Consider the following 112,331-nt stretch of genomic DNA (forward strand, 5'->3'; position numbering starts at 1 on the left):
CGGATTCGCCGAGCAGGCTGCCGAGGTGCGCGCGATCGTCGAGCAGGCCGACGCGCCGACCTTCGAGAACACGATGGAGCCGCTCGAGCGCAGCGGCCAGACGCTCTCGCGCGTCGCGCGCGTCTTCTGGAGCATGACGTCGACCGACTCGACGCCCTTCCTCGAGGAGCTCGAGGAGCGCTACGCGCCGCGCTTCGCCGCGCACGCCGACTCGATCACCCTCGACCCGCGCCTGTACGCGCGCGTGGCAGCGCTGCAGAGCGCTCCGGATGCGTCGTGGACGCCCGAGCAGCGCTACCTCGTCGAGCGCCGCCACACCGAGATGACGGTCGCGGGCGCAGGCCTCGACGACGCGGCGCGCGAGCGCCTCAAGGAGCTCAACCAGCAGATCGCGACGCTCACGACCCGGTTCGACAAGCACCTGCAGGCCGACACCAACGACCTCGCCGTGGTGATCGACGACCCGGCCGAGCTCGACGGGCTGAGCGACGGCGAGCGCTCGGCCGCCGCGGCCGCCGCGGCCGACCGCGGTCTCGAGGGCAAGGCCCTCATCACCCTGCCGCTGTTCTCGGGCCACCCGTGGCTCGCGTCGCTCACGAACCGCGACGTCCGTCGGCGCGTCATGGAGGCATCCCTCGCCCGCGGCACGCGCGGCAACGAGCACGACAACCGCGAGACGGTGCTCGAGCTCACGGCGCTGCGGGCCGAGCGCGCGCAGCTGCTCGGCTTCGCCACGCACGCGCACGCCGTCACCGCCGACGAGACGGCGCGCACCCCCGAGGCGGTGCTCGCGATGCTCACCCGGCTCGCCGCCCCGGCCGCGGCGAACGCGCGCGCCGAGGCCGCCGCCCTGCAGGCGCAGATCGACGCGGCCGGCGAGTCCTACGAGCTCGCCGCCTGGGACTGGGACTACTGGACCGAGAAGGAGCGCACCGCGCGCTTCGACGTCGACACCGCGGCGCTGCGCCCCTACTTCGAGGCCGAGCGCGTGCTGCAGGACGGCGTCTTCCACGCCGCGACGCAGGTCTACGGCGTCACGTTCCAGGAGCGGCACGACCTCGTCGGCTACCACCCCGACGTGCGCGTGTTCGAGGTGCGCAACGACGACGGCAGCGAGGTCGGGCTGTACCTGCTCGACCTGTACACGCGCGACGCGAAGCGCGGCGGCGCGTGGATGAACTCGCTCATCCAGCAGAACGCGCTGCTCGGGCACCCGACCGTCGTGATGAACAACCTCAACGTGCCGAAGCCGCCCGCGGGCACGCCGACGCTCCTCACCTTCGACGAGACGACGACGCTCTTCCACGAGTTCGGCCACGCCCTGCACGGCCTGTTCGCGCAGGTCACCTACCCGTCGCTCGGCGGCACGAACGTCTTCCGCGACTTCGTCGAGTTCCCCAGCCAGGTGAACGAGATGTGGATGCTGTGGCCCGGCATCGTCGAGCACTACGCGCGGCACATCGAGACCGGCGAGCCGCTGCCCGCCGACGTCGTCGAGCGCCTGCAGGCGTCGGAGACCTTCAACCAGGGGCACGACACGAGCGAGTACCTCGCCGCGGCGCTGCTCGACCAGGCGTGGCACGCGCGCGTCGCCGGCGACACCGTCGTCGACGTGGCCGACTTCGAGCGCGACGCGCTCGACAGCGTCGGGCTGCTGAGCGACACCGTGCCGACCCGCTACTCGACGGGCTACTTCCAGCACGTCTTCTCGGGCGGCTACTCGGCCGGCTACTACTCCTACATCTGGTCGGAGGTGATGGACGCCGACACGGTCGAGTGGTTCAAGCAGCAGCCGTCGATCCGCGAGGCGGGCCAGCGCTTCCGCGACCGGCTGCTCGGCGTCGGCGGCTCGAAGGACCCGCTCGAGGCGTTCCGCGACTTCCGCGGCCGCGACGCCGAGCTGCAGCCGCTGCTCGAGCGCCGCGGGCTGACCGCGGCCTGACCTGCGCCGGGCCGGGCCCCTATCGGGCCCGGCCCGCCTGCAGCACGAGCCAGATGAAGTACGGGATGCCCACGAGCGCGGTCATCACGCCGGCGGGCAGCTGCGCGGGGGCGATGAGCGTGCGCCCGAGGGTGTCGGCGAGCAGCGTCAGCGTGCCGCCGAGGAGCGCGGCGAGCGGCAGCAGCACCCGGTGGCGGGCGCCGACCATCGCCCGGGCCGCGTGGGGCGCGACCAGGCCGACGAACGCCACGACGCCGATCGCCGCGACCGCCGTCGAGGCGAGCGCCACCGAGAGCGCGAGCGCCACGACCTGCACCGCCGACAGCCGCACGCCGAGCAGGCGCGGCGTCGCCTCGTCGAGCTGGGCGAGGTCGAGGTCGCGGTGCATCCACACGAGCGCCACCACGGCCACGACGATCGCCGTCGCGACCGGCAGCACGTCCTCGAAGCCCCGGCCGTAGGTGCTCCCGGCGAGCCACACGATCGCCTTGCCCCGGTTCCAGGGGTCGGTGACGACGATGAGCAGGCTCGTGAGCGCCGCCGTCGCCGCCGAGAGCGCGATGCCGGTCAGCACGAGCCGGAGGCTCCCGAGGCGTCGCCAGCCGACGAGCGCGAGCACGAGGGCTCCCGCGAGCGCGCCGCCGGCCAGCGCGCCCGCGGCCACGAGCCGTCCGACCGCCACGGGCACGAGCGTGATGACGCCGACGGCGCCGAGCCCCGCCCCGCCGGCGACGCCGAGCAGGTACGGATCGGCGAGCGCGTTGCGTGCGACGGCCTGCACGAGCGCGCCCGAGAGCGCGAGCGCGACGCCGGCGAGCACGGCTGCCGCCACGCGCGGCGTGCGCGTGTCGAGCGTGACCCGCACCGCGTCGCCCGCGCGGCCGGCGAGCCAGTTCGCGACGTCGCCGAGCAGCAGCATGCGGTCGCCGAGCAGCACCGCGCCCACCGTGAGCGCGACGAGCACGAGCGCGGCGACCGCGATCGGCGGCCACCCGCGGCGCGACAGCGTGCGCGCCCCGAGCACCGACATCGACTCGGTCTCGGCCGCGCCCGCGACGGTGCGCGCGAGCACGACGATGCAGACGGCGCCGACGAGGCTCGTGACGACGCCCGTCGGCACGTCGAGCGAGCCGGTGCCGCCGAGCACCGCGCGCAGCAGCACGTCGGCGCCGACGACGAGCACGGCGCCCGCGAGCGCGGCGAGCGGGATCGCGGTGCTGTGGCGCGCGGCGCCGGGGATCCGGGCGACGAGCAGCCGCACCACGATCGGCGCCGCGAGCCCGACGAATCCGATGGGGCCGGCGATCGCGACCGCCGCGGCGGCGAGCGCGACCGAGGCGACGAGCGTGCCGAGCCGCAGGCGGCCGACGCCGACGCCGAGCGTCGTGGCCGCCTCCTCGCCGAGCGCGAGCACGTCGAGCCTGCGGGCGAGCAGCAGCAGCACCGCGATGCCGACGAGCACGACCGGCAGCAGCTGCGCGACCGTGCCGATGCCGTTCTGCGACAGCCGGCCGACGCCCCAGGCGAAGAGCCCCGCGTTCTCCTCCTCGGCGAGGATGATCGCCACCGTCGTCACCGACTGCAGCGCGAGCGCGAGGGCGGTGCCGACGAGCACCATCTGGGTGGTCGAGCCGCGGCCCCGGCCGATCGCGACGACGGCGAGCGCCGCGGCGAGGCCGCCGGCGAAGGCGAGGCCCGCGCCGCCGAGCCCGGGGAGGCTCACCCCCAGCATCGCGGCGATGCCGATCGCCGCGCCCGCGCCGCCGTTCACGGCGAGCGTGTCGGGCGAGGCGAGCGGGTTGCCGGTGAGCGTCTGCATCGCGTAGCCCGCGGCGCCGAGCGCGAGCCCGACGACGATCGCAGCGGCGATGCGGGGCAGCCGGCTCTCGACGATCACCGAGGCGTTGCCCTGGTCGCCGCCGAGCCACGCGAGCAGCTCTGCGGCGCCGAGCTGCGTGGTGCCCTGCGTGGCGTGCCAGGCCGAGAGCGCGACGAGTGCGACGAGGAGGGCCGCGCCGAGCGCGAGCCCTCCCGGTCGGACGCGGGTCACGGCGTGGGCGCGAGCGACGCGACGATCGCGTCGAGGTAGGCAGCCATCGAGTCGACGCCGCCGAATAGCCAGATGCCGTCGGGCAGGCGGTGCACGTTGCCCGCCTGCACGGTGGGCAGGCCCGTCCAGATCTCGTTCGAGGCGAGCTGGTCGCGGAACACGTCGCGCTCGCCCACGGTCATGTAGATGATGTGCGTGTCGTCGCCGAGCGCCGTCAGGCCCTCGACATCGGTGGCGCCGAGCCCGTACTGCGGGTCGCCCTCGCCGGGCCAGCCGTTGACGAAGCCCGCCTCCTCGAACACGGCCGGCAGCAGCGCGCCGTCGGCGTAGGGGCGGATCTCGACCTGGCCGCCCGTCTCGTAGCCGTCCATGTGCGCGAGCGACGTGCCCGCGAGGCCCGCCTCCTCGACCTCGGCGGCCACCTCGGCGACGTGCGCCTCGAAGTCGGCGATCGCCGACTCGGCAGCCTCGAGCCCGCCGGTGGCCTCGCCGACGAGGCGCAGGTCGTCGAGCATCGTCTCGAGCGGCGCGGATGCGTCGGCGCCCTGGAGGACGAGCACGGGCGCGATGGCCTCGAGGTCGGCGTAGGCCGCGTCGTCACGGCCCGCGACGGCGACGATCAGGTCGGGCGCGAGGGCCGCGATCGCGTCGATCGACGGCTCCGTGCGCGTGCCGACGTCGGTGGGCTCGCCCTCGAGCGGCGCGCCGACCCCGGCCCAGTCCTCGTAGCCGGCGACGTCGGCGACGCCGACCGGCTCGATGCCGACCGTCTGCAGGTGCTCGACGGCGACCCACTCGAGCGCGACGACGTCCTCGACGCCGGCGGGGATCTCGACGGCCTCGCCGCGCGCATCCGTCACCGTCACCGCGGAGGCCTCGGGCTCGGCCGGGGTCGTCTCGGCGGCGGGCTCGGTGGTGCCGCACGCGGCGAGCGTGAGCGCCGTGAGCGCTGCCGCGCCGGCGAGCAGCGACCGGGACAGCGGGGTTCGCTGGGACATGGGGATCCTTCCTCGGGCGCTCGGCCCGACGGGGTGGAGGGTCACGCGGCGCGCGACACGACCGGCCGACGGCGGAGCCGCTGCGGCCGGATGCGGAGGCCGTCGGACGACGGCTCGACATCGATGGGCACCTCGTAGGCGGCGCTCAGCCGCTCGGCGGTGAGCACCTCCTCGGGCTTGCCGGCCGCGACGATGCGCCCGTGCACGAGGAGGACGACCTCGTCGGCGACCTCGGCCGCCTGCTCGAGGTCGTGCAGCACGATGCCGACGGCGACGCCGTCGTCGGCGAGGTCGCGGACGATCTCGAGGATCTCGCGCTGGTAGCGCACGTCAAGGAAGGTCGTGGGCTCGTCGAGCAGCACGATGCCGGTCTCCTGCGCGAGGCACGTGGCGAGCCAGACGCGCTGGCGCTGGCCGCCGGAGAGCTGCGAGACCGGCTGCTCGGCGAGCTCGGCGATGCCGGTCGCGGCCATCGCACGGTCGATCACGTCGTCGCCGCGCGGGTCGCCGCCGCGGAAGCGGCCGCGGTGCGCGAACCGGCCGTAGGCGACGACCTCGCGCACGCGCACGCCCGACGGATCGGGGTGCGACTGCGCGAGCAGCGCGATGCGGCGGGCGAGCTCGCGCTCCCCCAGCGACGCGGCGTCGGCCCCGTCGGCGAAGACGACGGCCCCCTCGCTCGGGCGGTGCAGCGCCGTGAGGCCGCGCAGCAGCGTCGACTTGCCGCTGCCGTTCGGGCCGACGAGGGCCGTGACGCATCCGGGAGCGAGCGCGATGGAGGCGCGGTGGACGATCTCGTCGCGCCCGTAGGCGAGGCTCACGTCGGTGGCGCGCAGGGCGTCCGGCTCCGGGAGGGTCACGAGGTAAGGATAGGCTTACCTCACCCCCGGAGGCAATTCCGTCGGCGCTAGGCGGAGAGCTCCTGGATGTCGTCGGCGGTGAGGATGATCGGCTGCTCGGTTCCGGCCACCGACTCCTTCGTCACGATCACGCGCTCGACGCCCTCCTTCGAGGGCACCTCGAACATGACCGGCGCGAGCACCGTCTCGAGGATGGAGCGCAGGCCGCGCGCCCCCGTCTTGCGGTCGACCGCGAGGTCGGCGATCGCCTGCAGCGCCTCGGGCTCGAAGTCGAGCTTCACGCCGTCGATCTCGAAGATGCGCTGGTACTGCTTCACGAGCGCGTTGCGCGGCTCGCTCAGGATCTCGACGAGCGCAGCCTGGTCGAGCGGCGACACCGTCGCGATCACCGGCAGGCGCCCGATGAACTCGGGGATGAGCCCGAACTTGTGGAGGTCCTCGGGCAGCACGTCCTGGAAGACGTTGAGGTCGGGCTTCAACGACGACACCGGGGCGCCGAAGCCGATCCCGCGCTTGCCGGAGCGGTTGGCGATGATGTCCTCGAGGCCCGCGAACGCGCCGGCGACGATGAACAGCACGTTCGACGTGTCGATCTGGATGAACTCGGAGTTCGGGTGCTTGCGGCCGCCCTGGGGCGGCACCGAGGCGACCGTGCCCTCGATGATCTTCAGCAGCGCCTGCTGCACGCCCTCGCCCGAGACGTCGCGCGTGATCGACGGGTTCTCGGCCTTGCGGGCCACCTTGTCGATCTCGTCGATGAAGACGATGCCCGTCTCGGCCCGCTTGACGTCGTAGTCGGCGGCCTGGATGAGCTTCAGCAGGATGTTCTCGACGTCCTCGCCGACGTAGCCGGCCTCGGTGAGGGCTGTCGCGTCGGCGACGGCGAACGGCACGTTGAGCTGCTTCGCGAGCGTCGCCGCGAGGTAGGACTTGCCGCAGCCCGTCGGGCCGACCATCAGGATGTTCGACTTCTGGATCTCGACGGCGTCGCCCGCGGCGTCGGCCGAGGCCAGCTGCTGCGCGGCGGCGATGCGCTTGTAGTGGTTGTAGACGGCGACCGAGAGCGACTGCTTCGCGCTCGCCTGGCCGACGACGTACTCCTCGAGGAACGCGAAGATCTCGCGCGGCTTCGGCAGCGTGAACCCCTCGTGCTCGCTCGCCTCGCCCGCCTCGGCGGCGCGCTCCTCGATGATCTCGTTGCACAGCTCGACGCACTCGTCGCAGATGTACACCGCAGGGCCGGCGATCAGCTGCTGCACCTGCTTCTGGCTCTTGCCGCAGAAGGAGCACTTCAGCAGGTCGCCGCTCTCTCCGAGTCGGGCCATCTCGCTCTCACCATCCTCTGGGGCGCAGGCCGCGCCCGTGCATGAAGCCTAGACGAGGGCGGTGACAGCGCGACCGACCACGCCGCCCGCGCGCAGATCCGGACCGTAGGCTGGAGGCATGCATGCCGCCATCGCCGCGCTCGCGGCCGTCCTCCTCCTGCCCGCCCACGCATCCGTCATCGACTCGACGCCCGCCGACGGCGACACCCTCACCGCGCAGCCGGGCACGTTCAGCGTCGTCATGAACGAGGAGATCCTCGCGCTCGAGGGCGCCGACGGCGGCAACGCGATGCAGCTGACCGACGCCGAGGGCCGCTTCTACGGCGACGGCTGCCTCGCCGTCGACGGCGACACGCTCTCGCTCGACGCCGAGCTCGGCGAGGCGGGCGACTACACGCTCACCTACCAGATCGTCTCGGCCGACGGCCACCCGGTCGACGGCACCGTCGCCTTCGCGTTCGAGCCCGAGGCCGGCGCCGAGGGCGCCCCCGGGGCCGAGACCGCGCCGGTGTGCGGGGAGGCCGCCGAGGAGACCCCCGCGGCGACGGAGCCCGCCGAGCCCGAGGCGACCTCCGACGCCCCGGCCGCCACGGCATCCGCCGACCAGGGCACGGGCGCCGAGGAGCCGGCCGAGGCGGAGGGCCAGTTCCCGTTCGTCGCGATCGGCATCCTCGCGGTGCTCGGCGTGCTCGCGGTGATCGCGTACACGATCAACCGCGGCTCGCGCACCCGCCGCGACCGCGCCTGACGCACGGCGAAGGCCCGGCACCTCGAGGGGTGCCGGGCCTTCGTCTCGCTCGCTGCTGCTCAGCCGAGCAGCTGCGGCGCCGTCTTGCGGCTCGTGAGCACCTGGTCGATGAGGCCGTACTCGAGCGCCTCCTCGGCCGAGAGGAAGGTGTCGCGCTCGATGTCCTTCGACACCTGCTCGACCTCCTTCTTGGAGTGCTTCGACAGCGTCTCCTCGAGCCAGCCGCGCATGCGCAGCACCTCGCGCGCCTGGATCTCTATGTCGGATGCCTGGCCGCGGCCGGCGTCGGACGTCGCCGGCTGGTGGATGAGGATGCGGGCGTTCGGCAGCGCGAGGCGCTTGCCGGGCTCGCCCGCGGCGAGCAGCACGGCCGCGGCCGATGCCGCCTGGCCGAGGCACACGGTCTGCACCGCGGGCCGGATGTACTGCATCGTGTCGTAGATCGCCGTCATGGCCGTGAACGAGCCGCCGGGCGAGTTGATGTACATGACGATGTCGCGATCCGGGTCCTGGGACTCGAGCACGAGCAGCTGCGCCATGATGTCGTCGGCCGACGCGTCGTCGACCTGCACGCCGAGGAAGATGATGCGGTCCTCGAAGAGCTTCGCGTACGGGTCCTGGCGCTTGAAGCCGTAGGCCGTGCGCTCCTCGAAGCTCGGCAGGATGTAGCGCGAGCCGGGCATCTGGAGGGCGCTGCCGCCCGCCTGGAACGTGGGAGTCTCCATCAGTTGCCACCCTCCTGGCCGGTGCTGTCGTCGAGGGCGGAGTGGCCGTCCTCCTGGTCGGTGCCGCCGCCGCCGGTGACGTCGGCCGCCGACTCGCGCACGTGGTCGACGAAGCCGTACTCGAGCGCCTGCTGCGCCGTGAACCAGCGGTCGCGGTCGCCGTCGGCGTTGATCTGCTCGACGCTCTTGCCGGTGCGCTCGGCCGTGATCTCGGCGAGCCGCTTCTTCATGTCGAGGATGAGCTGCGCCTGCGTCTGGATGTCGCTCGAGGTGCCGCCGAAGCCGCCGTGGGGCTGGTGCAGCAGCACGCGCGCGTTGGGCGTGATGTAGCGCTTGCCGGCGGTGCCGGCGGTCAGCAGCAGCTGGCCCATCGACGCGGCCATGCCGATGCCGACGGTGACGATGTCGTTCGGCACGAACTGCATGGTGTCGTAGATCGCCATGCCGGCCGTGATCGAGCCGCCGGGCGAGTTGATGTAGAGGTAGATGTCCTTGTTCTGGTCCTCCGCGGCGAGCAGCAGGATCTTGGCGCAGATCTCGTTCGCGTTCTCGTCGCGCACCTCCTCGCCGAGCCAGATGATGCGATCGCGCAGCAGTCGGTCGAAGACCGAAGGCGCGAAGACGGGTTCAGCCACAGGTGACTCCTTCTCTCGGTTCGCTCCAACCCTAGGCGAGCGGCGCGGCGCGCTCGGCCGTGTTCGCCGCAGGCGGAGGCATGCGGAAGGGCCGGGCTTCCGCCCGGCCCCTTCGCTGTGGATCAGTCCTCGGCGTGCTGCTTCGCGAGGTTCGCCTCCGCCTCGCGGATGGCGCCCTCGATGTCGTCCTCGTCGGCCTCCGCCTTCGGCAGGAAGTCCGACAGGTCGACCGTCTCGCCCTTGTCGTCGACGACGGTGACGCGGCCGAGCAGGGTCGAGAGGGTCTTGCCGCGGAGGATGTCGCCGAGCAGCACCGGCAGCTGGCCGTTGGCCTCGAGCGCCTGGACGAGCTCCTGCGGAGCCATGCCGTACTGCGCCGCCTGCTGCACGATGATCTGCGTGAGCTCCTGCTGCGTGACCTGCAGGTCCTCCTCCTCGGCGAAGCGGTCGAAGAGCATCTGCTGCTTGAGCAGCTTCTGCGTCTCCTGGCGCACCTCCTCGCCGTGCTCGGCGTCCTCGGAGCGGTTCTCGGCCTCGAGGTGGCGGGCCACCTCGTCCTCGACGACCTGCGACGGGACCTCGATCTCGACGGCCTCGATGAGCTCGTCCTGCAGGCGCTGGCGCGCCTGCTCGGCCTGGCCGAGGCGGCTCGAGCGGCCCGCCTGCTCGCGCAGGTCGGCCTTCAGCTCGTCGATGGTGTCGAACTGGCTCGCCATCTGGGCGAAGTCGTCGTCGGCCTCGGGCAGCTCGCGCTCCTTGACGGCCTGCACGGTGACGCTCACCTCGGCGTCCTTGCCGGCGTGGTCGCCGCCGACCAGGGTCGACGTGAAGGTCGTCTCCTCGCCCGCGGTGAGCGACTCGACGGCCTCGTCGATGCCGTCGATGAGCTCGCCCGAGCCGACCTCGTAGGAGATGCCGCTCGCGGTGTCGACGGGCTCGCCGTCGATCGAGGCGGTGAGGTCGAGCGTGACGAAGTCGCCCTTCGCGGCCGGGCGGTCGACGGTCACGAGCGTGCCGAAGCGGGCGCGCAGCTCGTCGAGCTCCTGCTGGACGGCGTCGTCGCCGACCTCGATGGCGTCGACGGTGATCGTGCGGCCCTCGACCTCGGGGAGGTCGAAGTCGGGGCGGACGTCGACCTCGATCTCGAGCACGAGGTCGCCCGAGAAGTCCTTCACCTCGGGCCACGCGGTCACGTCGGCCTGCGGGCGGCCGAGCGGGCGGATGCCGGCCTCGGCGACGCCCTGGCGGTAGAACTCGTCGATCGACTGCGACACGGCCTGGTTGAGGATCTCCTCGCGGCCGACGCGCTGGTCGATGATCGCCGCAGGCACCTTGCCCTTGCGGAAGCCGGGCACGCTGATCTGCTCGGCGACGGTCTTGTACGCCTGGTCGATCGCGGGACGCAGCTCCTGGGGCTCGACGGCGATGGTGAGCTTCGTGCGCGTGTTCTCGATCTTCTCGACCGTGGTCTTCACGAGGGGGTCTCCTGAGGTTGATGGTGGTCGGGCCTGTGCGGCGCGGGCCCTGGGCCGCGCTGGCGCGCCAGATCCGCCGCGAGAGGGCGGACCACCGCCCGAGTCTACCGGCCCGTGCGCCCGCATCCCCAATCCGTCCGGGCCGCGGCTGCGAACCACCGGCATGACCTCCCTCGCCCTCGCGCCTCGGCCTGCAATACTCAGGCCGGTGGCGCGCGCGCACGTGCGCCGCGTGCACGTGGAGAGGGGACCTGTGGAGATCGACGTCGAGGAGTGCCTCGTGCGCGCCGCCGACGGCGACCAGCGCGCGTTCGCCGCGCTCTACGACGCGACCGCTCCGCGCGTGTTCGGCCTCGTGCTGCGCATCCTGGTCGACCGCGCGCAGGCCGAGGAGGTCGCGCAGGAGGTCTTCCTCGAGGCGTGGCGGCAGGCGAAGCGCTTCGACCCGAGCCGCGGCGCCGCCATCAGCTGGCTGCTGCAGATCGCGCACGCGCGCGCGGTCGACCGCGTGCGCTCCTCGCAGGCGCAGCGCGACCGCGACGCGCGCATCGGGATCCGCGACACCGCGGTGCCGGTCGACGTCGTCGCCGAGCAGGCCGAGGTCTCGCTCGACGCCGCCAGGGCGCGCAGCGCGCTCGGGCAGCTGAGCGACGCCCAGCGCGAGGCGATCGAGCTCGCCTACTTCGACGGGCTCACGCAGACCGAGATCGCCGAGCGCCTGGGGGCGCCGCTCGGCACGGTGAAGACGCGGATGCGCGACGGGCTCACACGCCTGCGCGGCATCCTGGGGGTGACGACATGAGCGACGACCGCCGGTCCGTCGACGACCTGGCCGCGGCATACGCGCTCGACGCGCTGACGCCCGAGGAGCGCGCGCGCTTCGAGGCAGAGGCCTCGCCCGAGGCGCGTGCCGAGGCCGCGGCGCTCGCCGACACCGCCACGCTGCTCGGCGGCGACCAGGCCGCTCCCCCGCCGAGCCTCCGCGCGAGCGTGCTCGACGCCATCGCGCGCGAGCCGCAGCTGCCCGCGACGGACGACGCGCCTCGCGCCGCAGCCCCGCTCGCCGCGCGCTCCGACGCGACCGGCACCGACGCATCCGGATCCGGCCTCGGCGCATCCGCCCCGGCAGGCGGCACCGGCCGCCGGCTCGGACCGGCCGAGCGGCGCGCCCGCGCGCGCTGGCAGCCGATGCGCGTGCTCGGCGCGGTCGCCGCGAGCGCCGCGCTGCTCGTCGTCGGCATTGCCATCGGCACGCAGCTCGGCGCCGACCCGCGGCAGGAGGCGCTCGGCGCCGTCGTGAGCGCGTCCGACGCGCAGCGCAGCGAGGTCGAGCTCGCCGACGGCACCGTCGCGACGGTGATCTGGTCGGCCGAGCAGGGCCAGTCGGCGATCCTCTTCGAGGGCCTGGGCGCCGCGCCCGAGGGCCGCACCTATCAGGCCTGGTACATCGACGCCGCGGGCCCGCACGACGCGGGCGTCTTCGACGCCGAGGGCGACTCCACCGCGATCGTGCTCGAGGGCGAGCTCTCGGCCGGCGCCGTCGTCGGCGTCACGGTCGAGCCGGCCGGCGGCTCCGAGGCGCCCACCACCGATCCGATCCTCGTCGTCGAGACCTGACGCATCCGCCGCCCGTGTCGGCGGCGGATGCGCGCGGCCGGGCTGGGATGATCGAGCGGTGTCAGACCTCTCGAGCGCGTCCTCGCGCGGCCGCCTGGGCCGGACGGCCATCGTCGTCGCGTCGATCGCCCTCGTCATCACCTGGAGCTCGGGCTTCGTGGGCGCCGAGCTCGCTGCTCGCGCCGACGGCGAGCCGATCACGGTGCTCGCGTGGCGCTTCGTCGTGCTCGCGGGGATCCTCGTGGCGACGATGCTCGTGCTGCGCCGCCGCTGGCCGGGTGCCCGCAGCTGGCTGCGGCAGGGCGCGATCGCGCTGCTGAGCCAGGCCGGCTACCTGCTGATGATCTTCGAGGGCGTGCGCTTCGGCGTCGACGGCGGCACCGCCGCGCTCATCGCCGCGCTGCAGCCGATGCTCGTCGCCACCGTCGCCGGCCGCTTCCTCGGCGAGCGCGCGAACGGGTGGATGTGGTTCGGCATGGTCGTGGGGCTCGCGGGCGTCGCGCTCGTCGTCTCGGGGCAGATCGGCGGCTCCGGCGCGCCGCTGTGGGCGCACGCGCTGCCGCTCGTCGGCGTGCTGTGCCTCGCCACGGGCACCGTGCTGCAGCGCCGCTGGCACATGCACGACGACCTGCTGCAGACGATCACCATGCAGTCGGTGGTCGCGGGCGCCGCGTTCATGCTCGTCGCGCTCGTGCGCGGCCACGCCGCGCCGCCGACGAGCCTCGCCGTGTGGGGCGCGGTCCTCTGGCTCGTGGTGCTCGCGAGCCTCGGCGGCTACGTGCTGTACGTCACCGTCACGCGCTCGCACGGCGCCACGTTCGTCAGCACCATGCTCTACCTCACGCCGCCGACGACGATGCTCTGGGTGTGGCTCTTCTTCGGCGTGCCGATCGCGCCGCTCGGCATCGCCGGGCTCGTGGTCGCCGCGGTGGGCGTGGCGATCGTGCTGACCGCGCAGCGGCGGGCCTCCGCCGCCTGACCGCGCTCAGCCCTCGTCGGCGAGCAGCGCCTCGACGTCGGGCAGGTCGCGGAAGCCCCCGAAGGTGCCCTGCTCGGCGATCTCCCGGGCGGCCCCGAGCCATCCGCCCCACGCCGCCCGCGCGAGCGTGCCGCCGACGCTGATGCGGCGCACGCCGAGCGCGGCGGCCTCCGCGACCGTGATCCAGGGCGCGTTGACCAGCAGGTTGACGGGCTTCGGCGCCACCGCCTCCACGATCGCCGAGATCTCGGCGCGCGTCGAGATCCGCGGCGCGTAGAGGCAGTCCGCGCCCGCCTGGGCGTACGCGACGAGCCGGTCGACCGTGTCGTCGAGGTCCGGATGCCCGACGACGTAGCCCTCGGAGCGCGCGGTCAGGAGCACGCGGGTGCCGCTGCGGTCGATCGCCTCCCGCGCGGCGCGGACTCGCTCGACGGCGAGCGCGCGCTCGTACAGGGGTGAGCCGGCGTCGCCGGTGGCGTCCTCGATGGAGAGCCCCGCGACGCCGGTCTCGACCGCGACCGCCACGGTGCCGGCCACGGCGTCGGGCTCGACGGCGTAGCCGCCCTGGAAGTCGGCGCTCACGGGCACCGCGACCGCTGCCGCGACGGCGCTCAGATGCGCGAGGGACTCGTCGAGCGCGAGGCGGGCGTCCTGCATGCCGAGCGCCCACGCCGCGCCGGCGCTCGTGGTCGCGAGCGCGGGGAAGCCGAGCCGCTCGAGGATGCGGGCGCTGCCGAGGTCCCACGGGTTCGGCATGACGAAGCAGCCGGCGGCGTGCAGGCGGTGGAGCTCGACGACTCGCGGATCGGCCACGGAGCCTCCTCGACGATCGCCCTCGGCCTGCAGCGCGACGCTATGCCCGTGCGCCCGCTCCCGCAAGGGGCTCCGTGCCGGACCGCTCGGGCACGCCGAGGAGGCAGCTCGGCGAGGAGCCCCTGCGCGAACGGCGAGAGGACGACCATGCCGATGCCGTCGCCCGTGGCTCGCTCAGGACCAGCGCGCGAGCGCGAGCGCGACGAGCGCGAGGCCGGCGGCCAGCAGCCCCATCGCCGCGTAGGAGCCGGTCGCGACGGCCAGCAGCGGGCCGAGCGCCGGGCCGAGCGCGGTGACGGCGGTGATCGGCGCCGCGAACGCGCCGTTCAGCGCGCCGTAGCCGCGCGGCCCCCAGCGCTCCACCACCGCGGAGCCCTGCACGAGCGTCTGCGCGCCGCGCACGGCGCCCGCGGCGACACCGATCGCGATGAGCAGCCACGGCGGGCCGGGCACGAGCGACAGCAGCGCCAGCACGATCGCGGCGAGCCCAGCCGTCGTCGCGAGCGGCACCCACGGCGACGCGGCGCGCGGCAGCGCCACGTAGAGCAGCCGCCCGGCCACCTGGCCGGCGCCCAGCAGGCCGAGGCCCCACGCGGCGAGCTCGTACGTGAGCCCCTTCTCGGTGAGCAGCGGGATGGCGGCGAGCGTCACCATGTACAGGGCCGCGGCCACCGCGATCATGGCGACCTCGAGCATCCAGAACCGGCGGGTGCGCAGCACCGCGGCGACCGACGGCGGCGGCGCGTGCTCGCCGCTCGCCTCGCGGGCGGGCCAGGAGCGCTCGAGCGACCACCAGTGCAGCGGGGTCGTGAACGCGACGAGCACGACCGCGAGCACGAGCAGCGTCGTGCGCCAGTCGAGCACGCCGAGCAGCGCGGCGGTGAGGGGGGCGAACGCGGTCGAGGCGAGCCCGCCGGCGAGGGTGACGACCGTCATCGCCCGGCGGCGCGCGCCGCCGCCCTGCGCGTCGCCGTGGCGCCGCGTGAGCAGCGTGAACGCCGCCTGGTAGAGCACCGCCGACTGGCCGAGGCCGACGACCACCCAGGCCGCGGCGAACCCGGGCACGGTGGTCGCGGCCGCGGCCATCGCGAGCCCGCTGGCGCCGACCAGGCTGCCGAGCGTCATGACGAGCCGCGGGCCGCGATCGTCGAGCCAGCGGCCGACGACGATGCCGGCGGCGGCGGATGCGACGAGGCCGGCCGAGAAGCAGAGCATCACGACGGGCAGTCCCCAGCCGGTGTCCGCCGCGACAGCGGGCGCCGCGACGATGAGCCCGTAGTAGAGGATGCCCCAGCTGACGACCTGGCCGACCGAGAGCGCCGCCAGCCGGGCGACGGGCCCGGGCGAGCGGCGCGCGGCGACGGCGCGGCCGCTCACCCGAGGCCCCGCGTCAGAGGCCGCGCAGCACGGCGGCGGTCTGCTCGAGCGTGCCGCGCACGACCGAGTAGTACGCCCACTTGCCGCGCTGCTCGCGCTCGACGAGCCCGGCCTCCGCGAGCACGCGCATGTGGTGCGACACGGTGCCCTGCGAGAGCCCCACAGGCGCCGTGAGGTCGCAGACGCACGCCTCGCCGCGCGCGCCTGCCGCGATGAGCGACAGCAGCCGCACGCGCGTCGGGTCGCCGAGCGCCTTCCCGACCTTCGCGAGGCGCTCGGCCTCGTCGCGCGGCATGCCGGCGTCGGCCTCGGGCGCGCAGCAGCCGTCGGCCGCGGGGGCGTCAATCGGTGCGTCGGTGATGGTCATGCGGGCAGTCTGCCACACAGATTGACAAACATCGATACGTCGTGCACGATCAACGCATCGATCACCTTCGATACGACCAGTCCCGATGAGGAGACAGCCATGCACGACCTTCCCGTCATCGTCGTCGGCGCCGGCCCGCAGGGCCTCGCCGCCGCCGCGCACCTGCTCGAGCGCGGCTTCGAGCCGCTCGTGCTCGAGCGCGGCGACGCGGCAGGCGCCTCCGTGTCGGAGTGGAGCCACGTGCGGCTCTTCTCCGCGTGGGACGAGCTGGTCGACTCGGCGAGCCGCCGCCTGCTCGAGGCCTCGGGCACGCCCATCCCGACGCGCGGCTACCCCAAGGGCTCCGCCTGGGTGCGCGACTACCTGCAGCCGCTCGCCGCGGCGCTCGGCGACCGCGTGCGCTACGGCCAGGAGGTCGTCTCGATCAGCCGCCGAGGGCGCGACAAGGTGGTCGACGCCGGGCGCGCCGAGCAGCCGTTCGTCGTGCGCACCGTCGACCGCGACGGCGTCGAGCGGCGCCTGCTCGCCCAGGCCGTGCTCGACGCATCCGGCACGTGGCGCACGCCCGCGCCCGCCGGCGCCGACGGCACCCCCGCGCTCGGCGAGCGCGCCGCCGCCGACCGCATCGACTACCGCATCCCCGCCGAGGTCGCCGAGCTGGCAGGCGCGCACGTCGCCGTCGTCGGCGCCGGCCACTCCGCGACGCACGCCGTGCTGCGGCTCGCCGAGCTCGCCGAGCGCAGCCCCGGCACGCGGGTGACGTGGCTGCTGCGGCGCGCATCGGCCGAGGGTGCGCTCGGCGGCGGGGAGGCGGATGCGCTCCCCCAGCGGGCCGCGCTCGGCTCGCGAGCGAGGAAGGCGATCGAGCAGGGCCTCGTCGAGGTCGTGACCGGCTTCCGCCTCGACGAGGTGCGCCGAGCGGGCGACGGGATCGTGCTCGTCGGCGACGACGGCCGCGAGGTGGGCCCGGTCGTGCGGCTCTTCGCGCTCACGGGCTTCCGCCCCGACCTCTCGATCCTGTCGGAGGTGCGCGTCGCGGTCGACCCGTCGCTCGACGCGGTCGCGGGCCTCGCCGCCGAGATCGACCCCAACGTCCACTCGTGCGGCACGGTCGCCGCGACCGGCGTCGCCGAACTCGCCCAGCCCGAGCCCGGCCTGTTCGTCATCGGCGCGAAGAGCTACGGCCGCGCGCCGACGTTCCTCGCGCTCACGGGCTACGAGCAGGTGCGCAGCGTCGTCGCGCACCTGGCCGGCGACCACGAGGCGGCCGCCCGCAACGAGCTCGTGCTGCCCGAGACCGGCGTGTGCGGCGGAGCGGGCGACTTCGGCGGCACCTGCTGCGCCGCTCCGGCGCCGGCGCAGGCCGAGCGGGCCGAGGCCGTCGCCGTCTGAGGGGGCCGTTCGCCGGGCGCTGGCCCGGCGATCAGGCCCGGCCGGTCGGCGGAGCGCCGCCCGCGCGGGCGTCGAGCATCGCGCCGTAGCCCTCCTCGAAGGAGGGGAACCGCAGGTCGCCGAGGAGCGCCAGCAGCCGGTCGCCGGCGAGCACCGTGCCGCCGGCGACCTCCGGCAGGATGCGCGGCGGCGGCTCGACGCCCAGCCGCGCGGCGATCCAGCCGACCACCTCGCCGAGCGGCGCCGGGCGCCGGTCGACCGCGTGCAGCAGATGCGGCGGGTCGGCGGCCATCAGCATCGCCTCGAGGGCGCGCACGAGGTCGGTCTCGTGGATGCGATTGGTGCGCTGCGCGTGCTGCACGGGCGTGCGCTCGAGCACCGTGCGCACGAGCCGCTCCCGGCCGGGGCCGTAGATGCCCGCGGGACGCACCACGAGCGCGCCGAGCCGCTCGCGGGCGACGCGCTCGCCTTCGAGCAGCGTCCTGGCGCGCGCCGAGACCGGCGCCGGCGCATCCGCCTCCGTGCGCACCTCCGCGCCGGCGAGGCCCTCGAGCACGCGCGTCGAGGAGACGAGCACCACGCGGCTCGGCGGCTCCGGCAGCGCGTCGGCGAGGTGCTGCAGCGAGCGCACGTACGCGTCGTCGTCGGGGCCGGGCGGCAGCGTCACGACCATCGCGTCGACCTCCGGCAGCAGCCCGCGAGGCACCGGCTCGCCGAGGTCGACGGCGAGCGGCGACAGCGCTGCGGGCAGCGCCTCGGTGCGGCGGCGGAGCGCGACGGCCTCGCCGCCGCCCGCGGCGAGGCGCAGGCCGAGACGGGTGCCGACCTGCCCGCATCCGACGAGCAGCGTGCGTTGCGCCGCCGTCTCCGAACCCATGTCGGGGTGACAGGATGCGAACCCGCGGGTCGGCGCGTCGCTGCCCCCGGCCCGACTCCCCATCCCGGCACGCACGTCGGGGCGACAGGATTCGAACCTGCGACCTCCCGCCCCCAAAGCGGGCGCTCTAGCCAAGCTGAGCTACGCCCCGTCGGGATCGCTCCCGTACGACGGGGAAGTCTATCGGCGCACGCCAACGCCGCCGCACGCGAGCGGCGGTGGAACTGGGACCCCTTGCACCGAACGGGGTCCCGTTCCCGGGCCGCGCCGCGCCGCTACAGCGTCCGCTCGCGGATCATCCGCGCGAGCTCGAGCCCCGAGTCCTTCACCGTGCGCTCCTGCGTGTCGTAGTCGACCCGCACGATGCCGAAGCGCTTGTGGTAGCCCCACGCCCACTCGTAGTTGTCGAGCAGCGACCAGTACATGTAGCCCTTGACCGGCACGCCCGCGTCGATCGCGTCGAGGATCGCGCCCACGTGCGCGCGCAGGAACTCGACCCGCTCGGCGTCGTGGATCCGCGCCTCGCCGGTCGCCGCATCCGTCACCACCTCATCGTCGTAGGCGGCGCCGTTCTCGGTCACCCAGATCTCGACGCCCTTCGGCCCCGCGTACTCCTCGTGCACGCGCCGCAGCAGCCGCGTGAGCCCCTCGGGCTGCACCTCCCAGCCCATGGTCGTCGTGGGCAGGCCGCGCGGGTGCATGTGCACGCCGTCGGCGGCCGGGTACGGGCTGCCGACGGGGCGGTCGGTCGGCGCGTCCTGCAGCAGCGGCTCGGCGGGAGGCTCGAACGAGCACGCGTCGCCGTGGTAGTAGTTCACGCCCAGCACGTCGATCGGCGAGCCGATGATCGCGAGGTCGCCCTCCTGCACCACGGCGTCGAGGCCGAGGTGGCCGACGTCGGCGAGCAGCGTCTCGGGGTAGCTGCCGCGCAGGATCGGATCGATGAAGAAGCGGTTGAACTGCTCGTCGATGCGGCGCGCGGCGTCGCGGTCGGATGCGCTGTCAGGGTCGACCGGGTCGGCCACGGTGAGGTTCAGGGTGATGCCGAGCCGCTCGGCGCCGGCCTCGCGGAGCGCCTGCACCGCCATGCCGTGCGCGAGCAGCAGGTGGTGGCCGGCGGCGAGGCCGTCGGCGACGCTCTGCCGGCCGGGGGCGTGCGCGCCGGCCGTGTAGGAGAGGAACGACGAGCACCAGGGCTCGTTGAGCGTCGTCCAGTTCTGCACGCGGTCGCCGAGCCGCTCGTGCACGGCGAGCGCGTAGTCGACGAAGCGGCTCGCGGTGTCGCGCGCGGGCCAGCCGCCGGCCTCCTCGAGCGCCTGCGGGAGATCCCAGTGGTAGAGCGTCAGCCACGGGAGGATGTCGGCGCCCAGCAGCTCGTCGACGAGCCGCGAGTAGAAGTCGAGGCCCTTCGCGTTCGGCGCGCCGCCGTCGGGGCAGACGCGCGCCCAGCTCGTCGAGAAGCGGTACGTCTGCAGGCCCAGCTCGCGCATGAGCGCGACGTCGTCGGGCATGCGGTGGTAGTGGTCGCACGCGACGTCGCCGGTGTGGCCGTCGATCACGGCGCCGGGCACGCGGGCGAAGGCGTCCCAGATGCCCGGGCGGCGGCCGTCCTCGGCCGCGGCGCCCTCGATCTGGTAGGCGGCGGTCGCGCCGCCGAGGATGAGGTCTGCTGGGATGCTGCGCTGCACCCGAGAAGCGTATCGGGGCGGATGCGCGGGCGCCGATGCGGTAGATTCGTGCAGTCCCGAGGCACGCGGCTCGGGGCGCGCGGGCGTAGCTCAATGGTAGAGCCTCAGTCTTCCAAACTGATTACGCGGGTTCGATTCCCGTCGCCCGCTCCCTCATCTCCGCCGGTCGAGCCGGCCGCGCAGCCGCCGAGTCGAGACCACATCGGCCGGCGCGCGAGGCGCAGCACAGCCGCTGCCGGTAGCGTGCCGGTGTGCATGCGCGACTGCGGACCCGCCCCCGCCGCCAAGGCTCGCCCCGGCTCGGCGCCGCGATGGTCGCCGCCGCCGCGCTGACGCTCGCCGCGTGCGTGGCCCTGCCGCCGGAGACGCCGGACGATCCCGCGATCCCGACCACGGCATCCCCGGCCTTCACCGACCTCGCTCCGCCGCCGACGACCAACGGGCCCACCGAGCCGCCCGTGCCCACGACGGCGCCGGGCGACTTCGCCTACGGCGAGACGGTCGTCATCCACACCGAGCGCGGCTCCACGTGGGAGGTGACGGCGCTGCGGTCGATCGACCCGGCCGACTCGCTCGCGCTGCAGACGGGCTCGACCCCGCGGGCGAACGAGCGCTTCGTGGTGCTCGAGCTCGAGATCGAGAACGTCGGCGTCATCACGACGCACCCCATGCACGACATGACGATCGGCTACCAGCCGGACGGCGCACCGCTGTCGGATCAGAACTCCGCCTCGACAGCAGCCGCCCCGAACGACCTCGGCTACGTGTGGGACTTCGCGCCCGGCGACCGCGAGTCGGTGCAGGTGATCGTCGCCGTGCGCGACGACGCGGCGACGACCGGCAGCTGGGTGTTCACGACGAACGACCGCGGCACGCTCGAGCCGGGCACCGTCTACCGCTTCGGCTGAGCCCTCACAGCTGGCAGCCGGGGCACCAGTACAGCTTGCGCCCCTGCATCGTCTCGAGCGCGATGCTCGTGCCGCAGCGGCGGCACGGCAGCCCCTCGCGCTTGTAGACCCAGTGGCGGTCGGCACGGTTCGCGAGCGCCGCGGCCCGCCGCGCGCCGCGCAGGCCGTCGATCGTGAGCATCTGGCCCGTCTCGACGCCGATGCGCAGCAGCTTCACCCAGTCGCGCCAGAGCGCGCGCAGCTCGTCGTCGGTGACGGCGCTGCCCGGCCGGTGCGGGTCGATGCGCGCGCGGAAGAGCAGCTCGGCCCGGTAGACGTTGCCGATCCCGGCGACGACCGACTGGTCCATGAGCAGCTGCCCGATGGGCTGGTTGGAGCGCGACGCGCGCGCGACGAAGCGGTCCTCGGCCTTGCGGCGCGACTCGGTCGGCGCCTCGGGGTCGGGCCCGAGCCGCTCGGCGAGCGCGGCGACCTCGGCCGGCTCGAGCACCTCGCAGACGGTCGGCCCCCGCAGGTCGGCGACGGCGGTGTCGGTGAGGATGCGCACGCGCACCTGCCCGACGGGCTCCGGCGGGAAGTCCACGGCCTCCGTCGCCGTCTCCTGCTCCCCCGCCCGCAGCCGCGCGAGGCGCGGCGCGCCGATCGACGCGATCGAGTCCTCGTGCTCGCCGTCGACGCCGGCGCGCACGGGGATGCCGCGCATGCCGGTCTGGCCCATCCGCCCGACCGCGGCGAGGATCGTCGGGTCGACGCTGATGGCGCCGGCGAAGTCCCACGCGCCGTAGATGCCGAGGTGCACGTGCAGCACGTGCGCGGGCTGGGCAGCGGTGCCGCCGAAGCCGAGCAGCAGGTGCTTGCCGATCGCCTCGGAGGAGGTGATCTCGAGCCCGTCGAGCTCGGCAGCGCCCACCTCGAACCGCCCCTGCGGGCTCGTCACCCGGGCGGTGCGCCCGACGAAGTTCGCGCCGAACTGCCGGGCGATGCGATGGACGGAGTGCCCCTCCGGCATCAGCGGATCTCGTGGCCCGCGATGCCGCCCGTGGTCTCGTACTCCCCGAGCTGCGCGATGCGGCGCGCGTGCCGCTCGGCGCCCGAGAAGGGCGTGGCGAGGAAGGCGTCGATGATCTCGAGCATCTCCTCCTCGGTGTGCTGGCGCGCGCCGACGGCCACGACGTTCGCGTCGTTGTGCTCGCGCGCGAGCCGCGCGGTCGCGAGGCTCCAGGCGAGCGCCGCGCGCACGCCCTCGACCTTGTTCGCCGCCATCTGCTCGCCGTTGCCCGAGCCGCCGAAGACGACGCCGAGCGCCTCGACGCCGTCGCGCTGGTCGCGCACGACCGCGCGCGCCGCGTTGATGCAGAACGACGGGTAGTCGTCCTCGGCGTCGTAGTCGACCGGGCCGTGGTCGACCGCCTCGTGGCCGGCGGCCTCGAGGTGGGCGACGAGCCGCTTCGAGATCTCGAAGCCGGCGTGGTCGGTGGCGATGTGGACGCGCATCACGCCTCCTCTGCGCCGAAGACCGGCCCGCGGGTGCGCGAGCGCTTGAGCTCGAAGAAGCCGTCGACGGATGCGGCGGCGACGATGCCGTCGAACATGCGGAGCGCCTCCTCGCCGGTAGGCGCGGGGCTGACGACGGGGCCGAAGAACGCGACGTCGTCGACGGCGATCACGGGCGTGCCGACGTCGTCGCCGACGAGCTCGATGGCGCGGCCGTGGCTGTCGCGCAGCGCCTCGTCGTGCGCATCCGTCTCGCTCGCGAGCGCGGCGTCGAGCCCCACCTCGGCGAGCGCCTCGGCGATGATCGCGTCGTCGTCGTTGCGGCCGTCGGGGTGGATCCGCGTGCCGAGCGCGTCGTACAGGGGCTTCACGACGGCGTCGCCGCCCGCGGCGCGCGCGGCGGTGACGAGGCGCGTGAGGCGCATCGAGCGCGGCATGCGCGCGGCGTACGACTCGGGCAGGTCGCGGCCCTCGTTGAGCACCGCGAGGCTCATCACCTGCCAGTCCACGTCGAGGCCGCGCACGTCGGCGACCTCGCCCAGCCAGCGGCTGGTCATCCACGCCCACGGGCAGGTCGGGTCGAACCACATGCGCACGCGCTGCGGCTGGTCTGCGGGGGCCTCGATCGTCATGGCTCGATGCTACCGAGGGCACGGCGGGCGCCCGTCGCCGCGCCACTACGCTGGAGCGCACCAGCACACACTGCCGAAGGAGTCCCGCGTGCCCGGAGAGAACCTCACCCGCACCGAAGCCCAGGAGCGCGCAGCGCTCGTCGAGGTCGACGGCTACGACGTCGCGCTCGACCTGACGACCGGGGACGAGGTGTTCCGCTCGACGACGACGGTGCGCTTCCGCGCCCAGGACGGCGCATCCACGTTCATCGACCACATCTCCAAGCAGGTGCACTCGGTCACGCTGAACGGCGCCGAGCTCGACGTCGCCGCCGTGAACGACGGCGTGCGCATCCAGCTCGAGGGCCTCCAGGCCGAGAACGAGCTGACCGTCGTCTCCGACGCGATGTACGTCAACACCGGCGAGGGCCTGCACCGCTTCGTCGACCCGGTCGACGGCGAGGCCTACCTCTACTCCCAGTTCGAGGTGCCCGACTCGCGCCGCGTGTTCGCGGTGTTCGAGCAGCCCGACCTCAAGGCCGAGTTCCGCTTCACCGTCACGGCGCCCGCCGCGTGGCAGGTCGTGTCGAACCAGCCCACGCCCGAGCCGGTCGTCGAGGGCGACACCGGCACCTGGGCCTTCGAGCCGACGCCGCGCATCTCGAGCTACATCACCGCGCTCGTCGCGGGCCCCTACACGGTCACCCGCTCCGAGCTCACCTCGAGCGACGGCCGCACCATCCCGCTCGGCATCTTCTGCCGCGCTTCGCTCGCCGAGCACATGGACGCCGACTACCTGTTCGACATCACCCGCAAGGGCTTCGCGTTCTTCGAGGACCAGTTCGGCGTCCCCTACCCGTTCGAGAAGTACGACCAGCTCTTCGTGCCCGAGTTCAACGCGGGCGCGATGGAGAACGCCGGATGCGTGACGTTCACGGAGTCGTACGTGTTCCGCGCGCAGGTGACCGACGCCATCCGCGAGCGCCGCGTCGTCACGGTGCTGCACGAGCTGGCCCACATGTGGTTCGGCGACCTCGTCACGATGCGCTGGTGGAACGACCTGTGGCTCAACGAGTCGTTCGCCGAGTGGGCGTCGACCCTCGCCACCGCCGAGGCGACCGAGTGGACGGGCGCGTGGACGACGTTCCAGGCCATGGAGAAGACCTGGGCGTACCGCCAGGACCAGCTGCCCTCGACGCACCCGATCGTCGCCGAGATCCGCGACCTCGAGGACGTGCAGGTCAACTTCGACGGCATCACCTACGCCAAGGGCGGCTCGGTGCTCAAGCAGCTCGTCGCCTGGGTGGGCCTCGAGTCGTTCATGCAGGGCGTCGGCGCCTACTTCCGCAAGCACGCGTGGGGCAGCACCGAGCTCACCGACCTGCTCTCGGAGCTCGAGGCCGCGAGCGGCCGCGACCTCGGCGACTGGAGCCGCAAGTGGCTCGAGACGGCCGGCGTCAACACGCTGCGCCCGAAGATGGAGCTCACCGCCGACGGCATCATCTCGTCGTTCGCGATCGAGCAGACGGCGCCGGCCGAGTGGCCGACGCTCCGCCCGCACCGCATCGCCGTCGGCTTCTACGAGCTCGAGGAGGAGGTGCTGCGCCGCACCCACCGCGTCGAGCTCGACATCGACGGCGAGTCGACCGACGTGCCGCAGCTGGCCGGCCACCTGCGGCCCGCGCTCATCCTGCTGAACGACGACGACCTCGCCTACGCGAAGATCCGCCTCGACGACGAGTCGATGGCCACCGCGATCGAGCACCTGCGCGACATCGAGGAGCCCCTCGCCCGGGCGCTCGTGTGGGGCGCGGCCTGGGACGCGACCCGCGACGCCGAGACCCCGGCGAGCGACTACGTCGACCTCGTGCTCGCGAACATCGGCGCCGAGACCGAGTCGACGATCATCCGCCTCGCCCTCGCGCAGCTGGCGCAGGCCGCCCGCACCTACGTGCACCCCGAGCGCCGCGCGGCGACCATCGAGCGCGTCGGCGACGCGCTGTGGCAGCTCGCCGAGCAGGCTCAGCCCGGCTCGGACGCGCAGTTCCAGTTCGTCGGCGCCTTCGCCGGTCTCGCCTCGACCGACGCGCACGCCGCGGCGCTGCGGGGCCTCCTCGACGGCACGCGCACGCTCGAGGGCCTCGCGATCGACGCCGACCTGCGGTGGCAGCTGCTCGACGGCCTGGTGCTGAACGGCGCCGCCGGCGAGGAGGAGATCGCCGCGGAGCTCGCGAGCGACGACACCGCGACCGGCCGGCAGTTCGCCGCCCGGGCTCGCGCGACCGTCCCCACGGCCGAGGGCAAGGAGGCCGCGTTCGCGTCGGTCGCCGACGAGGCGGGCGCGTCGAACATGATCGTGCGCTACACCGGCCTCGGCCTGCAGCACGTGAACGACGCATCGTCGCTCGAGCCGCTCGTCGCCCGGTACCACGCCGCCATCCAGCCGATCTGGGACTCCCGCACCTACCAGGTGGCCGAGGGCCTGCTCGTCGGCCTCTACCCGGCGGTGCTCGCCGACGAGCGGCTCGCGGAGGCGACCCGCGCGTGGCTCGCCGACAACGAGTCGGCCGTGCCGGCGCTGCGCCGCATCGTGGTCGAGCACCTCGCCGGCGTCGAGCGGGCGCTCAAGGCGCAGCAGCGGGACGCGTGACCGGAGGGCCTCGTGGGTGACGTGAGCTGGAGCTCGTTCGGCGAGTGGTGGCAGACCTGGGGCGCGCCGATCGGCGTGCTGCTGGTCGTCGTCGGCGCCTTCATCGCGTTCTGGATCGTGAAGGCCGTCATCGGCCGCGTCGTCCACGAGGTCGTCACCGGCGTCAAGCGCCGGGCCGACGCCGCCGACACCGAGGCGCTCAGCAGCTCGCCGCTCGCGCAGGTGCGCGTCGTGCAGCGCACCCGCGCGATCGGCAGCGTGCTGAACACGATGGTCGCCTGGGTGATCACGGCGCTCGCGCTCATCCTGATCCTCAGCATCCTGGGGGTGAACGCCGGGTCGCTCGTCGCGATGGCGGGCTTCCTCGGCGCCGCCGCCGGCATCGGCGCGCAGGGCGTCATCAAGGACTTCCTGAACGGCCTGTTCATGGTGTTCGAGGATCAGCTCGGCATCGGCGACGTCGTCGACCTCGGCGAGGCCTCCGGCGTCGTGGAGTCGGTCGGCATCCGCGTCACGCAGGTGCGCGACGTGCACGGCACGCTCTGGTACGTGCGCAACGGCGAGATCGTCCGCGTCGGCAACAAGTCGCAGGGCTGGGCGCGCGCGATCATCGACCAGGCCGTGCCGTACCACGCCGACGTCGACGCGGTCGAGCAGCGCCTGCTCGACGTCGCCACCGAGATGAGCGAGTCGCCCGAGTGGGTCGGCCGCATCATCGACAAGCCCGAGACGTGGGGCATCGAGTCGGTGTCGGCCGAGGCGGTCGTCATCCGGCTCGTGGTGAAGACCCGCGCGAGCGCGAAGGACGACGTCGCGCGCGAGCTGCGCCGCCGCGTCAAGGCGGGGCTCGACGACCTCGGCGTCGAGCTGCCGTCGCTGCAGAAGGTCGTCGTGCAGGGGCTCGGCGAGCAGCCGCCGAAGGGCGGGCAGGCATGACGCAGACCCTCCACGACGCCGTCGGCGGCAGCCCGTTCTTCGCGCGCCTCGTGCACGAGTTCTACGAGCGCGTGTGGCAGGACGACGTGCTCCGCCCGATGTACCCGCAGGACGACCGAGCCGGCGCCGAGGATCGCTTCCGCATGTTCCTCGAGCAGTACTGGGGCGGCTCGACGGCCTACAGCGAGCAGCGCGGGCACCCGCGGCTGCGCATGCGCCACGCGCCGTTCCCCGTCGACCCCGACGCGCGCGAGCGGTGGCTCGCGTGCATGCGCGGCGCGCTCGACGTGGTCGACCCCGCGCCGCTGCACCGCGCCGAGCTCGACGACTACTTCGAGCGCGCCGCGACGGCGATGCTCAACCGCAACCCGCTCATCCGCTGAGAAGGAGACCGCCGTGGCCGCAGCAGAGGACGTCGTCGTCATCGGAGCGGGCCTCGCCGGCCTCGTCACCGCGTGCGAGGCGCTCGACCGCGGCCGCACGGTGCGCATCGTCGAGCAGGAGGGCCCCCGCTCGATCGGCGGGCAGGCGTTCTGGTCGTTCGGCGGCCTGCTGCTCGTCGACTCCCCCGAGCAGCGCCGCCTCGACATCCACGACTCGCTCGAGCTCGCGCGCGACGACTGGGCGCGCAGCGCTGGCTTCGACCGGGCCGAGGATGCGTGGGGCCGGCGGTGGGCGGAGGCCTACCTCGAGTTCGCCTACCGCGACCTCTCCCCCTGGCTGCGCTCGCTCGGCGTGCGCCTCTTCCCCGTCGTCGGGCACGCCGAGCGCGGCGCCCGCACGCCCGGGGGCCACGGCAACACCGTGCCGCGCTTCCACATCGTCTGGGGCACCGGCCCCGGCGTCGTCGCGCCCTTCACGCGCCGGCTGCGCGACGCCGGCGCCGACGGGCGCGCGCGCCTCTCCTTCCGGCACCGCGCGACGCGCCTGCTCGTCGAGGACGGCCGGGTCGTCGGCGTCGCCGGCGACCGGCTGGCCGACGACCTGACGGTGCGCGGCGAGCCGTCGAGCCGGGAGGCCATCGGTGCCTTCGAGGTGCGCGCCGAGTCGGTGGTGGTCGCGACGGGCGGCATCGGCGGCGAGCTCGAGCGGGTGCGGGCGCTCTGGCCCGCGCGCCTCGGCGCGGCGCCGCGCCAGGCGGTGCGCGGCGTGCCGCTGCACGTCGACGGCTCCGGGCTCCGGCTCGCCGTCGACGCGGGCGCGCGGCTCGTGAACGAGGACCGGATGTGGCACTACACCGAGGGCATCGCCAACTGGGATCCGATCTGGCCCGACCACGGCATCCGCATCCTCCCCGGGCCCTCGAGCCTCTGGCTCGACCACCGGGGCCACCGGCTGCCCTCCCCCAACTACCCCGGCTTCGACACGCTCGCGACGCTCGAGCACCTGCGCTCCGTCGGCGCCGAGCACTCGTGGTTCGTGCTCACGCAGTCGATCGTCGAGAAGGAGTTCACGCTCTCGGGCTCCGAGCAGAACCCCGACCTGACCGGCAGGAGCATCCCGCGCCTGCTGCAGCGGGTGCTGCCGGGCGCGCCCGCACCGGTGCAGGCGTTCCTCGACCACGGCGAGGACTTCGTCGTCGCCGGCAGCCTCACCGAGCTGCTCGACGGCATGGAGCGGCTCGGCGGCGACGGCGCGCTCGACCGGGCCGCCGTCGTCGCGGCGATCGAGGAGCGCGACGCGGCCGTCGCCGATCCCGCCTCCCACGATCCGCAGGCGGTCGAGATCCGCCGCGCCCGCGAGTACGTCGGCGACCGGCTCGTGCGCACCGCGGCGCCGCACCGCATCCTCGACGAGCGCCACTGGCCGCTCATCGCCGTGCGCCTGCGCACCCTCACCCGCAAGACCCTCGGCGGCATCCAGACCGACCTCGACTCGCGCGCGCTCGGCGCCGACGGCGCGCCGGTGCCCGGCCTCTTCGCCGTGGGCGAGGCGGCCGGCTTCGGCGGCGGCGGCGTGCACGGCTACCGGGCGCTCGAGGGCACCTTCCTCGGCGGCTGCCTGCACACCGGCCTCCGCGCCGGCCGCGCGGTCTGAGGCGCGGACGGCAGAGCGCCCCGTCCGCTCGGGACGGGGCGCTCCTGTCGGGTCGTCAGCGGCTGAAGTTGCCGCGGTAGTACTCGTACACCCAGCCGACCATGACGATGGCCAGCAGGCCCGCGCCGATGGGGATGAGGAACGTGGGGCCTGCGAGCGACAGGAACATCACCGCGAGGGCGCCGGCGAGCGCGATCGGCCACCAGCTCCACGGCGAGTAGTGCCCCTGGTCGGGGTCGTCCTCGTCGAGCTCGGCGTCGAGGCGGTCCATCGCGAGCTCGCCGTGCTGGCCGCGGTGCACGAGCACGAGGTAGAAGGCGATGAGCGTGCACATCACGCCCACGAGCGCCATGCCCAGCGTCCCGGCCCACTCGATGCGGCCGTCGTAGGAGCCCATGTGCCAGACCGTGTAGACGGCGGCGCACAGGTAGAAGAAGACGGCGATGATGGTCAGGATGACGATGTTCGAGCGCATGTCAGCGGACCTCGTCCTTCTGCAGGTCGACCACGGGTCGGTTCGGGGCGTCCTTCAGCGGTCCGACGCCGTACTGCGGGCCCGCGTTCGGGTGGTGCAGGTCGAACGCCGGCGACTCCGAGCGGATGCGCGGGATGGCGTGGAAGTTGTGCCGCGGCGGCGGGCAGCTCGTCGCCCACTCGAGCGAGCGGCCGGTGCCCCACGGGTCGTCGACGGTCACGCGCGGCGCGGTGCGGGCCGTGATCCACACGTTCCAGAGGAACGGCACCATCGAGAGGCCGAGGAGCATGGCGCCCACGGTCGACAGCTGGTTCATCCACGTGAAGCCGTCCTCCGCCAGGTACGTGTAGTACCGGCGCGGCATGCCGATGACACCCAGCCAGTGCTGCACCAGGAACGTCATGTGGAAGCCGATGAACAGCATCCAGAAGTGCACGTGGCCGAGGCGGTCGTTCAGCATCTTGCCGGTCCACTTGGGCCACCAGAAGTAGAAGCCCGAGAACATCGCGAACACGACCGTGCCGAAGACGACGTAGTGGAAGTGCGCGACCACGAAGTAGGTGTCGGAGATGGCGAAGTCGAGCGGCGGCGACGCGAGGATCACGCCCGTCAGGCCGCCGAAGGTGAACGTGACGAGGAAGCCGAACGCCCACAGCATGGGAGACTCCCACGTGATCGAGCCGCGCCACATCGTGCCGATCCAGTTGAAGATCTTCACGCCGGTCGGCACCGCGATGAGCATCGTCATGAGCGAGAACCACGGCAGCAGCACGGTGCCCGTGACGTACATGTGGTGCGCCCACACCGTCACCGACAGCGCGGCGATGGAGATCGTCGCTCCGACGAGCGTGTTGTAGCCGAAGATCGGCTTCCGCGAGAAGACCGGGATGACCTCGGAGATGATGCCGAAGAACGGCAGCGCGATGATGTACACCTCGGGGTGCCCGAAGAACCAGAACAGGTGCTGCCAGAGCACGGCGCCGCCGTTGGCAGGGTCGAAGATGTGACCGCCGAAGATGCGGTCGATCGCGAGGCCGAACATGGCCGCCGCGAGCACCGGGAAGACGATGATCACGAGCAGCGAGGTGATGAGCACGTTCCACGTGAAGATCGACATGCGGAACATCGTCATGCCGGGCGCGCGCATCGTGATGATCGTGGTGATGAAGTTGACACCGCCCATGATCGTGCCGAAGCCCGACAGCGCGAGGCCCAGCACCCAGAGGTGGCCGCCGATGCCCGGCGAGAACGCGGTGGTGCTCAGCGGCGTGTAGGCGAACCAGCCGAACGAGGCCGCACCCTGCGGCGTCAGGAAGCCGCCGATCGCGATGAGCGAGCCGAAGGTGAACAGCCAGTACGCGAGGGCGTTGAGGCGCGGGAACGCGACGTCGGGCGCGCCGATCTGCAGCGGCATGAGCACGTTGGCGAAGCCGGCGAAGAGCGGCGTCGCGAACATCAGCAGCATGATCGTGCCGTGCATCGTGAAGAGCTGGTTGTACTGCTCCTCCGTGGGCACGACCTCGAGGCCCGGCGCGAAGAGCTGCGCGCGGATGAGCAGCGCCATGACGCCGCCGAGGAGGAAGAAGAGGAACGAGGTGCCGAGGTACAGGTACCCGATCGTCTTGTGGTCGGTGGAGGTGATCCACTTGACCAGCGTGTTGCCCTTGCGCTCAGCGCTGCGGCTGATCGCGGGGCGCGTCGCCGTGGCGGTCATCAGTCGTCCTCGCCTTCGTTGGTGGTGTCAACGCTCTCGTCGCGGCCAGGGTCGATGCTGTCGTCGCCCGTGAACGGGTTGACCGACTCGTCGATGGCGCCGACGTTGCCCTCGGCCTCGAGGCTCTCGAGGTAGGCGTCGTACTCCTCGGGGCTCACGAGCTCGACGTTGAAGAGCATGAGCGAGTGGTACTCGCCGCAGAGCTCGGCGCACTTGCCGCGGTACACGCCCTCCTGATCGCCGGTCTCGAAGTACATGTGGTTCGTGACGCCCGGGAGCATGTCCTTCTTGTAGAGGAACTCGACGACCCAGAAGGAGTGGGCGACGTCGCGCGACTCGAGCGTGATCTCGATCGTGGAGTTCGTCGGGAGGTACAGCGTCGGGAGCGAGCTCGCGTCGATGAGGTTCGACTCAGGGTCGTTCTGCGCCTGGATGCCCTGGTAGTAGACCGGGTCCTGGCCGTCGCGCTCGTAGACGAAGTCCCACGCCCAGCGCTTGCCGTAGACGGTGAGCGAGTAGTCGGGGTCGTCGATCGGCTCCTCGATGATCGCCTGGTCGCGCGCCGTGAACGCGAAGAAGCCGGCGACGAGGATCACGGGGACGATCGTGAAGAAGATCTCGATCGGCATGTGGTACCGCAGCTGCACCGGCAGGCCAGTCTGGCCCTTGCGGCGGCGGTACGCGATCGCGGCCCAGATCATGAGGCCCCACGTGACGATGCCGACGCCCAGCAGCACGATCCAGGAGGTCGTCCACAGGCCCATGATCCGGTCGACGTGGTTCGTCAGACCCGGCTCGCTCGGCATCCACCCCTGCAGCTGCGCCTGCGTGCAGCCGGCGAGCGCGAGGGCGGCGACCACCGCGACCGGGGCGGCGATCCAACGAGATCGACGATTGCGCAATGTCTTCCTCCGAGTCGGTGAGCAGTCACCTCGATCCTAGTACCCACAGAGGGCGCTCAGGCTCCTGCCACGCGCCTCCGAGGCGCCCCTGGAACGCGACGACGCCGCCGATCCCAAGGGATCGGCGGCGTGTCGCGGCGGGCTGCTCGCGCGGCCTAGTGGAAGGAGTCGCCGCACGCGCAGCTGCCCTGCGCGTTGGGGTTGTCCATCGTGAAGCCCTGCTTCTGGATCGAGTCCTCGAAGTCGATGGTCGAGCCGTCGAGGTAGGGCACGCTCATGCGGTCGACGATGACCTCGACGCCGTCGAAGTCGCGCACGACGTCGCCGTCGAGCTTCCGCTCGTCGAAGTAGAGCTGGTAGATCAGCCCCGAGCATCCGCCGGGCTGCACGGCCACGCGCAGGCGCAGGTCGTCCCTGCCCTCCTGGTCGAGCAGGCGGCGCACCTTGTCGGCGGCCGTCTCCGTGAGCATGACGCCATGGGTCGCGAGATCGGTCATCTGCGGCTCCTCTCCGGTCTCCGTCGGGGCAACGCCCGACCCGTCCAGTCTATTCCGCGCGGTCGCCGGCCCGCGCGAGCAGCAGCGCCTCCGCGCCGATCGCGCGCCGCAGCACGCCGAGGTGCTGCGACTCGTTGGGGCTGTGCGCCATCGTGCCCGGGTCCTCGACGCCCGTCACCAGGATCTGCGCGCCGGGGAACTGCGCGACGAGGTCGGCGATGAACGGGATGGAGCCGCCGATGCCGGTCTCGACCGCCTCCGCGCCCCACGCATCCGCCATCGCCCGCTTGGCCTCGGTCGCGCCCCAGCCGCTCGCGTCGACGAGGAAAGGGTCTCCGAGGTCGATGCTGTCGAGCTCGATGTGCGCGCCGAACGGGGCGTGCGCGCGCAGGTGGCGCTCGATCGCCGCGAAGGCGTCGGCGGCCGACTGGCCGGGCGCGATGCGCGTCGAGAGGCGGAACCGCATCGTCGGGAGGATGGTGTTGGATGCGTCGGGCACGCTGGGCGCGTCGACCCCGGTGATCGTCGCCGACGGCTTGGCCCAGAGGCGCGCCAGCAGCGGGCCGGTGCCGACGAGCTGCACGCCGTCGAGCAGCGCCGCCTCGGCGCGCAGGTGCTCCTCCGACTGCTCGGGGACGTCGAGGTCGGCCTCGGTGAGGCCCTCGATGGCGACCGAGCCGTCGTCGTGCCAGAGGGTCGCGGCGAGCTTCGAGAACGCCATCATCGCGTCGGGCACCGCGCCGCCGACCATGCCGGAGTGGCTCGCGTGGCCGAGCGTCGTGATGCGCACGTTGAGCGCGACGTTGCCGCGGAGCGCCACGGTGAGCGACGGCACCTCGGTCGACCAGTTGTCGCTGTCGGCCACGACGATCACGTCGGCCTCGAGCGCCTCGGCGTGCTGCTCGAGGAAGCGCTGGAAGGAGCGCGAGCCGTGCTCCTCCTCCCCCTCGATGAACAGCGCGAGGCCCACCTCGGGCTCGACGACCTCGGCGAGCGCGCGGATCGCGGCGATGTGCGCGATGACGCCCGCCTTGTCGTCGGAGGCGCCGCGGCCGTGGAGGCGCCCGTCGATCTCGGTCGGCTCGAACGGCGGCGTGCGCCACAGGGCCTCGTCGCCCCAGGGCTGCACGTCGTGGTGGGCGTAGAGCAGGATCGACGGGCGGCCGGCGCGGGCGGGTCGGGTCGCGAGCACCGCCGGCTGGCCGAGCTCGTCGGTGTCGCCGATCGGGGCGCGCTCGATCGAGACGCGCTCGAACACGCCCGTCCCCTCCGCGAGGGCGGCCACCGCCTCCGCGCTCGCCTGCACGTGCGCCGCGTCGTAGGCGTCCCACGACACGCTCGGGATGCGCACGAGCGCCTTCAGGTCGTCGACGGCGCGGTCGAAGCCGGCATGGACGGCGGCGAGGACGGCCCGGTCGCGCTCGGAGAGCTCGGCGCCCGGGCGCGCGGGGAGGGAGTCAGCGGGGGAAGCAGTCATGCGCACGATCCTAGGCGTCGGCGGGAGGGCGGCGGCGGTAGGATGGGTCGATCCAGCCCCCAGCGAGAAGGACCTCCACGTGCCGCTGTTCAGCCGCTCCGACGCCAGCAAGCAGCCCCAGCCGGGGACCGAGGTGCGTCGCACGCCGAAGCAGTCGGAGCAGGTCGCCCGCAACCGCCGCCCCCTCGTCCCCGAGGACCGCAAGGAGGCGCGGCGCCAGGTGCAGGAGAAGATGCGCAGCGAGCGCGAGAAGGCTCGCCGCGGCTTCGAGTCCGGCGACGAGAAGTACCTGCCGGCGCGCGACAAGGGTCCGGTGCGGCGCTACGTGCGCGACTGGGTCGACGCCCGCCTCTCGATCGGCACCGCCGCGATGCCGATGATGATCGTCGTGCTCGTCATGACGTTCGTCAACGACCCGCAGTGGCGCCTCATCGCCAACCTCGTGCTGTGGGGCTTCGTCGCCGTCGTCGTGCTCGACTCGGTCGTGATGGCGTGGCAGCTGCGTCGCGCGCTGCGCGCGAAGTTCGGCGAGAAGGACGCGAAGGGCCACGGCTGGTACGCCACCATGCGCGCCGTGCAGCTGCCGTTCATGCGCATGCCGAAGCCCAAGACCAAGCTCTTCCAGCAGCCGGAGTGAGCGCTGCGGCGCGAGCCGCCGCCTCACCCCTGCGCGCGAGCGGGAGCGCGAGCGCTACGTCGCGAGCAGCCCCGCGTTGATCTCGCGCGCCCAGCCCGGCCCGCGGTAGATGAAGCCGGTGTAGCCCTGCACGAGCGCGGCGCCGGCGTCGAGCCGCTCGCGCACCTGCGCGGCGGTCTCCACGCCGCCGACCGAGATCACGTCGACGCCAGCGGGCAGCGCCGCGCGCAGCAGGCGCAGCACCGCGAGCGACCGCGCGGCCACCGGCGGGCCCGACAGCCCGCCCGCGCCTGCGCGCGCCACCGCATCCGCATCGCTCACGAGACCGTCGCGCCGGATGGTGGTGTTCGTGGCGATGACGCCCGCGAGCGCCAGGCGCTCGGCGAGCGCGGCGATGCCCTCGACCTGCTCGTCGTCGAGGTCGGGCGCGATCTTCACGAGCACCGGCACGTCGCCGGCCTCGGCGCGGATCGCCGCGAGCAGCGGCTCGAGCACGCGCGTCTCCTGCAGGCCGCGCAGGCCGGGCGTGTTCGGGGAGGAGACGTTGACGGCCAAGTAGTCGGCGACCGGTGCGAGCAGGCGCGCCGAGTGCAGGTAGTCGCGCTCGACCGCGGCGGTGTCGTCGGCGTCGACCACGCGGCTCTTGCCGATGTTGACGCCGATCACGGGGCGCGAGCGCGCCTCGCGGGCGACGGCGATGCGCTCGGCGGCGACCGCCGCTCCCTGGTTGTTGAAGCCCATCCGGTTGATGAGCGCTCGGTCGTCGACGAGCCGGAACAGGCGCGGCCGGTCGTTGCCCGGCTGCGGGCGCGCCGTGATCGTGCCCACCTCGACGTGGCCGAAGCCGAGCGCGCCGAGGCCCGCGATCATCGTCGCGTCCTTGTCGAAGCCGGCCGCGATGCCGAACGGCGTCGGCAGCTCGCGGCCGAGGGCGCGGGTGCGGAGCGCCGGGTCGGTGCGCACACCGGGGTGCGCGAGCCCGATCGCCCGGATGGCGGCCGCGCCGAGGTGGTGCGCCCGCTCGGGGTCGACGTGGCGGAAGCCGTGCCGGAAGAGCTGGTCGTACGCGGTCATCGCTCCTCCTCCGCGTCGACGGCGTGCGCCTGATCCTCGCGCAGGGCCCGGATGGCGGCCTCGAAGTCGTCGAGCGAGTCGAAGGCGTTGTAGACGCTCGCGAACCGCAGGTAGGCCACCTCGTCGAGCTCGCGCAGCGGCGGCAGCACCGCGAGGCCGATCTCGTTCGCGTCGATCTGGCTCGCGCCGGTCGCGCGGATCGTCTCCTCGACCGCCTGCGCGACGCCGGCGAGGTCGGCGTCGGTGACGGGCCGGCCGCGCACGGCCTTCCGGACGCCCTCGATGACCTTCTCGCGGCGGAACGGCTCGAGCACGCCGGAGCGCTTCACGACCGACAGGCTCGCCGTCTCGGTGGTGGTGAAGCGGCGGCCGCACTCGGTGCACTGGCGCCGGCGGCGGATGGAGGTGCCGTCGTCGCTCGTGCGGGAGTCGACGACGCGGGAGTCGGGGTTGCGGCAGAAGGGGCAGTGCATCAGGCCTCCCCCGCCTCGAAGCGCGCCTCGATGGCCTCGCCGTGCGCGGGCAGGCCCTCGGCGGCGGCGAGCGCGACCACGTCGGCCCGCACCGCGGCGAGCGCCGCGCGGTCGTAGCGCACGACCTGCTGGGGGCGGAGGAACGTCGCGGCCCCGAGGCCGGCGACGCGCCGCGCCTGGCCGCCGGTCGGCAGCACGTGGTTGGAGCCGGCGGCGTAGTCGCCGAGGCTGACCGGCGTGTGCGCGCCGAGGAAGATCGCTCCGGCGTGGCGGATGCGTGCGAGCACGGCGTCGTCGTCGGCCGTCATGATCTCGAGGTGCTCGGGCGCGTACGCGTCGCTCACCCGCGCGGCGGCGTCCAGGTCGGCGACGAGCACGATCGCCGACTGCTCGCCCGCGAGCGAGGCGCCGACGCGGGCGCTCGCCGCCGTGGCGGCGGCGCGGCGCGCGACGGCCTCGTCGACGCGGTCGGCGAGCGCGGCGTCGTCGGTGACGAGCACGGCGCTCGCGAGCTCGTCGTGCTCGGCCTGGCTGACGAGATCGGCGGCGATGAGCTCGGCGTCGGCGGTGCCGTCGGCGATCACGAGGATCTCGGTGGGCCCAGCCTCCGAGTCGACGCGGACGCTGCCGGCGACCGCGCGCTTGGCCGCGGCGACGAAGACGTTGCCGGGGCCCGTGACGACGTCGACGGGTGCGAGCCCGATGCCGGGCACGCCGTGGGCGAAGGCGCCGACCGCGCCGGCGCCGCCCATCGCGTAGACCTCGTCGACGCCGAGCAGCGCGCACGCGGCGAGGATGGTCGGGTGCGGCAGCCCGTCGTGCTCGGCCTGCGCGGGGCTCGCGACGGCGATCGAGCGGACGCCGGCGGCCTGCGCGGCGACCACGTTCATGACGACGCTCGACGGGTAGACGGCCTTGCCGCCGGGCACGTACAGGCCGACGCGGTCGACGGGCTGCCAGCGCAGCTCGACCGCGGCGCCCGGCGCGGGCTCGACGGCGGTCGGCGGCGGCACCTGCGCGGCGGAGCCGATCCGCACGCGCTCGATCGCGGTCTCGAGCGCCGCGCGCACCGCCGGGTCGAGCGCGGCGAGCGCCTCCTGGAGCGCGGCCGCGGGCACCCGCAGCTCGGCGGGGCGCACGCCGTCGAAGCGCTCGGCCTGCGCGGCCAGGGCCTCGGCGCCGCGCTCGCGCACGTCGGCGATGAGCTCCTGGGCGGCCGGCAGCGCGCGATCGACGTCGACGGCGGGTCGCGGCAGCAGCGCGCGCAGCTCGTGCTCGTCGGGCAGCGTCGTCAGGTCGAGTCGTCGGAGCATGGCCTCCATCGTACGGCGACGGCGCCGCGCCCGCCGCGCCCCGCTCCCCCTCCCCGCGCGCCGCGCGCGGCGATCGAGTGGCGCCTCCCAGCATCGAGTGGCGCGGCGCAACATCGAGTGGCGCCTCGCAGCATCGAGTGGCGCGGCGCAACATCGAGTGGCGCGGCGCAACATCGGATGGCGCCGCACGACATCGAGTGGCGCCGCCTGCGGTCGCCGCCACTCGATCGCGCGAGCCGCCACTCGATCACGCGAGGCGCCACTCGTTCTCCGGAGGCGCCACTCGTTCTCCGGAGGCGCCACTCGACCGCGGGAGGCGCCGCTCCAAGCGGGCGGCGGGCGGATCAGGCGATCGAGGCGGGGCCCAGCAGCGACTTGATCTCGCCGAAGAGGTCGCTCGAGACGCGCACCCGCTGCGGCAGCGAGAACACCCGCTCGACCTCCGGCCGCTCGAGCGCCAGGCGCACGTCGGTCGGCCCGGAGTGCCGCTCGAGCAGGCCGCGCAGCTCGCGCATGACCGTCATTGACGCGCGGCGCTCGGGGATGCGCAGCTCGAGCGGCCGCGTCTCGTCGACCGGCTGGACATCCGGCGTGTCGATGCTGTTCGCGTGCACCGTGAAGCCGTCGTCGCGCGTGCGCACCCGGCCCCGCACCACGACCACCTGGTCGGGCTGCAGGCTCGTGCGGAACTCCGTGTAGGACTTGCCGAGCACCATCACCTCGAGCTCGCCGCCGAAGTCCTGCAGCGCGAAGATGCCGTACTGGTTGCCGGAGTTGCGCGCGACGCGGTGCTGCACGCTCGTGATGAGGCCCGCGAGCGTGACGGTGTCGCCGTCCTCGGCGGTCTCGGCGAGGTCCTGGATCTGATGCGTCGCGTGCTTCGCGAGCTCGAGCTCGAGGCCCGCGAGCGGGTGGTCGGAGACGTACAGGCCGAGCATCTCGCGCTCGAACGCGAGCTTGTCGCGCTTGCCCCACTCCGGCCGGTCGGGCACCCGGTCGGCGACCGTGTCGAGGTCGTCGAAGATGTCGCCGAAGAGGTCGACCTGGCCGTTGGCCTCGTTGCGCTTGATCGAGACGGCCGCGTCGACCGCATCCTCGTGGATCTCGAGCATCGCGCGCCGCGTCGCCCCCTGGCTGTCGAAGGCGCCCGACTTGATGAGCGACTCGACGGTGCGCTTGTTGGCGACGCCGAGCGGCACCTTCTTCAGGAAGTCGTGGAACGACGTGTAGGCGCCCTCGCGCGTGCGCGCGGCGATGATGCCGTCGACCACGCCCTCGCCGACGTTGCGCACGGCGCCGAGGCCGAAGCGGATGTCGTCGCCGACGGCCGTGAAGTAGAGCGACGACTCGTTGACGTCGGGCGGCAGCACCGTGATGCCCATCCGCCGGCACTCCGACAGGTAGATCGCCATCTTGTCCTTGGAGTCGCCGACGCTCGTCAGCAGCGCCGCCATGTACTCGGCCGGGTAGTGGGCCTTCAGGTAGGCGGTCCAGTAGGAGATGACGCCGTAGGCGGCGGAGTGCGCCTTGTTGAAGGCGTAGTCGGAGAAGGGCAGCAGGATGTCCCACAGCGCCTTGACGGCGGCGGCCGAGTAGCCGCGCTCCCGCATGCCGCCGGAGAACGCCTCGAACTGCTTGTCGAGCTCGGCCTTCTTCTTCTTGCCCATCGCGCGCCGCAGGATGTCGGCCTGGCCGAGCGTGTAGCCGGCGACCTTCTGCGCGACCGCCATCACCTGCTCCTGGTAGATGATGAGGCCGTAGCTCTCGTCGAGGATGTCGGCGAGCGGCTCCTCGAGCTCGGGGTGGATGGGCGTGATCGGCTGCAGGCCGTTCTTGCGCAGCGCGTAGTTGGTGTGCGAGTCGGCGCCCATGGGGCCGGGCCGGTAGAGGGCGATGACGGCCGAGATGTCGCCGAACGAGTCGGGCTTCATGAGGCGCAGCAGCGAGCGCAGCGGTCCGCCGTCGAGCTGGAAGACGCCGAGCGTGTCGCCGCGGCCGAGCAGCTCGTACGCGCCGCGGTCGTCGAGCGGCAGGGTCTCGAGGTCGAGCTCCTCGCCGCGGTTGGCGCGGATGTTGTCGAGCGCGTCGGAGACGATCGTGAGGTTGCGCAGCCCCAGGAAGTCCATCTTGATGAGGCCGAGCGCCTCGCACGCGGGGTAGTCGAACTGCGTGATGATCGCGCCGTCCTGCTCGCGCTTCATGATCGGGATGATGTCGATGAGCGGCTCGGACGACATGATCACGCCCGCCGCGTGCACGCCCCACTGCCGCTTGAGATTCTCGAGCCCGCGGGCGGTCTCGAAGACGGTCTTCGCCTCGGCGTCGGTCTCGATGAGCGCGCGGAGGTCGCCGGCCTCCTTGTAGCGCTCGTGGGACGAGTCGAAGATGCCCGAGAGCGGGATGTCCTTGCCCATGACCGCGGGCGGCATCGCCTTCGTGAGCCGCTCGCCCATGCCGAACGGGAAGCCGAGCACGCGGGATGCGTCCTTCAGTGCCTGCTTGGACTTGATCGTGCCGTAGGTGACGATCTGGGCGACGCGCTCCGAGCCGTACTTCTCGGTGACGTAGCGGATGACCTCGGGGCGGCGACGGTCGTCGAAGTCGATGTCGAAGTCGGGCATCGAGACGCGGTCGGGGTTGAGGAAGCGCTCGAAGATGAGGCCGTGCTCGAGCGGGTCGAGGTCGGTGATGCGCATCGCGTAGGCGGCCATGGAGCCGGCGCCGGAGCCGCGGCCGGGCCCCACGCGGATGCCGTTGTCCTTCGCCCAGTTGATGAAGTCGGCGACGACGAGGAAGTAGCCGGGGAACCCCATGTTCGAGATGACGTCCATCTCGTAGTTCGCCTGCTGCTGCACGCGCTCGGGGACGCCGCCCGGGTAGCGGCGCTCGAGGCCGACCGCGACCTCGTGGCGGAACCAGGTGTCCTCGGTGTGGCCCTCGGGCACGGGGTACCGGGGCATGTAGTTGGCCGACTCGTCGAACTCGACCGAGCAGCGCTCGGCGACGAGCAGGGTGTTGTCGCACGCGCCGTCGAGGTCGCGGAAGAGGTGGCGCATCTCGGCGGCCGACTTCACGTAGTAGCCGCCGCCCTCGAGCCGGAAGCGGTTCGGGTCGTCCATCGTGGAGCCGGACTGCACGCACAGCAGCGCCTCGTGGCTCTTGGCGTCGGCGGCGTGCGTGTAGTGCAGGTCGTTGGTGGCCAGCAGCGGCAGTCCGAGCCGCTTGCCGATCTCGAGCAGCCCGTCGCGCACGCGGCGCTCGATCTCGAGCCCGTGGTCCATGATCTCGAGGAAGTAGCTCTCGGCGCCGAAGAGGTCGCGGTAGCTCGCCGCCGCATCCATCGCGAGGTCGAACTGGCCGAGCCGCAAGCGGGTCTGCACCTCGCCGGAGGGGCAGCCGGTGGTCGCGATGAGGCCCTTCGCGTGCCGCTCGAGCAGCTCGCGGTCCATGCGCGGCTTGAAGTAGAAGCCCTCCATCGACGCGTAGGAGGAGAGGCGGAAGAGGTTGGCGAGCCCCTCGTTGCTCTCGGCCAGGAGCGTCATGTGCGTGTACGCGCCGCCGCCCGAGACGTCGTCGCCGGGCGCGGCGTCGCTGCCGCCCCACTTGACGCGCGTCTTGTCGGAGCGGTGGGTGCCGGGCGTGATGTACGCCTCGGTGCCGATGATGGGCTTGACGCCCTGCGCCTTCGCCGCGCGCCAGAACTCGTAGGCGCCGAACACGTTGCCGTGGTCGGTCATCGCGACCGCCGGCATGCCCTCCTGCTGCACGGCCTGCATGAGCTCGGTGATGCGAGCTGCGCCGTCGAGCATGGAGTACTCGGTGTGGACGTGGAGGTGCGCGAAGGAGTCTGCCATGGCCCCTCGATCCTACGGGCGGGGGCCCACGCGCCGAGCCGGGCGCGGCGGCAGGATCAGTCCTCGCGGAGGATCTCGAGCGCCCGCGCGAGGTCGGCCGGGTAGGGCGACTCGAAGACCACCTGCTCGCCGGAGCCCGGGTGCCGGAAGCCGAGCCGCTTCGCGTGCAGCCACTGCCGCTCGAGGCCGAGCCGGGCGGCGACCGTCGGGTCGGCGCCGTACATGGTGTCGCCGATGCAGGGGTGGCGCCGGGCGGCCATGTGGACGCGGATCTGGTGCGTGCGCCCCGTCTCGAGGTGCACCTCGAGCAGGCTACCGCCGCGGAACGCCTCGAGCGTCTCGTAGTGGGTGATCGCGTGCTTGCCGCTCGAGACGACGGCGAACTTCCACTCGCTGCCCGGGTGGCGGCCGATCGGCGCGTCGATCGTGCCCGACAGCGGGTCGGGGTGCCCCTGCACCGCCGCGTGGTAGACCTTCTCGACCTCGCGGTCGTGGAACGCCGCCTTCAGGTCGCTGTAGGCGCGCTCGCTCTTCGCGACCACCATCAGGCCGCTCGTGCCGGCGTCGAGCCGGTGCACGACGCCCTGCCGCTCGGCGGCCCCGGAGGTGGCGATCTGGAAGCCGGCTGCCGCGAGCGCGCCGACGACCGTCGGGCCCTGCCAGCCCCCGCTCGGGTGCGCGGCGACGCCGGCGGGCTTGTCGACGACGACGATGTCGGCGTCGTCGTGCACGATGCCGAGGTCGGGCACGGGCGTCGCGACGATGCGGGGCGCCTCGCGAGGCTGCCAGCGCAGGTCGAGCCACGCGTCGGCGCGCAGGCGGTCGGACTTCCCGAGCGTCGCGCCGTCCTGCTGCGCCCCGCCGTCGTCGAGCATGGTGACGACCGCGGTCCGCGAGAGCCCCAGCAGCTTGGCGAGGCCAGCGTCTGCGCGCGTGCCGTCGAGGCCGGGCGGCACCTGCAGGAAGCGCTCCTGCATCAGCGGTCGTCGGGGTCGAGCGGCTGCGTGGCGTCAGGGTCGTCCTCGCGCGCGGCCGCCTTCGGCTCGTCGGTGCGTCGCACGCCGTCGAGGCCGATGTTGGCGAGCACGAGCAGCACCACGCCGATCATCGACGACACGATGAAGATGTCGGCGATGTTGAAGATCGCCGGGAAGCCCCAGACCTGGATGAAGTCGATGACGTGGCCGACGAAGAAGCCGGGCTCGCGCGTCAGCCGATCGGTGAGGTTGCCGACCGTGCCGCCGAGCAGGCCGCCGAACGCGGCCGCCCACAGGGGCGAGCGGATGCGACGCAGCTGGGTGGCGATGAACACCACCACGACGCCGGCGAGGATCGTGAAGATCCAGGTGGAGCCGGCCGCGAGCGAGAACGCCGCACCGGGGTTGCGCACGAAGTGCCACTGGAGCAGCTCGCCGAGCACGGCGCGGCGCTCCCCCTCGGCCATCTCGGCGATGACCCACTCCTTCGAGAGGAAGTCGGCCACCCAGACGACGACTGCGGTCCCGAGCACGAGGCCCAGCATCCGCCAGGCCGTCGTGCTCCGGACCGCAGTCGAGTCGTCTGCCACAGAGTGCGCGATCAGCTGCCGCTCTGGCCGCCGAAGGCGAGCGAGGACGAGCGGTCGAGGTCGCGCAGCTGGCTCTCGATGTAGCCGCGCAGCTTCAGGCGGTAGTCGCGCTCGAAGCTCTTGAGCTCGTCGATCTTCTGCTCGAGGGCAGCCTTCTGCTCGTCGAGCTTCTTCTTCTCGTCGTCGAACTCCTGGTTGAGCACCGCCTTGCGCTGCTCGGCGTCGTCCTCGATCTGCTGCGCGGTGGCCTCGGCGGCGGCGATCAGCTCGTCGCGGCGGGCCTCGCCCGCGGCGACGTGCTCGTCGTGGACGCGCTGCGCGAGCGCCAGCAGGCCATCGGCGTTCGAGACGGCGGGCGCGGCGCCCTCGGGCTGCGGCTCCGCGGCCTGCGGCTCGGTGACCACGTCGTCCTGCGGCACCTCGGCGACGGGGGCCGGCTCGGCCTCGCGCTCGGCGAGCTGCTCCTTGAGGCGCTCGTTCTCGACGCGGAGCTGCTCGAGCTCGGCGGCGTCGGGGTGCTCGACGGCCTCGGCGGGCGCAGCGGCGGGCGCGGCGACGGCGCCGCCCTGCTTCAGCTGCTCGTTCTCGGCGCGGAGGGCGTCGTTCTCCTCGGTGAGTCGACGAAGCTCGGTGACCACCTCGTCGAGGAAGTCGTCGACCTCATCCTGGTCGTAGCCGTCGCGGAAGCGCGTCGTCTCGAAGCGCTTGTGGACGACGTCGTCAGGAGTCAGTGCCATGTCGTGCCTTTCTTCGTCGGCTGCCGCGCCCGATCGGGCGCGCAGCGCAGATTCACTGTACCCGTCGCGGACGGCGTGCTGACGATCCTAGCCCGCCGCGCCCGCGCGGCACCTCAGGCGCTGAGCGCCCGGAAGGGGCCGACCACGGTCATGAGCAGGATGAGCCCGAGGAGCAGCACGAGCATCGCGAGGTCGAGCATCGCGCCGCCGACGCGCACCGGCTTCACGAACCGGCGCACCCAGCGCAGCGGCGGGTCGGTCACCCGCAGGATCCACACCGACAGCACGAGCCAGAAGCCGGAGGGCTTCCAGTCGCGCCGGAGCTGCCGCACGAAGTCGAGGATGATCCGCGCCCAGAAGACGTAGAACGCGAGCAGCGCTGCGGTGTGGACGATCCAGGCGAGGATCGAGACGATCGGCACTGAGCTGACGGGGCTCAGTGCGCGAAGACGGCGGAGTCCGCGTCCTCGTCGACCGAGCGGCCGCCGGAGACGGCGATGTGCTCGGGCGTCAGCAGGTAGACCTTGGTCGTCACGCGCTCGATGCGGCCCTCGAGGCCCTGCGTGAGGCCCGCCGAGAAGTCGATCAGCCGGCGCGCGTCGCCGTCGGTCATCTGCGACAGGTTGATGATCACCGGCGTGCCGTCGCGGAACGCCTCGGCGATGGCCTTGGCGTCCTTGTACTGGCGCGGGTGCACCGTGAGGATCTCGCTCATGTCGCTCACCTTCTGCGCTGCGCGGAGCTTCGTGACGGGAGCGCGGCGCGGCTCCTCGACGCGCTCGCGCGGCTGGTGCGTGTGTGCACGGTCGTGCTCCTCGGTCCGCTCGATCGGGCGGACCTCCTGGGTCAGCTCGTCCTCCTCGGCGAAGCCGAAGTAGATCGCCGCCTTCTTCAGTGCGTTGCTCATGGGATCCTCCTCGTGGCCTGGTTCACGCTATCCGCCGAGCGGGCGGTTTCCCGTGATTGCGGTGCCGATCCGCAGGTGTGTCGCGCCGTGCTCGAGCGCCTCGCGCCAGTCGCCGCTCATGCCCGCCGAGATCCAGTCGGCTGCGGGGTCGACGGCGCGCACGCGCTCGGCGAGGCGGGCGAGCCGCTCGAACGCGGCAGCGGGCTCCTCGCCGAGCGGCGCGACCGCCATCACGCCCCGCAGCCGCAGCGCCGACGACGCGGCGACGCGCTCGGCGAGCGCGTCAAGGCCGTCGGGGGCGACGCCCCCGCGGGCGGGGTCGCCGGAGAGGTTGACCTGCACGAGCGCGTCGCGCACGGGGCGCTCGTCGCCGGGCTCGCCGCCCTCGAGCGCCTCCACGAGCTCGGGCGCGTCGATCGAGTGCAGCACGTCGGCGTAGCGGGCGACCTGCCGCGCCTTGTTGCGCTGCAGCTGGCCCACGAAGTGCCAGGTGAGGTCGAGGTCGGCGAGCGCCGCCGCCTTGTCGCGCGACTCGGGGTGCCGGCTCTCGCCGAAGTCGCGCTGCCCCGCCGCCGCGAGCTCGCGCACGAGCGAGGCCGGATGCCGCTTCGTGACGACGATCAGCGTGACGCCGCGCGCCCGGCGCGCCCCCTCGAGCTGCTCGAGGAAGGCGGCCAGGCGCGCGGCGGGGGCGTCTGCCATGCGTGTCAGCGCAGGAAGTCGGGGAGGAACTCGTCCTCCTCCTCGTCCACCTGGGTCAGCGGCTGGACGGGGCCGGTGAGGTGGTCGGCGACCGGGGGCGCCGGGACGGGGCGGCGCTCGGGCGCCTCGTGGGCGTCGGACGCCGGGGCGCTCGGCGTCGACTGCCGCAGGCCCATCTCGGTGCGCGACGCCGTGCGGATCACGGAGTCGTCGACCTTGGCGATCGGGCCGGTGCCGTCGAAGCCCGCGGCGATGACCGTCACGCGCACCTCGTCGCCGAGCGTGTCGTCGATGACCGTGCCGAAGATGATGTTCGCCTCGGGGTGCACCGCCTCCTGCACGAGCTTGGCGGCGTCGTAGGTCTCGTGGATGCCGAGGTTGCTGCCGGCCTGGATCGACAGCAGCACGCCGTGCGCGCCGTCGATCTTCGCCTCGAGCAGCGGGCTCGCGACGGCGAGCTCGGCGGCCTTGATCGCGCGGTCCGCGCCGCGCGACGAGCCGATGCCCATGAGCGCGGAGCCCGCGCCCTGCATGACCGACTTCACGTCGGCGAAGTCGACGTTGATGAGGCCCGGCGTGGTGATGAGGTCGGTGATGCCCTGGACGCCGGCGAGCAGCACCTGGTCGGCGGTCTCGAACGCCTCGACCATCGAGATGCCCATGTCGGAGATCTCGAGCAGCCGGTCGTTCGGCACGACGATGAGCGTGTCGACCTCGTTCTTGAGCGCCTCGACGCCCGTCTCGGCCTGCGCCTGGCGTCGGCGGCCCTCGAACGAGAACGGCTTCGTCACGACGCCGACGGTGAGCGCGCCGAGGCTCTTGGCGATGCGCGCCACCACGGGCGCGCCGCCCGTGCCGGTGCCGCCGCCCTCGCCCGCGGTGACGAAGACCATGTCGGCGCCCGCGAGCGCCTCCTCGATCTCCTCCGCGTGGTCCTCGGCGGCGCGGCGGCCGACCTCGGGGTCGGCGCCTGCGCCGAGGCCCTTGGTGAGCTCGCGGCCGACGTCGAGCTTGACGTCGGCGTCGCTGAGCAGCAGCGCCTGCGCGTCGGTGTTGATGGCGATGAACTCGACGCCTCGCAGGCCGAGGTCGATCATGCGGTTCACGGCGTTCACGCCGCCGCCGCCCACGCCGACCACCTTGATGACGGCGAGGTAGTTGTTGTTGGAAGTCACGGTTCCGGCCCCTCGATCGAACTCTCAACCTCTAGTTGAAGTTTAGAGAATTCCTCACTTCATGCTGACGAGTTCGACGGTACGTCCGCGGGGGTGCGCGGGTCGGGAGCGACTCGGTGTGTCGTCGGCGGATCCGCCAAGAAAAGGATTCGTCAGGTTCGCGGGGGTCAGGAGCCGCGCACGACGGAGTGCTCGGGGGCGCGCACGTCGAGCACGACCGCGACCGCCGGATCCTGCGTCGCGAGCAGCGCCGCGACCACGTCGGCCTTCAGCCGGCTCTCGTCGGCGCCGCCCCACAGCACGGTCTGGCCGCTCGTGAGCGAGAGGCGGATGTCCGACTCGGTCGGGGCGCTGATGGTCGCCGTCGCCTCGAGCACCGACGTCGGCACGGCGACGAGCATGGCCGCGATCGCCTCGAACTCGGCGCTGCCGAGCTCGACGCCGTCGAGCCGCGGCAGCATCGCGGTCGACTCGTCGACCGGCCCGAGCGCGACGCCCGCGGCGTCGATGACGGCCTCCCCCGATGCGGTGGGCACGATGGCCACCGGGCGCCGCTCGACGACGTGCACGATCACGGTCGACGGCGGCACGACATCCACCCGGAACGACTCGATCTGCGGGATCGTCGAGAGCCGCTGCGCGACGCCCTCCTCGGTGACGGTGGCGATGGGCTCCCCCATCGCGTCGCCGAGGGCCTCCTGCACGACCGCGGCGTCGAGCCGCTCGACGCCCTGCACACGCACCTCGCGCACCGCCATGAGCGGCGACCAGACGAGCCCGACGAGCAGCAGCAGCGCGAGCGCGAGCCCGCCGCCGGTGAGGAGCGCCGCGCGCACCTGCCGTCGCCGGGCGGCGGTGAAGCGCCGCACCTCGGCGCGCTCCCGGCGCACGCGGGCGCGCTTGGCCTCCTTGGCCTCGCGGCGCGTCTCGCGCGCCTCCTCGCGGTCGAGGCGGCGCTGCTCGCGCAGCGCCTCGCGCCAGGCGCGGTCGACGCGCTGGGCGAGCGAGCCGCGCTCCTCGTCGGGGAGGGGCGCGGGCTCCGGCCCGTCCGTCGCCGGCGTCGGGTCGGCGCCGTCGTCGAGGTCGGCGTAGGCGCTCAGCGCCCAGCGCCTCGGCTCGCGCTCCGGCTCCGGCTCCCGCTCGGCCGAGCGGCGAGGGGTCGCGGCCGCCTCGTGCGCCGCGATGGCGCGGAGCGCGGCGTCGCGGCGACGGCGCAGCGCCTCGAGGCTCGAGCCTCCGGCCGCGTCGGCGGCCGCCTCGACCGGCTCGTCCGTGCGGCGGTCGAAGCCGTCGGGCCGCCTCACGACCCGTCGCCCTCCTCCAGCGCCGCGAGCACCTGCGGGATGATCCGGTAGACGTCGCCGCACGAGAGCGTGACGATGATGTCGCCCTCGCGCGCGAGCTCCGCCGCCCGCTCCGCCGCCTGCTGCCAGTCGGGCAGGTAGTCGACGTCGGCGTCGTCCTGGAAGCGCTCGGCGACGAGCGCGCCGGTGACGCCGGGGATCGGGTCCTCGCGGGCACCGTAGACGTCGAGCACCACGGTGTGGTCGGCGACCCGCTCGTAGACGGCGGCGAAGTCGCCCGCCATGTCGCGCGTGCGGGTGTACAGGTGCGGCTGGTGGATGGCGATGATGCGGCCGTCGCCGATCACGGTGCGCGCCGCCGACAGCGCGGCGTCGACCTCGGCGGGGTGGTGCGCGTAGTCGTCGAACACGCGCACGCCGCGTCGCTCGCCGTGCAGCTCGAACCGGCGCCCGGTGCCGCGGAAGCCCGCGAGCGCGTGCGCGCCGTCGACGGGCGCGACGCCCATCGCGACGAGGGTCGCGAGCGCCCCCACCGCGTTCACGGCGTTGTGCCTGCCGGGCACGCCCACCTCGACGTCGAAGCGCTCGCCGGCGATCTCGACGGTCGCCGCGGCGCTCGCGCCGACCCGGATGTCGACGATGCGCACGTCGGCGTCGGCGGCCTCGCCGAACGTGACGACGCGGTCATGGCGGATGCGCGCGCGCACGCGCTGCGCGCCCGGGTCGTCGGCCGAGATGACGACGGCCTCGCTCGCGCGGCTCGCGAACTCGGCGAAGGCCGCGTCGAAGGCCTCGGGGGTGCCGTAGTGGTCGAGGTGGTCGGTGTCGACGTTCGTGATGAGGGCGACGGCCACGTCGTAGAGCAGGAACGAGCCGTCCGACTCATCCGCCTCGAGCACGAACGCGTCGGAGCTGCCGTGGCCGCTCGAGGCGTCGAGGCCGGCGATGACGCCGCCGTTGACGAAGGATGCGTCGATGCCGAGGCCGTGCAGCCCGACGACGAGCATGCCCGTCGTCGTCGTCTTGCCGTGGGCGCCCGCGACGGCCACGACCCGCTTGCCGCGCGCGAGCACGTGGAGCGCCTGGGAGCGGTGCAGCACGGGCACGCCGCGCTCGCGGGCCGCGACGAGCTCGGGGTTGTCGGGCCAGAGCGCGCTCGTGACGACGACCGCGTCGACCTCGTCGGGCAGGTTGGCGGCGTCGTGGCCGATCGCGACGCGGGCGCCGCGCTCGACGAGCCGGTCGACGGCGGCGGAGCCGCTGCGGTCGGAGCCGGAGACCGCGAGCCCGGCGTCGAGCATCATGTGCGCGATGCCCGACATGCCCGAGCCGCCGATGCCGATGAAGTGCACCCGCTCGATCTGCTCGGGGATGGGCTGGGTGAGATCGGGTTCGATCACGGCTTCCTCCTCGTGGCTGCGGCCCGCTCGATGAGGTCGCTCATGCGGTCGCTGCCGTCGGTCGCGCCGGCGCCCGCGCTGGCGGAGGCCATCTCGGCGAGCCGATCGGCGTCCTCCAGCAGCGGCACGAGCCGCGCGCGCACCCATTCTGCCGTGAACTCGCGGTCGTCGACCAGCAGCGCTCCCCCGGCCGCGACCTGGTCGGCGGCGTTCATGCCCTGCTCGCCGTTGCCGTAGGGCAGCGGCACGTACACGGCGGGGAGGCCCACGGCCATGAGCTCCGACACCGTCAGGCTGCCCGCGCGGCACACGACGAGGTCGGCGGCGGCGAGCGCGAGGTGCATGCGGTCGAGGTACTCGATCGCGACGTAGTGGGGCACGTCGGCGGGCTCGAAGTCGGTCTGCCTGCCGCCCGAGAGGTGCAGGATCTGCCAGCCGGCGGCGACGATGTCGGCGGCCGTGGCGACGATCGTGCGGTTGATGGAGCGCGCGCCCTGCGAGCCGCCGGTGACGAGGAGCGTCGGTCGCTCGGGGTCGAGGCCCAGCTCGCGCACCGCCTCGTCGCGCAGCGCGACCCGGTCGAGCCCGGTGATCTCGGGGCGCAGCGGCATGCCGACGACCTCGCCGGCGAGCGTGGTCGGCCGGTACGAGAGGCCGACGAAGGGCGTCCAGCGCGCACCGAGCACGTTGGCCATGCCGGGCTTCGCGTTCGCCTCGTGGATGGCGATCGGGATGCCCTCGAGCCGGGCCGCGCGGTAGGCGGGCGCCGCGGCGTACCCGCCGAAGCCGACGACGACGTCGATGCGGCGCTCGCGCAGCAGCGCCCGCACCTCGCGCACCGCGCGGCGCCAGCGGGCGGGGAAGCGCAGCGCCGCGGCGTCGGGGCGGCGCGGGAACGGCAGCTTCTCGATCGTGACGAGCTCGAGGCCCGCGCGCGGCACGAGCTCGCGCTCGAGGCCCTCGCGGGTGCCGAGCACGGTCAGCTCGACGCCGGGGTCGCGCTCGCGCAGCCGCTGCGCGGTCGCGAGCAGCGGGTTGACGTGGCCGGCGGTGCCGCCGCCGGCGAGCAGGACGCGCACGGTCAGCCCTCCGCCGGAGCCGGCGCGGGCGTCGGCGAGAGCGCGGGGCGCTCGCCCCGCACGATCGGGTTGTCGACGCGCTCGAGCGACAGCACGACGCCGACGATGAGGAGCGCGGCGATGAGCTGCGAGCCGCCCGAGGAGATGAAGGGCAGCGGCACGCCGAGCACGGGCAGGAGCCCGAGCACGACGCCGATGTTGACGATCGCCTGGCCCGTGAGCCACACCATCGCGGCGCCGGTGACGACCCGCGTCATCTGCAGGCGCGCGTGCCGCACGATGCGCAGCATCGTCCAGGACAGCAGCGCGAAGAGCGCGAGCACGACGACGGCGCCGAGCAGGCCCAGCTCCTCGCCGATGATCGCGAAGATGTAGTCGTTGTCGGCCTCGGGCAGCCACGACCACTTGGCGCGCGAGTTGCCGAGCCCGACGCCGAAGAGGCCGCCCGCCGACAGCGCCCAGGTGCCGTGGAGCTGCTGCCAGCAGCCCGAGTAGTAGTCGGCGTCGGTGCAGCCCTGCACGAACGCGGTGATGCGGCGCACGCGCGAGGGGCTCGAGAGCACGACCGGCACCGCCAGCAGCGCGAGCCCGGCGGCCGGCAGCAGCAGGTGCCACCAGCGCACGCCGGCGAACCACAGCGCGCCGAACGAGAGCATCGTCATGATCACCACGGTGCCGAGGTCGCTGCCGAGCAGCACGAGGCCGATCGAGAGGCCGGCGACCGGCCCGGCCGGAATCCACGCGTGCCAGAAGCTCGTCACGTGGCGCTGCTTGCGCGTCATGATCATCGCGAGCCACACGCACAGCGCAACCTTGACGAACTCGGACGGCTGCAGCGAGAAGCCGCCGACGCCGATCCAGTTGCGGTTGCCGTTCGCGCCGAAGCCGAGCGGGGTGAAGACGAGCACCTGCAGCGCGATGCCGAGCATGATGCCGAGCCACGCGACGCGCTGCCACACGTGCGCGGGCATGCGCGCGGCGAGCAGCATCAGCACGATGCCGACGGCGGCGAAGGCGCCCTGCTTGGCGAAGTCGGTGAAGAACGAGCCGCCCGCCACGTAGCTCTCGACCGATGAGGACGAGAGCACCATGATCAGGCCGAACGCGACCAGGAAGAGCGTGGTGCCGAGCAGCAGCGCCGCGTTGAGGGTCGGCGCGCCGAACATCGAGCGCACGCGCACGAGCGCGCGTCGGCCCATCCTGGAGGCGGCGCCGTCAGTCGTGCGCGCGGGGGCCGCGGTCGTCGTCGCCATGGGCTCCCCTCCCCCGCACCGCCTCGGCGAAGCGGTCGCCGCGGTCTGCGTAGTCGTCGAACTGGTCCATGGATGCGGCCGCCGGCGCCAGCAGGACCGTGACGCCGGGCGCGGCGTGCGCTGCGGCCGCCTCGACGGCCAGCCGCATCACGGCTCCAGTGTCCGCCGTCGAGACCTCCACGAGCGGGATGCCCGGCGCGTGTCGCGCGAACGCCTCCCGCACCGGTGCGCGCTCGACGCCGATCGCGACGGCGGCGACGATGCGACCCGCGTGCCGCTCGACGAGCGGCGCGACGTCGGCGCCCTTGAACAGGCCGCCCACGATCCACACGACCCGGTCGAAGGCGCTGAGCGAGCCCTCGGCCGCGTGCGGGTTGGTGGCCTTCGAGTCGTCGACCCAGCGCACCCCGTCGACCTCGGCGACGAGCTCGGTGCGGTGCCGGTCGAGGCGGAAGGAGCGGATGGCGTCCCGCACGTGGGCGGGTTCGGCGCCGAAGGCGCGCGCGAGCGCCGCCGCCGCGAGCACGTTGCGCGCCATGTGCGGCGAGCGCAGGCCGCCGGGCACGAGGTCGTCGAGCGTGCCGAGCTCGAGCGCCTGCCGGTGCCGGTCGTCGAGGAACGCGCGGTCGACGAGCACGCCGTCGACGATGCCGAGGTCGCTGCGCCCGGGCACGCCGAGGCCGAAGCCGATCGCGCGGCAGCCCTCGACGACGTCGGCCTCCTCGACCATCGCCATCGTCGCCGGGTCCTCGACGTTGTAGACGGCCGCGACCCGCGCGTTCCGGTACACCTTCGCCTTGGCCGCGCGGTACGCCTCGGCCGACCCGTGCCAGTCGAGGTGGTCGTCGTCGATGTTGAGGCACGCCGCCGAGTGCGGCCACAGGGCACCGGGCCCCTCCTCGGCGAGCCCGTGCAGCTGGAAGCTCGAGAGCTCGACGACGAGCGCGTCGAAGCCCTCGGGGTCGCGCACGGCGTCGAGCACGGGCGTGCCGATGTTGCCCACCGGCGCGACCCGGAAGCCCGCCTCGCGCAGCATGTGCGCGGTGAGCTGCGTCGTCGTGGTCTTGCCGTTCGTGCCCGTGACGAGGATCCACTCGGCCGCGCGCACCTTGTCGCGCACGCGCCAGGCGAGCTCGATGTCGCCCCACACCGGGATGCCCCGCTCGGCCGCGGCGACGAGCCACGGGTGGTCGGGGCGGAGGCCCGGCGAGGCGATCACGAGCTCGGCGTCGGCGAGCGCCTCGGGCACCTCGGCGGCCGCCGCGTCGACGATCGGCACGCCCAGGACGCCGAGGATCGTGCGGCGCTCGTCGTCGACGCGCTCGGCCACGGCGGTGACGGATGCGCCGAGCTCGGCGAGCGTGTCGACGGCGGCGAAGCCGGTGACGCCGAGGCCGAGCACCGCGACGCGCAGGCCCGACCAGTCGCTGCGCCAGGAGGTGAGGGAGTCGAGGTCGCGCATCAGCCGTGGATCGTCCACTCGAAGTAGAACAGGCCCACCGCGGCTGCGACGAACAGTCCCGCGATGATCCAGAAGCGCACGACGATCGTGACCTCGGCCCATCCCTTGAGCTCGAAGTGGTGGTGCAGCGGCGTCATGAGGAACACGCGCTTGCCCCCGGTGGCCTTGAAGTAGGCGCGCTGCACGATGACGGAGCCGGTGACGATGATCGGCAGGCCCGCGATGAGCAGCAGCAGCAGGTGGGTGTCGGTCATGACCGCGAGGCCGGCGAGCGCGCCGCCGAGGGCGAGCGAGCCGACGTCGCCCATGAAGATCTGCGCGGGGCTCGTGTTCCACCAGAGGAACCCGATGAGCGCGCCGCAGAGCGTCGCCGCGAGCGTCGCGAGGTCGAGGGGCGCCGCGATCTCGTAGCAGCGGTAGAGGTTCTCCTCGGCGGAGCCGCCGGGTCGGCACGACTGGTTGGACTGCCAGAACGCGATGAAGGCGTAGCCGACCATCGCGACGATCGTCGAGCCCGTGGCGAGGCCGTCGAGGCCGTCGGTCACGTTGACGGCGTTGGCGGCCGAGACGTTGATGATCGTGATCCAGAGCACGAAGAGGATGCCGCCGACCGCGCCCCACGGCGCGAGGTCGAGCCACGGGATGTCGCGCACGCCCGAGATCGTGACGTCGACGACGGGCCGGCCGTCGGGGCCAGCGGGCACGGTGATCGCGAGCACCGAGAAGAGCACCGACACGACGAGCTGGCCGGCGACCTTCGCCCAGCCGCCGAGGCCGAGCGAGCGCTGGTTCGAGATCTTCAGGAAGTCGTCGACGAAGCCGACGGCGCCCATGCCGACGATGAGCAGCAGCACGAGCAGCACCGGCCAGGTCGGCGGGTCCTGCCCGATGAGCTTCCCGCCGAAGTAGCCGACGAGCGTCGCCACGATGAAGATGAGGCCGCCCATCGTGGGCGTGCCGCGCTTGACGTGGTGCGTCTGCGGGCCGTCGTCACGGATGAACTGGCCCCAGCCGATGCGCGTGAAGCCGCGCACGAACAGCGGCGTCGCGAGCAGCGACACCAGCAGCGCGATCGCGGCCGAGGCCAGCAGCACGAGCATCAGACGCCCCCGATCCGGTCGCCGAGGTCCTTGAGGCCCGCCGACAGCGACGACTTGACGAGCACGACGTCGCCGGGCTCGAGGCTCGAGCGCAGCAGCGCCTCCGCCTGCTCCGCATCCTCCACCCAGACGGTGTCCTGGCCGAACGACGACTCGAGCTCGGCGGCGTCGTGGATGGCCTTCGCGCCGGTGCCGACGACGACGAGCCGGTCGATGCGCACCCGCACGGCGAGCCTGCCGACGCGGTCGTGCTCCTCGGCCGACAGCGGCCCGAGCTCGCCCATCTCGCCGAGCACCGCGACCGAGCGGCGAGCTGCCTGCCTCGTCATGTGCGCGAGCGATCGGAGGGCCGCGGCCATCGAGTCGGGGCTCGCGTTGTAGGCGTCGTTGATGACGGTGATGCCGCCGCCGGGCTCGAGCAGCTCCATGCGCCAGCGCTCGGCGCGGGGCATCGTGCCGAGCGCGGCGATCGCGCGCTCGAGGTCGAGGCCGAGCGCGTCGGCCACCGTGAGCGCGGCGAGCGCGTTCATGACGTGGTGCTCGCCGAGGATGCGCAGGCGCAGCGGCCACGACTCGTCGCCGCGGTGGATCGTCGCGAGCGTGCCCTCGAGCGTCGACTCGACGTCGCTCGCCCAGAGCGTCGTCGGCTCGTCGGCCGGGCCGGGCTCGGTGCCGAACCAGGCGATGCGGGCGCGGGTCGCCGCGGCCATGCCGCGCACCCGCTCGTCGTCGCGGTTCAGCACGGCGACGTGGTGCTCGCCGAGGTCCTGCACCATCTCGGTCTTCGCCCGGGTCGTGGCCTCGACGCCGCCGAACGCCCCCGCGTGGGCGAGGCCGACCTTGAGGACGACGCCGAGGTCGGGATGCGCCATGGCCGTGAGGCGCGCGATGTCGCCCACGACGCTCGCGCCCATCTCGAGCACGAGGAAGCGGGTCGCCTCGTCGATGCGGAGCATCGTCATCGGCGCGCCGACCTCGTTGTTGAACGACTTGACGGGGCTGACGGTCGGGCCGTGCTCCTCGAGGATCGCCTGCAGCATGTTCTTCGTCGTCGTCTTGCCGTTGGAGCCCGTGACGCCGATGACGGTCAGCTCGCCCGCCGCCCGCACGCGGCGGATGACCTCGGCGGCGAGCGCGCCGAGCGCGACGACGCCGTCGGCGACGACGACGTGCGGCACGTCCTGCTCGAGGGGCCGCTCGGCGACGACGAGCGCCGCGCCCGCGGCGAGCGCGGCGTCGACGAAGCGGTGCCCGTCGGTGACCTCTCCCGGCATCGCGAAGAACGCGCCGCCGGGCGTGACGAGGCGTGAGTCGGTCTCCACGGAGCCGGTGACGACCGCGTCTTCGCCGTGGAGCACGCCGCCCACGGCCTGTGCGATCTCGCTCGCGCGCATCCGGAGCATCAGTGCTGCTCCCGCCGCGCGAGGTCGTCGCGCACCGGCCAGCCGGCCTCCTGGAGCGCGCGGCGCGCCTCGTCGCGCGCGACGAACGCCTCGCGGACGCCGGCGACGTCGCGGTAGTCGGCGTCGCCCGGGCCCGCCCACAGCACGGTGTCGCCCGGGCCGGCGAGCTCGAGCGCGGCGCGGATCGCCGCCTCCTCGGGCGACGACTCGATGACGGGCTTGCCGCCGGCCGCCGCGCGCGCGCCGGCGAGCACCTGCGCGCGGATGGCCGCCGGGTCCTCGGTGCGGGGGTTGAAGTCGGTCACGACGACGGCGTCGGCGAGCTCGGCGGCGATGCGGCCCATGTCGGCGCGCTTCGTGGCGTCGCGGTCGCCGTCGGCGCCGAAGAGCATGATGAGCCGGCCCTCGGTGACGCGGCGGAGCGCCTCGAGCGTCTGCGCGAACGCGTCGGGGCTGTGGCCGTAGTCGACGAACACGGCGGGCCCTTCCTCGCCGGAGACCCGCTCGATGCGGCCGGGCAGCGTGCTGCGCATGCCGCGGTCGATCACCTCGGCGATCGCCTCGAGCTCGAAGCCCGCCTCGACGAGCATGAGGATCGCGATCGCCGCGTCGACCGCCATGTGGCGGCCGATGAACGGCACCTGCACCTCGATCGCGCCGCCGTCGATGCCGGTGAGGGTGAACGACGTCGAGGTCGGCGTCTCCTCCCAGATGTCGACGTGCCAGTCGGCCTGGCGCTGGGGATCGCTCGAGAGCGTCGTGACGGGGATGCGGCTGCGCTCGGCGACGCGCACGCCCCAGTCGCCGTCGACGCACACGACGCCGCGCTCGGCGCGGTCGGGCGTGAAGAGCTCGAGCTTCACGTCGAAGTACGCCTCCATGGAGCCGTAGTCGTCGAGGTGGTCGTGGCTGAGGTTCGTGAACGCGACGACGTCGAAGCGCACGCCGTCGACGCGGTGCCGCTCGAGCGCCTGCGCGCTCACCTCGAGCACGGCGGCGCGCACGCCCGCCTCGCGCATCCGGGCGAGGAGCGCGTGCAGCTCGCTCGCCTCGGGCGTCGTGAGCTTCGAGGTGACGACGAGGTCGCCCACGTGCCGCTCGGCCGTGGTCGACAGGCCCGTGACGAAGCCGAGGTCGGCGAGCAGCCCCTCGAGCATGAAGGAGGTGGAGGTCTTGCCGTTGGTGCCCGTGATGCCGAAGAGCTTCGGCGGCTGCTCCTCGGTGCGGTACACCCACGCGGCGATCTCGCCGAGCGCCGCGCGCGGGTCGTCGACGACGATCACCGGCACGTCGGCCTCGACGACGCCTGCGCCGGCGGGGTCGGTGACCACGGCGACCGCGCCGCGCTCGACGGCGCCGGCGGCGAACTCGGCGCCGTGCCGGTGGGCGCCCGGCAGCGCGGCGAAGATGTCGCCGGGCTGCACGTCGGAGGAGTCGATCGTGATGCCCGTCACCTCGACGCCGTCGAGGTCGTCGCGCTCCTCGAGCTCGAACGCCTCCACGAGGCCGGTGAGGGGCCTCGGTGCGGGATGCTCCGGTCGCAGGATCCTCGGGGTCACGCCCGCCACGGACATCCTCTCCTCAGTGCTCAGGTGTCGCTTGCTCAGTCCGCGGTCCACTCGAGCGGGACCTCCGGCGGCTGGGTGGTGCTCGGAGGGATGTCGTAGTGGCGGATCAGGAGGTTCACCATATCGTGGAAGGCGGGGATGGCCCCCGCGCTGGTGCGCAGCGTCTGCGGGCTGTCGTACATGGTCACGACCACGTACTGGGGGTCGTCGACCGGGAAGACGCCGGCGACCGAGATCATCATGCGGTCGGGGTCGTAGCCCCCGCCGTTCTCGTACGCCATCTGCGCGGTGCCGGTCTTCGCGGCGATGCGGTAGCCGTCGATCGGGAACGTGTCGTAGCCGTAGTCGGTGACGACGTTCTCGAGCACCTCGAGCGTCTGCCGGGCGGTGGCGTCGGTGACGACGCGCTCCCCCTGCCCCTGCTCGGGACGGGTCACCTCTCCCGCCGCATCGGTGCAGCCCTCGATGAGCCGCGCCGGCAGGTGCACGCCGCCGTTCGCGAGCGCCTGGTAGGCCGAGGCGATCTGGATGGGCGTCGTCGCGATGCCCTGCCCGAAGAGCACGTTGAGGCTCGTCTGGGGGTCGAGCGCGGAGGCGTCGCGGAGCGGCACCGACTGCTCGCCGGCGAACCCGACGGCGGTCTGCTCGCCGAAGCCGAAGCGGTCGAGGTACTCGAAGTAGTCGCCGCGATCCATCTGCTCGGCGAGCCGCACCATGCCGGAGTTCGACGAGTTCACCAGGATGCCGGCGGCCGTCCACTGCTCGACGGGGTGCGAGGAGGCGTCGCGCACGCGCACGCCCGGTGCCGTGTACGTCCACGGCACGCTCAGCTCGTCCCTCGGCGTGATGAGCCCGAGGTCGAGCATCGCCGCGAAGGAGAAGGTCTTGAAGATCGAGCCGGGCTCGTAGGCGGCCGTGAAGGCGCGGGAGCCGCGGTCCTGCTGCTCAGAGGACGACGGGTCGTTCGGGTCGACCGTCGGCGACTCGGCGACCGCCACGATGCTGCCGTCGGTTCGCATCACGATGCTCGTGCCGCTGCGCGCACGCAGCTGCGTCGTGTACTGCGCGGTGAGCTGCTGCACCTGGTACTGCACGTCGCTGTCGATCGTGAGCTCGACGGTGCCGCCGTCGACGGCCGGCTCGGTCAGCATCGAGCCCGGGATGGGCGTGCCGTCGGCCGAGCGGTCGAAGACGCGGCTGCCGGGCTCCGAGGCGAGGCACTCGTCCTGGCTGCGCTCGATGCCCGCGAGCGGCTCGCTCTGGCCCATGAAGCCGACGAGGTTGCCGGCGACGGAGCCCGCCGGGTACAGGCGCTGCGGGTTGAGGCGCAGGTACACGTACGGCAGGTCGAGCGCCTGCACCGCCTCGAACTGCTCGACGTCGAGCCCGCTCGAGAGCATGAGGTAGTCGGAATCGGGGTTGCGCTCGAGCTCGGCGTAGATGCGCGCCTGCAGGTCGAGCGGGTCGTCGCCGGTGATGCGGCCGATCTCGGTGAGCGCGTCGCCGACGGTCACGACCGCCTCGACGCCGTCGAGGTCGGGCTGGAGGTCCCGCGTGTACCGCGGCGACACCGTGAGGTCCCAGCGGTCGACGCTCTCGGCGAGCACGGTGCCCGTCGAGTCGACGATCGGCCCGCGCGTGCCGAAGATGGTCTGCGAGACGCCGCGGCGCCCATCCGCCTCGGCGTTGAGCGCCTCGGCGCGCACGAGCTGGATGTCGGCGAGGCGCACGACGAACCCCGCGAGCATCGCGAAGGTGAGCACGGCGATGATCGTCGTCCGCACGCGGTCGCGACTCCGGTTCCGCTTGGCGACCACGGGCACCTCCGCTCCATTCCGCTCGCATCGCGAGCCTCGATCAGGTCGTCAGCACGGTATCGGCGCCCCGGCTGCTCGCCCGGCCGCCACGCCCTCAGCCGCCGGCGTTGGCCTCGGCGGGCAGCAGCGTGCCCGGGGCGGGCTGCTGCGGCTGCTGCGGCTGCCCGGCCTGCTCGGCCTGCGCCACGGTCGGGTCGCCGGAGAAGGGCGACTCGCCCGCAGGCAGCAGCATGCCCGGGTAGGGCCTCGCCGCCTCGACCTGCGCCTGCTGCACGGCGGCGGCCGCCTGCGGCTGCTCGGTGAGGAGGGAGTTCGGCACATACATGCCGAAGCGGTCGAGCGCGGGCGCCTGCATGTGCAGCGCGTCGGGCCCGCCCGCGGTCGCGGTGCCGGCGATCGTGAGGAACTGCGAGGGCTGGCCGGCGAGCATGCCGAGCTCGTCGGCGGCGACGGCGATGTGCTGCGGGGACGCGAGCACCGCGACGTCCTCGGCGAGCATCTGCTCGGCGCGCGCGAGGGTCGTCGACTGCACCTGCAGGTCGCTCAGCCGGTATGCGCCCTCGCTGATGACGACCGACAGGCCGAGCTGCGCGCACACGATGCCGGCGAGCCCGGTGAGCGCGACGGCCCCGTGCACGAGGCGCGGCGCTCGGCGCGGCGCGATCGCGGGCAGGGGCAGCGCGCGCAGGTGCCGCTCGGGCTCGCCCTGGCGCTCCGGGTGGCGCTGGGGCTGGGCGTGCAGGTCGACGATGGCTGCGGTGGTCATGCCAGCTCCTCCGGGATCGAGGCGGGTCGGATGCGCTGCGCCGCACGGAGGCGGACGGGTGCCGATCGGGGGTTGGCCGCGCGCTCGTCCTCATCGGCGAGCTCGGCGCCGCGCACGAGCAGCCGCAGCTGCGGCGCGTGCTCGGGCAGCTCGGCGGGCAGGTCGAGCGGCGCCGTCGAGGAGGCGGCGGCCTGCAGGGCGCGCTTGACGATGCGGTCCTCGAGCGACTGGTACGCGAGCACGACGATGCGCCCGCCGACCGCGAGCGCGGCGATCGCCGCCGGCATCGTGCGCTCGAGGATCGCGAGCTCCTGGTTGACCTCGATGCGCAGCGCCTGGAACACGCGCTTCGCGGGGTGGCCCTGGTTCGAGAGCGCGCGCGGCGTCGCCGCCTGCAGGATGTCGACCAGCTGCGCAGAGGTCTCGATCGGGGCCGTCGCCCGTGCGGCCACGATGGCGCGCGCGTAGCGGTCGGCGAGCTTCTCGTCGCCGTACTCGCGGAAGAGGCGCGACAGCTCGCGGTCGCTGCGCTCGGCGAGGATCGAGGCGGCGGTCACGTCGCCGGACTGCCCCATGCGCATGTCGAGCGGCGCGTCCTTCGCGTAGGCGAAGCCGCGGTCGGCGGCGTCGAGCTGCAGGCTCGAGACGCCGAGGTCGAGCAGGATGCCGTCGACGAGCCGCACGCCGGCGGCCTCGGCCGCGAGGTCGATGCGGTCGTAGGTGGTCTGCACCGGCACGAAGCGGTCGCCGAAGCGCGCGAGCCGCGCGCCGGCGAGCCGGATGGCGTCGGGGTCGCGGTCTATGCCGGCGACCACGAGCGTCGGGTGCGCGGCCAGCAGCGCCTCGGTGTGGCCGCCCATGCCGAGCGTGCCGTCGACGACGACGGGCGTGCGGCCCGCCTCGACGGCGGCGGCGATCGCCGGGGCGAGCAGCTCGAGCGTGCGCTCGAGCATCACGGGGGTGTGGAGGTCGGATGCGTCCATGTCGTTCCCTGCTCCGTCCCGGTCCCTGATCCCCATCCGTTCGACGCGCCGCCGGGGAAGTGCGGCGCGGCGGACAGCTGGGGGTCACGAGCCGGGTCAGAAGATGCCGGGGATCACCTCCTCCGTGGTGCTCGCGAAGTCGGCCTCCTTGGCCGCGTAGTACTCGTTCCAGGCCTCGGTGTCCCAGATCTCGGCCCGCGTGCCCGCCCCGATGACGGTGAGCTCGCGACCGAGGCCCGCGTACTCGCGCAGGTTGGCCGGGATCGTGACGCGGTGCTGGCTGTCGGGCTGCTCGCTCGACGCGCCGGAGAGGAACAGGCGCAGGAAGTCGCGCGCCGCCGACGAGGTCAGCGGCGCCTGGCGGATCTGCTCGTGCACCCGCTCGAACTCGCGCACCGAGAAGACGTAGATGCAGCGCTCCTGCCCGCGGGTGAGGACGAGGCCGCCCTCGAGCTCCTGCCGGAACCGGGCGGGGAGGATGACGCGGCCCTTGTCGTCGAGCTTGGGCGTGTGGGTGCCGAGGAACACATCGCCCCCTCTCGTCCGGCCTGCGAGCAGTTGCGTCGGATCCTTCCGACTTCCTCCACTCTACTCCACTCGCCGCCACAAATCTCGAGAATCTGTCCACGACTCGCCCGAGTCGCCAGGAATGGCAAGGGATGCGGCGGTGGAGGGCTTTCGACGCCCTGTCGGCGCGCAGACGCCCCGGGCGCGGCGAGCGCGCCCGGGGCGGCTGCGGGAGGCGAAGAGAAAGGGCCGACTCTCTCGAGTCGACCCTGGGGTGGAGCGCGGTGGAGGCCGCCGCGGCGGAGGCTCAGCCCCGCTGGTTGCGGTCGTCCCACTCCTGCGCGAGGCGGTCCATGAGGTTGGGGCCCTGCTTCGCCGACGCCGGGCCCTCGCTGGGCCGCGCGCCGGGCGCGACGTCGTCGCCGGTCGCGGGCTTCGACGCGGACAGCGCCCACAGCGCACCGGCGACGGCGATGCCGAAGCCGAGGACGCCGAGGACGGCGAGCTTCATCGACACGCCCACCACGATGAGCACGAGCCCGATCGCGATGCCGAGGACGCCGACGGCGACCTTCGTGTAGTCGACCGTGCGCGGACCGCTCGAGGCGGTGACGATGTCGGCCTCGTGCTTGTAGAGATTGCGCTCCATCTCGTCGAGCAGTCGCTGCTCGTGCTCGGAGAGGCCCATCTCGCACCCCCTTCGCTCGACCGGTGCGGATGGCCAGTGTACGCGCTGTCGCTGTCAATAGCATGTGGGTTGTGTCGGCACAGCAGCGCTTCGCCCGAGCCGTCGACGGCTCGATCCAGCAGTACCTCGACGAGCGCGAGCGCGCCCTCACGGAGATCTCCGGCGACGCCGCGCCCGTGCTGCGGCTCGTGCGCGAGATGGTCTCCGGGGGCAAGCGCGTGCGCAGCGCGTTCGTGCTCTGGGGCTGGCACGCGGTCACCGCCTCCCGCGACGGGGCCGACCGCACGACCGGCACCGAGCAGGATCCGCAGTGGGCGCAGGTCGTCGGCGTCGCGACCGCGATCGAGCTCTTCCACGCCGCCGCCCTCGTGCACGACGACATCATCGACGCATCCGACACCCGGCGCGGCAGGCCCGCGATGCACCGCTCGCTCGAGCGGATGCACCGCGAGGGCGAGTGGGTCGGCGACGCCGCGTCGTGGGGCACGAGCGCCGCGATCCTGGCCGGCGACCTGCTGCTGAACTGGGCCGACGACCGCATGCTGCTCGCGTGCCGCGGCACGGCGCACGGCGACGCCGTGCACGACGCCTACCGTCGCATGCGCGAGGAGGTCACCTTCGGCCAGTACCTCGACGTGCTCGAGGAGGCGGCCTGGATCCGACAGGAGCCGGCGGCGCTGCTCGACCGCGCGCACACCGTCGCCGTCTACAAGTCGGCGAAGTACTCGGTCGAGGCGCCGCTCACGCTCGGCGCGCTGCTCGCGGGCGCCGACGAGGGGCAGCTCGACGCGCTCGCCGGCTACGGCCTGCCCGTCGGCGTGGCCTTCCAGATGCGCGACGACCTGCTGGGCGTGTTCGGCGACCCCGAGGTCACCGGCAAGCCTGCGGGCGACGACCTGCGCGAGGGCAAGCGCACCGTGCTGATCGAGATCGCGCGGCAGCGCCTCGGCTCGGGGGTGCGCACGATGCTCGACGAGCTGCTCGGCGACCGCGAGCTCGACGACCGCCAGGTCGCGATCCTGCAGGACGCCATCCAGCGCTCGGAGGCGCCCGCGCGGCTCGAGGCGCTCATCGACCGCGCCGTCGGCGAGGCGCTCGAGGCGCTGCACGAGGGCGCGCTGTCGCGCTCCGCGGTGCTCGAGCTCGAGCGCCTGGCCGACACGGTCGCGAAGCGCGACCGCTGACGCCGGCTCAGCCGAGCAGCTGCGCCGCGCGCCGCACGGCCGACTTCGCGCCCGCGCGCATCGCCTCGATCGGCGCGGTGCCGAGCGAGTCGTCCTCGGCGAGCAGCCAGTCGATCGCCTCGTCGTCGGTCATGCCCTGATCGAGCAGCACGAGGAGCGTGCCGCGCAGCTCCGGCAGCGGCTCGCCGTCGCGGATCGCGGCGGCGGGCACCTCGAGCCGCCCGTTGCGGCGGGTCGCCGGCAGGCGATGCTCCTCGATGAGGCGGTGGATGCGCCCGACCGGCTGGCCGAGCAGGGTCACGAGGTCGGGCACGGAGAGCCAGGTGGTGTCTTGCGTCACGGCTCCCATGATGGCGGACGGCGTGGATCACGGGGAACCGGCCGCATCCCGCCTATCCTCGGCACGTGCCCGTCGACTCCCGCGATCCCGTCATCGGACGGCTGATCGACCGCCGGTACGAGGTGAGCGAGCGCATCGCGCGGGGCGGCATGGCGAGCGTCTACGAGGGCGTCGACCGACGGCTCGACCGGAAGGTCGCCGTCAAGGTCATGCACCCGCACCTCGGTGACGACCCCGACTTCCGCGAGCGCTTCATCCAGGAGGCGAAGGCCGCGGCGCGGCTCGCGCACCCGAACGTCGTGAACACGTACGACCAGGGCGAGGACGGCGACCTCGCGTGGCTCGTCATGGAGCTCGTGCCGTCGATCACGCTGCGCGACCTGCTCGCCGAGCGCGGCCGCATCACCGCCGAGCAGTCGCTCGACGTGCTCGAGGCGATCCTCGCCGGCCTCGCCGCCGCACACCGCGCCGGCATCGTGCACCGCGACCTGAAGCCCGAGAACATCCTGCTCGCGCACGACGGGCGCATCAAGATCGGCGACTTCGGGCTCGCGCGCGCCGCGACCGCCAACACCGCGACCGGCAAGGCGCTGCTCGGCACGATCGCCTACCTCTCCCCCGAACTCGTCACGCGCGGCGTCGCCGACACCCGCAGCGACATCTACGCGGTCGGCATCATGCTCTTCGAGATGCTGACCGGCACCCAGCCGTTCACGGGCGACGAGCCGATGCAGATCGCCTTCCAGCACGCGAACGAGCAGGTGCCGCTGCCCTCGAGCGTCGCGGGCGACGTGCCAGAGGGGATGGACTCGCTCGTCCACTGGGCGACGCAGCGCGACCCGAACCTGCGCCCCGCGAACGCCGCCGAGATGCTCGAGGAGGTGCACGCGGTGCGCGCGCGCGGCCTCGACCGGCCGACGTCGGTGCTGCCGGCGGTCACCGAGGACGACCGCTCGACGACCGTCATCGAGCGGCCCCGGAAGCCGCGTCGTGGCGCGCCCGTCGAGCCGCAGGTCGTCGAGGACGGCGGCGACGGCGTCGCGACCACCGCGCTCGCCCGCCGGGTCACGGTGCGGCGCAGGCGCGGGATGCTGTGGCTCGCGGCCGTGCTGCTGGGCGCGCTCCTCGCCGCCGGCATCGGCTGGTGGTTCAACCTCGGCCCCGGCGGCAACGCGACCGTGCCGCAGGTGGCTGGCGAGCCGCAGGCGGCGGCCGAGCAGCTGCTCGCCGAGCGCGGCATCGAGATCGCCGGCAGCGTCACCGAGCCGCACTACGACATTCCCGCCGGCCACGCGCTGCGCACCGATCCGCCCGCCGGCACCGAGATCCGCAGCGCCGACTCGGTGCAGCTCGTGCTCTCGTCGGGGCGGCGCAGCCTCCCCGTGCCGGAGGTCGCCGGCCTGCAGCTCGACCAGGCGCGCGCCGACATCGAGGCCGCCGAGTTCGCCGTCGCCGAGCCGCTCGACGAGATCTTCGACGCGAGCCCCGCGGGCACCGTCATCGCCGGCTACGCGCCCGACGGCACCGTGCTGACCGAGCTCGAGGAGCTCGAGGAGCGCTCCCCCATCGCGCTGCGCGTCTCGCTCGGGCCCATCCCCGCGGCGGCCGGCCAGTCGGCCGACGACGCGCGCGCGGCGCTCGAGGCCGCCGGGCTCGAGGCCGACTTCTCGGCCGAGGAGCACTCGGCCGACGTGCCCGCCGGCGTGCTCATCAGCGTCACCGTGCCGAGCGACCGCCACATGCGCGCGGGCGACACCGTCACCGGCGTCGTCTCCCTCGGGCCCCGCATGGTCGAGGTGCCCGACGTGGTGGGCATGCCCATCCCCGACGCGCTGCGCGCGATCGAGGAGGCGGGGCTCCAGCCCGACCTGACGACGAACATCCCGGAGCCCCTGTGGGGCGCGCCGGGCGCCGACATCGTGTCGCAGGGCACCGAGGCCGGCGAGTCGGTCGTCGAGGGCGCGACTGTCGCCCTCGACGCCACCTACTGACGCCGGCGCCGCTGCCCGGCGGCTACGGGCGCTGCGCCGCCCGCAGCTCCTCGGCCACGAGGAACGCGAGCTCGAGCGACTGCATGTGGTTGAGCCGCGGGTCGCAGAGCGACTCGTAGCGCGACTCGAGGCCCAGCTCGTCGATGTCCTCGGCGCCGCCCAGGCACTCGGTCACGTCGTCGCCGGTGAGCTCGACGTGGATGCCGCCGGGGAACGTGCCCACCTGGCGGTGCGCCTCGAAGAAGCCGCGCACCTCGTCGACCACGTCGTCGAAGCGGCGCGACTTGTAGCCGTTCCTCGTCGTGATGCCGTTGCCGTGCATCGGGTCGGTGACCCACAGCGGCGTCGACTCGAGCGACTTCGAGGCCTCGAGCAGCGGCGGCAGCGCGTCGCGGATGCGCCCAGCGCCCATGCGGGTGATGAACGTGAGGCGGCCGGGCTCGCGGTCGGGGTCGAGCCGGTCGACGAGCGCCTCCATGTCGGCGGCCGTCGTCGACGGGCCGAGCTTCACGCCGATGGGGTTGCGGACGCGGGAGAAGAAGTCGACGTGGGCGCCGTCGATGTCGCGCGTGCGCTCGCCGATCCACTGGAAGTGGCTCGAGGTGTTGTAGGCGAGGCCCGTGCGCGAGTCGATGCGGGTCAGCGGGCGCTCGTAGTCCATCAGCAGGCCCTCGTGGCCGGTGAAGAACTCGACGCCGCGCAGCTCGTCGAAGTTGGCGCCGGCGGCCTCCATGAAGCGCACCGCGCGGTCGATCTCGCCGGCGAGCGCCTCGTACCTCGCGAACGACGGGTTCTGCGCGAAGCCCTTGTTCCACGAGTGCACCTGGCGCAGGTCGGCGAACCCGCCCTGCGTGAACGCGCGCACGAGGTTGAGCGTCGACGCGGCCATGTGGTAGCCGCGCAGGATGCGCTGCGGGTCGGCCGCGCGCGACTCCGGCGTGAAGTCGTAGCCGTTGACGATGTCGCCGCGGTAGGCCGGCAGCGTCAGGTCGCCGCGGGTCTCGTCGTCGCTCGAGCGCGGCTTGGCGAACTGCCCCGCCATGCGGCCCATCTTGATGACCGGCATCGCTGCGCCGTACGTGAGCACGACCGCCATCTGCAGGATGGTCTTCACGCGGTTGCGGATGTTGTCGGCCGTCGCGCCCGCGAAGGTCTCGGCGCAGTCGCCGCCCTGCAGCAGGAAGGCGCGGCCCTGCGCGGCGGCGGCGAGCCGCTCGCGCAGCATGTCGACCTCGCCCGCGAACACGAGCGGCGGGGCGCTGCGCAGCTCGCGGCGCACGTGCTCGACGGCGGCCTCGTCGCCCCAGGCGGGCTGCTGCTTGATGGGGAGCGCGCGATAGGCATCCAGCCCCTGCTCGATGGAGCGGTGTCCGGTGGACTCGGGGATCGCGATCGTGTCGGTCATGCTCGCCTCTGCGTCGTGCGGCGCCGGGGTGCGCCGCCGTCCAGTCTACCGAGGGGCGCGGTCAGCGGCCGGTGCGCTGCGCGGCGAGCGCACGGCGCTCTGCCTCGACGCGCGACTTCACGCTCGACGCGTAGACGTCGACGTACTCCTGGTCGGAGATGCGGTTGAGGCCGACCATGATCTCGTCGGTGATCGAGCGCAGCACGAAGCGGTCGCCCTCGAGGTTGTAGTAGCGCGAGAAGTCGATCGGCTCGCCGAAGATGATGCCGATGCGGCCCACCTTGGGCAGGCGCTGCCCGATCGGCATGACCTTCTCGGTGTCGACCATCACGCACGGGATCACCGGCACCCGCGCATCCAGCACCATGCGCGCGACGCCGGTGCGGCCGCGGTAGAGCTTGCCGTCGGGGCTGCGGGTGCCCTCGGGGTAGATGCCGATGAGCCCGCCGTCCTGCAGCTTCTGCAGCGCCGCGTCGAGGCTCTGCGAGCTCTTCTCGCCGCCGGAGCGATCCATCGGCAGCTGCCCCACCGCGAGGAAGAACCACCGCACGAGCCGGCCCTTGAGCCCCTTGCCGTTGAAGTAGTCGGACTTCGCGAGGAAGTACACGCGCCGGTCGATCACGAGCGGCATGAGGAAGGAGTCGATCACCGAGAGGTGGTTGCCCGCGATGATCGCGCCGCCGTGCTCGGGGATGTTGTCGAGCCCCGCCACCCACGGCCGGAACACGCGGTTCATGTACGGGCCGACCACCCAGTGCCGCAGCAGCCAGTAGAACATCGCACCTCCGTCGTGCCCACGAGCCTAGGGCAGTGGGAGGGGTGCGACAGACATGCGCGCGCGGCTCGGGGCCGCCGGCCGGGGCGACCATAGAATGCTCGCAACGCACGAACGCCGAAGGAGTCCCAGTGCCCGAGCTCACCGTCCCCGAGGGTGTCATCCCCCCTGTCGTCGCGCCCGACCCCGACGCGAACGTCACCGACCTGCTCGAGGACACCGTCCGGGCCTACCCCGACACGCCGCTGTTCGCGCTGCCCGAGGGCGACGGCTGGCGCGACGTCTCCGCCGCCGAGTTCCGCCGCCAGGTGATCGCGCTCGCCAAGGGCCTCGTCGCCGCCGGCGTCGAGCCCGGCGACACCGTGGGCTTCATGTGCAAGGTGCGCTACGAGTTCTCGCTCGTCGACTTCGCGCTCTGGTACGCCGGCGCCCGCATGGTGCCCGTCTACGAGACCTCCGCGCCCTCCCAGATCCAGTGGATCCTCTCCGACGGCGGCGCGTCCCGCGTCATCCTCGAGGACGCCGACCTCGTGTCGCGCTTCGACGAGGCGCACGGCGACCTGCCCGCGATCACCGACGTGTGGCGCATCGACCGCGGCGACCTCGACGCGCTCGTCGAGCGCGGCAAGGACGTGCCCGACGAGGAGATCGAGCGCCGCCGCTCGATCGCCGTGGGCAGCGACGTCGCCACGCTCATCTACACCTCCGGCTCGACCGGCCGCCCCAAGGGCGTGATGCTGACGCACTCGAACTTCGTCGAGCTGTGCCGCAACGCCAAGGTCGCGATGGCCGACGTCGTCGGCGTCGGCTCGTCGACGCTGCTGTTCGTCACGCAGGCGCACGTGTTCGCGCGCTTCATCTCGGTGCTCGGCATCGCGTCCGCCGTGCGGGTCGGTCACCAGTCCGACACGAAGAAGCTGCTGCCGTCGATGGGCTCGTTCAAGCCCACCTTCTTCCTCGCCGTGCCGCGCGTGTTCGAGAAGGTCTACAACGCGAGCGAGCAGAAGGCCGAGGCCGGCGGCAAGGGCAAGATCTTCCGCGCCGCCGCGCTCACCGCCGTCGAGCACTCGAAGGCGCTCGACGCCGGCCACGTGCCGCTCGGGCTCAAGCTGCGCTTCGCGCTCTTCGACCGGCTCGTGCTCAGCAAGCTCAAGGTGGCGCTCGGCGGCAACGTCAAGTACGCCGTCTCGGGCTCGGCGCCGCTGTCGCACTTCCTCGCGCACTTCTACCGCTCCCTCGGCATCCGCATCCTCGAGGGCTACGGCCTCACCGAGACCACCGCGCCCGTCACGGTCAACGTGCCCGACAAGTTCAAGATCGGCACCGTCGGCCCCGCCCTGCCCGGCAACGGCGTGAAGATCGCCGAGGACGGCGAGGTGCTCGTCAAGGGCGTCTGCGTCTTCGCCGGCTACTGGCACAACGAGCAGGGCTCGCGCGAGGCGTTCACCGAGGACGGCTGGTTCCACACCGGCGACATCGGTGCGCTCGACAGCGAGGGCTACCTGACGATCACGGGCCGCAAGAAGGAGCTCATCGTCACCGCCGGCGGCAAGAACGTCGCCCCCAACACGCTCGAGGACCCGATCCGCTCGAACACGATCATCGGCCAGCCGGTCGTCGTGGGCGACCAGCGCCCGTTCGTCGCCGCGCTCATCACGCTCGACGCCGAGATGCTGCCCGCCTGGCTCGAGAACCACGGCCACGACAAGGCGATGACGCTCGAGCAGGCCGCGCAGCACCCCGCCGTCATCGAGGAGGTGCGCGGCCAGATCCGCCGCGCGAACACGCTCGTCTCGCGCGCCGAGTCGGTGCGCAAGTTCGCGATCCTCCCGATCGAGTTCGTCGAGGCGAACGGGCACCTGACGCCGAAGATGTCGATCAAGCGCGACAACGTCATGCGCGACTTCGCCCCGCAGATCGAGGACATCTACGCCTCGAACTCCACGGCGCACGACGTCGGCGAGTGACGGAGCCCGCGCCGAGCGAGCCCTTGCCCGTGTGAGCCGATGATCCTGCCCGGAGCCCCGCAGTCCGCCGCGGCGGTCGCCGACCACTACGACGAGCTCGACGCCACGTACCGGCGGCTGTGGGGCGAGCACGTGCACCACGGGCTGTGGTCGACGGGCGACGAGACCCCCGAAGCGGCGGTCGAGGCGCTCGTCGACTCGGTGGGCGACCGCCTCGGCCTCGCGCCGGGCGACGCGTGCGTCGACATCGGCTGCGGCTACGGCGCCACCGCTCGGCGCCTCGCGGCGACGCGCGGCGTGCGCGTCGTCGGCTTCACCCTCTCGGGCGAGCAGGCGCGGCACGCCGCGGCGCACCCGACCGCCGGCGTCGAGATCCGGCAGGGCGACTGGCTCGACAACGGCCTGGCGGACGCCTCGGCCGACGCCGCGTGGGCGATCGAGTCGAGCGAGCACTTCTCCGACAAGCAGCGGCTGTTCGCCGAGGCCCACCGCGTGCTCGTGCCCGGCGGCCGCCTCGTCGTCTGCGCGTGGCTCGCGGCCGCCGACCCGCGCGGGTGGGAGGCGCGCCACCTGCTCGAGCCGATCTGCCGCGAGGGGCGCCTGCCTTCGATGGGGACGCGCGCGGAGTACGAGGCGATGGCGCGGGCCGCGGGCCTCGAGGTGGTCGGGTACCAGGACGTCAGCCGCCGAGTGGCGCGCACGTGGACGATCTGCACCGGCCGGCTGCTGCGGTCGGTGCTCGTCGACCCCGAGACGCGCCGGCTCGCGGTCGAGGCGCGCAACCGCGAGTTCGCGCTGTCGCTCCCCCGCCTGATGCTCGCCTACCGCACCGGCGCGATGCGCTACGGCATCCTCACCCTCGCGAAGCCCGGCGCCGAGGCGACGCCGCCCCGCGGCGCCTGACCGCTCAGTACCAGGCGGCCTTCCGCACCTCGGCCATCGCGACCGAGCGCATCTCCTTGTCGAGCGCCTGCAGGTAGAGCTTCCCGTCGAGGTGGCCCATCTCGTGCTGCAGCATCTGCGCCATGAGCCCCTCGCCCTCGAGCACGACCTCGTCGCCCGCGAGGTCGACGCCGACGACCCGGCAGTACGGGTGCCGCGGCGTGGGGAAGCCGAGCTCGGGCACCGACAGGCACCCCTCGTCGACGAGCACCGGCTCGCCGCGCACCTCGTCGATGCGCGGGTTCAGCACGTAGCCCACCTCGCCGTCGACGTTGTAGGAGAAGGCGGCCCGCGCCACGCCGATCTGGCAGCCCGCGACGCCCGCGCGGCCCGGCACGCGCACCGTGTCGAGCAGGTCCTGCACGAGCGCGGCGGTGGCGGGCGCCGACGGGTCGACGGGCTCGGCGCGCTCGCGCAGCACCGGGTCGCCGAAGACGCGGATCTCGCGGACGCTCACGACGGGCGGACCACGACGAGCAGGTCGCCCGCCTCGACGGGCGTCGTGCCGGTGAGCGCGAGGCGCTCGACGGTGCCGGCGATCGGCGTCGTGATCGCGGCCTCCATCTTCATCGCCTCGATGGTGGCGACGGGGTCGCCCGCGGCGACCGCGTCGCCCTCGGCGACCTTGACCGTGACCGCCCCGGCGAAGGGTGCCGCGACCTGGCCCGGCACCGATGCATCCGCCTTCTCGGCCTGCGGCTTGTCGACGGTGACGGAGCGGTCGCGCACGTAGACCGGGCGCAGCTGGCCGTTGAGCACCGTCATGACCGTCACGATGCCGTCGTCGTCGGGCTGGCCGACCGCCTCGAGCTCGACGTTGAGGGTGACGCCGCGGCCGATGCCGACCTGGTGCTCCTCGCCGGCCTGCATGCCGTAGAGGTAGTCGATCGTGTCGACGACCGAGAGGTCGCCGTACTGCGCGCGGGTCTCCTTGAAGGCCCGCGTCGGCCCGGGGAACAGCAGCTCGTTGAGCGCGTCGCGGCGGTCGGCGCCGGGCTCGGCGAGGCGCGCGGCCTGCTCGGGCTCGAGCGGGGTGACCGAGATGTCGACCGTGCGGCCCTCGAGCACCTTCGAGCGGAAGGGCTCCGGCCAGCCGCCCGGGAGGTCGCCGAGCTCGCCCGCCATGAAGCCGATCACGGAGTCGGGGATGTCGAACCTCCGCGGGTCGCGCTCGAACTCCTCGGGGTCGACGCCCTGCGCGACGAGCTGCAGCGCGAGGTCGCCGACCACCTTCGACGACGGCGTCACCTTCGTGGGGCGGCCGAGGATGCGCGAGGCGGCCGCGTACCAGTCCTCGATCCTCTCGAAGTCGTCGGCGAGGCCGAGCGCGATCGCCTGCTGCCGCAGGTTCGACAGCTGGCCGCCGGGGATCTCGTGGTGGTAGACGCGGCCGGTGGGGCCGGGCAGGCCGGACTCGAACGGCTTGTAGAGCCGGCGCACCGCCTCCCAGTACGGCTCGAGGTCGCTCACCGCGGTGAGCGAGAGGCCGGTGTCGCGCTCGGTGTTCGCGACCGCGGCGACGAGCGCCGACAGCGACGGCTGGCTCGTGGTGCCCGCCATCGGCGCGCTCGCGACGTCGACGGCGTCGACGCCGACGGCCGAGGCCGCGAGCAGCGTCGCGAGCTGGCCGCCCGCGGTGTCGTGCGTGTGCAGGTGCAGCGGCACGTCGAAGCGCTCGCGCAGGGCCGACACGAGCTTGGTCGCGGCGCCCGCGCGCAGCAGGCCCGCCATGTCCTTGATCGCGAGCACGTGCGCGCCCGCGTCGACGATGCGCTCGGCGAGGCGCAGGTAGTAGTCGAGCGTGTAGAGGTCCTCGTCGGGGCTCAGCAGGTCGCCCGAGTAGCACAGCGCCACCTCGGCGACCGTGGTGCCCGTCTCGAGCACCGCGTCGATCGCGGGCCGCATCTGGTCGACGTCGTTGAGCGCGTCGAAGATGCGGAACACGTCGACGCCCGTCGCCGCGGCCTCCTCGACGAACGCGGTCGTCACCTCGGTCGGGTACGGCGTGTAGCCGACGGTGTTGCGGCCGCGCAGCAGCATCTGCAGCGGGATGTTCGGCATCGCCTCGCGCAGGCTCGCGAGCCGCTCCCACGGGTCCTCGCCGAGGAAGCGCAGCGCGACGTCGTAGGTGGCGCCGCCCCACGCCTCCATCGAGAGCAGCTGCGGCGTCATGCGGGCGACGTGCGGGGCGACCGCCACGAGGTCGGCGGTGCGCACGCGGGTCGCGAGCAGCGACTGGTGCGCGTCGCGGAAGGTGGTCTCGGTCACCGCGAGCGAGGTGCGCTCGCGCAGCGCCTTCGCCCAGCCGGCCGGGCCGAGCTCCTGCAGCCGCTGGCGCTCGCCGTCGGGCGCGGGGGCCTCGAGGTCGGCCGCGGGCAGCTTGATGGCCGGGTTGATGACGCGGTCGGCCTTGCCGTTCGGCGCGTTGACGGTGACGTCGGCGAGCCAGGCGAGCACCTTCGACGCGCGGTCCTTGGGCGGGTTGATGCGCGTGAGCTCGGGGTGCTCGTCGATGAAGTGCGTCGAGACGTCGCCCGAGCGGAACTCGTCGTGCTCGAGCAGGTTGAGCAGGAAGGGGATGTTCGTGGCGACGCCGCGGATGCGGAACTCGCTCACCGCGCGGTGCGCGCGGCGGATGGCCGTGTCGAGGTCGCGGCCGCGGCACGTGACCTTCGCGAGCATCGAGTCGAAGTGCGGGCTCACCTCGGTGCCGGGGTTGATGGTGCCGCCGTCGAGGCGCACGCCGGCGCCGCCGGGCGACCGGTAGGCGGTGATGCGCCCGGTGTCCGGCCGGAAGCCGTCGGCGGGGTTCTCGGTGGTGACGCGGCACTGGAGCGCGGCGCCGTGCATCTCGATGCGGTCCTGCGTGAGGCCGAGCTGCTCGAGCGTCTCGCCCGCGGCGATGCGGATCTGGCTCCCGACGAGGTCGACGTCGGTGATCTCCTCGGTGACCGTGTGCTCGACCTGGATGCGCGGGTTCATCTCGATGAAGACGTGCTGGCCCTTGCGCTCCCCCGCGGTGTCGAGCAGGAACTCGACCGTGCCGGCGTTCACGTAGTCGATCGACCGGGCGAAGGCGACGGCGTCGCGGTAGAGCTCGGCGCGCTTCTCCTCCGAGAGGTTCGGCGCGGGGGCGAGCTCGACGACCTTCTGGTGGCGGCGCTGCACCGAGCAGTCGCGCTCGAACAGGTGCACGGTCTCGCCGGTCGCGTCGGCGAGGATCTGCACCTCGATGTGGCGCGGGCGCACGACGGCCTGCTCGATGAACATGGTCGGGTCGCCGAAGGCGGAGTCGGCCTCGCGCATGGCGGCCTCGAGCGCATCCTCGAGATCCTCGCGGCGCTGGACCAGGCGCATCCCCCGGCCGCCGCCGCCGGCGACCGCCTTGCAGAAGACCGGGAAGCCGATCTCGTCGGCCCCGTCGAGCAGCGTCTGCATGTCGGTGGTCGCGGGCGTCGACCGCAGCACGGGCACGCCCGCGGCGATCGCGTGCTCCTTGGCGGTGACCTTGTTGCCGGCCATCGCCAGCACCGCCGGGCCGGGCCCCACGAACGTGATGCCGGCCTCGGCGGCCGCGGTCGCGAGCTCGGGGTTCTCGCTCAGGAACCCGTAGCCCGGGTAGATGGCGTCGGCGCCGGAGTCCTTCGCGACGCGGATGATCTCGCTCACCGTCAGGTAGGCGCGCACCGGGCGGCCCGGCTCGCCGATCTGGTAGGCCTCGTCCGCCTTCTGGCAGTGCAGGGAGTTGCGGTCCTCGTGCGCGTAGACGGCGACCGTGCGGATGCCCAGCTCGTTGGCGGCGCGGAAGGCTCGGATGGCGATCTCGCCACGGTTGGCGACGAGCAGCTTCTGGAACATGCAGAACCCTCCCGGGGGTGCGGCGGCGCGGGCTTCCCAATGTAGTGGGGCTAGGCTTGGGCGCCGTGCACGTACTCTCGATCAGTTCCCTCAAGGGCGGTGTCGGCAAGACCACGGTGACGCTCGGTCTCGCCTCCGCCGCCTTCGCCAAGGGCCTCCGCACGCTCGTGGTCGACCTCGACCCGCAGTCCGACGCCTCCACCGGCATGGACATCGAGATCGAGGGCCGCCTGAACGTCGCCGACGTCCTCACGAACCCGAAGGACAAGGTCGTCCAGCAGGCGATCTCGCCCTCGGGCTGGACCCAGGGGCACGGCGGCACGATCGACGTGCTCATCGGCTCCCCCTCGGCCATCAACTTCGACGGCCCGCACCCGACCATCAAGGACATCTGGAAGCTCGAGACGGCGCTCACGACCGTCGAGAACGACTACGACCTCGTGCTCGTCGACTGCGCCCCGTCGCTCAACGCCCTCACGCGCACCGCGTGGGCGGCATCCGACCGCGTGCTCGTCGTGACGGAGCCGGGCCTGTTCTCGGTCGCCGCCGCAGACCGCGCGCTGCGCGCGATCGAGGAGATCCGTCGTGGCCTCAGCCCCCGGCTGCAGCCGCTCGGCATCGTCGTGAACCGCGCGCGCCCGCAGTCCCTCGAGCACCAGTACCGCATCCAGGAGCTCAAGGACATGTTCGGGCCGCTCGTGCTCGACACCGTGCTGCCCGAGCGCACCTCGATGCAGCAGGCGCAGGGCGCGGCCCGTCCGCTCCACGTGTGGCCGGGCGAGGGCGCGCAGGAGATGGCGCTGCAGTTCGACGAGCTGCTCCAGACCGTGCTGACCGCCGCTGGCCGCGCCGGCGACGAGGCAGCCTCGGGCCGCAAGGTGCCCGCCCCGACCGCCGCCGTCGACGCGACCGCCGCCGCGGAGCTCGAGGAGGCCGCTGCCGTCGAGGACGCAGAGACGACCACCGCCGGCGAGACCGAGCCGGGCGAGGGCAAGCAGCCGTAGGCCGCTCGGCCGTCCGGCCATCGGCCGAACCTCTGCCGCGCGCGCGGCGCGAGCCGGTCAGGCCGTGCGGCTCCTGCGGGCGCGACGGGCCGCGAGCTCGTCGACGTGCTGCTCCTCGGCTGGCGTGACCTCGAGCTCGATGAGCTGCGTCTCGACCTCGCGCAGGACCTTGCCGACGGCGATGCCGAAGACGCCCTGGCCGCGGCCGAGGAGGTCGATGACCTCGTCGCTCGACGTGCAGAGGTAGACGCTCGCGCCGTCGGACATGAGCGTGATCTGGGTGAGGTCGCGCACGCCGTGCTCGTGGAGCTGCTGGATGGCGACCCGGATCTGCTGCAGCGAGATGCCGGTGTCGAGCAGGCGCTTGACGAGCTTCAGCACGAGGATGTCGCGGAACGAGTAGAGCCGCTGGCTGCCGGAGCCGTGCGCGGGCCGGATGGTGGGCTCGACGAGCCCGGTGCGGGCCCAGTAGTCGAGCTGGCGGTACGTGATGCCCGCCGCGTCGGCCGCGATCGCGCCGCGGTAGCCGACCGCGTCGGCCTCCTGCGGCAGGCCGTCGGTGAACAGCAGGCCGGCGTCGAGGCGGGCGGGACCGCCCTGGTCTGCATCGATGCCGTCGCCCATGGCCGTACCTTCCGCTGCGGGGGCTCAAACCTTCAAGTCGAGGTTGAGTGTTGAGCCCCACCGTATCGAGCCGCCGCCCCGCTTCGGTGCAACCTCCGACGGCGCGGCGTGTCGGGGCCGAGTCTACGCCCTGCCGCCCACGCCGGCGCAGCAGGACTCGCGGGCGCGGGCCCTCGGCGTCAGGCGCCGAGCGCGTCGCGGGTCAGCAGCTCGCGCACCGACTGGATGTGGCTCGCGAGGTCGCGCGCGGCCTCGGCTGCCTGCGCCTGGCTGCTCGTCTCGCGCCGCCCGCGCATGGGCTTGAGCGCCGACTCGATGAGCGCCGCCTCGCGCTGGGCCGACTGGCGCATGCCGCGCAGGTGCCGCGGCTCGATGCCGAAGCGCTCGAGCTCGACGAGGGCCTTGAGCGCCTGCACCGCGGCGTCGCCGAACGGCTCGGCGCCCGGCAGCAGCTGGGCGGAGATGGCGTCGGCGACGAGCTGCTTCGTCGCGCCCGCCTCCGACTGCAGCTCGGCGCGCGACAGCCGGCGCTCGGCGCCGAGGATCGACGGCGCCTCGACGCGCACGTTGGCGCCGGGGATCTGCGGCGAGCGGCCGTGGTCGATGTCGTCGAGGTGGCCGAGGATGACCTTGAGCGGCAGGTAGTGGTCGCGCTGCAGCGTGAGGATGTAGCGCAGCCGCTCGAGGTCGGCCGCGTCGAACTTGCGGTAGCCGGACGGCGTGCGCTGGGGCGTGATGAGCCCCTGGTCCTCGAGGAAGCGGAGCTTCGAGGGCGAGAGGTCGGGGAACTCGGGGCCGAGCTTGGCCAGCACCTGGCCGATCGAGAGGAGGGAGGCGGGCTTCCGCGCGGCCTGTGCGCTCACTGCCGTGGTTCGAGGTCGAGGCGTGAGCGGTAGAACGTGAGGCGGAACTTGCCGACCTGCACCTCGGCGCCGTCGCGCAGCACGACGTGGTCGACCCGCTCGCCGTCGTGGTACGTGCCGTTGAGCGACCCGAGGTCGCGCAGCTCGAACGTCGTGCCCGAGCGCGTGAACTCGGCGTGACGGCGCGACACGGTCACGTCGTCGAGGAAGATGTCGGCGTCGGGGTGACGACCGGCGATCGTGGAGTCCTGGTCGAGCAGGAAGCGGGCGCCCACGTTGGGGCCGCGGCGCACGACGAGGATGGCCGAGCCGGACGGCAGCGAGGCGACCGCCTCGCGGTCCTCGGCGGTCGTGCCCGACAGCATGGCGGCGAGCTGGGCGCGGTAGTCCTCACCCCACGACTGCGTGCTCTCGCCGTCGTTGCCCCGGCGGGCGTCGTCGTGCTCGGTCATGCGCTTCCTCCGTGCGGATGGTGCCGGCGGCCCCGGCGAGTGTCGTTCAGCATAGCGATACGAGGCTGTGCTCGGCGTCGTCGCCGGGCGGGCCCGAGAGGCAACCCTAGCGAACGCGCGAGGGCCGCGGGCGCCTCACGCGAGGCCCGCGAGCGCGCGCAGCAGCGCGGCCGTCGCAGCGGCCGCGGCGACCGCGACGATGAAGGGCGCCCGCACCGCGAACAGCCCCGCCGCGACGGCCACAGCGGGGATGCGCGCGTCGAGCGCGATGCCGTCCGCGCCGCCGAGCGTCTGCACGGCGACGAGGCCGGCGAGCAGCGACACGGTGAGCAGCTCGAGCGTGCGCCGCGGCCGCGGGCTGTCGAACAGCCGCGGCGGCACCGCGTAGCCGAGCAGCTTGATCCCGAGCACGGCGATCGCGGCGAGCAGCACCAGGTGCCAGACCGTCATGCGTGGTCCCCCTGCCTGTGGTCGGGGCCGCCCGGGTCGGGCAGGGCCGACTCGTGGCGCGGGCCGAGCCAGTTCGTGAGGCCGACGACGACGCCCACGAGCGCGGCGACGATGACCGGCATGCCCGCCGGCAGCACGGGCAGCAGCGACGCGGCGACGACCGCGCTCGCCGCGGCGACCGCGACCGCCTGGCGCGCGCGCAGCCGCGGCCACAGCAGCCCGACGAACGCGGCGGCCGCCGCGGCGTCGAGCCCCCATTGCCGCGGGTCGCCCAGCAGGTCGCCGAGCAGCGCGCCCGCGAGCGTCGCGACGTTCCAGCCGAGGTAGATCCCGATGCCCGTCACCCAGAAGCCCGCGCGCTGCGCCCGCGGCTCGTCCTGCGCGAGCGCGACCGCGGTCGACTCGTCGATCGTCACGTGCGCGGCGAGCGGCAGGAGCGCCGGGGCCGGCGCCACCACGCGCCGCATGCTCATGCCGTACAGGGCGTTCCGCAGCCCCAGCATCGCCGCGCTCGCGACGCCGGCGATGCCGCCGCCCGAGGCGATCACGCCGATGAACGCGAACTGCGAGCCGCCGGAGAACATGAGCAGGCTGAGCGCCATCGTCTGCCAGAGGTCGAGTCCGGAGGCGATCGAGAGCGCGCCGAACGAGAGCCCGTAGGCGCTCGTCGCCACGACGACGCCGACGCCCTCCCGCGTGGCGCGGCGCACCGCATCCGTCGTCGCCGTCCTGTGCACCGATCCAGCCTAGGCTCGCGGCTAGCCTGGTCGGCATGCACCTGATCGTCGGCGAGGACGGCCTCGCGAGGCCGTCGTGGGCCGCGACCGACCCGCTGCTGCGCGACTACTACGACCGCGAGTGGGGCATGCCGGTGCGCGACGAGACGGGGCTGTTCGAGCGGCTCTCGCTCGAGGCGTTCCAGTCGGGGCTCTCGTGGACGACGATCCTGCGCAAGCGCCCCGCGTTCCGCACCGCCTTCGCGGGCTTCGAGCCGGATGCGGTGGCGGCCTTCGGCGAGGAGGACGTCGCACGGCTGCTCGGCGACTCGGGCATCGTGCGCAACCGCCGCAAGATCGAGGCCACGATCGGCAACGCGCGGGCGACGGTGGCGCTACGAGAGGACGGCGGGCTGCCCGCGCTCGTGTGGTCGTTCCAGCCCGGCGAGACGCCCGCCCCGCAGACGCTCGCCGACGTGCCGACGCAGTCGGACGAGTCGCGCGCGCTCTCGCGGGCGCTCAAGGCGCGCGGCTTCACCCATGTCGGCCCGACGACGATGCACGCGCTCATGGAGGCGGTCGGCATCGTCGACACCCACCTCGTGGGCTCCCACCGCCGCGGATCGAGCGGCGTGTGGGCCGCGGACGGGAGGCTCGCATGCGCCGGATCCTGATCGTGCAGTCGCGGCCCGAGGACGAGGTCGCGGCCGCCGAGCTCGAGGCGATGGTGCGCTTCGGCCGCCTCGACGAGTCGCGGGTGCAGCGGGTGCGGCTCGACCGGGAGCAGCCCGCGATCGACCTCGCCGACGTCGACGCGGTGCTCGTCGGCGGCGGGCCCGCGAACTTCAGCGACGACCACCGGCGGCCGCCCGAGCACGCGGCGACGGTGACGTGGCTGCGCGACCTCGCCGCGCGGGCGATCCGCGACGACCTCCCCTACCTCGGCGCGTGCCTCGGCCTCGGCGCGCTCGTGCACGCGCTCGGCGGCCGCATGGTGCGGGGCATCGCCGAGTCGGTGGCGCCGGTCGAGCTGAGCCTCGTGGGCGAGGACTGGCTGACCGACGGCCTGCCGCGCGCCTTCACCGCGTTCGGCGGCCACAAGGAGGGCATCGCCGAGGCGCCCGAGGGCGCGACGACGCTCGCCGTGTCGGCCGCGTGCGTGCACATGGTGCGCGTCGGGCAGCACGTCGTGGGCACGCAGTTCCACCCGGAGCTCGACGCGGACGGGCTCGAGCAGCGCATCCGCGTCTACCGCGACCACGGCTACTTCTCCCCCGCCGAGGTCGACGACCTCGTCGCCGCGGGCCGCGCCGCGCACGTCGAGCACCCGCAGGCGATCCTCGCCCGCTTCGCCGAGCGCTACGGGCTGCAGCGATGACGGCCGCGCAGCCGCGGGCGGTCGTCGCGTTCGACGCGTTCAAGGGCAGCCTGACCGCGCTCGAGGCGTGCGAGGCCGCCGCGCGCGGCATCCGCTCGGTCGTGCCGGGCGCCGAGGTGGTGCTCGTGCCGATGGCCGACGGCGGCGAGGGGAGCCTCGACGCGCTGCTCGCGCGCGGCGGCGACGAGGTCGTCACCGAGACGGTCGACGCGATCGGCCGGCCGGCGAGCGCGCGCTGGGCGCTCGACGGCCGCAGCGCCGTGATCGAGCTCGCGCAGGCGGCCGGCCTGCCGCAGGTCGAGGACGCCCCGCTGCAGCCGCTCGCCGCCTCCACTGCGGGCCTCGGCCGCGTCGTGCTCGACGCGCTCGACCGGGGCGCCTCGGAGCTCACCCTGCTCCTCGGCGGCTCGGCGACGAGCGACGGCGGCGCCGGCCTCCTCACCGCGCTCGGCGCCCGGCTGACGGATGCGTCGGGCCGGCCCGTGCAGCCGGGCGGCGGCGGGCTCGCGGCGCTCGAGCACCTCGACGTCTCGGGTGTCGACCCGCGGGCGCTCGCGGCCCGCTGGCGCTTCGTCACCGACGTCGACGCGCCCCTCACCGGACCTCGCGGCGCCGCCGCCGTCTTCGGGCCGCAGAAGGGCGCGGGCCCCGACGACGTGCGCGCGCTCGACGCCGCGCTCGAGCGCTTCGCGCGCATCGGCGCCGAGGCGCTCGGCGTCGACGCGGCATCCATCATCGACGTGCCGGGCTCCGGCGCGGCCGGCGGGGTCGCGAGCGTGCTGCGCGCGCTCACCGGCGGCGACGTCGTCGCGGGCGGCGCGTGGTTCGCCGAGCTCGCCGGGCTCGAGGCCGCGGTGGCCGACGCCGACCTCGTGCTGACGGGCGAGGGCCGCTTCGACGGCCAGTCGGCCGGCGGCAAGGTCGTCTCGGTCGTGCACGCGGCCGCCGAGCGGCACGGCGTGCCGCTGTGCGTGCTCGCGGGCTCGGTCGACGCGGACGCTGCCGCCGCGATGGGCGTGCCGGCGCTCTCGATCGCCGCCGGCCCCGCGACGCTCGACGCGCTGCAGCGCGACGCGGGCGACCTGCTCGCGGCGGCCGCGGCATCCGTCGCACGGCTCGCGCTCGGCGCCGCGCGCCTGGGCGTCACCGACGCGCGCTGACCGTCTCCTCGGCGCCCGCCGGCTCGGGGCGACCGCGGCGCTCTCGCTCGAGCCGCGCGGCGAGGAGCTCCCACAGCCCGAGCGCGACGCCGACGGCGACGAGCACGCCGCCGAGGGTGTCGGAGAGCCAGTGCGCACCGAGGTAGGTGCGGCTCAGCATCATGCCGATCGTCCAGGCGGCGCCCGCGGCCCACACCCACCAGCGCCGCAGCAGCAGCCCGAGCGCCGTCGCGACGAGCGCCGCGTTCGCCGCGTGCCCGGAGGGGAAGGACCCGTGGTCGACCGTCACGAGCACGTCGAGCGGCCGCGCGCGGTCGACCGCGTGCTTGAGGAGCTGCACGAGGAGCCCGGTGAGGATCGACGCCACGAGGAAGTAGCCCGCGGCCCACGGCCGGCGGCGCAGCAGGAGCAGCCCCGCGACGACGCCGGGCACGATGAGCGTGGCGACGACGCCGCCCCCGAGGGTGTCGAAGGCCAGCGATGCGGTGGTGAGCAGCGGCGAGCGCTGGGTCACCAGGCGGTCCATCCACTCGGCCTCGAAGCCGAAGGGCTTGCTGCTCTCGCGGTAGAGCAGCACCGCCGAGAGCGCGACGGCCAGCGCCAGCGCCGTCAGCGCCGCCCAGGCGCGGCGACGACGCGGCGATGCGACGAGCGCGTTCGTGAGCTGCTGCGGCACGGTGCTCCTCCGGTGTCTGCGATCACGGTAGCGGCGGACGCCCGACAGGCTCCCCGCCTGCCGGCGCGGCTACGCCGCAGGTGCCTCGCCCAGAGCCCCCGCGGCCCCCAGGAGCTCGAGCGCCCGCACCCGCTCGTCGGTCGCGCCGTGCACGGCCATGATCAGCTCGTCGGCGTCGGCCTCGACGGCGAAGCGCCGGAGCGTCGCGACCGCCTCGTCGCCGGTGCCGAGCGCCGTGTGCCGCACCATCGAGGCGATGTGCGCCGCCTGCGGGCTCGCGGCGAGCGCGTCGAGCTCGTCGTCGCCGACCTGCTGCGCCACCGGGCCGTCGCGCAGCAGCAGGCTGCGCACGCGGGAGCGCACGACGGTGCGCTGCATCTGCATCGCCTCGTCGCGCGTGGGAGCGACGACCGCGTTGATGCCCGCGATGACGAACGGCTCGGCGAGCTGCCTCGACGGCTCGAACCGCTCGCGGTAGACGGCGACCGCCTGCTGCAGCGCGTCGGGCGCGAAGTGCGAGGCGAAGGCGTACGGCAGGCCGAGGGCCGCCGCGAGCTGCGCGCCGAAGAGCGACGAGCCGAGGATCGTGAGCGGCACGTCGGTGCCGTGGCCGGGCACCGCGCGGATGCCGGGCACCGTCGGCTCGCCGCGCAGGTAGCCCTGCAGCTCGACGACGTCCTCGGGGAAGCGCTCGGAGGCGCGGATGTCGCGGCGCAGCGCCGCCCAGGTGCGCTGGTCGGTGCCGGGCGCGCGCCCCAGCCCCAGGTCGATGCGCCCGGGGTGCAGCTCGGCGAGGGTGCCGAACTGCTCGGCGATCACGAGCGGCGAGTGGTTCGGCAGCATGACGCCGCCCGCGCCCAGCCGGATCGTGCGCGTGTGCGCGGCGACGTGCGCGATGAGCACGCTCGTCGCGCTCGAGGCGATCGTCGCCATGTTGTGGTGCTCGGCGTACCAGACGCGACGGTAGCCGAGCCGCTCGGCGGCCTGCGCGAGGCGGACGGAGCCCGCGAGGCTCTCGCCGGCGGTCTCACCGGGGTGGATGGGGGCGAGGTCCAGCACAGACAGGCGCATCCGACCAGCCTAGGCCGGGCGGATGCGCCTGCGCGGGGGCTTCGCTGTCAGCGGATCAGATCGCCTCGAGCACGATGGCCGAGCCCTGGCCGCCGCCGCCGCAGATGCCGCTCGCGCCGATCGAGCCCGAGCCGAGCTGCTGCAGGCGGCGCGCGAGGTGCCCGACGATGCGGGTGCCGGAGGCGCCGATCGGGTGGCCGAGCGCGATCGCGCCGCCGTGGGCGTTCACGATCTCGGGGTCGACGCCGAGCTGGCGCGTGGAGGCGACGCCGACGGCCGCGAAGGCCTCGTTGATCTCGACCGCCTGCAGGTCGTCGGTCGACCTGCCGGCCCGCTCGAGCGCCTGCTCGATGGCGTCGGCCGGCTGCGAGTGCAGCGAGACGTCGGCGCCAGCGACGAAGCCGGTCGCGAGGATCCGCGCGAGGCCGGTGATGCCGTGGGCGGATGCGTAGGCGTCCGAGACGAGCACGACCGCGGCCGCGCCGTCGGTGATCTGCGACGCGTTGCCGGCGGTGATCGAGCCGTCGGGCGTGAACGCGGGACGCAGGGCCGCGAGCGACTCGACGGTGGTCTCGGCGCGCACGCCGTCGTCGACGGCGACCGTCACCGTCCTGCGGCCCGCCTTCGCCTCGAACGGCACGATCTCGTCGTCGAGGATGCCCTCGGCCTGGGCCCGGACGAGGCGCGCGTGGGATGCTGCGGCGAGCTCGTCCTGCTGCTCGCGGGTGATCTCGAATGACGCGTTGTAGCCGTCGGTCGACTCGCCCATCGCGACCCGGTCGAACGCATCCGTGAGCCCGTCGAACTGCATCGTGTCGATGAGGCTCGCGTTGCCGAACTTCGCGCCGGCGCGGATCGGCGCGGCGTGCGGGGCGAGCGACATCGACTCCTGGCCGACGGCGACCACGACGTCGGCCTCGCCGAGCTGGATCATGCGGTGGCCGGCGACGATCGCCTCGGTGCCCGAGAGGCAGACGGCGTTGACGCCGAGCGCGGGCACGGTCATGAGGATGCCGGCGCCGACGGCGGTCTGCCGCGGGGGGTTCTGCCCGACGGCGGCCTGCAGCACCTGGCCGACGACGACCGCGTCGACCTCTGCCGGCTCGACGCCGGCCTTCGCGAGCGCGTGCTTCGCCGCGTGCGCGCCGAGCTCGGTCGAGGGCGTCTGGGCCAGCTGCCCGAGGAACTTGGCGAACGGCGTGCGGGCGTAGCCGGCGATGATCGTCTCGGGCATGGGGCTGCTCCTTCGCAGGTCGGGATCGCTCCCAGGGTACTCCGGCGCCGGCGAGGCGCTTGCGGGCTGCATCGAGATGCATCAATATAGAGAGCGATCGATGCAGAGCGCGTCGACGGCAGCCCGCCTGGAGGATCCGCATGGTGCTCGCCCCGCCCGCCGCCGAGGCATGCGACCGCGTCGATGCGGCCTCCGCGATCGACGCTCCCACCGCGCAGGCGATGGCGCCCGCGCTCAAGGCGCTCGCCGACCCGCTGCGCCTGCGCATGCTGTCGATGCTCGCCGCCTCCCCCACGGGCGAGGCGTGCGCGTGCGACCTCGCCGAGCTCGCCGACGTCTCGCAGCCCACGGTCTCGCACCACCTGAAGGTGCTCCGCGACGCGGGCGTCGTCGCCTCCGAGCGGCGCGGCACGTGGGTGCACTACCGCGTCGAGCCCGGCATGCGCCCGGTCGTCGCGGCGCTCGTCGACGGCCTGCGGGCCGCGCGCGTCGACGCCGATCCCTCCTGGAGCCGCGGGCAGGGCGACCGCGAGCTCGTCGACGTCGACGCGAAGCTCTCGCACGTCGCCCGGCGCATCGCCGACGCCACCCCCGACCTCTCCGGCGACGCGGTGCTGCGCATCGTGCGCGAGTCGTACGCGAGCCTCGCGCGCTCCTCCCGCATCTCGTCGCACCTGCTCGTGCTCACCGAGCGCTTCGCCCGCCAGCGCATCGCCGACGTTCTGCGCGACCGCACGGCGGGCGTGCCGCACGTGCTGTTCGTGTGCGTGCAGAACGCGGGCCGCTCGCAGCTCGCGGCGGCACTCGTCGAGCAGCGCTCCGGCGGCGCCGTGGTCGCCCGCTCGGCCGGCTCGATGCCCGCCGCCGAGGTGCACCCCGAGGTGCGATCGCTCATCGACGAGCTCGGCGTCGACGGCGACCCGTTCCCGAAGCCCCTCACCGACGACGCCGTGCGCGCCGCCGACGTCGTCGTGACGATGGGCTGCGGCGACGTCTGCCCGATCATCCCCGGGGTGCGCTACGAGGACTGGCAGGTCGGCGACCCCGCCCTCGCCTCTCCCGACGGCGTGCGCGCGATCCGGGACGACATCGCGCGCCGCGTGGACCGCCTCCTCGCCGAGCTCTCCCCCGCCAGCTGACCGCATCCGACACCGACCCCACCTGGAGCGACCATGACCGAGACCCACGACTCCCCCAGCGCCCTGTTCGTCTGCGTGCACAACGCAGGCCGCTCGCAGATGGCCGCGGGCTTCCTGCGCGAGCTCTCCGGCGGCGCCGTCGAGGTGCGCTCGGCCGGCTCGATGCCGGCCGAGCAGATCAACCCCGTCGCCGTCGAGGCGATGCAGGAGGTCGGCATCGACATCACGGCCGAGCGGCCGAAGGTGCTGACCACCGAGGCGGTGCGCGACTCCGACGTCGTCATCACGATGGGCTGCGGCGACGCGTGCCCCGTCTTCCCCGGCAAGCGCTACGAGGACTGGGAGCTCGCCGACCCGGCTGGCCAGGGCATCGACGCCGTGCGCCCGATCCGCGACGACATCGAGCAGCGCATCCGCGGGCTGCTCGACTCGCTCGGCATCCAGCCCGTGCGCTGACGGCGGGTGTAGAACGGGTGGACCGAGGAGAGGAGACGCCATGAGCGATCACCAGCACCACGACGATCCCACCGTCGACCCGGAGGACCGCGACGTGCAGCCGCTCGACGAGCCGGACCAGCACAACCCCGAGACCGAGGAGGACACCGCCTCCGGCGGCGCCCCGCAGCCGCCCGCCTGAGGCGGGCACGACGACGGGGGCCGAGCGCGATGCTCGGCCCCCGTCGTCGTGCGTCAGCGGTCGGCGGACCGGCCGTCCACGCCCTCGTCGAGGCTCGGCGCCGGCGTGCCGGACGCAGCGCCGGCGATGTTCACCATCCACCCCACGCCCCAGCGATCGACCAGCATGCCGAAGGTGTCGCCCCACGGCGCCTCGACGAGCGGCTCGACGATCCTCGCGCCCTCGCTCAGCCCCTCCCAGTGGCGGGTGAGCGTGCCGGCGTCGTCGCCCGAGAGCGAGACCTGCTGGCCGCCCGTGGGCTGCTGCATCGAGGCGGGGGTGTCGCTCGCCATCAGCGTGTGGCCGTCGGCCGTCGTGAGCTGCGCGTGCATGACGAGGTCGGCGTCGCCCGCGTCGTCGGCCATGCCGGACTCGCCGAAGGTGCTGATGACGAGGTCGCCGCCGAAGACGCCGTGGTAGAAGTTCATCGCCTCGCGCGCCTCGCGCCCGAAGGCGAGGTAGGGGTTGAGCAGGGTTGCCATGCTGGCTCCTCACTGCGGCCGCACGGCCGCGATGCCGCCAGCATGGCGCAGGGCGAGCCGCGCGCGCCAGGCCTCAGTCGTCGGCGCTGCCCTGCGCGAGCCGCCACGCCTCGGCGATCGCCGCGTCGATGCCGCGCGGCGAGAGCGCGTCGCCGATCGCCGAGACCGGCACGCCGAGCTCGGCCTCGAGCAGCTCGGCGTCGAGCCCGTCGAGGCGCACGGCCTCGCGCGGCGTGAGCGCGACGATCGCCGTCGGCTCGGCCAGCGGTGCCTCGTGGCCGGTGAGCGCGTCGACCGCGACCCATCCGCCCTCGCCGCGGCGCGCCCGCGCGCCGGCGATCCGCCGGAACCGGCCCGCCGCGAGCGTGCGCAGCACGAGCTGCCGCTCGTAGCCGGTGCCGACGTGCGGCAGCAGCCGCTCGAACGGCGTCACGAGCTCGACCGACGCGCCTCCGGCGACGAGCGCGAGCAGCACGCCGGAGGCGTGCGCGGTGCCGTCGTCGTCGACCACGAGGACGCGCTCCCCGAGCGCCGCGGGATCATCCATCGCCCGCCACGCGTCGACCGTCGCGGGCCGCGCGCCCGCGAACGCCTCGTCGATCGCCGCGCCGCCGCCGGCCGGCGGCACCGCGCCCACGGCGAGCGCCACCCGGTCGGGCGCGGTCGCCCGGATCGCGGCGAGGGTGGCGGGCTCCCCCAGCCGCACCTCGACGCCCGCGGCGCGCACGTCGCGCTCGAGGTCGGTCGCGAGCAGCGAGACCGAGTCGCGGCCCGGCACGCGCGCGGCGCGCAGCAGCTGCCCGCCGAGGCGCGCCTCGCGCTCGAGCAGCGTGACCGCGTGGCCGAGGCGCGCGAGGTCGAGCGCGGCCCGCATGCCCGCAGGGCCGCCGCCGACGACCGTCCAGCGGGCGGGGCGCGCCGCGCGCTCCGGCGCCGCCTCGAGCTCGCGCCCGGCCTCGGGGTTGACGGTGCAGCTCACCGGCAGCCCCTGGCTGCCCCGGCCGAGGCAGCCCTGGTTCAGCCGGATGCAGTGGCGGATGCCGTCGGTCGCGCCGGTGAGGAGCCGCGCCGCGAGGTCGGGGTCGGCGAGCTGGCCGCGCGTGAGCGCCACCATGTCGGCGACGCCGCTCGCGAGCACCTCCTCCGCCTCCTCGACGCTGCGCGCGGCGCCGACGCCGAAGACCGGCACGTCGGGGTTCGCCGCCTTGAGCGCCGCCACGTCGTCGCGCAGCCAGTCGACCGGCATCGCCGACGACGGGAACACCCAGTGCACGTCGTGGTAGCCGCCCGCCGCCGTGTCGAGGAAGTCGATGCGCGCCTCGGAGCGGAGCGCCGCGACCGCCTCGCGCAGGTCGCCCGCGTCGAGCCCCTCGGGGTTGTGCTCGTGGAGCACGATGCGGATGCCGACGGTGAAGTCGTCGCCGACGCGCGCCCGCACCGCGCGCAGCACCTCGCGCGGGAACCGGGTGCGGCCCTCCAGGTCGCCGCCGTACGCATCCGTCCGCCGGTTGTACAGCGGGCTGAGGAACTGGTGCAGCAGGTAGCCGTGCGCCATGTGCAGCTCGACGCCGTCGAACCCGCCCAGGCGGCTGCGCTCGGCCGCATCGGCCCACGCCTCGACGAAGCCGGCGATGTCGCGCGCGCTCGCCTCGCGGGTGGCGACGCCCGTCGAGGGCGAGAGGATGCGGCTGGGCGCGTACACCGGCCGCGGGCCGTCGGGCCCCTCGGGCGCCGCTTGCGCCCCGTGGTGGTTGAGCTGCACGAGCATCCGCGCGCCCGCCTCGTGCACCCCATCGGTCATGCGGCGGTTGGCGTCGACGGCCTCGGGCCGCCAGGCGTCCTCGAAGCCGCGCGTCGACGCCGAGGGGTGCACGAGGTGGTTGCCGGCGACGAACAGGCCGCAGCCGCCGCGGGCGCGGCGCACGAAGTAGGCCGTCTCGCGATCCGACTCGACGCGGTCGGAGTACTGCTTCGAGTGGGCTGCCTGCATGATGCGGTTGGGCGCGTCGAAGGCGCCGATGCGGAGGGGCTGGGCGATGAGGCTCACCTGCCGATCCTCGCACCAACCGGACATCCGCGCTTCGCCCACCGGTCACCCTGTGGCACGCTGGTGCGCGTAGCATGAACGTGCACTTCCTGCATGATTGCGAGGTCCACCGTGGACGAGCAGCCGGCGCCGGGGCCGAGCGCCCTCGATGCCGCCGAGGCGCGCCGTCGCGCGGCGGTGCTCGCCGAGCGGCACCGACTGCGCCGCAGGCGCCGCTGGACCGTCGGCCTCGCAGCCCTCGGCGCATCCGCCCTCATCGTCTCCGGCTCGGTCGTCGCCTGGGGATCGCAGGCGCGCGCGGGCATCCTCGCCGGGCAGATCGCGTCGTGGCACGAGCAGCACGAGCAGGCCGCGTGCGAGCTCGAGGTGCGCATCGTCGCCGCGGTCGCCCTCGAGCGCCGCGCCGAGGACGTGCTGGCGGCCGCCGAGCACGTCGGCGGCGCCGAGGGCGTGCTCGGCGAGCGCGAGCGCAGCGCGTTCGGCGAGGAGCGCACGGCGCTGCTGCGCGCGATCGTCGACGACGGGTTCACGACCGCCGACGACCGCGCGCTCGCCGACCGCTGGCAGCAGCGGGCCGAGGCCGCCGGCGACCCCGCGGCCTTCGATCTGCTGGGCGCCTGCGTCGAGGCGGCCGCGGCCGAGCGGCCGCCGATCGCGGCGGTGACGGCCGAGAACGTCGACGACCTCGACCGCGAGCTGCGCTCGCTCGGCGACCCGCGCGACTTCGACGACGCGCGCATCGACCGGCTCGAGGCCGCGATCGCCCGGCTGGGCGCCGCCGCGGCGTCGGCGGCCGAGAGCCGCACCGACATCGACGCGCTGCGCTCGGCGCTCGCCCTCGCGCCGACGGGCGCGAAGACGGCCCTGGGCGACGCCGACCGGCACATCGCCTCGGTGCTCGCCGTCGTCCGCGGCGGGCACACGCCCGCCGACGTGCTCGACCTCGTCGAGGGGCTCGCGCTGCACGTCGCGGCGGCCTGGATGGCGGAGGCCTTCCAGCTCGAGGCCACGGGCAACCCCGAGGGCGCGGCGCTGCTCGCCACCGCGTCGCAGGAGGCGCGCGACGCGATCGACCGGGCCGCGCCGCGGCCGATCACCGACCCCGGCACCACGCGGCCGCAGCCCGCGCCCGTGCCGGTCGAGCCGCGGCCCGTGCCCGTGCAGCCCGCCCCGGGGCCCGCGCCGGCTCCCGCTCCGGCTCCGGCTCCGAGCCAGCCGGCACCCGTGGAGCCCGCCCCCGTCGAGCCGCCGCTCGAGCCCGCCCTGCCCGATCCGGTGCCGCCGCCGCTCCCCGACCCGGAGCCGGCTCCCACCCCGCCGCCGCCCGCACCGGAGCCGGAGCCCACGACCCCCGCCGAGCCGAGCCCGGAGGGCTGACGGCGCGCCGCATCCTCCGCGAACCGCATCACCTCCCGTTTCGGGCATCATGGTGGCCATGACGACGAGCAATGACGCTCGCCTCCGACTCGACTCGCTCGCGGTGCACGCCGGCCGCGACGAGCTCCGATCGCTGGGCGTGCACGCAGCACCGATCGACCTCTCCTCCACGAACCCGCTCGCGGGCGTCGACTCCGGCGGCGACGCCTACGAGCGGCTCGCGACCGGCGGCGACGTGGGCGACGGCTCCGCCGTCTACCAGCGGCTCTGGAACCCGACGGTCGCGCGCTTCGAGCAGGCGCTCGCCGCGCTCGAGGGCGCGGAGGCCGCGGTCGCGTTCGCGTCGGGGATGGCCACGACGACGGCGGTGCTGACCGCCGCGCGCCAGCGGCGCGGTGCGCACGTGGTGGCGCTGCGGCCGCTCTACGGCGGCACCGACCACCTGCTCGCGACCGGCCTGCTCGGCACCGAGACGACGTTCGTCGACTCGGTCGAGGCGGTCGAGCGGGCGGTGCGCCCCGACACGGGGCTCGTCATCGCCGAGACGCCGGCCAACCCGACGCTCGAGCTCGTCGACCTCGACGCGCTCGTCGCCGCGGCGGGCGAGGCGCCCGTGCTCGTCGACAACACCTTCGCGACGCCGGTGCTGCAGCGGCCGCTCGACCACGGCGCGGCGCTCTCGATGCACTCGGCGACGAAGTACATCGGCGGCCACGGCGACGTGCTGGGCGGCGTCGTCGCCTGCGACGAGGCGTGGGCGCGGGCGCTCCGCCCGGTGCGCGCCATCACCGGCGCCATCGCGCATCCGCTCAGCGCCTACCTCATGCACCGCGGCCTGCAGACGCTCCCGCTGCGCGTGCGCGCGCAGCAGGCGGGCGCGGTGCGCGTCGCCGAGGCGCTGCTCGACCTGCCGGGCGTGCGCGCGGTGCGCTTCCCGGGGCTCGACGGATGCGACCCGCGGGGCCTCGTGGGACCTGGCCGGCAGATGGCGGGGCCCGGGTCGATGCTCGCGATCGACGTCGGCTCCTTCGCCGCGGCCGCCGCCGTGGCCGAGGGGGTGCGCCTGTTCACGCACGCGGTCTCGCTCGGCTCGGTCGACTCGCTCATCCAGCACCCGGCCTCGCTCACGCACCGGCCGGTCGCGCCGGAGGCGAAGCCCGACGCCGGGGTGCTGCGCCTGTCGATCGGCCTCGAGCACCCGGACGACCTCATCGCCGATCTGGCGCAGGCGCTCGAGGCGACCGCGGTCACGGCGCGGACGGCAGCCGCAGCGATGCGGTGATGCCGCCGGCGGCGTTGCGCCGGAGCGCGGCGGAGCCGCCGTTCCGGCGCGCGAGCTCGGCCACGATCGAGAGCCCGAGGCCGGTGCCGGGGATGTTGTCGCGCTCGGCGCCGGGGGCGCGGTAGAAGCGGTCGAAGGCGTGGACCAGCTCCTCGTCGCTCATGCCCGGTCCCGTGTCGGCGACTTCCACGACGACCTCCCCCGCCGCCGCGTCGCGGTCGGCCGACAGCCGGATGCCGCCGCCCTCCGGGGTGAACTTGATCGCGTTCGCGAGCAGGTTCGAGACCGCCCGCTCGACGTCGCTGCGGGAGGCGAGCACCACGTGCGCGCCCGCGTCGACCTCGACGGCCAGCCCCTTGCGCTCGCTGACGAGTCGCTGGCCCCCTGCGACCTCCTCGAGCACCGCCGCGCAGTCGACCCGCTCGGGCGTCTGGGGACGCGGCGGCGCGGTCGCGCCGCCGCTCAGCGTCAGCAGGTCCTCGACGAGCTCGGACAGCCGCTGGGCGTTGCGCTCGATGACGGCCAGCCAGCTGCGCTCGGTCTCGGCCACCGCATCCGACTCCGCCACGAGCTCGGCGAAGCCGACGATGCTGGTGATGGGGGTGCGCAGCTCGTGGCTCGTCGTCGCGAGGAAGTCGTCGCGCTGGCGCTCGAGCTCGGCGCGGATCGTGCGCGCGGCGGCCGCCTCGACGTCGGCGTCGGCGCGCGCCTGCTGCGCCTGCAGGATCGCCGTCACGTCGAGCAGCTGCACGGCGAAGAGCTCCTCATCGCCGTGGATGCGGTTGGCGGCGACCGTGATGGTGCGTCCGCCGGCGTCGACGACCGTGGCCTGCTCGCCGGTGGACAGCGCCCGGGCCGCGGCGGCGCGGGTGGGCCCGTCCCAGCGATCGCCGTCGAGCTCGGGCGCGAGCAGCTCGCGGGCCACGCGGTTCGCCCACGTGAGGCGTGCGAGCGCGGCGTCGCGGTGCACGATCGTGAGGCCGACGCGCGCGTCGATGACGCTGCCGGTGAGCAGCCGCGTCGAGGCCTCGAGCTGCCGGCCCGTCGCCCGCAGCTCGTACTGCGCCGCCGTGAGCACGACGGCGAGGCCCGTGAAGGTCACGAGGAAGACCTCGAGCAGCGCGGCGCCGGTGATGGCGTCGGTGGTCGGCGCGCCGAGCACGCCGCCGCCGGCGAGCGTGAGCGCGAGCATCGCGAGGCCCGCGAGCAGCGTCTCGAGCAGCACGATGCGGATCGGGAAGCGGAACGCGGCCCAGGCCAGCAGCGGGTAGGGGGCGAAGGTCAGGGGCAGCGCCGTGTCGGGATGGAAGACGACCCCGATGACGACCGCGAGCGCGAGCGCCTGCACCGCCATCTCGGCGCGCGTCGCCCGCACCGGCAGGCGCCTGGGCAGCAGCGCGAAGGGCGCGATCATGCCGACGGCAGCGGCGTGCGAGGCGGCGATGAAGCCCGCGACGGGCCAGGGGGCGCCGCCGCTCAGCAGCGCGATCGCTGCCGCGCCGAGGACGCCTGCGACGACGCCGCCCGCCACCGCCGCGGCGGCGAAGCGCACGCCTGCCCCGATCGTCGACAGCCGGAAGTCGCGGCGACCCCAGCCGAGCAGCGCCGGCGGGCGGCCCGCGGCGAGGTTGGCCGCCATCGTCGCCGCCAGGACGAGCAGCACGGCCGCGGGCATGCGCGACGCCGGCTGCAGGAGGGCGAAGAGCACCGAGAGGCCGGCCGCGGGCCACCACACCGCGACCGTCGTGCCCTGCGGCGCGAAGAGCACGCCCGCGAGCGCCGCGGCGAAGACGACCGCGGCGGCGATCGGCCACGTCCACCACGGCGGCACCCGCCGCGGTGCGCGCTCGGGCTCCGCGGAGGGCGGCACGTCCACGACGGCGCTGCTCACAGGGAGACCGTACTCCGGCGGCCCCCGTAGGGTGGAGGGATGACTGCCTCCTCCCTCCGCGTGTTCGGCGCCGACTGGTGCCGCGACTGCCGACGCACCAAGCAGCAGCTCGACGGCCTCGGCGTCGACTACGACTACGTCGACCTCGAGCGCGACGAGACCGCCGCCGCCGAGGCGCAGCGCATCTCCGGTCGCATGAACATCCCCGTCGTCGTCTTCCCCGACGGCTCGCACCAGGTCGAGCCGTCGAACGACGAGGTCGAGGCGAAGCTGCGCGAGCTGTCGCTCGTCTGAAGCCGCGGCGCCGGCCGCGTCAGCGGTCGGCGGGCTCCAGCACGACCACCGGCGTGCGCCGGGCGCGCAGGCGCGCGTACTCGGCCATCGAGGGGCCCTCGCTGTACGCGTCGAAGCCCGACCAGAGGCGCTCGCGCTCCACGCCGTGCGCCTCCCGCGCGCGCACGCGCCGCGTGCCGCCCGGCAGGTCGACGGATGCGTCGGGGTGCGCCTGCAGGTTCAGCCACCAGGCGGGGTGGGCCTCCGCCCAGCCGTTCATCGCCATCGTGACGAGGTCCGGCCCGTCCTCGTAGTACGCGACGATCGCCACACGGGGCTCGCCCGTGCGGCGTCCGACGGTGTGGAGCCGCAGCATGCCGTACTTCCCCGGCCGCGGCCGCGAGAGGCCGAGGCGCCCGCCGGAGATCCGGTAGAGGGCGCGGTGCACGACCCACGCCGTGCGGATGAACCAGCGGGGCGGCACGGCGGGCAGCGGCCCGGCGGGCGGCGGCGCGGGCGGCAGCGGCGCTGCGGGATCGCTCATGGCTGCGAGCGTAGGCGCGGCGCGGCGCCGGGCACAGGGGGCCATCCCCCGGCCCCGGCGTAGGGTTGGGCCACGCACGATGGAGGATCCGCCATGCAGCCACGCCACGGCCGAGCGCGGCTCGCCCGCGCGATGGCCGCCACCGCGGCGGCAGCGCTGCTCGCGGGCTGCGGCCCCGCCGCGACCGAGCCCTCGCCGGCCGCGACCGCGACGAGGCCGCCTGCCGGGCCGACCGCATCCGGCCCCGCTCCGAGCGCGGCGAGCGTCGACCCGGGCACGCTCGACCAGCCGGCGGTGCACGCGACGGGGCTGCGCGCGCCCTGGTCGATCGCCTTCGTCGATGCGACGACCGCGCTCGTGAGCGAGCGCGACTCGGCGACCGTCGTCGAGGTGTCGGCCGACGGCAGCCTCGAGCCGCTCGCGCAGGTCGCCGGGACGATGGCGGGCGGCGAGGGCGGGCTGCTCGGGCTCGCCGTGCACGACGGCTACCTCTATGCGTGCACGACGACCGCCGACGACAACCGGGTGCTGCGCGCGCCGCTCTCGGGCGAGCCGGGCGCCCTGCGGCTCGGGCAGCCCGAGGTCGTGCTCGAGGGGCTGCCGCGCGCCGCGAACCACAACGGCGGCCGCATCGCCTTCGGCCCCGACGGGATGCTCTACGTGACCGCGGGCGACGCCTCGCGGCCCGACGCCGCGCAGGACCCGTCGAGCCTCGCCGGCAAGATCCTGCGCGTGGAGCCCGACGGCGCGATCCCCGCCGACAACCCGTTCCCCGGCTCCCCCGTCTACAGCCTCGGCCACCGCAACCCGCAGGGCCTCGCCTGGGACGACGCGGGCGCGATGTACGCCACCGAGTTCGGGCAGAGCACGTGGGACGAGCTCAACCGCATCGAGGCGGGCGCGAACTACGGCTGGCCGGTCGTGGAGGGCGCCGCAGGCGACGCGCGCTTCGTCGATCCGCTGCAGCAGTGGCACCCGAGCGAGGCGAGCCCGAGCGGCATGGCCCACGCCGACGGGTCGCTGTGGATCGCCAACCTGCGCGGCCAGTCGCTGCGGCAGGTCGACCTCGACGATCCGAGCCGGTCGACCGTGCACTGGCTCGCCGAGCACGGGCGAATGCGCGACGTCGTGCTCGCACCGGACGGCGCGCTCTGGGCGCTCACGAGCAACACCGACGGGCGGGGCGCGCCCGCGGAGAGCGACGACCGCATCCTCGTCTTCGTGCCCTAGCGCTCGTCACGGGCGGGCCCGGACACGACCGATGGGGCCCTGCTGCAGGGCCCCATCGGAGTCGGGGTCGAGCGGGAGCGTCAGCTCACGTACCCGTCCATGCAGTAGATGACGTGGCTCAGGTCCTTGTCGGAGCTGTGCCAGTAGGTCCCCGGCGCCGGCCAGGGAATCACGTCGTTCGCGCCGGCGCCGGAGCCGGCCTTCAGCACCAGCAGCGTGTACTGCTGGCCGGCGGGGGGCTCGGGCAGCGTGAAGCTGCCGACGCCGTCGTCGAACTCCATCTTCTCGCAGTCGCCGTAGCCGAGGTTCTCCCAGTACGACTCGTGGTTCATCTCGGCGTGCGGAGGCGGCGCGGCCTGCGCGGGGGCGGCGAGGCCGACGACGGCGAGACCGGCGACCCCGAGGGCCGCGAGTGTCTTCTTCATGGTGTGACTCCTCTTGCGGTGTGATCGTGAGCGGCAGACGCGCACCGCACGTCGGGAGGAGCCCGCGCGGTCGACCCCTTCGTCGGCACCGCTCGGGCGTTATCGTAACAGTGTTACCGCGCGGGATCCTCAGGATTCCATGCAGATCGTCGGCGGCCGCGCACGGCACGTCGACGTGCGACGAGTACAGCGCCGCCTGGTCGCTCGAGGTCGGCGAGGGGTGGATCACGCGCCGCCTCGACGTCGCAGTGCGTGCGCAGGGGTGGTCGCGCGACCTGAGCCTGCGGCGCGACGACGCCGCCCGCTGGAGCGCTGAGGCGCGCGCAGCCGGGACGGTGGCGCTGCCGGCGCCCGGCCTCTCCGCCGACGTCGACCTCGACGCCGCCGTCGACTGCGACCTCGGGCTGTGCCCGGTCACGAACACGATGCCGATCCGGCGCCTCGGCCTGCTCGGCCCTCCGGTCGCCGAGGCGGAGCTCGTCATGGCGTGGGTCGAGGTGCCGAGCCTGCGCGTGCTGCGCAGCGGGCAGCGCTACGGCTCGCACGACGCCGGCCGGGTGCGGTACGCGAGCGGTGACCGCGGCTTCCAGGCCGAGCTGGTGGTGGACGAGGACGGCCTGGTGGTCGACTACCCGGGGCTCGCGCGGCGGGTGGACGAGGAAGCGGCCCCCGGCCGGTGAAGACACCGGCGCGGAGACCGCTTCGTGGTCGGGCTGACAGGATTTGAACCTGCGACCCCTTGACCCCCAGGCGTCCAGACGGCGTCGTCGAGGCCGAAATCCGCGTGATTCCGGGCCTCAGGTCATGCAGCGCACGTCACGAGATGCATGGTTTGCATGATTCTGGTCCCCTTCTGGTCCCCCTCCGCCACCGCCTCCCGCGTCTCCCAATGAGCGGTGCTTCAAGTGCCCGAGCACCCAGATTGATCCGCGCACGAGATTCCGAGGCGGGCCGAGGTTGACCGGGTCGAGGGCGCTCAGCAGCACCTCCGAACCCACTTGCGGCGTGCTGTGACCCGAATCCAACCGCCGCAGATGTCTGGGCGCTCTTGCGATTCCTCGATAGCACCACAATGCCCGGACCTCACGTTGCGATCGAAGTCTCGATCAAGCCCTGCCTATGTGGGGAGGCGGCAACGGCTCCTCGCCGCGGGTAGCCAGCCACATTGTGTGCTCCCGACTGATTGCTTCCTCAGCATCCGCCACCGCCTGCGGCCAGTCCTTAGCGCTCACGCCGCGGAGAACATCTGCTTGAACGGCCAGTTCACCTGCCGCCACCCTGTACGCGGAGGTCAGTTGGGAGTGTTGCTTGATCGCCAGCCAGGCGGCTCCTCCTGCAACGAACGCAGCGACGATGCCGGCGAAGTCGAACGGCTCGTCGCGACCTAGGGAAAGAGCGGCAGCTACGATTGCCAGCAACTCACCAAGAAGAAGCGCATAGCGCCACGCCGTAGCACGGACCTCGTTCTTCCGGGCGTTAGACGAGTACCAGGCGCGCTGTTCTTCTGTCCTTTGTTCGAGATAAGCGTCTCTGCGTTCGGAGAATGAAGATCGACGGAGATCGAGCATGCTCTCTGTGAGCACCGCATCGCCAGGACCAACGTTGATTCGGTCCTTGCCACGTTGCAAGACTTCGCTGACTCGGGTTCGAAGCAGTGCCTCAGCTTCTTGTTCAGTGAGAGTCGGACCGAAAGGCTCTCCCTGGACGGCGAAACGCCATGCGAGTGTCTTGGTTGACTCGGCGACCGCGCGTCCGGCGTACCAGTCGCGTTCGGGCTGAAATCGGATCAAAGCTAACTCGGCTAGTGCGGCTACTACGAACGCGAGAAGCACTACAAGGCCAGAGATGTCGAAACTTCCGATGGCGATGCCCAGCGCCGCGGCGAGCGTTGCGATTAGAAGCGCAACTAGTCGGGAGGCGCTTAGCCGGACGTACGCTGTTTGTCCGCGCCCTGACGCTTCGCTTGCCGCATCGTGGATAACGGGCAACGTGATGCTCCCTGGCCCGCGGGAGTTGTTGTGACTGCTCATCGCGTGCATGTACTCATCGTGTTGGTGGGCATCGACCTACCGCGGCTCGTCGCTGCGATTGCTCGCTCGATGGCATCGTCAAACTGATTGACATCTGCTGGAGTGTTCCAGTCGAGAATTTCAGCGCCGTACTCTGTCAACCCTTCGGGGACTGGGGCGTCGGGATCGATACGAATGCCAATGATGCCCTTTCCCTGTTCCTTACTCCACTGGATCTCTTTCTCGACCCACTCACTTTGGGAGGTCTCCTTCCCGATGAGAACGATTGTGGCCGATGACCCTTTGATCCGCTCCTTGATCTTTCGGCTGATGTAATCCGCGTCCTGGCTCTTCACGGGGTCGAGCAGGTGCCGTCCCGTGAAGTCAACGTTGACGTGCTTGTTGTACGTCATCAGGTTCAAGCCACGGGCTTTCATCTGATCGGCATGCTGGTAACTGATAAAGACTCGACGGGTCATGCGCCCTCCTCGGCGGGAGCGAGCGTTGCCATCTGCTTGCACAACGGACACTTCTTCAGCAGTGCGCCGCTCTTGATGACATATCCGCACTCTCGGCATCGCCACTTGCGGTTCCTGGAACTGTTGGGCACCTTCGAGAGCTCAGCGTCTGTCTGGTAGTACTCGGGGGCGTCTGCCCAGCTAAATCCGGCCTCTCGCCCCCACGACGGATACGCGTAGCCTGATCGAGCACGCGCGAACGCTTCGATTCGCTCGACTTCCCCCAAGTATTCGGCTGTGCGGTCAGGGCGCTCGTCGCATATCCGGCGAAGAGTCGCCACAGTCTCAACATCGATCGGTTTCATCGTGCGGAACTGCGTAGAACAGATCGCTGCTAACGGCTCTGCCAGATCGCTCGCGAGGATGGGGTCTATGAAGTGCATCTTGTCGGCAGCGAGGGCGTAGTCGCGGTTGACCGCACCCTGGGTGCCTTCCGTGTACCAGCCAACGTGGTAATACCCGGAGATCACTCTCCCCTGGTGCGGCTTGCGTGTCGTGAGGAAGAAGATGGTGGCCGCGCCATCGAGAACGATCCGATTTCGCATGGACGGCTCACAGGTGGAGAACAGGCCGTATGTTCCGGTCTCGATGTTTGGGTCGCTCTTGTTATCCGCACGTCGGGTGATCTCGCGAACTGGCCATCGGGCGAGGGGCTCAGAGAAGTAGACAGACAGGTAGCCGCGGCCAGCATCGGGGAGCTCGCGCCACGGGTCGCCAAGGCGACGCGCCGCTGCGCCTCCCTCGTGATCCCGGTTCTGTCGCATAGCTTGATGCTAGGGGTGACCTCTGACACATCCCGGGAGCCACGCTGGGCTGAGCGAAGGAGCTGGTGATGGCCAAGACTGATCTCACCATCCGTCGCGGTGCGGTCATCGTGTTCGAGGGCCTCGATCAGACTGGTAAGTCGACTCAGTTGAACCGCCTCCGTGGCTCGCTCGACGCGGAGTCCACGGTGTTCGCTCACATGCCAAGCGGCTTCACTACGTTCACCGAGCGTGTGTACAGAGCGCTGGAGGGCGAGACCGCTGACGAGAAGCCCAGGTCAGGCCTCGCCCAGCAGCTAGCGCATCTCGCGTGCCATGCGGAGTCGGTGCCTGATCTCAAGCGAGCTGCGGAGACGCGATCTTTGATTCTGGATCGTTGGTGGTGGTCCACCCTCGCTTACGGCTGGTACGGCGGATCAGTGAAGCAGTCAGGACTCCCTGAGTCGAGCTTCAAGGAACTCATCGACACGATCTGGTCGCCAATCATGCCGTCTATTGTGTTCGTTTTCCTCGAACCCCACCACCTCGACCCGAACAACGCTCCGGGCGTACAGGATGGCTATCGAGCACTCTTGGACGAGTATGCCGAGTCCGCGGTTGTCGTCCCGGTAGCGAGCGAAGAAGAGACACACTCGTTTGTGACTGAGACGCTTCTGAATCGCGGACTTGCTGCCCGAGTTGAGAATCGATGAGGCGCGGTGGCCGTCTATCGAGATGTGGAGCAGGCGTTCTTAGCCGAGTTGCATGCCGTTGCTGACTCTGGAGAACTTGTTGAGGTCCGCGGAGAGCGGACCCGCGAGCTGCGGGCGCGACTCATCGAGGTGTCTGACATTCGGTCTCGCCACGTTGTGCTCCCCCACCGAAACAACAACGTTTTTGCCTCGATAGCGGAGAGCATGTGGGTGTTGGCGGGCCGAAACGACTTGAGCTTTCTCAGCGCCTATTTGGAGCGCGCGGTCGACTTCTCGGATGATGGCCTGACATGGCGTGCTGGGTACGGCCTCCGGCTCCGAAGCTGGAACGGCGTGGATCAACTCGCGGAGATTGTGAAGATTCTCCGGAGAGACCCGCTCTCGCGGCGTGCCGTCGCGAGCATCTACGATCCCGATCGCGACTTCGTGGAGAGTCGAGATATCCCATGCAACAACTGGCTTCACTTCCTCATGAGGGATGGGCATCTCGACCTCCACGTGGCTGCCCGCAGCACTGACATATGGTGGGGATTTTCAGGCATCAACGCTTTCGAGTGGACACTACTGCTTGAAGTGATGTCGCGGTGGCTCCGATGTATGCCTGGGCGACTGGTCTTCTTTAGCTCTTCCCTGCATCTCTACGAGCGCCACTTCGACCGGGCTTCACGACTTCTAGCCAGTCAGCCGAGCCCGGCGGCGTCCGACGCGACAGGGCAGCCGCAATTCGACACAGATTGGGAGGACGCCCCCGCGGCGTGGGCCGAGTGGATGCGTCTGGAGGCCGGCATCCGCTCTGGCCAAGACCTCGCGGCGCTCGACTGCAACCTCACCGACCCGCTCCTGCTCGCATACATTCGAATGATCGATCTATATTGGTCCGCGCAAAGTGGAGCCGAACCCAGCGTCCTAGACGACAAGCTAGTTGAACTTGGAGACAGCCGGCTTGCCGCCGCCGCGCGCGAGTATCTCGAACGAACTCAACGGTTGCAGCATTGAGCCCGACGCGCTAGGTAGCTGATGCGAGCGCGTTCGAACGGCCGGCGACCCGCTGGTTGATGCCCCACTTTGGGGGGAAAAACGGCCTTACTGGCGGGCCTTGCGGTGCGAACTGCTGTTTGATCCTGTTGCGACTGCCGACTCCACGCACATTGGGGTGCATTACTCGCGCGTACTTGTCGGTTTCGCAAAACAGGTTCTGGCAGTCAATGAGCGTCAAAGCTCTACCGAATAGATCGTCAAAAACGATGCCTTGATCTTCGAACTGCGCCTGTTGCGTGTCGACCATCCATCGGATGATGTCTTCGGGAGGTACACCATTGAGCTGCGGGAAGCACTTCGCGATACCACTGCGCGCGCCCGGTCCAGGCACGACAAAGTCGTTCTCATCGAAGTCGATCACCGAGGTGTAGTTGAGGTCGATCGCCAGTTGATAAGAGAGGAAAGGACCGAGTGAAGGAAACGTCGAAATCGTCTCAAAGACCTGGCTAAGGGACCTAGCGTGCTCGATCTGCGTGGCAACCCCGGAACGGATCATGTGCTCGGTCAGCAGCAGATGGTTGCGATGCTTCCGAACCGCGCCGAACGGCGGGGGCGGAACGATATACGCCGCAGAGTAAACTCTCTCGCCGGTAGCAATTCTTGCGTCGAGAACCTTGCTGTAGGCATCGACATCGAATGTGGATGTTGTGATCTGACCGAATCTTGATTCCAACGCTTCCCATGTCGATGGCTTGTTGAAGAACCGAAACAGTAGAACGCGTAAGACGAGGTTTTCGGGGTCCTGGGGTCCCTCGTAGGCGATACGTATTAGATCTTGTGATACGCGGTCGGCGGCGCGGTAGGCGTTAGTGAAGCGATACTTGGACAGGACTACGTCATCGGTCCATGGGCCAGGTTCGCCGCGTAGCCTCGCGTGATACACGTGCTGCCGTTCGGCCGCGAAGTGCCAGTAGGACGAAAGCACCTCTGAAACGCCGACGTTGTGCCGACCAACTCTCACGCGCCGCATCATGCCTCCTGTCGGTGCTTACCTCCGGCTCCCACGTGTGTCTAGGTTGTCACGAGGGGGCCGGCAATGGCCGGAGACGCGCCACCGTCGCTTGTGGTTCAGGCGTGCGTTCTCCGCGCGCGAGCGGTTCGACCGGCCATGAGTAGAAGGCTGACTGGTCCGATCCAGAGGAACTTGAAGGCGTTCCAGACGAACAGCAGGACTAGCAGGTAGAGCCACCCGGCGCCGCCGTCGTTGATGATCGTGGTGCAGATCGCGGCGGCGTAGAGGTAGGGCACGGCGAGGAGCATCGCGGGGATGCCCCATTTGAGGCCGCGTCTGGTGCGGATGGCGTTGATGAGCAGGTTGGTGGGTGCGTAGCGGAGTACGCCGTAGCCTCGTGCGCTGAGCGCAACGGATGTGCGGAGCATCGCGGGTCTCTCTTCCTCGTCATAGCGCGACGGTGTTCCGTCGTGGAGGCGGCTATGAACCGAGTGCCCTCAGAGGGGCTGTCCCGAAGGACCCGCGTAGTTGGCGAACCTGCCTCGTCATCCAGCGTACGACGGGCGTGCGACAGAGGGAACCCTGTCGGTGGGCGGGCGTGTACCTCGTCGGTGACCTTCGGAGTGAGAGGACACCGATCATGGCGGCGCTGGCGGAGCAGGTACAGGGTGAGCGGATAGCGCGGGTCGCGCTGTCGATGATCGCCGAACCCAACGACCCGACCACCGGCCGGGTTCTCGCCCATCACAACGGGATCGAGACGCTACGGCTGATCGACTCCGACGACGTGCCCGGCCTGCCGCGCGCCGACGTGCTGATGTGGCGCGCGCGGCTGGCGGCGCGGATCACGCCCGACCTGCCCGATCAGATCGCTCAGGCCGAACGGCTCGGGTTCGGCACACTCATCCCGGCCGACAAGGACTGGCCCGCCGGATTGAACGACCTGGGTGAGCGTGCCCCCTATCTGCTGTGGACGCGTGGGGCGGCTTCGTTCCTGACGACGGCGCTGAGCGATCGCGTCACAATCACCGGCTCCCGAGCCGCCACCTCCTACGGCGAGCACATCACCGGCGAGCTGGCGACAGGTATGGCTGATGAGGAACGCATCGTTGTCGCCGGAGGCGCGTACGGGATCGAAGGAGCCGCACACCGCGCTGTCCTCGCGGCCGGCGGGCAGACGATCGCGGTTCTGGCCGGCGGTGTCGACCGGCCCTACCCTGCCGGACACGGCGACCTACTACGCCGAGTTGGTGAGGTCGGCTTGCTGGTGAGCGAGGTGCCGCCAGGGGCCGCGCCGACCCGGCACAGGTTCATCGCCCGGAACCGGCTGATGGCGGCGCTGTCGGGCGCCACCGTGATTCCCGAGGCCAGTGCCCGGTCAGCGGCGATGACCACCGTCCTCGCGGCACGAGACCTCGACCGAGGTGTTGGGGCTGTGCCCGGTCCGGTGACGAGCGCCGCCAGTAGCGGGACGAACGAGCTGATCCGACAGGGCCAGGCGACGCTCGTCACTCAGTCCAGCGACGTGATCGCGTTGCTTGACGCCGATGCTCCCGGACACCCAGTCTCGCGCTCGGAGGTCGGACGGGATTTCGGTCAGCGGCGGCCGTCACCGGGAACGCCGGGACGCTCGATCTGACCGCCTGGTCCTCAGCCTCACCGCACCAGCCTTGGGCAGCGCTCACAGGCGCGGTGCGGGCCGAGTCACGGCGCTCGGTCGCACTTGTTCCCTCGTCGCGTCATCGCCGGAAAGGGATAGCGCGCGGTTGAGGGCGGCGCGGGTTCGTGCGGCGTCGATCTTCTGGCTGGTGCTTTCCGGCGCCGGCCCGAACGGGCTGCGATTGTCGATGATCTGGTAGCGGTCGCGGTAGGCAGCGACGGTACGCGCGGCGCGTCTCCACGCGTCGCGCTGCTTCTTGACGGTTGGCTCGGTGCCGAGCTTCGTGGCCCAGGGCTCTTTGTCGGTGAGGGCGCTGTGGAGCACGGCGTCGGCGCGCTGTTCGATGAGGTCGCGGCGCTCGTCCAGGGCTCGGCGCATCTCGTCGGCCATCGGCCCGCCAGCGTCAGGGATCAGGCCGGCGATCAGTCGAGGTGGTTTGCGGGTGCGGCCAGACCCGGCCGGTCTGGCCGTAGCGCGTGCGAGTCGGGCGTGGATCACGGAGGCGATGTCGTCGGCATCATCCACGTTGCGGGCGGCGATCAGTCGCGGGAGCAGGGTGTCGAGGTCGTGGTGGTTGGCTTCGGCGTGCCGCAGCTCGGCCGACAGCGCGCCGTAGGCGTCGGAGTCGAGCACGTAGCCGACTTGCTCGGGCGTGAGCCCGGCAGCGGCGAGCAGTGTCGACCAGCGGTCGTGCTGTGCGGCTTGCGCGATCGTGTCGAACTCGGCCGCGAGCTGGGTGATCGATCCCCAGTGTTCGTGCTCGGCGGTGATCGTCTCGTGCGCCGACAACTCCGCGCCGACGTGCTGGAGCACGCCGTACAGGACGCTGCGGGCGGTGGTGTTGGGGTTGTCGCCGGGATGCGGCTCGGTGTGTTCGTGATCGTCGCGGTCGACGGCGACGTAGGCGTGGTTTCGCTCGGCGCCGCGGGTCATCGAGACGTAGAAGTTCTCCCGCGTGGTCGTCGGGGTGACCACGACGTGAGAGGTCTGGGTGGTCACGCCCTGCGCCCGGTGCGCGGTGATCGCGTAGCCCAGGTCCAGATGCTCGGCCACATAGTCGGCAGGTAGGACGATCCCGCCGCCGAACCGGCGCCCGGTTGGGCGGATGCTGACCGATCCGTCCTCGCGGACCTGGGTGATCGTCCAGCGGTCGCCGTTGCGGACCCACCGGAGGCCGTTGCGCAGCCGGCGATCGTTGCGGCGGGTGATGACCAGATCGCCTTCCGACGCGGCAGTTCCATCGTGCAGGCCGACCTCGCGGGTCGGGTTCACTTGGCCGTCGATGATCCGATCCGCCCGCGCCCTGTCATTCAGCGTGATGACTGTCTCGTGGGTCTCGGCGACGAGGATCGACGCGAGGCCGGAGGAAAGATCGCGTCGCCAGGCGCTGTAGGCGGCGTCGATCATCGTCTCGGCGTCGCCGCCGGTAATCCGGCCGTGGTCGATGAGCGTGTCGATCGCTTCGGTGTGGCCGTGGCGGAGCTGTAGCGAGGTGGTCTTCTCCCAGGCGTGGGTGAAGCGGTGCAGGTCGTGAAGCTCAGGTGTGTCGTCGCGGGAGTGGACCAGCAGGCCGAACGCGCCGCCGGCGTCGACCGATTGGAGCTGGCCCCAGTCTCCGACCAGCAGGGCCTTCGCTCCGGCCCTCTCGACCTCGCGGGTGATCCGGTCCAGTGAGGCGCTGCCGGCGAGGGAGGCTTCATCGATGATGACGAGCTGACCCGCCTCGAACGTGGTGCCGTGCATGAGGTGGTTCTGCCACCACTTCGCCGTGTTCTCCGTTGCGATCCCCAGATCGTCAGCGAGGACCTGAGCGGCGACCGCCGAAGGCGCCAGCCCGACCACGGACCCGGCGCCGTGCTCCTTCTCCCACGCTCGGCGCAGCGCGTTCATGGCGGTGGTCTTCCCAGCGCCGGCCGGGCCGACCAGCACATCCACGACCCGACCGGACACGGCGATCGCGGCCAACGCCGCGGCCTGGTCCTCGCCAAGCACCCGGCCGCGCGCGTCGGGCGTGCGGGCGATCCGCTCCACCGTCTCCAACGCCACCGCGGGGCCGGCCGTCGCGTCGGCGCGGGCCAGGAGGCGGTCTTCTGCGGCCAGCAGAGCCTCGGATGAGAACAGCGTCGAGTGCCGGGGACGGAACCGCGTCGTGCCGTCCGGACGGCGGAACTCGAGCGGGCTGGTCGCCTGCTCCGGCGGAGTGAGCCGCAGCGAGGCACGCTCGGCAGCGTCCACGACCAGACCGGTGATCGCTTCGCGGTCTTCGACGCTGGCGAACCGCCAGCCCATCAACTGACGGGACGCTTCAGCGTGCAGGTTCCACCGTGTCCAGGTCGAACGCTTCTCACCAAGCGTCTCCATCACCGCCTGCCCGACCTCGCCCACCACGTCCAGCGGCACGTCGTCGGCGCGGAGCACCCGGCGCGCCTCGGCGCCGCTGGTGAGGGCGCGTGCCCATCCGGTCGCGTCCTGGTCTAGCACACGGCCGGCGCGTTGCCGCCACTCCGCGGTGAGGTCGGCCAGCGATCTGATCTGCTTCTCCGGCCGGGTGGCGAGCGTCGCTTGCGCCCGCAGTTTCAGCACCGTCCGGGCTGAGGGCTGTCGGCCGTGCGTGGCGACGTACTCCGCGATGAGCCGATCCTTCTCGGCCTCGATGTGCCGGGTGCGGGTGGAGAACTCGGCCACCAGCTCGTCGGGCACGCCCTCGATCTCCCACGCCGGGTTCCGGTCCCGCCCCCGTTCCCGCGCCTCCCAGTCCAATCCGAGTGTGCGGGTCATCCGGTCGGCTAGGGCAGCGTTATACAGCTCGGAGACAGCGACGACCGCCGAGTGCATCGGCCGCCCGGCGAGGGTCCGCCAGCGGCCGTCTTGGACGGTCAGCACCTTGTTGCTGATGACGACATGGGTGTGCAGCTGGGGGTCACCGGCCCGGCTGTCGTAGTGATCGAACGCCGCCGCGACGACCCCGGCGACGTCGACGTGCGCAACCGCGCCGTCCGGGCCGGTTGCACCGACACGGGTTGCTGCAACCTCGCGCTCGAGGAACGCAACCAGCTCTGCAACCGCCGCATGATGGGCGTCAGCAATCAGCGACTGCGTGCCCGCGTCCGCGACCGCCCAGATCGCAGAGACCGACTTCGGGACGCTGAACGTGAAGTCGAACCCCGCCACCGCGCGACGGGTGCCGCGCTCTGCCTCCTCTGCCTCGATCGCGGCGACCTCCTGGGCACGAGCGGCTGGCCCGAGTACGGGATCGAGTGCGTTGACGCGCTGCGTGATCCGTTCGGTGATCGACGCGAACTGTTGGTAGGCGCGTCCCAGCGGTTCGCCGGTGATCGGGTCATGGCCCATCCCGATCAAGAGCTGTAACTGGGCCTCCGACACCTGAGCACCCTCGACCAGCTCGCCGCGACCCAGTCGGCCAAGGCCCGAGCCCATCCAGAAGCCCGGTGGCGCACCCGCCTCGGCGTAGTAGCGAGTCAGCGGCGTGCTCAGGCGTCGGTCGCCGTCGCCTGCGGCGACCGACTTCAACAGGTACTTGTACCCATCACCGGCCGACATCACCCGCATCGAAACCGTCACGACATTGAGGTAGGCAACGGCGCACGAGAAGGATCGCACGGGACATGGATGGGAGACTTGAGCGGTGAATCTTGACGAGTTGCTCCAGGTGATGGATCGCGCTGCGGCGAACCTCGCCAAGCTCGACGCGGTCTGGGAGCGAGCCCAGCCGATGCTCCCTTCCGGCCCAAGTCGTGGATCGAGCCGAGAGTATGAGGACCTACGGAGAGCCTGGAGCGTGTTGCTGTCCGGGTTGCCGCCAATCGACGGATGGACAGTGACCGAAGAACTCCCCGATGCGGATGCTGCCGGTCAGGCATTCATCGACTACGCAGACATCGGGGAGCCGCCCTTTGCGCTCATGAACCAGTTGGAGGAACCATCCAACCAGCTTGATGAGTACCGATTCCGACTGGCACAGGCCCGGCGTCGAGCGATCCACGAGCGGCTGGACGACCTCACCTCGACCATCAACGAGACCCTTCCACAGGTAGTGGAATCGGTACCGCGCGATTCAAACGATCGACTTGAGGACCCTACGACGGCGGTAATCGAGGACGCGATCAGCGAGATCGAACGACTGCTCGGAGACACCACCGAGCGCGGCGGACGGTGGACCGACCTTCACCGTCACATGCACTTCGGGCAGGGTCACGACTGGCATGACATCGTTGAGATGGATTGGCCTTCGGTTCGTGCGGACATCGAGGCAGCGAGTCTGGCGGAGTCGGACCCGCTGCCGGTCCCTGGGATCGACCTCGGGGTGGCCGCCTCTGCGAGGCCAGCCGGAGCGGCCAGTACCGGCTTGTCGTGGTCCGCTCTCGATGACGACGGATTCGAGCGATTGCTATTCGATCTCTTACGGGCGTTCCCGCGCTATCAGAACGTCGAGTGGCTGATGAAGACCCGCGCGGCGGATCGAGGACGCGACCTGTCGGCAGAGCGCGTCATCCAAGACGACGGCGGGACTACTCGAACCGAACGGGTCATAATCCAGGCGAAGCACTGGACCACCAAGTCGGTCGGCCCCGCCGACGTCACGGGCACGCTCGCGGCGCTCTCGCTGTGGGAACCGCCGCCTGTTCGTGCGCTCGTCATTGCGACGAGTGGACGATTCACGACGGATGCGGTGGCCGTAGCGGAGAAACACAACGCCGATGGAAAGCTGCCCTTCATCGAACTCTGGCCGGACAGCCGACTGGAAACTCTGCTGTCCCAGCGCCCCGACCTGATAGCGAGCCACGGGCTTCGGCCGTGAGCTACGTATCCAAGAAGTCCCATTCGCTGCCAAGTACCCAACGCAACGCAGAGAGCTTGCCGTTGAGCATTCCGAGCTCGAAGTCCGTGTAGGGCCCGAGTTCCCCGGGCTGGGTGTACGTCTCCTCGACACGCTTGCGCGCTGGGCCAGCTATCGCCTCCAGCCGCTCCAACTCCCCCTCGTCGCCAGCCGCGCGCAGCTGGTACTCGTGTTGAAGGGAGCGGTGGTGCCAAACGCGGTCGAACAACATCTTCTCCGCTTCTAGGATTTCGCCAAGTCGCCGCGGTTCCTCAATGAAGTCGGTCTCCGCGAACAGTTCCTTGATCTCGCTGCCGAAGTGAGAGAGCAGAACATCATTGAGACCGTCGACCCCGAGCGCGTACGTGGACCCTTCCGATGCGAAGGTTGCGGAGACATCGGGGTGGGGTTGCCGCTTGTCGCCGTCCTCCGTCGAGAAGTCGGCGCTGTTCGACGTGACGAATGCGTGGGGGTTGCGCGACAGGTCTGATGCACGCGCGGCGGTTGCATAGAGTTCGATGAGCAACGCATCTGCGACGCTGTTGCGTGACCGATGCAACGGAGCGCGTTTTCGCAGCCCGCGTTCGACCACCCCACGGTGCTCGGCATCGGTTGCTTCGACCCGGCGCCCCGTGCGCAAGAGTTCGAGGACCTCATCGAAGTTGCGCGTTGTCATCGCACCGATCAACGGCACATCGCGTGCCAGGTCGGCAATCACCTCAACGGCGTTCTCCACATCGGTGCCGCCGTAGTCTTCGAGGTCCTGCTTGATGAGCTTGAACCGCTGAGCGACGCTGGCCGTCATCGACGCTTCGATCCGTTCTCGATTTCGCTCGAACTCCTCGATCACCAGTTCGGGAACAAGGAGTTCCACGTCCCGCTGATGCACCAGGAGGCGGAGCGCAACGATCCAGCGCTGCCCGTCACGTCGTTTGGACAGGTCGAGCCACGTCGACGTGTCAACGAGTAGGTGCAGCACGTTTCCCACGGTATAGGCCTACGGGCATCTCGGGCTTGAACGCTGCCGGGCGCTCACTACCCCGGCGCTTCTACCTCGTCTGAAAGACGTGTGATGGCTCTGGGCGCCGAGGGCTCCGGCAGAGAGCCGGCTCAGACGAAGAGGCGTCAGCGAGCAGGACAAGGCACTGCGCCTGTTCATAGTGTGTGAAGAAAGCGACAGAGGGCTTCGCCCGTGGAGCAGGTGAGCGCAGCACCTGGCCGGTGACCAGCACGGCAGCGACTTCCTGTGGGGAATCCGCCGGGGATCACCTGTCAACCGGAGTCCCCATGCTCGACGCTGATCGCCACGACCGCTCCCTGCGTGTCGGCTCGGATATGGAGGCCTCGATCTCGCCGTCGAGTACGGCCTTGGGCGCCGAGGCGACCTGGTTCTCCGAGAACAATGACGAGGTCGCCCTCTTCTTCACCCATCACTGGCCCGACTCCCCCAACCTGGGCGACATCTCCACCAACGACTGGGGCGATGTTCCTCCGGTGGATGTGCTCGCCGGGCGCTTCCAGTGGCATGACGACCGGGACGTGTGCTGACGTCACGACCACAGTGTTGGTGTCCCGGTCGCACGTCCGTCGCCTGGTATCCTGGCTTGGTGAGTTCTCCCAAAGCAGACAGGTCAGGGCTGCCGGTCTACCGGTAGCCCGAGATGCCCCAGTCCTTCCTCTAACGGCCCGCGCCGCCGATAATCCGGCCAGCGTAGAGGCCGTGAGTGACCACGCATCCGAAGCACCGGTAGCGCCACGCGTCTACCAACTCCTCACCTCTTGCTTCGGAAGGCACACTCATGCCTGTTTTGCTCTACTTGCTCGCCGTCGCGGTGTTCGCCCAAGGAACCTCCGAGTTTGTCCTCGCCGGTCTCCTTCCTGGCATCGCCACTGACTTCGAAGTCTCACTCAGTCAAGCCGGGCTCCTCACCTCCAGCTTCGCCCTGGGGATGGTCATCGGTGCCCCGGCCATGGCCGCCGCAGCTCGGCGGGTCTCACCGCGCTGGACCCTCACCGGCTTTCTCGCGCTGTTCATCGCCGCCCACGTCGTCGGTGCGATCACCGACAGCTTCGCCGTGCTGCTGACCTCCCGCATCGTCGCAGCGTTGGCGAACGCGGGCTTCCTCGCTGTCGCGCTCTCGACGGTGACCCGAATCGTCCCGGCCGAGCGGCACACTCGCGCCTTGGCGATCATCCTCGGCGGCACCACCGTGGCGCTGATCGCCGGAGTGCCCGCCGGGGCCTTCGTCGGCGACCTGCTCGGCTGGCGTGCCACCTTGTGGGCGATCGCGCTGCTGTGCCTGCCGGCCATCGTCGCGGTGCTAGCGGCCACGCCTACCCGGCCCTCGGAGGCTGCGGGAGTTGGCGGGTCCCGCTCCATCGGCCGTGAGCTGGCAAGTCTGCGATCGCGCCCGGTGCAGTTGAATCTTGTGCTGGCCGTTCTGGTGAACGCCGCGACGTTCTGCACTTTCACCTACCTGGCCGCGATCGCCACTGGCCCGGCCGGACTCACCGAACGCATGGTGCCGCTGCTGCTGGCCGTGTTCGGTATCGGAGCCTTCCTCGGTGTCTACGTCGCAGGACAGTTCGGTGACCGCCATTGGAGACGCCTGATTACCTACACCGGGCCGCTGCTCATGGCCGGGTGGGCGCTGCTGGCGTTCACTAACGCCAGCCCCGCTGCGCTTTGGGTCCTAACCCTGACCCAGGGCACGCTGTCCTTCGCGCTGGGTAGCACACTGATCGCCAGGATCATCGCCACCGCGCACGCCGCGCCGACGATGGGCGGCTCCTTCGCGACCGTCGCGTTGAACATCGGCGCCGTCATCGGACCCATCGCCGGTGGCTTCGCCATCGAAGCCACCGGCGCGGTCGGACCGATTCTCCTCAGCGCGATCTTGGTGTTCTTCGCCGTCCTTCTGTGGAGCAGCATGTCAGTGCTTTCGCGCCGCGGCGGGGCGATGCCAGCTGCTCAATAGCCGGTGAGTTGAGCAGCGATGACCGGCGCTTCCGTACCACCACCACCACCACCGAGCACCCTGAAACGCGCGCGCTGCTCCGCGCGCTGGACCAGTCCCGGTGGGAGTCGGGCCTGGCCGGCGGGCTTGTGAGGCGTGCGTCCCATGTCGGCGTCGATCGCGCATGAGGCGACGCACGCTGCACGAGCGTTCGGGCCAATCGTGTCGCAAACGTCCACGCACCACGAACCCACGCCGCCGATTGCCCACGACTTCGTGAAGCTGATGTTCGTTCGCTCAGGATCGCTGATCCTGTTCAGCGAGTTCGGCCAACAGCCGGCCACCCTGGGCGACGTGGTGATCCTTGCCAGCAACACCCTGTGCGGTGGCGAACCGGAAGGACACGTCACGGTCACCACGGTCTACCTCGACCCGGACTACATCATCGATCAGGTGTTCTGGCAGTACGCGGCCGTGCTGTCAGACAGGCTGCACGCGCAGCAGTTCGCTGAAAGGTTCTACAGCGAGGCCGCTCAGTTGATCCGTCTCGGTGAGGACCGGGCAGGAATGCTGATGCCGTGGCTGGACGAGTTGGTCGCCCTAACGATCGAGGACCGTCCGATGGAAACCTTCCATCGGGTGCAGGCGTTGTGGTTCTCCGTCGCTCACGTCCTGACCCCGTTCGTCACGACGACACCGATCCGCGAATCCTCAACCCAGCGCGAGACGACCTGGCCTACTCAGCCACGGCGACGAGGCTTCTCGCCGTTACGGGCCGAGGCACGGAGAGCCGCCGAACTGTTGCGGGCGGACCCTACGCGTCGGTGGTCGGTGACCGACCTGTCCCGCGAGGTGCATCTGTCGAAGTCGCAGCTTGGCCGCGTGTTCGTGGAGGCGTATGGGAAGTCGCCGATCGCGTATCTGACGATGCTGCGAGCGGAGCGGATGGCGGGTCTTCTGCGCACCACAGACACTCCGATCGCGGTGATCGCCCGTGAGGTGGGATGGAACGATCCTGATTTCGCGGCCCGTCAGTTCCGTCGTAGCATCGGCGTGACGCCGAGCCACTACCGGGCCATCGCCCGCGCGCGTGCCACCACCACCGGGTCCCGATGAAACGGAGACTCGGCGGTGTCATGCGGTACAATCGCGTCCATGCATTTGTACTTCCTGTGACGGCTGAGTAGGCCCACCGCGCTCGTTGAGTAATCCGAGTCTGCGGCGGCCGCTCGTTCTGACCCCTCTGGGGGTCGCCGTCATTTGCGTACCTACCTGCCTGTGGCTGGTGGTGCGTCGTCTCGAAGGACTTCAATGCTCACCCCGACGAACCGTCATCCGGCGCGCCAACGCGCCCAACTCATCGCTTCCGACGTGTCTTTGATGCGCGGAGCCACGCCCGTTCTCCATCATGTCGACCTCACCCTCACTTCCTCATCGCGTGTCGCGATCGTGGGAGAGAACGGGCGGGGAAAATCGACGCTCCTACAGGTGCTCGCTGGCGCCCTGGTCCCGGACAGCGGAACGGTCCAACGCATCGGCACGATCGGTGTTGCCGAGCAAGAGATGACCGCCACTGACAGGCGAACTGTTGGGCAGGCGGTCGCGGAAGCGATAGCCGAACCGCTGGCCGCGTTGGCGACACTTGACGCCGCAGCTCTCGCTCTTGCGGATGGCACGGACCGGGCGGCGGAGGAGTACGCGGCCGCGTTGGAACGTGCCGAAGCGCTCGATGCGTGGGATGCCGAACGGCGCGTGCAGATCGCGCTCGATGCGCTCGAAGCGGAGACGGACTCGACCAGGCTTCTCGCAGACCTCTCGGTGGGACAGCGGTATCGGGTACGGCTGGCGTGCCTCCTGGGCGCCGATCACGATTTTCTACTGCTTGATGAGCCCACCAACCACCTCGATCGAAGTGGGCTTGAGTTCCTGACCGCGCAGCTCCGAGCGCGGAGCGGGGGCGTTGTCGTCGTCAGCCACGATCGCGCGCTGCTGTCCGACATCGCGGAGACCATCGTCGACCTCGACCCGACGCCGGACGATCGTCCGCGCGTGTACGGGAACGGCTATGCCGGCTACCGGGAGGGACGCCTGGCCGAGCGGGAACGCTGGG

General features: G+C 72.5%; 105 protein-coding genes and 2 tRNA genes (2 of these 107 only partly in view). 37 read left to right on the forward strand and 70 right to left on the reverse strand.

Features of this window, described 5'->3' with window-relative positions:
• Positions 1 to 1,942: the 3' portion of a M3 family metallopeptidase gene (locus tag FQ330_RS10880; RefSeq protein ID WP_146357505.1), read on the forward strand. 95 nt of this gene lie to the left of the window's left edge; 1,942 of the gene's 2,037 nt are visible here — the last part of the coding sequence; the start codon falls outside the window, past its left edge; its stop codon occupies positions 1,940 to 1,942.
• A 19-nt stretch (positions 1,943 to 1,961) separates the two neighbouring features.
• On the opposite strand, the gene FQ330_RS10885 is transcribed toward FQ330_RS10880, so the two are convergent.
• From FQ330_RS10885 to clpX, 4 genes are read right to left on the reverse strand one after another with little or no spacing between them, the layout of a single operon-like run.
• Positions 1,962 to 3,992: an iron ABC transporter permease gene (locus FQ330_RS10885; protein WP_146357506.1), complete on the reverse strand. Its 2,031-nt coding sequence runs from the start codon at positions 3,990 to 3,992 to the stop codon at positions 1,962 to 1,964.
• Positions 3,989 to 4,990: an ABC transporter substrate-binding protein gene (locus FQ330_RS10890; RefSeq protein ID WP_146357508.1), complete on the reverse strand. Its 1,002-nt coding sequence runs from the start codon at positions 4,988 to 4,990 to the stop codon at positions 3,989 to 3,991. Before FQ330_RS10890 ends, FQ330_RS10885 begins: the two co-directional genes overlap by 4 nt.
• Before the next feature lie 41 nt (positions 4,991 to 5,031).
• Positions 5,032 to 5,850 carry an ABC transporter ATP-binding protein gene (locus tag FQ330_RS10895; RefSeq protein WP_225792823.1) on the reverse strand — a complete coding sequence of 273 codons (819 nt, stop codon included), beginning with the start codon at positions 5,848 to 5,850 and terminating at the stop codon, positions 5,032 to 5,034.
• A 47-nt stretch (positions 5,851 to 5,897) separates the two neighbouring features.
• Entirely contained in the window at positions 5,898 to 7,175 is a 1,278-nt protein-coding gene (clpX, locus tag FQ330_RS10900) for an ATP-dependent Clp protease ATP-binding subunit ClpX (protein WP_128190254.1), read from the reverse strand.
• Positions 7,176 to 7,293: 118 nt separating this feature from the next.
• On the opposite strand from clpX, the gene FQ330_RS10905 reads away from it, so the two are divergent.
• Positions 7,294 to 7,923, forward strand: coding sequence for a copper resistance CopC family protein (locus FQ330_RS10905; RefSeq protein WP_146357511.1), 630 nt, complete (start codon positions 7,294 to 7,296; stop codon positions 7,921 to 7,923).
• Positions 7,924 to 7,982: 59 nt separating this feature from the next.
• On the opposite strand, the gene FQ330_RS10910 is transcribed toward FQ330_RS10905, so the two are convergent.
• The 3 genes from FQ330_RS10910 to tig form a co-directional block, all read right to left on the reverse strand.
• Positions 7,983 to 8,648: an ATP-dependent Clp protease proteolytic subunit gene (locus tag FQ330_RS10910; protein WP_146357513.1), complete on the reverse strand. Its 666-nt coding sequence runs from the start codon at positions 8,646 to 8,648 to the stop codon at positions 7,983 to 7,985.
• Entirely contained in the window at positions 8,648 to 9,283 is a 636-nt protein-coding gene (locus FQ330_RS10915; RefSeq protein WP_128190251.1) for an ATP-dependent Clp protease proteolytic subunit, read from the reverse strand. The genes FQ330_RS10910 and FQ330_RS10915 overlap by 1 nt, the downstream gene beginning before the upstream one ends.
• A 122-nt stretch (positions 9,284 to 9,405) precedes the next feature.
• The gene (tig, locus tag FQ330_RS10920) at positions 9,406 to 10,758 is read right to left on the reverse strand and encodes a trigger factor (RefSeq protein WP_146357515.1); all 1,353 of its coding nucleotides are present in this window, start codon (positions 10,756 to 10,758) and stop codon (positions 9,406 to 9,408) included.
• Positions 10,759 to 11,011: 253 nt separating this feature from the next.
• On the opposite strand from tig, the gene sigK reads away from it, so the two are divergent.
• The 3 genes from sigK to FQ330_RS10935 are packed head-to-tail and all read left to right on the forward strand — an operon-like array spanning position 11,012 to position 13,354.
• Positions 11,012 to 11,560 (forward strand): ECF RNA polymerase sigma factor SigK, encoded by a 549-nt coding sequence (gene sigK / locus FQ330_RS10925; RefSeq protein WP_246990816.1) that lies wholly within the window; start codon positions 11,012 to 11,014, stop codon positions 11,558 to 11,560.
• Positions 11,557 to 12,375 (forward strand): anti-sigma factor, encoded by an 819-nt coding sequence (locus FQ330_RS10930; RefSeq protein ID WP_146357519.1) that lies wholly within the window; start codon positions 11,557 to 11,559, stop codon positions 12,373 to 12,375. Before sigK ends, FQ330_RS10930 begins: the two co-directional genes overlap by 4 nt.
• A gap of 58 nt (positions 12,376 to 12,433) precedes the next feature.
• Complete coding sequence (locus tag FQ330_RS10935; RefSeq protein ID WP_225792824.1) at positions 12,434 to 13,354, forward strand: DMT family transporter; 921 nt, start codon at positions 12,434 to 12,436, stop codon at positions 13,352 to 13,354.
• Positions 13,355 to 13,360: 6 nt separating this feature from the next.
• On the opposite strand, the gene FQ330_RS10940 is transcribed toward FQ330_RS10935, so the two are convergent.
• The 3 genes from FQ330_RS10940 to FQ330_RS10950 form a co-directional block, all read right to left on the reverse strand.
• Positions 13,361 to 14,167, reverse strand: a complete 807-nt coding sequence (locus FQ330_RS10940) for an isocitrate lyase/PEP mutase family protein (protein ID WP_225792825.1) — start codon at positions 14,165 to 14,167, stop codon at positions 13,361 to 13,363.
• Positions 14,168 to 14,341: 174 nt separating this feature from the next.
• Entirely contained in the window at positions 14,342 to 15,544 is a 1,203-nt protein-coding gene (locus FQ330_RS10945; RefSeq protein WP_146357521.1) for an MFS transporter, read from the reverse strand.
• Between the two features lie 13 nt (positions 15,545 to 15,557).
• Positions 15,558 to 15,911: an ArsR/SmtB family transcription factor gene (locus tag FQ330_RS10950; RefSeq protein ID WP_128190679.1), complete on the reverse strand. Its 354-nt coding sequence runs from the start codon at positions 15,909 to 15,911 to the stop codon at positions 15,558 to 15,560.
• A gap of 99 nt (positions 15,912 to 16,010) precedes the next feature.
• Between FQ330_RS10950 and FQ330_RS10955 the strand changes: the two genes are divergently transcribed.
• Positions 16,011 to 17,303: an FAD-dependent oxidoreductase gene (locus FQ330_RS10955; protein ID WP_146357523.1), complete on the forward strand. Its 1,293-nt coding sequence runs from the start codon at positions 16,011 to 16,013 to the stop codon at positions 17,301 to 17,303.
• Positions 17,304 to 17,334: 31 nt separating this feature from the next.
• Here the strand turns inward: FQ330_RS10955 and FQ330_RS10960 are convergent, their stop codons facing one another.
• The 3 genes from FQ330_RS10960 to FQ330_RS10970 form a co-directional block, all read right to left on the reverse strand.
• Positions 17,335 to 18,180 carry a sugar nucleotide-binding protein gene (locus FQ330_RS10960; protein WP_192575930.1) on the reverse strand — a complete coding sequence of 282 codons (846 nt, stop codon included), beginning with the start codon at positions 18,178 to 18,180 and terminating at the stop codon, positions 17,335 to 17,337.
• A 76-nt stretch (positions 18,181 to 18,256) separates the two neighbouring features.
• Positions 18,257 to 18,331: transfer RNA gene (locus FQ330_RS10965), tRNA-Pro, on the reverse strand.
• A gap of 124 nt (positions 18,332 to 18,455) precedes the next feature.
• Positions 18,456 to 19,868 carry a GH1 family beta-glucosidase gene (locus tag FQ330_RS10970; RefSeq protein ID WP_146357527.1) on the reverse strand — a complete coding sequence of 471 codons (1,413 nt, stop codon included), beginning with the start codon at positions 19,866 to 19,868 and terminating at the stop codon, positions 18,456 to 18,458.
• Positions 19,869 to 19,947: 79 nt separating this feature from the next.
• On the opposite strand from FQ330_RS10970, the gene FQ330_RS10975 reads away from it, so the two are divergent.
• A tRNA-Gly gene (locus FQ330_RS10975) sits at positions 19,948 to 20,018 on the forward strand.
• Between the two features lie 101 nt (positions 20,019 to 20,119).
• Complete coding sequence (locus tag FQ330_RS10980) at positions 20,120 to 20,776, forward strand: hypothetical protein (RefSeq protein WP_128188492.1); 657 nt, start codon at positions 20,120 to 20,122, stop codon at positions 20,774 to 20,776.
• A 4-nt stretch (positions 20,777 to 20,780) separates the two neighbouring features.
• Here the strand turns inward: FQ330_RS10980 and FQ330_RS10985 are convergent, their stop codons facing one another.
• The 3 genes from FQ330_RS10985 to FQ330_RS10995 are packed head-to-tail and all read right to left on the reverse strand — an operon-like array spanning position 20,781 to position 22,902.
• Positions 20,781 to 21,785, reverse strand: coding sequence for an Fpg/Nei family DNA glycosylase (locus tag FQ330_RS10985; protein WP_146357529.1), 1,005 nt, complete (start codon positions 21,783 to 21,785; stop codon positions 20,781 to 20,783).
• Complete coding sequence (locus FQ330_RS10990; protein WP_146357531.1) at positions 21,785 to 22,270, reverse strand: ribose-5-phosphate isomerase; 486 nt, start codon at positions 22,268 to 22,270, stop codon at positions 21,785 to 21,787. Before FQ330_RS10990 ends, FQ330_RS10985 begins: the two co-directional genes overlap by 1 nt.
• Positions 22,270 to 22,902, reverse strand: a complete 633-nt coding sequence (locus FQ330_RS10995; RefSeq protein ID WP_146357533.1) for a mycothiol-dependent nitroreductase Rv2466c family protein — start codon at positions 22,900 to 22,902, stop codon at positions 22,270 to 22,272. The genes FQ330_RS10990 and FQ330_RS10995 overlap by 1 nt, the downstream gene beginning before the upstream one ends.
• A gap of 88 nt (positions 22,903 to 22,990) precedes the next feature.
• Here FQ330_RS10995 and pepN point away from each other — a divergent pair, with 88 nt between their 5' ends.
• The 4 genes from pepN to FQ330_RS11015 are packed head-to-tail and all read left to right on the forward strand — an operon-like array spanning position 22,991 to position 28,504.
• Positions 22,991 to 25,531, forward strand: coding sequence for an aminopeptidase N (pepN, locus tag FQ330_RS11000; protein ID WP_146357535.1), 2,541 nt, complete (start codon positions 22,991 to 22,993; stop codon positions 25,529 to 25,531).
• 12 nt (positions 25,532 to 25,543) lie between these two features.
• The gene (locus FQ330_RS11005; protein ID WP_146357537.1) at positions 25,544 to 26,467 is read left to right on the forward strand and encodes a mechanosensitive ion channel family protein; all 924 of its coding nucleotides are present in this window, start codon (positions 25,544 to 25,546) and stop codon (positions 26,465 to 26,467) included.
• Complete coding sequence (locus FQ330_RS11010; RefSeq protein WP_146357539.1) at positions 26,464 to 26,850, forward strand: globin; 387 nt, start codon at positions 26,464 to 26,466, stop codon at positions 26,848 to 26,850. The genes FQ330_RS11005 and FQ330_RS11010 overlap by 4 nt, the downstream gene beginning before the upstream one ends.
• 13 nt (positions 26,851 to 26,863) lie before the next feature.
• The gene (locus FQ330_RS11015; RefSeq protein WP_146357541.1) at positions 26,864 to 28,504 is read left to right on the forward strand and encodes an FAD-binding dehydrogenase; all 1,641 of its coding nucleotides are present in this window, start codon (positions 26,864 to 26,866) and stop codon (positions 28,502 to 28,504) included.
• A gap of 55 nt (positions 28,505 to 28,559) precedes the next feature.
• Here the strand turns inward: FQ330_RS11015 and ctaF are convergent, their stop codons facing one another.
• The 5 genes from ctaF to FQ330_RS11040 form a co-directional block, all read right to left on the reverse strand.
• Complete coding sequence (gene ctaF / locus FQ330_RS11020; RefSeq protein WP_128188500.1) at positions 28,560 to 28,979, reverse strand: aa3-type cytochrome oxidase subunit IV; 420 nt, start codon at positions 28,977 to 28,979, stop codon at positions 28,560 to 28,562.
• Between the two features lies 1 nt (position 28,980).
• Entirely contained in the window at positions 28,981 to 30,693 is a 1,713-nt protein-coding gene (gene ctaD, locus FQ330_RS11025) for an aa3-type cytochrome oxidase subunit I (RefSeq protein WP_146357543.1), read from the reverse strand.
• Complete coding sequence (gene ctaC, locus FQ330_RS11030; protein WP_225792826.1) at positions 30,693 to 31,595, reverse strand: aa3-type cytochrome oxidase subunit II; 903 nt, start codon at positions 31,593 to 31,595, stop codon at positions 30,693 to 30,695. Before ctaC ends, ctaD begins: the two co-directional genes overlap by 1 nt.
• Before the next feature lie 155 nt (positions 31,596 to 31,750).
• Positions 31,751 to 32,092, reverse strand: coding sequence for a HesB/IscA family protein (locus FQ330_RS11035; protein ID WP_128188502.1), 342 nt, complete (start codon positions 32,090 to 32,092; stop codon positions 31,751 to 31,753).
• A gap of 49 nt (positions 32,093 to 32,141) precedes the next feature.
• Positions 32,142 to 33,569, reverse strand: coding sequence for a M20/M25/M40 family metallo-hydrolase (locus FQ330_RS11040; protein ID WP_146357545.1), 1,428 nt, complete (start codon positions 33,567 to 33,569; stop codon positions 32,142 to 32,144).
• Here FQ330_RS11040 and FQ330_RS11045 point away from each other — a divergent pair.
• Positions 33,568 to 34,206 carry a DUF3043 domain-containing protein gene (locus FQ330_RS11045; RefSeq protein WP_146357548.1) on the forward strand — a complete coding sequence of 213 codons (639 nt, stop codon included), beginning with the start codon at positions 33,568 to 33,570 and terminating at the stop codon, positions 34,204 to 34,206. The two genes, FQ330_RS11040 and FQ330_RS11045, sit on opposite strands and share 2 nt — an antisense overlap.
• A 54-nt stretch (positions 34,207 to 34,260) precedes the next feature.
• Here the strand turns inward: FQ330_RS11045 and FQ330_RS11050 are convergent, their stop codons facing one another.
• The 24 genes from FQ330_RS11050 to FQ330_RS11165 all read right to left on the reverse strand — a co-directional run bounded on the left by FQ330_RS11050 (position 34,261) and on the right by FQ330_RS11165 (position 61,338).
• The gene (locus FQ330_RS11050; RefSeq protein ID WP_146357550.1) at positions 34,261 to 35,280 is read right to left on the reverse strand and encodes a quinone-dependent dihydroorotate dehydrogenase; all 1,020 of its coding nucleotides are present in this window, start codon (positions 35,278 to 35,280) and stop codon (positions 34,261 to 34,263) included.
• On the reverse strand, positions 35,277 to 35,753 hold the full coding sequence (nrdR, locus tag FQ330_RS11055) for a transcriptional regulator NrdR (protein ID WP_146357552.1): 477 nt from the start codon (positions 35,751 to 35,753) through the stop codon (positions 35,277 to 35,279). The genes FQ330_RS11050 and nrdR overlap by 4 nt, the downstream gene beginning before the upstream one ends.
• Positions 35,753 to 37,066, reverse strand: a complete 1,314-nt coding sequence (gene hisD, locus FQ330_RS11060) for a histidinol dehydrogenase (RefSeq protein ID WP_146357554.1) — start codon at positions 37,064 to 37,066, stop codon at positions 35,753 to 35,755. The genes nrdR and hisD overlap by 1 nt, the downstream gene beginning before the upstream one ends.
• 344 nt (positions 37,067 to 37,410) lie before the next feature.
• Entirely contained in the window at positions 37,411 to 40,920 is a 3,510-nt protein-coding gene (gene dnaE, locus FQ330_RS11065) for a DNA polymerase III subunit alpha (protein ID WP_146357556.1), read from the reverse strand.
• A 56-nt stretch (positions 40,921 to 40,976) separates the two neighbouring features.
• A complete protein-coding gene (locus FQ330_RS11070) occupies positions 40,977 to 41,897 on the reverse strand; it encodes an RluA family pseudouridine synthase (protein ID WP_146357558.1) in 921 nt (306 codons plus the stop codon).
• Positions 41,897 to 42,430, reverse strand: coding sequence for a signal peptidase II (lspA, locus tag FQ330_RS11075; protein WP_225792827.1), 534 nt, complete (start codon positions 42,428 to 42,430; stop codon positions 41,897 to 41,899). The genes FQ330_RS11070 and lspA overlap by 1 nt, the downstream gene beginning before the upstream one ends.
• Positions 42,431 to 42,498: 68 nt before the next feature.
• A complete protein-coding gene (locus FQ330_RS11080) occupies positions 42,499 to 43,224 on the reverse strand; it encodes a DivIVA domain-containing protein (protein WP_146357560.1) in 726 nt (241 codons plus the stop codon).
• Between the two features lie 113 nt (positions 43,225 to 43,337).
• Positions 43,338 to 43,646: a YggT family protein gene (locus FQ330_RS11085; protein ID WP_164877036.1), complete on the reverse strand. Its 309-nt coding sequence runs from the start codon at positions 43,644 to 43,646 to the stop codon at positions 43,338 to 43,340.
• 14 nt (positions 43,647 to 43,660) lie between these two features.
• The gene (locus FQ330_RS11090) at positions 43,661 to 44,131 is read right to left on the reverse strand and encodes a cell division protein SepF (RefSeq protein WP_128188512.1); all 471 of its coding nucleotides are present in this window, start codon (positions 44,129 to 44,131) and stop codon (positions 43,661 to 43,663) included.
• A 27-nt stretch (positions 44,132 to 44,158) separates the two neighbouring features.
• On the reverse strand, positions 44,159 to 44,833 hold the full coding sequence (locus tag FQ330_RS11095; RefSeq protein WP_146357562.1) for a YggS family pyridoxal phosphate-dependent enzyme: 675 nt from the start codon (positions 44,831 to 44,833) through the stop codon (positions 44,159 to 44,161).
• Between the two features lie 5 nt (positions 44,834 to 44,838).
• Positions 44,839 to 46,008: a cell division protein FtsZ gene (ftsZ, locus tag FQ330_RS11100; protein ID WP_225792828.1), complete on the reverse strand. Its 1,170-nt coding sequence runs from the start codon at positions 46,006 to 46,008 to the stop codon at positions 44,839 to 44,841.
• Positions 46,009 to 46,175: 167 nt separating this feature from the next.
• The gene (locus FQ330_RS11105) at positions 46,176 to 47,312 is read right to left on the reverse strand and encodes a cell division protein FtsQ/DivIB (protein ID WP_128188514.1); all 1,137 of its coding nucleotides are present in this window, start codon (positions 47,310 to 47,312) and stop codon (positions 46,176 to 46,178) included.
• Positions 47,309 to 48,712: a UDP-N-acetylmuramate--L-alanine ligase gene (murC, locus tag FQ330_RS11110; protein WP_128188515.1), complete on the reverse strand. Its 1,404-nt coding sequence runs from the start codon at positions 48,710 to 48,712 to the stop codon at positions 47,309 to 47,311. Before murC ends, FQ330_RS11105 begins: the two co-directional genes overlap by 4 nt.
• Positions 48,709 to 49,797, reverse strand: coding sequence for a UDP-N-acetylglucosamine--N-acetylmuramyl-(pentapeptide) pyrophosphoryl-undecaprenol N-acetylglucosamine transferase (locus FQ330_RS11115; protein ID WP_146357739.1), 1,089 nt, complete (start codon positions 49,795 to 49,797; stop codon positions 48,709 to 48,711). The genes murC and FQ330_RS11115 overlap by 4 nt, the downstream gene beginning before the upstream one ends.
• Positions 49,794 to 51,044, reverse strand: a complete 1,251-nt coding sequence (gene ftsW / locus FQ330_RS11120) for a putative lipid II flippase FtsW (RefSeq protein ID WP_146357564.1) — start codon at positions 51,042 to 51,044, stop codon at positions 49,794 to 49,796. Before ftsW ends, FQ330_RS11115 begins: the two co-directional genes overlap by 4 nt.
• Entirely contained in the window at positions 51,007 to 52,506 is a 1,500-nt protein-coding gene (murD, locus tag FQ330_RS11125) for a UDP-N-acetylmuramoyl-L-alanine--D-glutamate ligase (RefSeq protein ID WP_128188517.1), read from the reverse strand. The genes ftsW and murD overlap by 38 nt, the downstream gene beginning before the upstream one ends.
• Positions 52,506 to 53,606 (reverse strand): phospho-N-acetylmuramoyl-pentapeptide-transferase, encoded by a 1,101-nt coding sequence (gene mraY / locus FQ330_RS11130; RefSeq protein ID WP_146357566.1) that lies wholly within the window; start codon positions 53,604 to 53,606, stop codon positions 52,506 to 52,508. The genes murD and mraY overlap by 1 nt, the downstream gene beginning before the upstream one ends.
• Complete coding sequence (locus tag FQ330_RS11135) at positions 53,606 to 55,009, reverse strand: UDP-N-acetylmuramoyl-tripeptide--D-alanyl-D-alanine ligase (RefSeq protein WP_146357568.1); 1,404 nt, start codon at positions 55,007 to 55,009, stop codon at positions 53,606 to 53,608. The genes mraY and FQ330_RS11135 overlap by 1 nt, the downstream gene beginning before the upstream one ends.
• Positions 55,009 to 56,583: a Mur ligase family protein gene (locus FQ330_RS11140; RefSeq protein ID WP_128188520.1), complete on the reverse strand. Its 1,575-nt coding sequence runs from the start codon at positions 56,581 to 56,583 to the stop codon at positions 55,009 to 55,011. The genes FQ330_RS11135 and FQ330_RS11140 overlap by 1 nt, the downstream gene beginning before the upstream one ends.
• Before the next feature lie 29 nt (positions 56,584 to 56,612).
• Positions 56,613 to 58,394: a peptidoglycan D,D-transpeptidase FtsI family protein gene (locus FQ330_RS11145; RefSeq protein WP_128188521.1), complete on the reverse strand. Its 1,782-nt coding sequence runs from the start codon at positions 58,392 to 58,394 to the stop codon at positions 56,613 to 56,615.
• A 94-nt stretch (positions 58,395 to 58,488) separates the two neighbouring features.
• A complete protein-coding gene (locus FQ330_RS11150; protein WP_146357571.1) occupies positions 58,489 to 59,160 on the reverse strand; it encodes a hypothetical protein in 672 nt (223 codons plus the stop codon).
• Positions 59,157 to 60,143: a 16S rRNA (cytosine(1402)-N(4))-methyltransferase RsmH gene (gene rsmH, locus FQ330_RS11155; protein WP_146357573.1), complete on the reverse strand. Its 987-nt coding sequence runs from the start codon at positions 60,141 to 60,143 to the stop codon at positions 59,157 to 59,159. The genes FQ330_RS11150 and rsmH overlap by 4 nt, the downstream gene beginning before the upstream one ends.
• A 96-nt stretch (positions 60,144 to 60,239) precedes the next feature.
• A complete protein-coding gene (gene mraZ / locus FQ330_RS11160; RefSeq protein ID WP_128188524.1) occupies positions 60,240 to 60,671 on the reverse strand; it encodes a division/cell wall cluster transcriptional repressor MraZ in 432 nt (143 codons plus the stop codon).
• A 286-nt stretch (positions 60,672 to 60,957) separates the two neighbouring features.
• Entirely contained in the window at positions 60,958 to 61,338 is a 381-nt protein-coding gene (locus FQ330_RS11165; protein WP_146357575.1) for a DUF3040 domain-containing protein, read from the reverse strand.
• 62 nt (positions 61,339 to 61,400) lie between these two features.
• Here FQ330_RS11165 and FQ330_RS11170 point away from each other — a divergent pair, with 62 nt between their 5' ends.
• Entirely contained in the window at positions 61,401 to 62,522 is a 1,122-nt protein-coding gene (locus tag FQ330_RS11170) for a polyprenyl synthetase family protein (protein WP_128188526.1), read from the forward strand.
• Between the two features lie 7 nt (positions 62,523 to 62,529).
• Here FQ330_RS11170 and FQ330_RS11175 read toward each other — a convergent pair whose 3' ends face one another.
• Complete coding sequence (locus FQ330_RS11175) at positions 62,530 to 62,862, reverse strand: Rv2175c family DNA-binding protein (protein ID WP_225792830.1); 333 nt, start codon at positions 62,860 to 62,862, stop codon at positions 62,530 to 62,532.
• Between the two features lie 65 nt (positions 62,863 to 62,927).
• Here FQ330_RS11175 and pknB point away from each other — a divergent pair, with 65 nt between their 5' ends.
• A complete protein-coding gene (gene pknB / locus FQ330_RS11180; RefSeq protein WP_146357578.1) occupies positions 62,928 to 64,853 on the forward strand; it encodes a Stk1 family PASTA domain-containing Ser/Thr kinase in 1,926 nt (641 codons plus the stop codon).
• Positions 64,854 to 64,875: 22 nt separating this feature from the next.
• Here the strand turns inward: pknB and FQ330_RS11185 are convergent, their stop codons facing one another.
• Entirely contained in the window at positions 64,876 to 66,258 is a 1,383-nt protein-coding gene (locus tag FQ330_RS11185; protein WP_128188529.1) for a class II 3-deoxy-7-phosphoheptulonate synthase, read from the reverse strand.
• Between the two features lie 61 nt (positions 66,259 to 66,319).
• Positions 66,320 to 67,036 carry a lysophospholipid acyltransferase family protein gene (locus tag FQ330_RS11190; protein WP_146357580.1) on the reverse strand — a complete coding sequence of 239 codons (717 nt, stop codon included), beginning with the start codon at positions 67,034 to 67,036 and terminating at the stop codon, positions 66,320 to 66,322.
• A gap of 128 nt (positions 67,037 to 67,164) precedes the next feature.
• Here FQ330_RS11190 and FQ330_RS11195 point away from each other — a divergent pair, with 128 nt between their 5' ends.
• Together FQ330_RS11195 and FQ330_RS11200 are read left to right on the forward strand one after the other, a co-directional pair.
• On the forward strand, positions 67,165 to 69,000 hold the full coding sequence (locus FQ330_RS11195; RefSeq protein ID WP_146357582.1) for an AMP-dependent synthetase/ligase: 1,836 nt from the start codon (positions 67,165 to 67,167) through the stop codon (positions 68,998 to 69,000).
• Positions 69,001 to 69,039: 39 nt separating this feature from the next.
• Positions 69,040 to 69,903: a class I SAM-dependent methyltransferase gene (locus tag FQ330_RS11200; RefSeq protein ID WP_146357584.1), complete on the forward strand. Its 864-nt coding sequence runs from the start codon at positions 69,040 to 69,042 to the stop codon at positions 69,901 to 69,903.
• 4 nt (positions 69,904 to 69,907) lie between these two features.
• Here FQ330_RS11200 and FQ330_RS11205 read toward each other — a convergent pair whose 3' ends face one another.
• The gene (locus FQ330_RS11205) at positions 69,908 to 70,399 is read right to left on the reverse strand and encodes a peptide deformylase (RefSeq protein WP_146357586.1); all 492 of its coding nucleotides are present in this window, start codon (positions 70,397 to 70,399) and stop codon (positions 69,908 to 69,910) included.
• Positions 70,396 to 73,800 (reverse strand): pyruvate carboxylase, encoded by a 3,405-nt coding sequence (locus tag FQ330_RS11210; RefSeq protein WP_146357588.1) that lies wholly within the window; start codon positions 73,798 to 73,800, stop codon positions 70,396 to 70,398. The genes FQ330_RS11205 and FQ330_RS11210 overlap by 4 nt, the downstream gene beginning before the upstream one ends.
• Before the next feature lie 65 nt (positions 73,801 to 73,865).
• Here FQ330_RS11210 and FQ330_RS11215 point away from each other — a divergent pair, with 65 nt between their 5' ends.
• A complete protein-coding gene (locus FQ330_RS11215; protein ID WP_146357590.1) occupies positions 73,866 to 74,804 on the forward strand; it encodes a ParA family protein in 939 nt (312 codons plus the stop codon).
• Between the two features lie 57 nt (positions 74,805 to 74,861).
• Here FQ330_RS11215 and FQ330_RS11220 read toward each other — a convergent pair whose 3' ends face one another.
• From FQ330_RS11220 to FQ330_RS11240, 5 genes are all read right to left on the reverse strand, one after another.
• Positions 74,862 to 75,428 (reverse strand): MerR family transcriptional regulator, encoded by a 567-nt coding sequence (locus tag FQ330_RS11220; RefSeq protein ID WP_128188536.1) that lies wholly within the window; start codon positions 75,426 to 75,428, stop codon positions 74,862 to 74,864.
• A gap of 179 nt (positions 75,429 to 75,607) precedes the next feature.
• A complete protein-coding gene (gene ftsR, locus FQ330_RS11225) occupies positions 75,608 to 76,291 on the reverse strand; it encodes a transcriptional regulator FtsR (RefSeq protein ID WP_146357592.1) in 684 nt (227 codons plus the stop codon).
• Entirely contained in the window at positions 76,288 to 76,743 is a 456-nt protein-coding gene (locus FQ330_RS11230; RefSeq protein ID WP_128188538.1) for an FHA domain-containing protein, read from the reverse strand. The genes ftsR and FQ330_RS11230 overlap by 4 nt, the downstream gene beginning before the upstream one ends.
• Before the next feature lie 135 nt (positions 76,744 to 76,878).
• Positions 76,879 to 77,193, reverse strand: a complete 315-nt coding sequence (locus FQ330_RS11235) for an AzlD domain-containing protein (RefSeq protein ID WP_146357594.1) — start codon at positions 77,191 to 77,193, stop codon at positions 76,879 to 76,881.
• Complete coding sequence (locus FQ330_RS11240; RefSeq protein WP_128188540.1) at positions 77,190 to 77,930, reverse strand: AzlC family ABC transporter permease; 741 nt, start codon at positions 77,928 to 77,930, stop codon at positions 77,190 to 77,192. The genes FQ330_RS11235 and FQ330_RS11240 overlap by 4 nt, the downstream gene beginning before the upstream one ends.
• Positions 77,931 to 77,965: 35 nt before the next feature.
• On the opposite strand from FQ330_RS11240, the gene FQ330_RS11245 reads away from it, so the two are divergent.
• Genes FQ330_RS11245 through FQ330_RS11255 form a run of 3 tightly spaced genes read left to right on the forward strand, consistent with a single transcriptional unit; the run spans position 77,966 to position 80,447 of the window.
• Positions 77,966 to 78,583, forward strand: a complete 618-nt coding sequence (locus FQ330_RS11245) for a DNA-3-methyladenine glycosylase I (RefSeq protein WP_146357596.1) — start codon at positions 77,966 to 77,968, stop codon at positions 78,581 to 78,583.
• Complete coding sequence (locus tag FQ330_RS11250; protein ID WP_146357598.1) at positions 78,568 to 79,287, forward strand: glutamine amidotransferase-related protein; 720 nt, start codon at positions 78,568 to 78,570, stop codon at positions 79,285 to 79,287. The genes FQ330_RS11245 and FQ330_RS11250 overlap by 16 nt, the downstream gene beginning before the upstream one ends.
• Positions 79,284 to 80,447 (forward strand): glycerate kinase, encoded by a 1,164-nt coding sequence (locus FQ330_RS11255; RefSeq protein ID WP_146357600.1) that lies wholly within the window; start codon positions 79,284 to 79,286, stop codon positions 80,445 to 80,447. Before FQ330_RS11250 ends, FQ330_RS11255 begins: the two co-directional genes overlap by 4 nt.
• On the opposite strand, the gene FQ330_RS11260 is transcribed toward FQ330_RS11255, so the two are convergent.
• The 3 genes from FQ330_RS11260 to FQ330_RS11270 all read right to left on the reverse strand — a co-directional run bounded on the left by FQ330_RS11260 (position 80,431) and on the right by FQ330_RS11270 (position 83,428).
• On the reverse strand, positions 80,431 to 81,123 hold the full coding sequence (locus tag FQ330_RS11260; protein ID WP_146357602.1) for a phosphatase PAP2 family protein: 693 nt from the start codon (positions 81,121 to 81,123) through the stop codon (positions 80,431 to 80,433). The genes FQ330_RS11255 and FQ330_RS11260 overlap by 17 nt on opposite strands.
• A 69-nt stretch (positions 81,124 to 81,192) precedes the next feature.
• Complete coding sequence (locus tag FQ330_RS11265) at positions 81,193 to 82,194, reverse strand: LLM class flavin-dependent oxidoreductase (protein WP_146357604.1); 1,002 nt, start codon at positions 82,192 to 82,194, stop codon at positions 81,193 to 81,195.
• A gap of 55 nt (positions 82,195 to 82,249) precedes the next feature.
• A complete protein-coding gene (locus FQ330_RS11270) occupies positions 82,250 to 83,428 on the reverse strand; it encodes an acetyl-CoA C-acyltransferase (RefSeq protein ID WP_146357606.1) in 1,179 nt (392 codons plus the stop codon).
• A 140-nt stretch (positions 83,429 to 83,568) separates the two neighbouring features.
• On the opposite strand from FQ330_RS11270, the gene FQ330_RS11275 reads away from it, so the two are divergent.
• The 3 genes from FQ330_RS11275 to FQ330_RS13365 are packed head-to-tail and all read left to right on the forward strand — an operon-like array spanning position 83,569 to position 85,204.
• Positions 83,569 to 84,567 carry a metalloregulator ArsR/SmtB family transcription factor gene (locus tag FQ330_RS11275; RefSeq protein WP_146357608.1) on the forward strand — a complete coding sequence of 333 codons (999 nt, stop codon included), beginning with the start codon at positions 83,569 to 83,571 and terminating at the stop codon, positions 84,565 to 84,567.
• A gap of 33 nt (positions 84,568 to 84,600) precedes the next feature.
• Positions 84,601 to 85,023 (forward strand): arsenate reductase ArsC, encoded by a 423-nt coding sequence (locus tag FQ330_RS11280; RefSeq protein ID WP_146357610.1) that lies wholly within the window; start codon positions 84,601 to 84,603, stop codon positions 85,021 to 85,023.
• 40 nt (positions 85,024 to 85,063) lie between these two features.
• Positions 85,064 to 85,204, forward strand: coding sequence for a hypothetical protein (locus FQ330_RS13365; protein WP_164877037.1), 141 nt, complete (start codon positions 85,064 to 85,066; stop codon positions 85,202 to 85,204).
• A gap of 53 nt (positions 85,205 to 85,257) precedes the next feature.
• Here FQ330_RS13365 and FQ330_RS11285 read toward each other — a convergent pair whose 3' ends face one another.
• Positions 85,258 to 85,725 carry a VOC family protein gene (locus tag FQ330_RS11285; protein WP_146357612.1) on the reverse strand — a complete coding sequence of 156 codons (468 nt, stop codon included), beginning with the start codon at positions 85,723 to 85,725 and terminating at the stop codon, positions 85,258 to 85,260.
• A 73-nt stretch (positions 85,726 to 85,798) separates the two neighbouring features.
• Positions 85,799 to 87,772 (reverse strand): oxidoreductase, encoded by a 1,974-nt coding sequence (locus FQ330_RS11290; protein WP_225792831.1) that lies wholly within the window; start codon positions 87,770 to 87,772, stop codon positions 85,799 to 85,801.
• 93 nt (positions 87,773 to 87,865) lie between these two features.
• Here FQ330_RS11290 and FQ330_RS11295 point away from each other — a divergent pair, with 93 nt between their 5' ends.
• Positions 87,866 to 89,149, forward strand: a complete 1,284-nt coding sequence (locus tag FQ330_RS11295; RefSeq protein ID WP_146357616.1) for a hypothetical protein — start codon at positions 87,866 to 87,868, stop codon at positions 89,147 to 89,149.
• Between the two features lie 58 nt (positions 89,150 to 89,207).
• Positions 89,208 to 90,431, forward strand: coding sequence for a trans-sulfuration enzyme family protein (locus tag FQ330_RS11300; protein WP_192575931.1), 1,224 nt, complete (start codon positions 89,208 to 89,210; stop codon positions 90,429 to 90,431).
• Here the strand turns inward: FQ330_RS11300 and FQ330_RS11305 are convergent.
• A complete protein-coding gene (locus tag FQ330_RS11305) occupies positions 90,397 to 92,322 on the reverse strand; it encodes a sensor histidine kinase (RefSeq protein WP_146357619.1) in 1,926 nt (641 codons plus the stop codon). The genes FQ330_RS11300 and FQ330_RS11305 overlap by 35 nt on opposite strands.
• Positions 92,323 to 92,361: 39 nt before the next feature.
• Here FQ330_RS11305 and FQ330_RS11310 point away from each other — a divergent pair, with 39 nt between their 5' ends.
• Positions 92,362 to 92,616 carry a glutaredoxin domain-containing protein gene (locus FQ330_RS11310; RefSeq protein WP_146357621.1) on the forward strand — a complete coding sequence of 85 codons (255 nt, stop codon included), beginning with the start codon at positions 92,362 to 92,364 and terminating at the stop codon, positions 92,614 to 92,616.
• Between the two features lie 19 nt (positions 92,617 to 92,635).
• On the opposite strand, the gene FQ330_RS11315 is transcribed toward FQ330_RS11310, so the two are convergent.
• A complete protein-coding gene (locus FQ330_RS11315) occupies positions 92,636 to 93,139 on the reverse strand; it encodes a nitroreductase/quinone reductase family protein (protein ID WP_146357623.1) in 504 nt (167 codons plus the stop codon).
• A gap of 93 nt (positions 93,140 to 93,232) precedes the next feature.
• Between FQ330_RS11315 and FQ330_RS11320 the strand changes: the two genes are divergently transcribed.
• Positions 93,233 to 94,369: a PQQ-dependent sugar dehydrogenase gene (locus FQ330_RS11320; RefSeq protein WP_192575932.1), complete on the forward strand. Its 1,137-nt coding sequence runs from the start codon at positions 93,233 to 93,235 to the stop codon at positions 94,367 to 94,369.
• 80 nt (positions 94,370 to 94,449) lie between these two features.
• On the opposite strand, the gene FQ330_RS11325 is transcribed toward FQ330_RS11320, so the two are convergent.
• Positions 94,450 to 94,794: a hypothetical protein gene (locus tag FQ330_RS11325; protein WP_146357625.1), complete on the reverse strand. Its 345-nt coding sequence runs from the start codon at positions 94,792 to 94,794 to the stop codon at positions 94,450 to 94,452.
• 110 nt (positions 94,795 to 94,904) lie between these two features.
• On the opposite strand from FQ330_RS11325, the gene FQ330_RS11330 reads away from it, so the two are divergent.
• On the forward strand, positions 94,905 to 95,474 hold the full coding sequence (locus FQ330_RS11330; protein ID WP_225792832.1) for a putative glycolipid-binding domain-containing protein: 570 nt from the start codon (positions 94,905 to 94,907) through the stop codon (positions 95,472 to 95,474).
• Between the two features lie 426 nt (positions 95,475 to 95,900).
• Here FQ330_RS11330 and FQ330_RS11335 read toward each other — a convergent pair whose 3' ends face one another.
• Genes FQ330_RS11335 through FQ330_RS11345 form a run of 3 tightly spaced genes read right to left on the reverse strand, consistent with a single transcriptional unit; the run spans position 95,901 to position 98,085 of the window.
• Complete coding sequence (locus tag FQ330_RS11335) at positions 95,901 to 96,833, reverse strand: DUF4231 domain-containing protein (RefSeq protein ID WP_146357627.1); 933 nt, start codon at positions 96,831 to 96,833, stop codon at positions 95,901 to 95,903.
• Positions 96,821 to 97,282 carry a TIR domain-containing protein gene (locus FQ330_RS11340; protein ID WP_192575933.1) on the reverse strand — a complete coding sequence of 154 codons (462 nt, stop codon included), beginning with the start codon at positions 97,280 to 97,282 and terminating at the stop codon, positions 96,821 to 96,823. The genes FQ330_RS11335 and FQ330_RS11340 overlap by 13 nt, the downstream gene beginning before the upstream one ends.
• Positions 97,279 to 98,085 (reverse strand): rubredoxin-like domain-containing protein, encoded by an 807-nt coding sequence (locus FQ330_RS11345; protein WP_146357631.1) that lies wholly within the window; start codon positions 98,083 to 98,085, stop codon positions 97,279 to 97,281. Before FQ330_RS11345 ends, FQ330_RS11340 begins: the two co-directional genes overlap by 4 nt.
• 68 nt (positions 98,086 to 98,153) lie before the next feature.
• Here FQ330_RS11345 and FQ330_RS11350 point away from each other — a divergent pair, with 68 nt between their 5' ends.
• The gene (locus tag FQ330_RS11350) at positions 98,154 to 98,777 is read left to right on the forward strand and encodes a dTMP kinase (protein WP_146357633.1); all 624 of its coding nucleotides are present in this window, start codon (positions 98,154 to 98,156) and stop codon (positions 98,775 to 98,777) included.
• Between the two features lie 6 nt (positions 98,778 to 98,783).
• The gene (locus FQ330_RS11355; RefSeq protein WP_146357635.1) at positions 98,784 to 99,773 is read left to right on the forward strand and encodes a thymidylate synthase; all 990 of its coding nucleotides are present in this window, start codon (positions 98,784 to 98,786) and stop codon (positions 99,771 to 99,773) included.
• A gap of 10 nt (positions 99,774 to 99,783) precedes the next feature.
• Here the strand turns inward: FQ330_RS11355 and FQ330_RS13370 are convergent, their stop codons facing one another.
• Positions 99,784 to 100,788, reverse strand: a complete 1,005-nt coding sequence (locus tag FQ330_RS13370; protein ID WP_225792833.1) for a nucleotide kinase domain-containing protein — start codon at positions 100,786 to 100,788, stop codon at positions 99,784 to 99,786.
• A gap of 95 nt (positions 100,789 to 100,883) precedes the next feature.
• Positions 100,884 to 101,195 (reverse strand): sulfate permease, encoded by a 312-nt coding sequence (locus tag FQ330_RS11365; protein WP_146357637.1) that lies wholly within the window; start codon positions 101,193 to 101,195, stop codon positions 100,884 to 100,886.
• Positions 101,196 to 101,407: 212 nt separating this feature from the next.
• Between FQ330_RS11365 and FQ330_RS11370 the strand changes: the two genes are divergently transcribed.
• Positions 101,408 to 102,406, forward strand: coding sequence for a DNA-processing protein DprA (locus tag FQ330_RS11370; RefSeq protein ID WP_146357639.1), 999 nt, complete (start codon positions 101,408 to 101,410; stop codon positions 102,404 to 102,406).
• Between the two features lie 42 nt (positions 102,407 to 102,448).
• Here FQ330_RS11370 and mobF read toward each other — a convergent pair whose 3' ends face one another.
• A complete protein-coding gene (gene mobF / locus FQ330_RS11375) occupies positions 102,449 to 105,997 on the reverse strand; it encodes a MobF family relaxase (protein ID WP_449683768.1) in 3,549 nt (1,182 codons plus the stop codon).
• A 76-nt stretch (positions 105,998 to 106,073) separates the two neighbouring features.
• On the opposite strand from mobF, the gene FQ330_RS11380 reads away from it, so the two are divergent.
• Entirely contained in the window at positions 106,074 to 107,246 is a 1,173-nt protein-coding gene (locus FQ330_RS11380) for a restriction endonuclease (RefSeq protein ID WP_225792834.1), read from the forward strand.
• 1 nt (position 107,247) lies between these two features.
• Here the strand turns inward: FQ330_RS11380 and FQ330_RS11385 are convergent, their stop codons facing one another.
• Entirely contained in the window at positions 107,248 to 108,252 is a 1,005-nt protein-coding gene (locus FQ330_RS11385; RefSeq protein WP_225792835.1) for a PIN domain-containing protein, read from the reverse strand.
• A gap of 299 nt (positions 108,253 to 108,551) precedes the next feature.
• Here FQ330_RS11385 and FQ330_RS11390 point away from each other — a divergent pair, with 299 nt between their 5' ends.
• The 4 genes from FQ330_RS11390 to FQ330_RS11405 all read left to right on the forward strand — a co-directional run.
• On the forward strand, positions 108,552 to 108,812 hold the full coding sequence (locus FQ330_RS11390; RefSeq protein WP_146357641.1) for a hypothetical protein: 261 nt from the start codon (positions 108,552 to 108,554) through the stop codon (positions 108,810 to 108,812).
• A gap of 251 nt (positions 108,813 to 109,063) precedes the next feature.
• The gene (locus FQ330_RS11395; protein WP_146357643.1) at positions 109,064 to 110,242 is read left to right on the forward strand and encodes a Cmx/CmrA family chloramphenicol efflux MFS transporter; all 1,179 of its coding nucleotides are present in this window, start codon (positions 109,064 to 109,066) and stop codon (positions 110,240 to 110,242) included.
• A 144-nt stretch (positions 110,243 to 110,386) separates the two neighbouring features.
• Complete coding sequence (locus tag FQ330_RS11400; protein WP_146357645.1) at positions 110,387 to 111,337, forward strand: helix-turn-helix domain-containing protein; 951 nt, start codon at positions 110,387 to 110,389, stop codon at positions 111,335 to 111,337.
• 195 nt (positions 111,338 to 111,532) lie between these two features.
• A protein-coding gene (locus FQ330_RS11405; protein WP_146357647.1) for an ABC-F family ATP-binding cassette domain-containing protein crosses the window boundary here: on the forward strand, positions 111,533 to 112,331 show its 5' portion. 857 nt of this gene lie beyond the right edge of the window; only the first 799 of its 1,656 coding nucleotides appear in the window; the start codon lies at positions 111,533 to 111,535; the stop codon falls past the right edge of the window.

The organism is Agrococcus sediminis, assembly GCF_007923295.1.
GTDB lineage: Bacteria > Actinomycetota > Actinomycetes > Actinomycetales > Microbacteriaceae > Agrococcus > Agrococcus sediminis.

Bases quoted from the DNA above. Each gene is read 5' to 3' on its own strand.
- FQ330_RS10890 (WP_146357508.1), bottom strand. From the start codon at position 4,990: ATGTCCCAGCGAACCCCGCTGTCCCGGTCGCTGCTCGCCGGCGCGGCA.
- clpX (WP_128190254.1), bottom strand. From the start codon at position 7,175: ATGGCCCGACTCGGAGAGAGCGGCGACCTGCTGAAGTGCTCCTTCTGC.
- FQ330_RS10905 (WP_146357511.1), top strand. From the start codon at position 7,294: ATGCATGCCGCCATCGCCGCGCTCGCGGCCGTCCTCCTCCTGCCCGCC.
- FQ330_RS10910 (WP_146357513.1), bottom strand. From the start codon at position 8,648: ATGGAGACTCCCACGTTCCAGGCGGGCGGCAGCGCCCTCCAGATGCCC.
- FQ330_RS10930 (WP_146357519.1), top strand. From the start codon at position 11,557: ATGAGCGACGACCGCCGGTCCGTCGACGACCTGGCCGCGGCATACGCG.
- FQ330_RS10950 (WP_128190679.1), bottom strand. From the start codon at position 15,911: ATGACCATCACCGACGCACCGATTGACGCCCCCGCGGCCGACGGCTGC.
- FQ330_RS10955 (WP_146357523.1), top strand. From the start codon at position 16,011: ATGCACGACCTTCCCGTCATCGTCGTCGGCGCCGGCCCGCAGGGCCTC.
- FQ330_RS10960 (WP_192575930.1), bottom strand. From the start codon at position 18,180: ATGGGTTCGGAGACGGCGGCGCAACGCACGCTGCTCGTCGGATGCGGG.
- FQ330_RS10985 (WP_146357529.1), bottom strand. From the start codon at position 21,785: ATGCCGGAGGGGCACTCCGTCCATCGCATCGCCCGGCAGTTCGGCGCG.
- FQ330_RS10990 (WP_146357531.1), bottom strand. From the start codon at position 22,270: ATGCGCGTCCACATCGCCACCGACCACGCCGGCTTCGAGATCTCGAAG.
- FQ330_RS10995 (WP_146357533.1), bottom strand. From the start codon at position 22,902: ATGACGATCGAGGCCCCCGCAGACCAGCCGCAGCGCGTGCGCATGTGG.
- FQ330_RS11010 (WP_146357539.1), top strand. From the start codon at position 26,464: ATGACGCAGACCCTCCACGACGCCGTCGGCGGCAGCCCGTTCTTCGCG.
- ctaF (WP_128188500.1), bottom strand. From the start codon at position 28,979: ATGCGCTCGAACATCGTCATCCTGACCATCATCGCCGTCTTCTTCTAC.
- ctaD (WP_146357543.1), bottom strand. From the start codon at position 30,693: ATGACCGCCACGGCGACGCGCCCCGCGATCAGCCGCAGCGCTGAGCGC.
- FQ330_RS11035 (WP_128188502.1), bottom strand. From the start codon at position 32,092: ATGACCGATCTCGCGACCCATGGCGTCATGCTCACGGAGACGGCCGCC.
- FQ330_RS11045 (WP_146357548.1), top strand. From the start codon at position 33,568: ATGCGCACGATCCTAGGCGTCGGCGGGAGGGCGGCGGCGGTAGGATGG.
- FQ330_RS11040 (WP_146357545.1), bottom strand. From the start codon at position 33,569: ATGACTGCTTCCCCCGCTGACTCCCTCCCCGCGCGCCCGGGCGCCGAG.
- FQ330_RS11050 (WP_146357550.1), bottom strand. From the start codon at position 35,280: ATGACCGCGTACGACCAGCTCTTCCGGCACGGCTTCCGCCACGTCGAC.
- nrdR (WP_146357552.1), bottom strand. From the start codon at position 35,753: ATGCACTGCCCCTTCTGCCGCAACCCCGACTCCCGCGTCGTCGACTCC.
- hisD (WP_146357554.1), bottom strand. From the start codon at position 37,066: ATGCTCCGACGACTCGACCTGACGACGCTGCCCGACGAGCACGAGCTG.
- dnaE (WP_146357556.1), bottom strand. From the start codon at position 40,920: ATGGCAGACTCCTTCGCGCACCTCCACGTCCACACCGAGTACTCCATG.
- FQ330_RS11070 (WP_146357558.1), bottom strand. From the start codon at position 41,897: ATGCAGGAGCGCTTCCTGCAGGTGCCGCCCGGCCTCGACGGCACGCGC.
- FQ330_RS11080 (WP_146357560.1), bottom strand. From the start codon at position 43,224: ATGGCACTGACTCCTGACGACGTCGTCCACAAGCGCTTCGAGACGACG.
- FQ330_RS11090 (WP_128188512.1), bottom strand. From the start codon at position 44,131: ATGAGCAACGCACTGAAGAAGGCGGCGATCTACTTCGGCTTCGCCGAG.
- FQ330_RS11095 (WP_146357562.1), bottom strand. From the start codon at position 44,833: ATGGCAGACGCCCCCGCCGCGCGCCTGGCCGCCTTCCTCGAGCAGCTC.
- ftsW (WP_146357564.1), bottom strand. From the start codon at position 51,044: ATGGCGACGACGACCGCGGCCCCCGCGCGCACGACTGACGGCGCCGCC.
- murD (WP_128188517.1), bottom strand. From the start codon at position 52,506: ATGCGCGACCTCGACTCCCTCACCTCCTGGCGCAGCGACTGGTCGGGC.
- mraY (WP_146357566.1), bottom strand. From the start codon at position 53,606: ATGCTCGTGCTGCTGGCCTCGGCCGCGATCGCGCTGCTGGTGTCGCTG.
- FQ330_RS11135 (WP_146357568.1), bottom strand. From the start codon at position 55,009: ATGCTCCGGATGCGCGCGAGCGAGATCGCACAGGCCGTGGGCGGCGTG.
- FQ330_RS11140 (WP_128188520.1), bottom strand. From the start codon at position 56,583: ATGTCCGTGGCGGGCGTGACCCCGAGGATCCTGCGACCGGAGCATCCC.
- FQ330_RS11150 (WP_146357571.1), bottom strand. From the start codon at position 59,160: ATGACCACCGCAGCCATCGTCGACCTGCACGCCCAGCCCCAGCGCCAC.
- rsmH (WP_146357573.1), bottom strand. From the start codon at position 60,143: ATGGACGCATCCGACCTCCACACCCCCGTGATGCTCGAGCGCACGCTC.
- FQ330_RS11165 (WP_146357575.1), bottom strand. From the start codon at position 61,338: ATGGGCCTCTCCGAGCACGAGCAGCGACTGCTCGACGAGATGGAGCGC.
- FQ330_RS11170 (WP_128188526.1), top strand. From the start codon at position 61,401: ATGTGGGTTGTGTCGGCACAGCAGCGCTTCGCCCGAGCCGTCGACGGC.
- FQ330_RS11185 (WP_128188529.1), bottom strand. From the start codon at position 66,258: ATGACCGACACGATCGCGATCCCCGAGTCCACCGGACACCGCTCCATC.
- FQ330_RS11190 (WP_146357580.1), bottom strand. From the start codon at position 67,036: ATGTTCTACTGGCTGCTGCGGCACTGGGTGGTCGGCCCGTACATGAAC.
- FQ330_RS11200 (WP_146357584.1), top strand. From the start codon at position 69,040: ATGATCCTGCCCGGAGCCCCGCAGTCCGCCGCGGCGGTCGCCGACCAC.
- FQ330_RS11210 (WP_146357588.1), bottom strand. From the start codon at position 73,800: ATGTTCCAGAAGCTGCTCGTCGCCAACCGTGGCGAGATCGCCATCCGA.
- FQ330_RS11220 (WP_128188536.1), bottom strand. From the start codon at position 75,428: ATGGGCGACGGCATCGATGCAGACCAGGGCGGTCCCGCCCGCCTCGAC.
- FQ330_RS11230 (WP_128188538.1), bottom strand. From the start codon at position 76,743: ATGACCGAGCACGACGACGCCCGCCGGGGCAACGACGGCGAGAGCACG.
- FQ330_RS11235 (WP_146357594.1), bottom strand. From the start codon at position 77,193: ATGACGGTCTGGCACCTGGTGCTGCTCGCCGCGATCGCCGTGCTCGGG.
- FQ330_RS11245 (WP_146357596.1), top strand. From the start codon at position 77,966: ATGCACCTGATCGTCGGCGAGGACGGCCTCGCGAGGCCGTCGTGGGCC.
- FQ330_RS11250 (WP_146357598.1), top strand. From the start codon at position 78,568: ATGCGCCGGATCCTGATCGTGCAGTCGCGGCCCGAGGACGAGGTCGCG.
- FQ330_RS11255 (WP_146357600.1), top strand. From the start codon at position 79,284: ATGACGGCCGCGCAGCCGCGGGCGGTCGTCGCGTTCGACGCGTTCAAG.
- FQ330_RS11265 (WP_146357604.1), bottom strand. From the start codon at position 82,194: ATGCGCCTGTCTGTGCTGGACCTCGCCCCCATCCACCCCGGTGAGACC.
- FQ330_RS11270 (WP_146357606.1), bottom strand. From the start codon at position 83,428: ATGCCCGAGACGATCATCGCCGGCTACGCCCGCACGCCGTTCGCCAAG.
- FQ330_RS11275 (WP_146357608.1), top strand. From the start codon at position 83,569: ATGGTGCTCGCCCCGCCCGCCGCCGAGGCATGCGACCGCGTCGATGCG.
- FQ330_RS11280 (WP_146357610.1), top strand. From the start codon at position 84,601: ATGACCGAGACCCACGACTCCCCCAGCGCCCTGTTCGTCTGCGTGCAC.
- FQ330_RS13365 (WP_164877037.1), top strand. From the start codon at position 85,064: ATGAGCGATCACCAGCACCACGACGATCCCACCGTCGACCCGGAGGAC.
- FQ330_RS11285 (WP_146357612.1), bottom strand. From the start codon at position 85,725: ATGGCAACCCTGCTCAACCCCTACCTCGCCTTCGGGCGCGAGGCGCGC.
- FQ330_RS11295 (WP_146357616.1), top strand. From the start codon at position 87,866: ATGATTGCGAGGTCCACCGTGGACGAGCAGCCGGCGCCGGGGCCGAGC.
- FQ330_RS11300 (WP_192575931.1), top strand. From the start codon at position 89,208: ATGACGACGAGCAATGACGCTCGCCTCCGACTCGACTCGCTCGCGGTG.
- FQ330_RS11310 (WP_146357621.1), top strand. From the start codon at position 92,362: ATGACTGCCTCCTCCCTCCGCGTGTTCGGCGCCGACTGGTGCCGCGAC.
- FQ330_RS11315 (WP_146357623.1), bottom strand. From the start codon at position 93,139: ATGAGCGATCCCGCAGCGCCGCTGCCGCCCGCGCCGCCGCCCGCCGGG.
- FQ330_RS11320 (WP_192575932.1), top strand. From the start codon at position 93,233: ATGCAGCCACGCCACGGCCGAGCGCGGCTCGCCCGCGCGATGGCCGCC.
- FQ330_RS11325 (WP_146357625.1), bottom strand. From the start codon at position 94,794: ATGAAGAAGACACTCGCGGCCCTCGGGGTCGCCGGTCTCGCCGTCGTC.
- FQ330_RS11335 (WP_146357627.1), bottom strand. From the start codon at position 96,833: ATGCACGCGATGAGCAGTCACAACAACTCCCGCGGGCCAGGGAGCATC.
- FQ330_RS11340 (WP_192575933.1), bottom strand. From the start codon at position 97,282: ATGACCCGTCGAGTCTTTATCAGTTACCAGCATGCCGATCAGATGAAA.
- FQ330_RS11345 (WP_146357631.1), bottom strand. From the start codon at position 98,085: ATGCGACAGAACCGGGATCACGAGGGAGGCGCAGCGGCGCGTCGCCTT.
- FQ330_RS11350 (WP_146357633.1), top strand. From the start codon at position 98,154: ATGGCCAAGACTGATCTCACCATCCGTCGCGGTGCGGTCATCGTGTTC.
- FQ330_RS13370 (WP_225792833.1), bottom strand. From the start codon at position 100,788: ATGATGCGGCGCGTGAGAGTTGGTCGGCACAACGTCGGCGTTTCAGAG.
- FQ330_RS11365 (WP_146357637.1), bottom strand. From the start codon at position 101,195: ATGCTCCGCACATCCGTTGCGCTCAGCGCACGAGGCTACGGCGTACTC.
- FQ330_RS11370 (WP_146357639.1), top strand. From the start codon at position 101,408: ATGGCGGCGCTGGCGGAGCAGGTACAGGGTGAGCGGATAGCGCGGGTC.
- mobF (WP_449683768.1), bottom strand. From the start codon at position 105,997: ATGCGGGTGATGTCGGCCGGTGATGGGTACAAGTACCTGTTGAAGTCG.
- FQ330_RS11390 (WP_146357641.1), top strand. From the start codon at position 108,552: ATGCTCGACGCTGATCGCCACGACCGCTCCCTGCGTGTCGGCTCGGAT.
- FQ330_RS11395 (WP_146357643.1), top strand. From the start codon at position 109,064: ATGCCTGTTTTGCTCTACTTGCTCGCCGTCGCGGTGTTCGCCCAAGGA.
- FQ330_RS11400 (WP_146357645.1), top strand. From the start codon at position 110,387: ATGTCGGCGTCGATCGCGCATGAGGCGACGCACGCTGCACGAGCGTTC.